General features: G+C 52.8%; 98 protein-coding genes, 1 tRNA gene and 2 other RNA genes (1 of these 101 running past the window's edge). 62 read left to right on the forward strand and 39 right to left on the reverse strand.

Features of this window, described 5'->3' with window-relative positions; translation table 11 throughout:
- Nucleotides 1-105 precede the first annotated feature (105 nt).
- Nucleotides 106-1,005 (forward strand): LysR family transcriptional regulator, encoded by a 900-nt coding sequence (locus NYE92_RS14880; RefSeq protein WP_014332944.1) that lies wholly within the window; start codon nucleotides 106-108, stop codon nucleotides 1,003-1,005.
- On the opposite strand, the gene NYE92_RS14885 is transcribed toward NYE92_RS14880, so the two are convergent.
- The 7 genes from NYE92_RS14885 to NYE92_RS14915 form a co-directional block, all read right to left on the reverse strand.
- Nucleotides 980-1,786, reverse strand: a complete 807-nt coding sequence (locus NYE92_RS14885) for a substrate-binding domain-containing protein (RefSeq protein ID WP_014594946.1) — start codon at nucleotides 1,784-1,786, stop codon at nucleotides 980-982. The two genes, NYE92_RS14880 and NYE92_RS14885, sit on opposite strands and share 26 nt — an antisense overlap.
- 15 nt (nucleotides 1,787-1,801) lie before the next feature.
- Nucleotides 1,802-3,103, reverse strand: coding sequence for an MFS transporter (locus tag NYE92_RS14890; protein WP_014594947.1), 1,302 nt, complete (start codon nucleotides 3,101-3,103; stop codon nucleotides 1,802-1,804).
- Between the two features lie 507 nt (nucleotides 3,104-3,610).
- Entirely contained in the window at nucleotides 3,611-4,990 is a 1,380-nt protein-coding gene (locus tag NYE92_RS14895) for a carbohydrate porin (protein ID WP_259019115.1), read from the reverse strand.
- A gap of 184 nt (nucleotides 4,991-5,174) precedes the next feature.
- Nucleotides 5,175-5,477, reverse strand: coding sequence for a PTS lactose/cellobiose transporter subunit IIA (locus NYE92_RS14900; protein ID WP_014332939.1), 303 nt, complete (start codon nucleotides 5,475-5,477; stop codon nucleotides 5,175-5,177).
- Nucleotides 5,478-5,488: 11 nt separating this feature from the next.
- On the reverse strand, nucleotides 5,489-6,871 hold the full coding sequence (locus NYE92_RS14905; RefSeq protein WP_019104660.1) for a glycoside hydrolase family 1 protein: 1,383 nt from the start codon (nucleotides 6,869-6,871) through the stop codon (nucleotides 5,489-5,491).
- A gap of 12 nt (nucleotides 6,872-6,883) precedes the next feature.
- Complete coding sequence (locus NYE92_RS14910; RefSeq protein WP_013023971.1) at nucleotides 6,884-8,221, reverse strand: PTS cellobiose transporter subunit IIC; 1,338 nt, start codon at nucleotides 8,219-8,221, stop codon at nucleotides 6,884-6,886.
- Between the two features lie 12 nt (nucleotides 8,222-8,233).
- A complete protein-coding gene (locus tag NYE92_RS14915) occupies nucleotides 8,234-8,548 on the reverse strand; it encodes a PTS sugar transporter subunit IIB (protein WP_013023972.1) in 315 nt (104 codons plus the stop codon).
- A gap of 290 nt (nucleotides 8,549-8,838) precedes the next feature.
- Here NYE92_RS14915 and NYE92_RS14920 point away from each other — a divergent pair, with 290 nt between their 5' ends.
- A complete protein-coding gene (locus NYE92_RS14920) occupies nucleotides 8,839-9,795 on the forward strand; it encodes a LacI family DNA-binding transcriptional regulator (protein ID WP_014594951.1) in 957 nt (318 codons plus the stop codon).
- Nucleotides 9,796-9,801: 6 nt separating this feature from the next.
- On the opposite strand, the gene NYE92_RS14925 is transcribed toward NYE92_RS14920, so the two are convergent.
- The 4 genes from NYE92_RS14925 to NYE92_RS14940 form a co-directional block, all read right to left on the reverse strand.
- Nucleotides 9,802-10,935, reverse strand: coding sequence for an ROK family transcriptional regulator (locus tag NYE92_RS14925; protein ID WP_013023974.1), 1,134 nt, complete (start codon nucleotides 10,933-10,935; stop codon nucleotides 9,802-9,804).
- Nucleotides 10,936-11,150: 215 nt separating this feature from the next.
- The gene (gene dnaC, locus NYE92_RS14930; RefSeq protein WP_013023975.1) at nucleotides 11,151-11,891 is read right to left on the reverse strand and encodes a DNA replication protein DnaC; all 741 of its coding nucleotides are present in this window, start codon (nucleotides 11,889-11,891) and stop codon (nucleotides 11,151-11,153) included.
- Nucleotides 11,891-12,427: a primosomal protein DnaT gene (gene dnaT / locus NYE92_RS14935; protein ID WP_014332936.1), complete on the reverse strand. Its 537-nt coding sequence runs from the start codon at nucleotides 12,425-12,427 to the stop codon at nucleotides 11,891-11,893. Before dnaT ends, dnaC begins: the two co-directional genes overlap by 1 nt.
- Before the next feature lie 172 nt (nucleotides 12,428-12,599).
- Complete coding sequence (locus NYE92_RS14940) at nucleotides 12,600-13,205, reverse strand: hypothetical protein (RefSeq protein ID WP_014332935.1); 606 nt, start codon at nucleotides 13,203-13,205, stop codon at nucleotides 12,600-12,602.
- Nucleotides 13,206-13,415: 210 nt separating this feature from the next.
- Here NYE92_RS14940 and NYE92_RS14945 point away from each other — a divergent pair, with 210 nt between their 5' ends.
- The 10 genes from NYE92_RS14945 to NYE92_RS14990 all read left to right on the forward strand — a co-directional run bounded on the left by NYE92_RS14945 (nucleotide 13,416) and on the right by NYE92_RS14990 (nucleotide 23,613).
- Nucleotides 13,416-13,976, forward strand: coding sequence for a DNA-3-methyladenine glycosylase I (locus tag NYE92_RS14945; protein ID WP_024472034.1), 561 nt, complete (start codon nucleotides 13,416-13,418; stop codon nucleotides 13,974-13,976).
- Between the two features lie 115 nt (nucleotides 13,977-14,091).
- Nucleotides 14,092-14,754 (forward strand): OmpA family lipoprotein, encoded by a 663-nt coding sequence (locus NYE92_RS14950; protein ID WP_105079926.1) that lies wholly within the window; start codon nucleotides 14,092-14,094, stop codon nucleotides 14,752-14,754.
- Nucleotides 14,755-14,914: 160 nt separating this feature from the next.
- Nucleotides 14,915-15,898 carry a LacI family DNA-binding transcriptional regulator gene (locus NYE92_RS14955; protein WP_259019117.1) on the forward strand — a complete coding sequence of 328 codons (984 nt, stop codon included), beginning with the start codon at nucleotides 14,915-14,917 and terminating at the stop codon, nucleotides 15,896-15,898.
- A 68-nt stretch (nucleotides 15,899-15,966) separates the two neighbouring features.
- The gene (locus tag NYE92_RS14960; protein ID WP_013023981.1) at nucleotides 15,967-16,992 is read left to right on the forward strand and encodes a LacI family DNA-binding transcriptional regulator; all 1,026 of its coding nucleotides are present in this window, start codon (nucleotides 15,967-15,969) and stop codon (nucleotides 16,990-16,992) included.
- Nucleotides 16,993-17,129: 137 nt separating this feature from the next.
- Nucleotides 17,130-17,879 (forward strand): sugar phosphate isomerase/epimerase, encoded by a 750-nt coding sequence (locus NYE92_RS14965; protein ID WP_014332930.1) that lies wholly within the window; start codon nucleotides 17,130-17,132, stop codon nucleotides 17,877-17,879.
- Nucleotides 17,880-17,888: 9 nt separating this feature from the next.
- On the forward strand, nucleotides 17,889-18,842 hold the full coding sequence (locus tag NYE92_RS14970; RefSeq protein ID WP_013023983.1) for a sugar kinase: 954 nt from the start codon (nucleotides 17,889-17,891) through the stop codon (nucleotides 18,840-18,842).
- 33 nt (nucleotides 18,843-18,875) lie between these two features.
- A complete protein-coding gene (locus NYE92_RS14975) occupies nucleotides 18,876-20,156 on the forward strand; it encodes an MFS transporter (protein ID WP_013023984.1) in 1,281 nt (426 codons plus the stop codon).
- 71 nt (nucleotides 20,157-20,227) lie between these two features.
- Nucleotides 20,228-21,202, forward strand: coding sequence for a glyoxylate/hydroxypyruvate reductase GhrB (gene ghrB, locus NYE92_RS14980; protein WP_013023985.1), 975 nt, complete (start codon nucleotides 20,228-20,230; stop codon nucleotides 21,200-21,202).
- Nucleotides 21,203-21,283: 81 nt separating this feature from the next.
- Nucleotides 21,284-22,534, forward strand: a complete 1,251-nt coding sequence (locus NYE92_RS14985) for a valine--pyruvate transaminase (protein WP_013023986.1) — start codon at nucleotides 21,284-21,286, stop codon at nucleotides 22,532-22,534.
- A 167-nt stretch (nucleotides 22,535-22,701) separates the two neighbouring features.
- Nucleotides 22,702-23,613 carry an O-acetylserine/cysteine exporter gene (locus tag NYE92_RS14990; RefSeq protein ID WP_013023987.1) on the forward strand — a complete coding sequence of 304 codons (912 nt, stop codon included), beginning with the start codon at nucleotides 22,702-22,704 and terminating at the stop codon, nucleotides 23,611-23,613.
- A 57-nt stretch (nucleotides 23,614-23,670) separates the two neighbouring features.
- Here the strand turns inward: NYE92_RS14990 and NYE92_RS14995 are convergent, their stop codons facing one another.
- Entirely contained in the window at nucleotides 23,671-24,609 is a 939-nt protein-coding gene (locus tag NYE92_RS14995; protein WP_019104669.1) for an amidohydrolase, read from the reverse strand.
- 531 nt (nucleotides 24,610-25,140) lie between these two features.
- Between NYE92_RS14995 and NYE92_RS15000 the strand changes: the two genes are divergently transcribed.
- Nucleotides 25,141-26,055: an Rpn family recombination-promoting nuclease/putative transposase gene (locus NYE92_RS15000; RefSeq protein WP_014604702.1), complete on the forward strand. Its 915-nt coding sequence runs from the start codon at nucleotides 25,141-25,143 to the stop codon at nucleotides 26,053-26,055.
- A 187-nt stretch (nucleotides 26,056-26,242) separates the two neighbouring features.
- Here the strand turns inward: NYE92_RS15000 and ibpA are convergent, their stop codons facing one another.
- Entirely contained in the window at nucleotides 26,243-26,659 is a 417-nt protein-coding gene (gene ibpA, locus NYE92_RS15005; protein WP_014332924.1) for a small heat shock chaperone IbpA, read from the reverse strand.
- A 282-nt stretch (nucleotides 26,660-26,941) separates the two neighbouring features.
- On the opposite strand from ibpA, the gene NYE92_RS15010 reads away from it, so the two are divergent.
- Nucleotides 26,942-27,304, forward strand: a complete 363-nt coding sequence (locus tag NYE92_RS15010) for a YceK/YidQ family lipoprotein (RefSeq protein ID WP_013023991.1) — start codon at nucleotides 26,942-26,944, stop codon at nucleotides 27,302-27,304.
- Here NYE92_RS15010 and NYE92_RS15015 read toward each other — a convergent pair.
- From NYE92_RS15015 to dnaA, 6 genes are all read right to left on the reverse strand, one after another.
- A complete protein-coding gene (locus tag NYE92_RS15015; protein ID WP_019104671.1) occupies nucleotides 27,285-28,538 on the reverse strand; it encodes a DUF3748 domain-containing protein in 1,254 nt (417 codons plus the stop codon). The genes NYE92_RS15010 and NYE92_RS15015 overlap by 20 nt on opposite strands.
- 109 nt (nucleotides 28,539-28,647) lie before the next feature.
- Entirely contained in the window at nucleotides 28,648-29,457 is an 810-nt protein-coding gene (gene yidA, locus NYE92_RS15020; RefSeq protein WP_013023994.1) for a sugar-phosphatase, read from the reverse strand.
- Nucleotides 29,458-29,647: 190 nt separating this feature from the next.
- Nucleotides 29,648-32,056 carry a DNA topoisomerase (ATP-hydrolyzing) subunit B gene (gene gyrB, locus NYE92_RS15025; protein WP_014332922.1) on the reverse strand — a complete coding sequence of 803 codons (2,409 nt, stop codon included), beginning with the start codon at nucleotides 32,054-32,056 and terminating at the stop codon, nucleotides 29,648-29,650.
- A gap of 17 nt (nucleotides 32,057-32,073) precedes the next feature.
- Nucleotides 32,074-33,159 carry a DNA replication/repair protein RecF gene (gene recF, locus NYE92_RS15030; protein WP_105087892.1) on the reverse strand — a complete coding sequence of 362 codons (1,086 nt, stop codon included), beginning with the start codon at nucleotides 33,157-33,159 and terminating at the stop codon, nucleotides 32,074-32,076.
- Between the two features lie 145 nt (nucleotides 33,160-33,304).
- Entirely contained in the window at nucleotides 33,305-34,405 is a 1,101-nt protein-coding gene (dnaN, locus tag NYE92_RS15035; protein WP_014332920.1) for a DNA polymerase III subunit beta, read from the reverse strand.
- A gap of 4 nt (nucleotides 34,406-34,409) precedes the next feature.
- A complete protein-coding gene (dnaA, locus tag NYE92_RS15040) occupies nucleotides 34,410-35,816 on the reverse strand; it encodes a chromosomal replication initiator protein DnaA (protein WP_014332919.1) in 1,407 nt (468 codons plus the stop codon).
- A 596-nt stretch (nucleotides 35,817-36,412) separates the two neighbouring features.
- Between dnaA and rpmH the strand changes: the two genes are divergently transcribed.
- The 7 genes from rpmH to NYE92_RS15075 all read left to right on the forward strand — a co-directional run bounded on the left by rpmH (nucleotide 36,413) and on the right by NYE92_RS15075 (nucleotide 41,998).
- Complete coding sequence (gene rpmH / locus NYE92_RS15045) at nucleotides 36,413-36,553, forward strand: 50S ribosomal protein L34 (RefSeq protein WP_000831330.1); 141 nt, start codon at nucleotides 36,413-36,415, stop codon at nucleotides 36,551-36,553.
- Between the two features lie 14 nt (nucleotides 36,554-36,567).
- Nucleotides 36,568-36,927, forward strand: coding sequence for a ribonuclease P protein component (gene rnpA, locus NYE92_RS15050; protein WP_013023999.1), 360 nt, complete (start codon nucleotides 36,568-36,570; stop codon nucleotides 36,925-36,927).
- Complete coding sequence (gene yidD / locus NYE92_RS15055; RefSeq protein ID WP_014607035.1) at nucleotides 36,891-37,148, forward strand: membrane protein insertion efficiency factor YidD; 258 nt, start codon at nucleotides 36,891-36,893, stop codon at nucleotides 37,146-37,148. The genes rnpA and yidD overlap by 37 nt, the downstream gene beginning before the upstream one ends.
- A 2-nt stretch (nucleotides 37,149-37,150) precedes the next feature.
- The gene (yidC, locus tag NYE92_RS15060) at nucleotides 37,151-38,797 is read left to right on the forward strand and encodes a membrane protein insertase YidC (RefSeq protein WP_013024000.1); all 1,647 of its coding nucleotides are present in this window, start codon (nucleotides 37,151-37,153) and stop codon (nucleotides 38,795-38,797) included.
- 89 nt (nucleotides 38,798-38,886) lie between these two features.
- Nucleotides 38,887-40,251, forward strand: coding sequence for a tRNA uridine-5-carboxymethylaminomethyl(34) synthesis GTPase MnmE (gene mnmE, locus NYE92_RS15065; RefSeq protein WP_259019122.1), 1,365 nt, complete (start codon nucleotides 38,887-38,889; stop codon nucleotides 40,249-40,251).
- Nucleotides 40,252-40,490: 239 nt separating this feature from the next.
- Nucleotides 40,491-41,081, forward strand: a complete 591-nt coding sequence (locus NYE92_RS15070; protein ID WP_259019123.1) for a malonic semialdehyde reductase — start codon at nucleotides 40,491-40,493, stop codon at nucleotides 41,079-41,081.
- A 173-nt stretch (nucleotides 41,082-41,254) separates the two neighbouring features.
- Nucleotides 41,255-41,998 carry a 4'-phosphopantetheinyl transferase superfamily protein gene (locus tag NYE92_RS15075; protein WP_015701322.1) on the forward strand — a complete coding sequence of 248 codons (744 nt, stop codon included), beginning with the start codon at nucleotides 41,255-41,257 and terminating at the stop codon, nucleotides 41,996-41,998.
- 39 nt (nucleotides 41,999-42,037) lie between these two features.
- Here the strand turns inward: NYE92_RS15075 and NYE92_RS15080 are convergent, their stop codons facing one another.
- Nucleotides 42,038-43,351, reverse strand: a complete 1,314-nt coding sequence (locus NYE92_RS15080) for an NCS2 family permease (RefSeq protein WP_014607032.1) — start codon at nucleotides 43,349-43,351, stop codon at nucleotides 42,038-42,040.
- A gap of 149 nt (nucleotides 43,352-43,500) precedes the next feature.
- On the opposite strand from NYE92_RS15080, the gene yieH reads away from it, so the two are divergent.
- The gene (yieH, locus tag NYE92_RS15085) at nucleotides 43,501-44,163 is read left to right on the forward strand and encodes a 6-phosphogluconate phosphatase (RefSeq protein WP_133345135.1); all 663 of its coding nucleotides are present in this window, start codon (nucleotides 43,501-43,503) and stop codon (nucleotides 44,161-44,163) included.
- 2 nt (nucleotides 44,164-44,165) lie between these two features.
- Here yieH and NYE92_RS15090 read toward each other — a convergent pair whose 3' ends face one another.
- Entirely contained in the window at nucleotides 44,166-45,161 is a 996-nt protein-coding gene (locus NYE92_RS15090) for an acyltransferase (protein WP_259019124.1), read from the reverse strand.
- A gap of 281 nt (nucleotides 45,162-45,442) precedes the next feature.
- Between NYE92_RS15090 and glyQ the strand changes: the two genes are divergently transcribed.
- Together glyQ and glyS are read left to right on the forward strand one after the other, a co-directional pair.
- Nucleotides 45,443-46,354, forward strand: coding sequence for a glycine--tRNA ligase subunit alpha (gene glyQ / locus NYE92_RS15095; RefSeq protein WP_013024007.1), 912 nt, complete (start codon nucleotides 45,443-45,445; stop codon nucleotides 46,352-46,354).
- Nucleotides 46,355-46,363: 9 nt separating this feature from the next.
- The gene (gene glyS, locus NYE92_RS15100; protein ID WP_014607029.1) at nucleotides 46,364-48,433 is read left to right on the forward strand and encodes a glycine--tRNA ligase subunit beta; all 2,070 of its coding nucleotides are present in this window, start codon (nucleotides 46,364-46,366) and stop codon (nucleotides 48,431-48,433) included.
- 229 nt (nucleotides 48,434-48,662) lie between these two features.
- Here glyS and NYE92_RS15105 read toward each other — a convergent pair whose 3' ends face one another.
- Nucleotides 48,663-49,403: a MipA/OmpV family protein gene (locus NYE92_RS15105; protein ID WP_015701319.1), complete on the reverse strand. Its 741-nt coding sequence runs from the start codon at nucleotides 49,401-49,403 to the stop codon at nucleotides 48,663-48,665.
- A 592-nt stretch (nucleotides 49,404-49,995) separates the two neighbouring features.
- On the opposite strand from NYE92_RS15105, the gene NYE92_RS15110 reads away from it, so the two are divergent.
- A complete protein-coding gene (locus tag NYE92_RS15110) occupies nucleotides 49,996-50,556 on the forward strand; it encodes an Ail/Lom family outer membrane beta-barrel protein (RefSeq protein ID WP_014594974.1) in 561 nt (186 codons plus the stop codon).
- Nucleotides 50,557-50,677: 121 nt separating this feature from the next.
- On the opposite strand, the gene NYE92_RS15115 is transcribed toward NYE92_RS15110, so the two are convergent.
- Entirely contained in the window at nucleotides 50,678-51,289 is a 612-nt protein-coding gene (locus NYE92_RS15115) for a glutathione S-transferase (RefSeq protein ID WP_088900775.1), read from the reverse strand.
- Nucleotides 51,290-51,325: 36 nt separating this feature from the next.
- Nucleotides 51,326-52,249 carry a formate dehydrogenase accessory protein FdhE gene (fdhE, locus tag NYE92_RS15120; protein ID WP_259019125.1) on the reverse strand — a complete coding sequence of 308 codons (924 nt, stop codon included), beginning with the start codon at nucleotides 52,247-52,249 and terminating at the stop codon, nucleotides 51,326-51,328.
- A 445-nt stretch (nucleotides 52,250-52,694) separates the two neighbouring features.
- Between fdhE and fdhD the strand changes: the two genes are divergently transcribed.
- From fdhD to NYE92_RS15135, 3 genes are all read left to right on the forward strand, one after another.
- Nucleotides 52,695-53,519, forward strand: a complete 825-nt coding sequence (gene fdhD / locus NYE92_RS15125) for a formate dehydrogenase accessory sulfurtransferase FdhD (RefSeq protein WP_031284268.1) — start codon at nucleotides 52,695-52,697, stop codon at nucleotides 53,517-53,519.
- 262 nt (nucleotides 53,520-53,781) lie between these two features.
- Entirely contained in the window at nucleotides 53,782-54,399 is a 618-nt protein-coding gene (gene sodA, locus NYE92_RS15130) for a superoxide dismutase [Mn] (protein WP_014607023.1), read from the forward strand.
- A gap of 290 nt (nucleotides 54,400-54,689) precedes the next feature.
- Nucleotides 54,690-55,652 (forward strand): VirK/YbjX family protein, encoded by a 963-nt coding sequence (locus NYE92_RS15135; RefSeq protein ID WP_022623756.1) that lies wholly within the window; start codon nucleotides 54,690-54,692, stop codon nucleotides 55,650-55,652.
- Between the two features lie 7 nt (nucleotides 55,653-55,659).
- Here the strand turns inward: NYE92_RS15135 and NYE92_RS15140 are convergent, their stop codons facing one another.
- The 5 genes from NYE92_RS15140 to NYE92_RS15160 all read right to left on the reverse strand — a co-directional run bounded on the left by NYE92_RS15140 (nucleotide 55,660) and on the right by NYE92_RS15160 (nucleotide 61,064).
- Nucleotides 55,660-56,022, reverse strand: coding sequence for a YibL family ribosome-associated protein (locus NYE92_RS15140; RefSeq protein WP_013024016.1), 363 nt, complete (start codon nucleotides 56,020-56,022; stop codon nucleotides 55,660-55,662).
- Nucleotides 56,023-56,124: 102 nt separating this feature from the next.
- Nucleotides 56,125-56,727 carry a mannitol operon repressor MtlR gene (gene mtlR, locus NYE92_RS15145; protein ID WP_014594981.1) on the reverse strand — a complete coding sequence of 201 codons (603 nt, stop codon included), beginning with the start codon at nucleotides 56,725-56,727 and terminating at the stop codon, nucleotides 56,125-56,127.
- 7 nt (nucleotides 56,728-56,734) lie between these two features.
- On the reverse strand, nucleotides 56,735-57,883 hold the full coding sequence (mtlD, locus tag NYE92_RS15150) for a mannitol-1-phosphate 5-dehydrogenase (RefSeq protein ID WP_019106242.1): 1,149 nt from the start codon (nucleotides 57,881-57,883) through the stop codon (nucleotides 56,735-56,737).
- A 93-nt stretch (nucleotides 57,884-57,976) separates the two neighbouring features.
- Complete coding sequence (locus NYE92_RS15155) at nucleotides 57,977-59,911, reverse strand: PTS mannitol transporter subunit IICBA (protein WP_014607019.1); 1,935 nt, start codon at nucleotides 59,909-59,911, stop codon at nucleotides 57,977-57,979.
- 436 nt (nucleotides 59,912-60,347) lie between these two features.
- The gene (locus NYE92_RS15160; protein WP_019106243.1) at nucleotides 60,348-61,064 is read right to left on the reverse strand and encodes a DUF3053 domain-containing protein; all 717 of its coding nucleotides are present in this window, start codon (nucleotides 61,062-61,064) and stop codon (nucleotides 60,348-60,350) included.
- 1,017 nt (nucleotides 61,065-62,081) lie between these two features.
- On the opposite strand from NYE92_RS15160, the gene NYE92_RS15165 reads away from it, so the two are divergent.
- Nucleotides 62,082-62,375, forward strand: coding sequence for an HTH-type transcriptional regulator (locus tag NYE92_RS15165; protein ID WP_014607017.1), 294 nt, complete (start codon nucleotides 62,082-62,084; stop codon nucleotides 62,373-62,375).
- Between the two features lie 114 nt (nucleotides 62,376-62,489).
- Here NYE92_RS15165 and tnaB read toward each other — a convergent pair whose 3' ends face one another.
- From tnaB to NYE92_RS15180, 4 genes are all read right to left on the reverse strand, one after another.
- A complete protein-coding gene (tnaB, locus tag NYE92_RS15170) occupies nucleotides 62,490-63,737 on the reverse strand; it encodes a low affinity tryptophan permease TnaB (RefSeq protein WP_014594984.1) in 1,248 nt (415 codons plus the stop codon).
- A gap of 112 nt (nucleotides 63,738-63,849) precedes the next feature.
- Nucleotides 63,850-65,268, reverse strand: coding sequence for a tryptophanase (gene tnaA, locus NYE92_RS15175; RefSeq protein WP_014607015.1), 1,419 nt, complete (start codon nucleotides 65,266-65,268; stop codon nucleotides 63,850-63,852).
- Nucleotides 65,269-65,535: 267 nt separating this feature from the next.
- Nucleotides 65,536-65,613, reverse strand: a complete 78-nt coding sequence (gene tnaC / locus NYE92_RS23275; RefSeq protein WP_104933743.1) for a tryptophanase leader peptide — start codon at nucleotides 65,611-65,613, stop codon at nucleotides 65,536-65,538.
- Between the two features lie 491 nt (nucleotides 65,614-66,104).
- Nucleotides 66,105-66,698: an HD domain-containing protein gene (locus NYE92_RS15180; RefSeq protein WP_013024024.1), complete on the reverse strand. Its 594-nt coding sequence runs from the start codon at nucleotides 66,696-66,698 to the stop codon at nucleotides 66,105-66,107.
- A gap of 59 nt (nucleotides 66,699-66,757) precedes the next feature.
- Here NYE92_RS15180 and NYE92_RS15185 point away from each other — a divergent pair, with 59 nt between their 5' ends.
- From NYE92_RS15185 to NYE92_RS15285, 21 genes are all read left to right on the forward strand, one after another.
- Nucleotides 66,758-67,222 (forward strand): MarR family winged helix-turn-helix transcriptional regulator, encoded by a 465-nt coding sequence (locus NYE92_RS15185; protein WP_013024025.1) that lies wholly within the window; start codon nucleotides 66,758-66,760, stop codon nucleotides 67,220-67,222.
- Nucleotides 67,223-67,315: 93 nt separating this feature from the next.
- Nucleotides 67,316-67,744: an organic hydroperoxide resistance protein gene (locus NYE92_RS15190; RefSeq protein ID WP_013024026.1), complete on the forward strand. Its 429-nt coding sequence runs from the start codon at nucleotides 67,316-67,318 to the stop codon at nucleotides 67,742-67,744.
- Between the two features lie 260 nt (nucleotides 67,745-68,004).
- Entirely contained in the window at nucleotides 68,005-69,696 is a 1,692-nt protein-coding gene (gene eptB / locus NYE92_RS15195) for a kdo(2)-lipid A phosphoethanolamine 7''-transferase (RefSeq protein ID WP_029569323.1), read from the forward strand.
- 124 nt (nucleotides 69,697-69,820) lie between these two features.
- Nucleotides 69,821-69,897: transfer RNA gene (locus NYE92_RS15200), tRNA-Pro, on the forward strand.
- Nucleotides 69,898-69,930: 33 nt separating this feature from the next.
- Nucleotides 69,931-70,062, forward strand: a non-coding RNA gene (locus NYE92_RS15205) — RtT sRNA.
- A gap of 33 nt (nucleotides 70,063-70,095) precedes the next feature.
- Nucleotides 70,096-70,223, forward strand: a non-coding RNA gene (locus tag NYE92_RS15210) — RtT sRNA.
- 881 nt (nucleotides 70,224-71,104) lie between these two features.
- Nucleotides 71,105-72,715: a dipeptide ABC transporter periplasmic-binding protein DppA gene (gene dppA, locus NYE92_RS15215; protein ID WP_014594987.1), complete on the forward strand. Its 1,611-nt coding sequence runs from the start codon at nucleotides 71,105-71,107 to the stop codon at nucleotides 72,713-72,715.
- A 203-nt stretch (nucleotides 72,716-72,918) separates the two neighbouring features.
- On the forward strand, nucleotides 72,919-73,938 hold the full coding sequence (gene dppB / locus NYE92_RS15220; RefSeq protein WP_014607013.1) for a dipeptide ABC transporter permease DppB: 1,020 nt from the start codon (nucleotides 72,919-72,921) through the stop codon (nucleotides 73,936-73,938).
- Nucleotides 73,939-73,947: 9 nt separating this feature from the next.
- Nucleotides 73,948-74,850, forward strand: a complete 903-nt coding sequence (gene dppC, locus NYE92_RS15225; RefSeq protein ID WP_013024030.1) for a dipeptide ABC transporter permease DppC — start codon at nucleotides 73,948-73,950, stop codon at nucleotides 74,848-74,850.
- Nucleotides 74,851-74,862: 12 nt separating this feature from the next.
- Nucleotides 74,863-75,849 (forward strand): dipeptide ABC transporter ATP-binding protein, encoded by a 987-nt coding sequence (gene dppD / locus NYE92_RS15230; RefSeq protein ID WP_013024031.1) that lies wholly within the window; start codon nucleotides 74,863-74,865, stop codon nucleotides 75,847-75,849.
- Complete coding sequence (gene dppF, locus NYE92_RS15235) at nucleotides 75,839-76,867, forward strand: dipeptide ABC transporter ATP-binding subunit DppF (RefSeq protein ID WP_014607012.1); 1,029 nt, start codon at nucleotides 75,839-75,841, stop codon at nucleotides 76,865-76,867. Before dppD ends, dppF begins: the two co-directional genes overlap by 11 nt.
- An 839-nt stretch (nucleotides 76,868-77,706) precedes the next feature.
- Nucleotides 77,707-78,294: a cellulose biosynthesis protein BcsO gene (gene bcsO / locus NYE92_RS15240; RefSeq protein ID WP_013024033.1), complete on the forward strand. Its 588-nt coding sequence runs from the start codon at nucleotides 77,707-77,709 to the stop codon at nucleotides 78,292-78,294.
- On the forward strand, nucleotides 78,285-79,088 hold the full coding sequence (gene bcsQ, locus NYE92_RS15245; protein WP_013024034.1) for a cellulose biosynthesis protein BcsQ: 804 nt from the start codon (nucleotides 78,285-78,287) through the stop codon (nucleotides 79,086-79,088). The genes bcsO and bcsQ overlap by 10 nt, the downstream gene beginning before the upstream one ends.
- Nucleotides 79,089-79,142: 54 nt before the next feature.
- A complete protein-coding gene (bcsA, locus tag NYE92_RS15250; RefSeq protein WP_052651533.1) occupies nucleotides 79,143-81,248 on the forward strand; it encodes a UDP-forming cellulose synthase catalytic subunit in 2,106 nt (701 codons plus the stop codon).
- On the forward strand, nucleotides 81,245-84,088 hold the full coding sequence (gene bcsB, locus NYE92_RS15255; RefSeq protein WP_029569326.1) for a cellulose biosynthesis cyclic di-GMP-binding regulatory protein BcsB: 2,844 nt from the start codon (nucleotides 81,245-81,247) through the stop codon (nucleotides 84,086-84,088). The genes bcsA and bcsB overlap by 4 nt, the downstream gene beginning before the upstream one ends.
- Before the next feature lie 11 nt (nucleotides 84,089-84,099).
- On the forward strand, nucleotides 84,100-87,906 hold the full coding sequence (locus NYE92_RS15260; protein WP_014607008.1) for a cellulose biosynthesis protein BcsC: 3,807 nt from the start codon (nucleotides 84,100-84,102) through the stop codon (nucleotides 87,904-87,906).
- Entirely contained in the window at nucleotides 87,906-88,352 is a 447-nt protein-coding gene (gene bcsD / locus NYE92_RS15265) for a cellulose biosynthesis protein BcsD (protein WP_013024038.1), read from the forward strand. The genes NYE92_RS15260 and bcsD overlap by 1 nt, the downstream gene beginning before the upstream one ends.
- A gap of 9 nt (nucleotides 88,353-88,361) precedes the next feature.
- Nucleotides 88,362-89,366, forward strand: coding sequence for a glycosyl hydrolase family 8 (locus NYE92_RS15270; RefSeq protein WP_014607007.1), 1,005 nt, complete (start codon nucleotides 88,362-88,364; stop codon nucleotides 89,364-89,366).
- Between the two features lie 205 nt (nucleotides 89,367-89,571).
- Nucleotides 89,572-91,581, forward strand: coding sequence for a biofilm formation regulator HmsP (gene hmsP / locus NYE92_RS15275; protein WP_029570837.1), 2,010 nt, complete (start codon nucleotides 89,572-89,574; stop codon nucleotides 91,579-91,581).
- 218 nt (nucleotides 91,582-91,799) lie between these two features.
- A complete protein-coding gene (locus tag NYE92_RS15280; RefSeq protein WP_170934936.1) occupies nucleotides 91,800-93,089 on the forward strand; it encodes a dicarboxylate/amino acid:cation symporter in 1,290 nt (429 codons plus the stop codon).
- A 245-nt stretch (nucleotides 93,090-93,334) separates the two neighbouring features.
- A complete protein-coding gene (locus NYE92_RS15285) occupies nucleotides 93,335-94,843 on the forward strand; it encodes a pitrilysin family protein (protein ID WP_013024042.1) in 1,509 nt (502 codons plus the stop codon).
- A gap of 4 nt (nucleotides 94,844-94,847) precedes the next feature.
- Here NYE92_RS15285 and NYE92_RS15290 read toward each other — a convergent pair whose 3' ends face one another.
- The 3 genes from NYE92_RS15290 to NYE92_RS15300 all read right to left on the reverse strand — a co-directional run bounded on the left by NYE92_RS15290 (nucleotide 94,848) and on the right by NYE92_RS15300 (nucleotide 97,584).
- On the reverse strand, nucleotides 94,848-95,720 hold the full coding sequence (locus NYE92_RS15290) for an alpha/beta hydrolase (protein WP_014607005.1): 873 nt from the start codon (nucleotides 95,718-95,720) through the stop codon (nucleotides 94,848-94,850).
- Nucleotides 95,721-96,141: 421 nt separating this feature from the next.
- Nucleotides 96,142-96,585 carry a VOC family protein gene (locus NYE92_RS15295; RefSeq protein WP_259019128.1) on the reverse strand — a complete coding sequence of 148 codons (444 nt, stop codon included), beginning with the start codon at nucleotides 96,583-96,585 and terminating at the stop codon, nucleotides 96,142-96,144.
- A 66-nt stretch (nucleotides 96,586-96,651) separates the two neighbouring features.
- Nucleotides 96,652-97,584, reverse strand: a complete 933-nt coding sequence (locus NYE92_RS15300) for a sugar kinase (RefSeq protein WP_259019129.1) — start codon at nucleotides 97,582-97,584, stop codon at nucleotides 96,652-96,654.
- 268 nt (nucleotides 97,585-97,852) lie between these two features.
- On the opposite strand from NYE92_RS15300, the gene pdeH reads away from it, so the two are divergent.
- Complete coding sequence (pdeH, locus tag NYE92_RS15305) at nucleotides 97,853-98,626, forward strand: cyclic-guanylate-specific phosphodiesterase (protein WP_110015546.1); 774 nt, start codon at nucleotides 97,853-97,855, stop codon at nucleotides 98,624-98,626.
- Nucleotides 98,627-98,689: 63 nt separating this feature from the next.
- Complete coding sequence (locus tag NYE92_RS15310) at nucleotides 98,690-100,747, forward strand: AsmA family protein (protein WP_014594998.1); 2,058 nt, start codon at nucleotides 98,690-98,692, stop codon at nucleotides 100,745-100,747.
- Here NYE92_RS15310 and ppiC read toward each other — a convergent pair whose 3' ends face one another.
- Nucleotides 100,748-101,029 carry a peptidylprolyl isomerase PpiC gene (ppiC, locus tag NYE92_RS15315; RefSeq protein ID WP_013024048.1) on the reverse strand — a complete coding sequence of 94 codons (282 nt, stop codon included), beginning with the start codon at nucleotides 101,027-101,029 and terminating at the stop codon, nucleotides 100,748-100,750.
- Between the two features lie 147 nt (nucleotides 101,030-101,176).
- Here ppiC and rep point away from each other — a divergent pair, with 147 nt between their 5' ends.
- The gene (rep, locus tag NYE92_RS15320) at nucleotides 101,177-103,198 is read left to right on the forward strand and encodes a DNA helicase Rep (protein ID WP_029569329.1); all 2,022 of its coding nucleotides are present in this window, start codon (nucleotides 101,177-101,179) and stop codon (nucleotides 103,196-103,198) included.
- Nucleotides 103,199-103,214: 16 nt separating this feature from the next.
- On the opposite strand, the gene gppA is transcribed toward rep, so the two are convergent.
- Both gppA and rhlB read right to left on the reverse strand, forming a co-directional pair.
- On the reverse strand, nucleotides 103,215-104,699 hold the full coding sequence (gppA, locus tag NYE92_RS15325; protein WP_014594999.1) for a guanosine-5'-triphosphate,3'-diphosphate diphosphatase: 1,485 nt from the start codon (nucleotides 104,697-104,699) through the stop codon (nucleotides 103,215-103,217).
- Between the two features lie 7 nt (nucleotides 104,700-104,706).
- Nucleotides 104,707-105,999 carry an ATP-dependent RNA helicase RhlB gene (rhlB, locus tag NYE92_RS15330; RefSeq protein WP_013024051.1) on the reverse strand — a complete coding sequence of 431 codons (1,293 nt, stop codon included), beginning with the start codon at nucleotides 105,997-105,999 and terminating at the stop codon, nucleotides 104,707-104,709.
- 117 nt (nucleotides 106,000-106,116) lie between these two features.
- Here rhlB and trxA point away from each other — a divergent pair, with 117 nt between their 5' ends.
- The 9 genes from trxA to wzxE form a co-directional block, all read left to right on the forward strand.
- Nucleotides 106,117-106,449, forward strand: a complete 333-nt coding sequence (gene trxA / locus NYE92_RS15335; protein WP_006121430.1) for a thioredoxin TrxA — start codon at nucleotides 106,117-106,119, stop codon at nucleotides 106,447-106,449.
- Nucleotides 106,450-106,790: 341 nt separating this feature from the next.
- Nucleotides 106,791-108,050 carry a transcription termination factor Rho gene (gene rho / locus NYE92_RS15340; RefSeq protein WP_006121431.1) on the forward strand — a complete coding sequence of 420 codons (1,260 nt, stop codon included), beginning with the start codon at nucleotides 106,791-106,793 and terminating at the stop codon, nucleotides 108,048-108,050.
- A 277-nt stretch (nucleotides 108,051-108,327) separates the two neighbouring features.
- Nucleotides 108,328-109,413, forward strand: coding sequence for a UDP-N-acetylglucosamine--undecaprenyl-phosphate N-acetylglucosaminephosphotransferase (gene wecA / locus NYE92_RS15345; RefSeq protein WP_014607002.1), 1,086 nt, complete (start codon nucleotides 108,328-108,330; stop codon nucleotides 109,411-109,413).
- Between the two features lie 27 nt (nucleotides 109,414-109,440).
- Nucleotides 109,441-110,490: an ECA polysaccharide chain length modulation protein gene (gene wzzE, locus NYE92_RS15350; RefSeq protein WP_014607001.1), complete on the forward strand. Its 1,050-nt coding sequence runs from the start codon at nucleotides 109,441-109,443 to the stop codon at nucleotides 110,488-110,490.
- A gap of 10 nt (nucleotides 110,491-110,500) precedes the next feature.
- Nucleotides 110,501-111,631, forward strand: a complete 1,131-nt coding sequence (wecB, locus tag NYE92_RS15355) for a non-hydrolyzing UDP-N-acetylglucosamine 2-epimerase (protein ID WP_014607000.1) — start codon at nucleotides 110,501-110,503, stop codon at nucleotides 111,629-111,631.
- The gene (gene wecC, locus NYE92_RS15360) at nucleotides 111,628-112,887 is read left to right on the forward strand and encodes a UDP-N-acetyl-D-mannosamine dehydrogenase (protein ID WP_014606999.1); all 1,260 of its coding nucleotides are present in this window, start codon (nucleotides 111,628-111,630) and stop codon (nucleotides 112,885-112,887) included. The genes wecB and wecC overlap by 4 nt, the downstream gene beginning before the upstream one ends.
- A 32-nt stretch (nucleotides 112,888-112,919) precedes the next feature.
- Nucleotides 112,920-113,627 (forward strand): dTDP-4-amino-4,6-dideoxy-D-galactose acyltransferase, encoded by a 708-nt coding sequence (gene rffC, locus NYE92_RS15365; RefSeq protein ID WP_014606998.1) that lies wholly within the window; start codon nucleotides 112,920-112,922, stop codon nucleotides 113,625-113,627.
- On the forward strand, nucleotides 113,614-114,744 hold the full coding sequence (gene rffA, locus NYE92_RS15370; protein ID WP_015701298.1) for a dTDP-4-amino-4,6-dideoxygalactose transaminase: 1,131 nt from the start codon (nucleotides 113,614-113,616) through the stop codon (nucleotides 114,742-114,744). Before rffC ends, rffA begins: the two co-directional genes overlap by 14 nt.
- Nucleotides 114,744-115,343: the 5' end (the start) of a lipid III flippase WzxE gene (gene wzxE / locus NYE92_RS15375; RefSeq protein WP_029570844.1), read on the forward strand. The gene runs 651 nt beyond the window's last position; 600 of the gene's 1,251 nt are visible here — the first part of the coding sequence; it begins with the start codon at nucleotides 114,744-114,746; the stop codon falls past the right edge of the window. Before rffA ends, wzxE begins: the two co-directional genes overlap by 1 nt.

The raw sequence follows: 115,343 nt of genomic DNA on the forward strand, positions 1-115,343 counted from the left end.
GTTACCCGTCCCGTCAACATTTCACTTTGTTTGCCGCCATTCGATAAGGCACTATGAGTTCCCTCTGTCTTTGCTTCTCCATCGTTGAAAGGAACGTCAGCCGCTATGCCCGTTAATTTCGATCTTAACGATCTCTATGCGTTTCGCGCATTGGTCGAATATGGCAATTTCCGTATTGCAGCGGAATCCATCTGCCTGTCTCAGTCGGCGCTGAGCCGCAGGATCGAGAAGCTGGAAACGGCACTGGGAATCAGGCTGTTTGACAGAACCACTCGCCGGGTCACGCTGACGCTTTATGGTCAGACGTTTGCCGCACGTTCAGAGCAGCTTCTGATCAACTTTGAAGAAGTTATGGCGGATATCAGTAAAGTCAGTCAGGACAGAACAGGCCTGGTGACGGTGGCCACAGTGCCGTCTGCTGCCTATTACTTTATGCCGGATGTGATCCGCCGCTTTCAGGCCCGCTATCCCAGAGTACGTGTCAAAATTATTGACAGTAGCGCAGGCAACGTCATAGAGGCCGTCACCAGCGGTCAGGCAGATTTTGGCATTTGCTTCTCGGGTAATCCGCCGCCTGACACTGAATTTTTACCGCTGGTTGAGGATGTTTACGTGGTTGCCTGTCGGCACGATCATCCTCTTGCCAGCCGTAAAAGTCTGACGTGGCAAGAGTTTTATCAGCAGGATTACGTGGGGCTGGATAAAACTTCAGGCAATCGTAACCTACTTGATTCCGCGCTGGGCCATGTCGTTCCCGCGCGTCCGAGTATCTGCGAAACCCGGCATGTCACAACCATGTTAGGGATGGTTGAAGCGGGAATCGGCATTGCTGCCGTTCCCGCGATGTCGATGCCGTCATCAGGCCATTCGGTGCTGGTTCATCTGCCGCTTACCGATCCGGTAGTGAAACGCACCGTTGGCCTGATCCGGCGCAGCGGACGCATTCAGTCCTACATTGCCGCTGAACTGGAAAAGCTAATTACTGAACGGTATCACTCTGCTTAGCAGGCTGCTGCGCTTTGACCGAGTGCAGGCCCGTGGCATGGACCACTTCCTGAGCCGGAGCTGACGCCAGGAAATCAAGTAGCGCTTTGCCTTCCTCTGGATGCTCAGCTTTGGCTGGCACGGCGCCGGCAAATCGGGTGATGTACTGCACGTCGTCAGGCAGTTCGCCTACAAAGGTCACGCCCGGCACCGGCAGGAGCTCACTCACCTGCTGGAAGCCCAGCGCATAGTGGCCTTTTGCCACTTCAGACGCCACCGGAATGCGCTCCACCTCGTGGGCTTTGCCTTTGACCTTGTCTTCAATGCCTAACTTTTTAAACAACTGATTGCTAACGTATTGACCGCTGGCGCTGTCGGAATAGGCAATGGATTTAGCATTCAGCAGGGTTTTACGCAGTGTGTCATCCGTTTTGATATCGGGTTTGGCATCTCCCTTCTTCACCACAATGCCGATCGGCGAATCGGCCAGCTCAACGCGTGAACCTGGTTTGATCCACCGGTCTTTTTCCAGCTGACTGAGCGCATCGCCCACCATAATCACCACGTCGGCTTTTTCCCCGCGCGCCAGTCGGTTGGGGATCGCCTGCGGGGTTTTGCCCATGGAAGGCCCGGACACCAGAATAATTTTATCGCCACTTTTCGCTTCAAACTGAGGCGTCAGTTTTTCCAGCGCGGCTTTGAAGCCGCCAGAAATCATCACGGTCACATCTTTTGCCAGCACCGCGGTGCTGACCGACGAAAGAACCAACGTGGCAAGGAGTGAACGGTAAATTATTTTCATTATGTAAGCCCTGACTTAATGTTTAACGGCGGTTTGCAGATTGACCGTGCTGCGACGGTACAGGTACAGCGTTGCCAGTAAGGCGCAGACGGCAGCGAAGCTCATCCAGTAACCCGGAGAGGCTTTATCGCCGGTGTACTCAATTAACGCTGTTGAAATCACCGGCGTGAATCCGCCAAAGATGGCGGTCGCGAGGCTGTAAGCCAGTGAAAAGCCTGCTACTCGCACCTCAGCTGGCATGATCTCGGTAAGTGCCGGAATCATCGCGCCGTTGTACAGGCCATAAATAAATGACAGCCACAGCAGGACAGTGAGCATCATGGAGAAGCTGGGGGCAGCAGCCAGCATCGTCAGGGCAGGATACGCGGTCGCCAGCGCGATCAGCGTCATGCTGACCAGGACGGGTTTACGTCCAAAACGGTCAGACAGCGCTCCGCCAACCGGCAGCCACAAAAAGTTAGAAATGGCGACCAGCAGCGTAACCAGCAGGCTGTCCGAGGCGCTGAGCATCAGCACTTTCTTGCCGAAAGTAGGCGCATAAACGGTGATCAGATAGAACGCGGTGGTGGTCATCGCCACCATCAGCATGCCGGCAATCACAACCTGCCAGTTGGCCAGAAGGGTTTTAAACACGTCGCGCATCGCCAGGTGATGACGACGGGCGTTAAATTCCTGGGTTTCTTCGAGCTTGCGGCGCAGAAAGAAAATGAAAGGCACAATCATGCAGCCAAACAGGAACGGAATGCGCCAGCCCCACTCACGAATCGCGCTTTCTTCCAGCACGGCATTCAGGGCAAAGCCCATCGCGGCGGCAACCATAATGGCAACCTGCTGGCTACCGGACTGCCAGCTGGTATAAAAGCCTTTACGGCCCGGCGTGGCGATCTCAGCCAGATAAACGGAAACGCCGCCCAGTTCGGCTCCGGCAGAGAAACCCTGTAACAGGCGGCCGGTTAACACCAGCATCGGTGCCCAAAGCCCAATGCTTTGGTAAGACGGAATCAGGACGATCAGGAAGGTGCCCGCCGCCATAATTGACAGGGTAACAATCAGACCTTTACGTCGGCCGACCTTATCAATGTATGCGCCCAGCACCACAGCACCAATGGGGCGCATCAGGAAGCCTGCGCCGAACACGGCAAAGGTCATCATCAGTGAGGCAAATTCACTGCTCGCAGGAAAGAAGGTGTGAGCAATATAGGTGGCATAAAAGCCGAACAGGAAAAAGTCGAACTGCTCCAGAAAGTTGCCTGAGGTAACACGTAATATGGCGCCGGTTCGGGCGCGGGTGGTCATAGGTGAAGTCGAGGAATGCATCGGTATCTCCAGTTTATCATTGACGCTTTTTGCCGCGTCTGTTGCTGAAGACTGGATCAGGAAAATAAAGTAAATAAGCGCAATAAACTCATCGACTAATGCGTACTGTGCATCAATAACCCTAAGCCATTACCTGAGGCTATGTGTAACAAGCCTTTAACAACATGGCGGGATAAACGGTCACCGGTAAACACGGAAAAACGGAATGCGTGTTTTGTGACAAGGTTCATACGGGTTTTTGAAGGCGACCGGGCAGCGTAACGCGATTGTCAGGTTTTATCGGGCGTGCCGGGCGCTGGCCTGGCAGGAGCTAAACTCGCAGCCCGTGGACCTGATCTCCCGCCCTTACCTGAGACCGCCAGACCACAGGGGATGACAACATGCCGTTGCAAAGCGCCAATGCCGATCGGCCCTATACGGGAACCTCCGATCGGCAATGGGTTATCGTTGTTGGAGACAGAATGCGCGTCTGTCATCCGCAGGATGAGATCACTGTTCGGGTTATGCCTAAAACCAGGCTTCCCACATCGCGCCCAGATTAAAGTCGTCCAGTATTTCGTTCTCCCTGCCGTTCACGCGAGCGGTGCGCGCATTGTCCACTTTGCCCCCGGTGACATAGAAGCGCAGCATAGGACGAAACTCCGGCCCCATGGCAATGGCGATATTTTGCGACAGAGTCAGCTTCCAACCATGGTTACTGCCGCCTTCATCGTAGTTAACGCGCTGATAACCGGCTTCCAGCCAGGTGGAATGGACGTCATTCCAGAAATACATTGGGCGGACAATCGCGGCGTAGTTCTTCCGGTTATCGCTTTTCAGCCGACTGTTATCGTAGTCGTGATAACCCAACAAATACTCGACCTGTGCCTGCGGGCTAAACAGATGCTTACCCTCAAAGCTGGTATACACAGTGCTGAGGCCCTCGGTTTTGCTGTAAACGCTGTTATCCGAATTGTCAGAATAGCGGGCAATCACTTTATTCACGCCATGGTCGTTAGTGTGGCTCAGTACAAACGCACCCTGCCAGGCTTTCAGGCGGTCTTCACTCTCTTCGGCTTTAGAGTCGAAACCGTAATTAGCGTACAGCTCCAGATCGAGTGCGCCCAGCTTGATGCCGTGAATTTTAGAGGTGGCAGCGTAGTTGCCTTTATCCCCGGTACCTGAACCTCCCGTACAGGTGATGCGCGAGGGATTAGACTCATCGCTGAGCACTTCAGGGCTACAGGATTCCACGGCAGCGACGGCGGCCACGTCAAATTTTATCCCGCCCACATCGAAGTTCTTCACGCCCGCGCCCTGGCCATCATGGTTCATCCAGAAATAATCATTGATGTTCTGCTGCGGGCGCTGATGAAAGTCCCGTCCGGCCCAGAGGTAGGCATCAGGATTTGATGCCAGCACATTCGTCACGCCGGCATAGGCCTTTTTCAGATTCACCTCGTCGCCCCAGTGATCGATCATCACATTGACATCCCAGATAGCCCCACTTTGGCTTTTAAACGCCTTGGAGAGCTGGAATTCGCCACCGTTGCCTTCGTTGCCCAGACGGCCAATGCCGGAGGCACCGTTATAAGAACCGTCCACGGCTACATATTTCTGATCGCCGCTTTGATAGTGCGCACCGTAGCGCGCATAGCCGCTGAACGTGACGCCAAAGGGGATTGCCATATCCGGTGACTGGGCCGGGCTTTGCGGGTCGGTCACCACGTCCGTTTTTTTCGCTACGGCTGCATCCATCTTCGCCTGACGTTCGGCCAGGGCTTTATCAACGGCTTTGGCGACGATGGCGTCGATCTGTTCCTGCGTAAACTCCTGTGCAACGGCGACGGCAGGGCACAGCGCGGCTATCACCGCCAGAGGTAATGGAAGTTTTCGAATAATATTCATGGCTATCTCGTTTGCACAGCGTTATTCGGGTTGATGATGTTCAACCCGAATAACGACGTGTGTTAATGATCAGACAATAACCATCCTGCGCGGGTTTATTGATGACCAGGGCAAGTTGATTTTTATATTATGTTATTTCCAGAGGTTTTTTGTTTTTCAGCCGATCTCCTGTCATGTTTTTTTATTAACGCTGGTAGAGATAAACAATTTCTTCTGCCAGTTCACGAGCCAGCATTGAGGTCATTAAATGATCCTGAGCATGGACCATAATTAAGGTCATTGGCTGGCGGGCTTCACCTGCATCCTGCTCTATTAATCGGGTTTGCATTTGATGCGCGGTGCGGGAATAGTCGTCGGCCTCCTTTAGCCGGGCTTTTGCCTCATCAACGTCACCCTTTCGTGCTGCCTGAAGGGCTTCAAAGCACAGGCTGCGGGCATGCCCGGCATTGACAATAATCGTCATTACCGCGTCTTCAAGTTCAATCATGATCGTCGCTCTCAATTAAAACCGTTATTTTCGGCAACCTCAGCAAACCATTTGCCACTCTTTTTAATCGTACGTTTTTGCGTGGCTAAATCTAACTGCACAAAACCGTAACGATTTTTATAACCGTTTAGCCATGACCAGTTATCAATAAATGTCCACATATGATAACCCAGGCAATGACAGCCTTCGCGAATCCCTTTATGCAGCCATTTAAGATGTTCGGAAACAAATTCGATACGATAATCATCCAGAATTTCACCGTTCTGAATAAATCGCTGTTCATTCTCAACGCCCATACCATTTTCAGAAATAAAACAGCGCGGGTTTCCATAATTAACCCGCAGGTTAGTCAGAATATCGTAAATACCGGGCGCGTAAATTTCCCATCCACGATACGGATTCATCTGACGGCCTGGCATTTCATAGTGGTCGAATAACCACTCCGGCATAAAGGGCGCTTCAGCATTGACGGCGCTGTCCCGACACTTCACCCGGCGCGGCTGATAATAGTTCACGCCCAGAAGGTCGATAATGCCGTCGGCAATCAACGCAGCGTCGCCAGGCTGGCAGCGCGGAAGCTGGTGGTACTGACTCAGTAAGCTCAGCAGATCCACGGGATATTCTCCCTTCAGAACCGGATCCAGAAAGCTACGGTTAAACAACAGGTCAGCATGATGTGCGGCTTGCACATCGGCCGGATTCGCCGATCGTGAATAGGACGGCGTGAGGTTCAGCACCACACCAATGTCACCGTCGTAGCCGCCGTTACGCCAGGCGCGTACTGCCAGCGCGTGTGCCAGGACTGTGTGCAAGGCCACGTTAGCCGCTCGTCTGAAGTCCACAACGTTGGGATAATGAAAATCGTACAGATAGCCACCTTCGACCGGCACAATCGGTTCATTGAAGGTAAACCAGTGTTTCACCTTATGGCCGAACAGCGCGAAACAGCGCTGGGCATAGCGGCCAAATGCCTCCACAACCTCACGGTTCTCCCAGCCGCCTTTGTCCTGCATAGCCAGAGGCATATCGAAATGAAACAGGGTGATAAACGGTGTAATGCCCTGCGCCAGTAATGCATCGATGACCTTGTTATAAAAAGTCACGGCGTCAGGATTCACGGCGTCAGTGCCGTCTGGCATCAGGCGCGCCCAGCTCAGCGACGTGCGAAAGCTGTTGTGCCCTAACTGCTTTAGTAATGCGATATCGTGCTGCCAGTGCTGATAAAAGCCCGAGGTGTCTTGTGGGCCAATGCCTTGATGGAAACGGTGAGGCTGTTGTGCAAACCAGCGATCCCAGGTGGTAGGGCTTTTACCGCCATTCAGGCTGTCCCCTTCGGCTTGTAACGCCGAGCTGGCGCTGCCCCACCAGAAATTTTCAGGAAAACGGTAGTTCATTTTATGGGCTCCTTAAGCCTGTGGATGACCGGGCACGGGTTGGCCTGCAGGGGGCGCATCCTTGATTTTTTTCTCTTCTGCTTTAATCAGGCTGCGTTCATAGGCACGCAGGAAGGGTAAGTACATCAGCGCCGACATCAGCATACAAATCAGGCACATCACCAGCGGGCTTAGCGCCCAGTTAGCGGCCCAGGAGGCACCGATCGGGGCGGGCGTGGTCCATGGCGTAAGCGAAACCACCTGGGCGATCCAGCCGAGTTTCGTGGCGGTATAAGCCAGCACGGCATTAATCATTGGAACGCAGACGAAGGGGATAAACAGCAGCGGGTTCATGATGACCGGCGCACCAAACAGGATGGGCTCATTGATATTAAAAAAGCTGGGCACCACGCCCATTTTGCCAATGGTGCGTAAATGTAGCACCCGGCTACGCAGCAGTAAGAAGGCCAGCGGTAAGGTGGAGCCCACTCCGCCAATCAGCAGGTAGTGATCCCAGAACCCCTGTAGATAGACATGCGGCAGCGCGGCTCCCGCCGCCAGGGCGGCCTGGTTAGCAGAGAGGTTAGCCATCCAGAAGGGATTCATAATGCCGGTGACGATCAGTGCACCATGAATACCGGCAAACCAGAAAATCTGACACAGCAGGACGGAAAGCAAAATGGCGGGCAAAGAGTCCGAAGCCGAAACCAGCGGCTCCAGCAAATGCATGATCGCCTGTGGCATAATCATGCCGGTTTGCGCTTCGATAAACAGGTTGAGCGGATGTAACGTTGCGATAATCACCAGTACCGGGATCAGAATCTCGAAGGAGCGTGCCACGCCGGTAGGCACTTCTTTCGGCAGGCGGATCGTGACATTATTTTGTTTTAGCCAGGCATAAACCCGGGTGGCGTAAATGGCGGTAATCAAGGCAGTAAAAATTCCCTGACCGGAAAGATACTGGGTAGAGATCTTTTCATCCGCATAAGGCGCGGCCACCAGTAAAAACGCCATAAATGCCAGCAAACCCGACATGATGGGGTCCAGATTAAACTGGCGGCCCAGGCTGGCACCAATCCCGACCGAGATAAAAAAGGTCATAACGCCCATGCTGAGATTAAACGGCAGCATCAGCTGTTGGCGATAAGTGATGGAAAAGTCCAGCCAGGCACGGGCAACGCTGTTGGTGGTGTCCGCTGAAAACGGCGGGAAGATAAATACCAACATAAACGATCCAATAATCATAAACGGTAGCGCCGCCGTAAAGCCGTCACGAATCGCTATCACATACTTTTGCTGACCTAACTTTCCGGCGAGTGGCGTAATGGACTGTTCAATTACCGTCACCATCGACTGATATAACGAACTCATAATGACACCTTTCTAGTGTGCCGCTTCAATAAGCGACAGAGCGTAATCCAGCACCTTGTCACCGCGTTGCATGCCGTAGTCCGTCATATTGATGGCCTGGACAGGAATGCCGTGGGTGGCAGCTTTTTCTGAGAGCGTGGTTAACATGTACTTCACTTGCGGACCGAGCAGAACGACCTGATAGTTTGGAAACTGCGCATCAAATTCGGAAACGCCCCAGGCATCGATCTGCACACTCAGCCCGCGCTGGTTCGCAACGTCGACCATCTTGCGGACTAAAAGACTCGTGGACATTCCTGCTGAACAACACAACATAATCCTGATCATGAGTAACCCTCCTTTGCGTATAAAACGTGTTACAGACGTGATTTGATATGATACGGAAACCGGTTTCCATTTGATGCAAACGGAAGTGTGACAGGCATCATGATCCCCGTTAAATAAACATTTTTCTTACGATTCAGATCACGTAATTTCAAGTTATTGTCGATAATTGAGAAGAAATGGAAAATCGGTTTCCATGAAAAAACGAAAAAGCTATACTGCCGGTGATGATTATTTGAGCCGCAGGATTAGGGCGTTTTTCAGGGATTCAGCGGGGTTTTCAGGGGAAAAGAATGTCTACTATCAACGATGTATCGCGTCTCGCGGGTGTGTCAAAAGCCACGGTGTCGCGCGTGTTGAGTGGGTCACGCGGTGTAAAAGAAGCCAGCCGCGTTGCGGTATTAAAAGCGGTGGATGAACTCAGTTATCGTCCAAACGTGATCGCTCAGTCATTACTCAGTCAAACCACCGGCTGTATTGGCGTAATTTGCGCACAGGACAACATTAACCAGACCACCGGTTACCTCTATGCGCTGGAAAAACACCTCAGCCAGCACCAAAAACACCTCTTGCTCCGTTTCGCGAACAGCAGGATGGAAGTGATGACCTGTCTTGATGAGCTGACCTGTGGGTTGTGTGACGATGTATTGATTATCGGCGCGCGCTTCCCGCTGAACCTGAATCAAAAAAACGTTATCCTGGTGGATTGTCTGGAAGCCGGGGACGACGTTAACAGCATTCAGTTCGATCACGCCTTTGCCGCCGAAACCGCCTGCAACTACCTGATAAGCCAAAATCGCCGACAGATTGCTCTGATTCATCCTGACAGAATGGGATTTTCCGATCGGGTTCTGTTGGGTTATAAACACGCGCTGGAAAAAAACTTTCTGCCGTTTAACCGCAACCTTGTGTTTATGGACGCCACATCCTCCTCGGTAGCACTCCAGGAGTTGCTGAATAACGCGTCCACGCTGAATTTCAGCGCATTGCTGGTGGCGGATGAACAACAGGCGCAGAAAGTCATTCCCCAGTTGCAGGCGTTCAACAAAAAGGTTCCCGACGACATTATGGTCTTCAGTCTGGCGGGCTCGTTGAACTTGCCCGGCATTCCGACTATTCCGGCGATTGAGTACTCGATGGACGCGATGGCAGCGCGCATCGTTAAGGCACTGACTGAACAGACGCGTAGCGTACTGGACTCCTATGTCATGCGGGGTGACCTGATTATCCCTGACTTTCGCCAGCGCTGAGCGCCCTTAGTCCGTTCGCTGCTCTTGTTGTTCAATAATCGCCAGCGCCAGTCCCGTTGCCGGTGCAAGGTGCGACGTCAGAAAATGTACCTGAGTGTGAGCGGCAATGAATGCCAGCTTGTTGGCCTGGGTTTGATTAAGTACGGCCTGACAAAATGTTGGGCTGACGCTCCAAGGGCAATCAATGATGATGTTGGCCGGATTGAGCAACAGCATGATCTGGCTGAGCGCGATACCCAGATAGTTTCCCGCCAGTTGCATCACTTCGTTTACCACGTTAGGCGCGCTGTCGCGGTTGTGCCAGGTCAGCCCCGGCTGACGCTGGGCCAGCTGTTGATTAATGGCAGGTTTACTGATCATGGCTTCCAGACAACCCTGACGGTTGCAGCTACAGCGAGGCCCGTTCGGCTGGACAGTGAGGTGGCCGGCTTCGCCCGCCGTCCAGCTGTTGCCGGTAAAAACGACACCGTGCTGTACCAGTGCGCCGCCAATTCCTTCGGCAATTCGTAAATAAAAATGCCCGCTTTCGGCGGGCAAGTTGAGTTGTTGCACAGACAGCAGCGCAGCGGCTTTAACGTTATTCATAATGCGAATCGGTAATCTGATCTGTTTACGCAGGTTGCTCGCCAGATCAACGTCCTGCCAGCCCAGATGGGTAGATAAATGCATCCAGCCCCGTCTGGGATCGACGACGCCAGGAAAGCCCAGCCCGATGCCCAGCAGGCCCGGCCAGGATTCGGTGAGTTTTTCACATAAGGCGGTCACCTCCGCTAACAGTGGCCCCGGTCGGCTGGTATCTGTCCGCAGGGTTTGTTCCGCCAGGGGTTGAGAGAAATAATCGCAAACCTGCCAGTGGATCAGGTTCTTTTCCACCATTATGCCGGCGCTGACCAGCTTTTCCGGACGCAGGGTAATCTGGATTTTAGGGCGACCTGCCGCAGAGACACTGGCTTTTCCCAGCTCCTGCACGAGATCCTGTTCCAGCAGATCATCAATAATCTGCGACACGGTATTTTTACTGATTGCCAGGATGTGCGCGAGGTCCTGCCGCGACGTGATACGGCGCTGGCGCAGTTGCGCCATGACCCGCTTTTGATTATTCAGCCGCATTAATGCAGGCCCTTTGCCAGTCACTTTCATGGCGGATTACCCCAGGTGTGGAAATCGGCAGCAGATTTGCCACCAACGATGAAGTCTTATTAGTTTGATGTCTAATCAAAACTTAGCATCGTGCAGATAAGCCTGCCAAACGGCGACGGCCTCAGGGCGAGAGAATTAAGTCAGAAATGGGTGCCAGGCCACAGGATTGTATAACGGTAAGGTAAAGAGCTGGCCCGCGTTCGCGGGCAGCCAAATCAGTATTCATCACCGCGAACGCGGCTACGGTAGCTTTCCCAGTCAAAGCGAACCCACAGGCTATTGCCCAGCCGCATGCGATCCATAACGCGTTCACCCAGCAGCGCATTCATCCCGGCGTGATCGAGGTTAGACAGCATGCCCGTCGGGCGTTTCGAGGAGGAACGGCGGTCCACAATCTGGTTAATAATCACTTTCTCGTAGCGCGATTCACTCTGCATACCGATCTCATCGATCACCAGCAAATCAACGCTGCTGAGATCCTGAATCAGCCGTTCTTCCGTAATATTGCTGCTGCCGCTGAAGGTGCCCTTCATGCTCGACATCAGATCTGCCACCGTGACGATTAGCACGCTCTTGCCACGTAAAATCAGATCGTTACCAATGGCGGCTGCCAGGTGGTTTTTGCCAGTGCCTGGACGGCCAGAAAAAACAAAGCTGGCAATACTGCCATCAAATTCGGCCGCATACTGGCGAGCCAGTTCCAGCGCTTTGCGTTGGCCTTCGTTTTCAACCCGATAGTTATCGAACGAGCAGTTGATGTGTAGCTCGCGAATGCCGGAACGGCCCATGATGCGCTGCATTTTCATCGCACGATTTTCGCGCACGATAGATTCTGATCGCAGACGGCCCTGTTCCTGATTCCAGGCCAGTAATTCTTCACCGTTTGTGAACTTGGGTCGGGTACCCGCGGGCATCATTCGTTTCAGACGGTTAAACAGATCGTTCGGCGTTTTCATTATTCACCCCGGAAACCATCAGGAATTGTGCTGTCAGGATTTGGCAACTGTGTAATGTCACGTCTGGGTTGTCCGCCATTGGCCGCCCGATTCATTTGCAGGCTGCGTGCCAGCTTCTGCTGCCACTGCACATGATGAAACAAACGCCCTTCCGCCTGCCAGTAGGCCACAAAGGCAGCCAGTTCAGCTGGCGTCACCGGTTCGCTTAGTGCAACGCCCCAGATGGCCGCCTGTCGCGTAAAGTCAGCGTCCGGCTGCCAGCCATCATACATGGCGAATTTACCCACCGGCGTATGCAGCGTAGCAGAAACATCGTCATACAGGCTGTCGTCCAGCGCCACATCACTGGGTTGCTGGGCGGCGGCCTCAAGTGCCAGTAGCCGCGCGAGGCGCGCTGGCGTAATGGCATACATTACGGGCGTATAATTTTCCAGCACCGCCAGCGTGCCGTCTTCAGCCTGCTGCAAGGCGCTGAGCGGATCCTGACGGAAAGCCTCAAGACCAATAAGCGTTGACGTTAAGATTTTGACTGACATGAAAAGACCTGCGGTTAACTTACACCGAACACCGGATAAAATTTCCAGTGCAGAAGCGGATATTGTACCTTTTTTAACGCGCGGGATCGCTGAAAAAGCGTTGAGGTTTTCCACCCAACCGGATGCGTTCACACAATGGCTGGGCGGACGTGGCGTAAGCTGTCTTACGCTTTTAGCGACGGGTTTGCCACAGATAGCGGAGCCCGGCCAGCCAGCACAGGCTGTAGCCCAGTAATTCCACGCCTTCTTCGGCCATGTTTTTTACGCCACGATTGTAGTGATCGGGCATCAGGTGAGACCACAGCGTGTTCATCCCAAACAGTCGGGAAAAAACCAGCACGATCATCAATCCGGCAGCCATAACGGGCCAGCGGTTGTGCCTGAGGAGATCGGCCAGCGCGCTCAGGGTCTGCTTTGGGGTACGCATGGCCACCGCTAAACTGCCCAGCGCGATCGCCAGCGCAAACCACACCCAGCTACCATGACGGATGAGATCGAAGAAAAAATCCAGTTCACGAATAAGCATGCAACTGTAAAAACCGGCAATTAGGGTTAATCCACCGCGTTGTGCAGGCCGATGACGGGCGGCAATAAAAAACAGTGCGGCAAGACTGAATAACAACAGTTCCTGCGCGGTTTCGGTAAAAGACGCTTCGTGCAGCGCATTATTCATCCAGACCACATCGATATAGATGGGGCCGATCATGAAGGTGATAAACAGAGAAGCAAAAAGAAATACGGTGAGCTCACGCCCAATAAGGATGACATTGTTACGCATGGAGTTACCTGAAAATGACTATCGTTATCATTGTATTTACATTCGTTATCGCTGCCTTCGCTTTTTATGCGTGATCGGTTCAGCTAAATGCATGACTGCAACGGATAACCGAAGCGGCCTCGCAATTTACTGTGACTCGGGTTCAAATGTTGGAGGATTCCCTCTACTATCGAGGCAATAAACATGGCCTGGCATAAAAGGAAAAACACGATGCAACGATGTGGCTGGGTAACGCAAGATCCTGTCTATCTGGCGTATCACGACGACGAGTGGGGCAGACCACAGAGGGATAAGCAGGCGCTGTTTGAAATGCTCTGTCTGGAAGGCCAGCAGGCTGGGTTATCCTGGATTACCGTACTGAAAAAACGCCAAAATTACCGCGCCGCGTTTCACCAGTTTGAACCGCAAACCATTGCGCAGATGGACGAACAGGATATCGCCCAACTGATGCAAAACAGCGGCATTATTCGTCATCCCGGAAAAATTGCGGCCATTATTGCTAATGCCCGGGCGATGTTGGCAATGGAAGCAAAAGGGGAGGATTTTGCCCACTTTGTATGGCAGTTCGTTGATAATCAGCCTGTCGTCAATCATGTTGCCGATTACAAACAAAGCCCCACCACCTCTGCGCAGGCTATCGCGCTTTCAAAAGCGCTAAAGACCCGTGGTTTTAAATTCATCGGCCCGACAATTTGTTATTCATTTATGCAGGCCTGCGGCCTGATAAACGATCATCAAACCAACTGCTTTTGTCATCCTGACAACATTTAACGTCGATCCTTTACAAAATAAGACATTGTCTCAGGATTTTCCTCACTTTTGCGCGGCATAATCAATGCCAACCGGGGACAAGGTGCCTCGTTGTGATGAATCTAAGGGACAAATAATGCAGAAAAAGTTAATTGCTCTCACCCTGCTGTTGAGCGGTAGTTTGGTGGTATCAGGTTGTACAACTAATCCTTATACCGGTGAGTCTCAGGCGGGAAAATCCGGTGTAGGCGCAGGTTTGGGCGCATTAGTGGGTGCTGGCGTTGGCGTGCTTTCCTCTTCGAAGAAAGATCGGGGCAAAGGTGCGTTAATCGGTGCAGCAAGCGGCGCGGCGTTAGGCGGCGGCGTGGGCTATTACATGGATGTTCAGGAAGCGAAGCTGCGTGACAAAATGAAGGGAACCGGCGTTAGCGTTACGCGTCAGGGCGATAACATCGTGCTGAATATGCCGAACAATGTGACCTTTGATTCCAGTAGCAGCAGCCTGAAACCGGCGGGCGCTAATACGCTGACCGGCGTCGCTATGGTGCTAAAAGAGTATCCTAAAACCGCCGTGAATGTCGTGGGACACACGGACAGCACCGGCTCGCGTGCTTTAAATATGCGTCTGTCGCAGCAGCGTGCAGAGAGTGTGGCCAGTGCGCTGATCGTTCAGGGTGTAGCCAGCAACCGCTTGCATACCCAGGGGGCAGGTCCAGACAGTCCAGTTGCAACCAACAGCACTGAAGCCGGTAAGGCGCAGAACCGCCGCGTTGAAATCACGCTCAGTCCGTTAAATTGATCATCTCGCCCCCGTTGTCGGGGGCAAAGTCAGACTCGCTGTCCTTTTTTCGACGGCTTTTGGTAATAAAATGGGTAAGGTTTCCAGTTGGGAACCTGCGCACGGTGCCTGTCAACGCTTTATGCCAGAATGGTTCAAATTGAACAATGGATAACGCATCATGTCACTAAAAGCCATTGCGTCAGTACTGGGTCTCTCCGTTACCACAGTGAGCCGGGCACTCAACGGCTATGATGATGTGGCAAAGCAAACGCGGCAGCGCGTGGAAGAAGAAGCGCAGCGGCGCGGCTACCGTCCCAACGTTGCAGCGCGACGGTTGAAAACCGGCCGTGCCAATGCGGTTGGCCTGGTTTATCCAATGACCACACCCGCTTTCAACGATACGCACTTTAACAAGATATTACTGGCGCTCGATCAGCGTCTTTCCAAACACGATATCGATCTCGTGTTGTTAACAGATAAACCGCATGACGGGCAGCGTTCACTGATTCGCATGCTGCGCAGCCGGGCAGTGGATGCCATTGTTGTTACGCACACGTCACCTCATGACGCGCGCCTGCTCAGCCTGCAGCAGAAAGGCGTGAGTTTTCTTACGCTGGGACGCAGTGATTCAGAGCAGAATCATGCCTGGTTCGACGTTGATAACGCCGCAGGTTCGGCACTGGCGGTAAAACACTGCCTGGCGCTGGGTATGCAACGCATCGCCTGGCTCGGGGGCAATACAACCTGCACCTTTGTGCGCGATCGTCGCCAGGGCTACCTCAACGCAATGGATTCCGTACCGCCCTATGCCACGGCGGTGGTTGCGCCGTTGCGCCGGGCGGGCTATCAGCAAACCACAGACTGGCTGGAACAGGGGCTGCAACCTCAGGCCATTATCACCGATTGCAGCGCCCTGGCGGAAGGCGCGCTCGTGGCCTTACAGCAGGCGGGCCGCCTGGAGGGTGATACTGCTGTTGCCTTAGTGGCATGGGATGGGCTGCCGGTCGACGCCATTATCGAACATCCGGTTATCGCCATTCGGCAGGCCAGCGAGCAGCAGAGAGGCGAGCAGGTTGCGATGATGGTGATGCGGCTGCTGGAAGGAGCACCGCTGGCGGAGTTACAAGTACTGTGGCAACCCTGGCTGCAATTTCCCCAGTAACGCGAACGTTTTTGCCATGTTGTATGGCTGTGGTAGTCTCGCGGGATGCTTAATTTGCGGAATACTTTATGAAAATCAGGCCGCCTCGCGCCACTATCAGCGATGTTGCTCATGCGGCAAAAACCGGTAAAACCAGCGTCTCGCGCTATTTAAACGGCGAGCAACATCTGCTTTCTGCCGATTTAAAAATGCGCATCGAGCAGGCGATTAGCGATCTTAACTATCGGCCAAGCCAGATGGCACGTGGCCTGAAACGGGGGCGTACCCGACTCATTGGCCTGATCATCGCCGATATCACCAATCCCTATTCTGTAGACGTCATGTGTGGCATTGAAGCGGCCTGCCGTGAATGTGGCTTTACGTTACTGATGTGTAATACCAATAACGAAGTCGATCTGGAGCAACATTACCTGCAATTGCTGAGCAGCTATCAGGTTGAGGGCATTGTCGTTAACGCCGTTGGCATGCATGAAGCGGTACTGAGCCGACTACAACAGTCTTTACTGCCCATGGTGCTGATCGACCGAAAAATCCCTGATTTCCCCTGCGATGTGGTCGGGTTGAATAATGCCGAAGCGGCAGAAACGGCCACAGCCCATCTTATTGACAACGGTTATGAGTCGCTGCTGTTTCTCAGCGAACCCTTAGGCAGCGTGAATACGCGCCGGGAGCGACTGCAGGCGTTTCGGCAACGTCTTGCTGCACATCCCGCAATCGCCCATGAGAATGCGGAAGTCGCGCTGCACCAGCCCGGGATAATGGATAAGATTCTGCGCGACTTTCATCAGCGGCACGCGGGAAAACGCTGTGCGGTAATGGTAGCCAATGGCGCCCTGACCTTGCAGGTGGCTCATTCTCTGCAGCGTCTTGCCCTGCGCTGGGGTAGAGATATTGGCCTGTTAGGGTTTGACGAGCTCGAATGGGCTGCGTTGGCTGGCGTCGGTATTACCACCTTAAAGCAGCCCACCTGGCAAATCGGTTATCGCGCGCTCGAACGTCTTATATCCCGTATTGAGGGGCACGACCATCCACCTTGTGAACAGGTTTTTTCAGGCGAACTCATCGTGCGCGGTTCCAGCCAACGCCTCGGCTGATTTTCAGACTCTTCCCTTCGATTACGTGCTCGCTTCGTGAGCACGATCATACTTCCGCATTTTGCTACTTTGCTTTGGAACCGGTTCCATTTAACGTTTTTATAACGTTAATGCAGATTTTCACATCAGGAGTCGTAATGAAGCCCGAAATCATCGTCGTGGCCGCCGCGTATGGTCATCAACAGATTGCTGAGCTGGGCGGGCAGGCCGCGCTATTGCCCCTTATCCAGCAGGCGGGCGCCGACGGTGTGGAAATCCGCCGTGAACTGTTTGATGAGACCACGTTAGCCCATTTACCCGCGCTGGCGCAGGCAGCGCAGGTGCACCAGCTGCGCATCAGTTATTCGGTACCCGACACCTTGTTCTGTGAGGACGGCAAACTTAACCCCTTACTGGACGGTTATTTTTCCGAAGCACGTCAGTTGAATGCACAGCGGCTGAAAGTGGCGCTGGGTAACTTTACGGGCGCGCTGTACAGCGAAAAGCTACGTGGCCTGATGACAGAATATGGCGTGCCCCTGACTGTGGAAAACGATCAAACCCGCTTCGGCAAACAGCAACCGATGGTAGGGTTCTTTAAGGCCGCCGGTGAGGCGGCGCTGCCGATTACCATGACATTTGACATGGGTAACTGGTGCTGGACAGGTGAAGACCCGATCCAGGCGGCTGGTCTGCTGGCTGAGCATGTGGGTTACGTGCATGTCAAAGCGGCGGTGCCGCAGGGGACAAGCTACCGCGCCATCGCGCTGGATGATGCCGGCCCTGGCTGGCAAAGCCTGTTACACAGGTTGCCAGCAGCAGTGCCTCGCGGCATTGAGTTTCCGCTGGAAGGCGACGATTTGATTGCGGTGACGCGCCATTATGTGACGCTGCTGCGTAACGTCTGAGGAGTACATATGACTACCCATCCAAACGGCACGCTTGATGTAATCACCATCGGTGAGGCCATGGCCATGTTTGTCGCCCGTGAAACGGGCGATTTGGCCGCAGTAGACACCTTTGTGAAGCGCGCCGCTGGCGCAGAGCTGAACGTCGCTATTGGTCTGGCGCGACTGGGGCTGAAAGTGGGCTGGGTGAGCCGCGTGGGGCAGGACGCCTTTGGTCGCTTCATCTGTCAGGTGCTGGATAAGGAAAATATCGATCATCGTCAGGTGACCGTTGACCCGCGCTATCCAACCGGCTTCCAGCTGAAATCCAAAGTCGACGACGGTTCAGATCCGCTGGTGGAGTACTTTCGTAAGGGCTCCGCCGCCAGTCATCTGTCGCCAACAGATTTTGATCACGACTATTTTGGCGCTGCACGTCATCTGCACCTCAGCGGGGTTGCAGCAGCGATTTCAGACAGCTCACTTGAGCTGACAAAGCATGCTGCGAAAGAGATGCGGGCGCGAGGCAAAACGCTTTCGTTTGACCCCAATCTGCGTCCAGTACTGTGGCGCAGCGAAGGCGAAATGCGCAAGCAGCTCAATCTGTTAGCAGAATACGCGGACTGGGTACTGCCTGGCGAAAAAGAGGGCTATATCTTAACTGGCTATCGCCAGCCGCAGGATATCGCTGACTTTTATCTTGATAAGGGCGTAAAGGCGGTGATCATTAAAACCGGCTGTGAGGGGGCCTGGTACAAGACGGCCAGCGGTGAACAGGGCCAGGTGGAGGCGATGAGAGTGGATAACGTCGTCGATACTGTAGGGGCAGGGGATGGCTTTGCCGTGGGTGTGATTAGTGCGTTGCTGGAAGGGAAGCCACTGGTGCAGGCGATCCGCCGGGGTAACAAAATAGGTTCACTGGCGATTCAGGTTATTGGCGACAGCGAAGGGTTGCCGACGCGTCAGCAGTTAGGCGATGCATAGCCCAGCCCTCAAACACAGACAGAGGAGTTCCCGATGAAAACGCAGACGATCGCGCCAAAACGCTGGTGGTTCATCATGCCCATCGTGTTTATTACATACAGCCTTGCCTACCTTGACCGTGCCAATTTTAGTTTTGCCTCAGCAGCGGGCATTAACGACGATTTGGGCATCACGAAAGGCATGTCGTCATTACTGGGCGCCTTGTTCTTTCTGGGATATTTCTTTTTTCAGATACCCGGCGCGATTTATGCCGAACGCCGCAGCGTAAAAAAACTGATTTTCTGGTGCCTGATTCTGTGGGGCGGCTGCGCCTCACTGACCGGCGTAGTCAGTAATATTCCCATGCTGGCGGCCATTCGCTTTATCCTCGGCGTGGTTGAAGCGGCCGTAATGCCTGCGATGCTGATTTATATCAGTAACTGGTTTACTAAATCTGAACGCTCGCGGGCTAATACCTTTCTGATCCTGGGCAATCCGGTCACGGTATTATGGATGTCAGTGGTCTCCGGTTATCTGATTGAGGCCTTTGGCTGGCGGGAAATGTTTATTTTTGAAGGCATTCCTGCGGTCATCTGGGCCGTAGCCTGGTGGTTTATGGTGCAGGACAAACCCTCACAGGCACGCTGGATGAGTGAGGTCGAAAAAGCCGCGCTGCAGGCCGAGTTGCAAAAAGAGCAGGAAAGTATCAAGGCCGTGCGTAACTATGGGGAAGCCTTCCGTAACCGCAATGTGATCATTCTGTGTATGCAATATTTTGCCTGGAGCATTGGCGTTTACGGTTTCGTGCTGTGGCTACCTTCAATTTTGCGTAACGGTACGCAAATGGGCATGGTGGAGGCGGGCTGGTTATCGGCAGTGCCTTATCTGGCGGCGACCATTGCAATGGTACTGGTGTCCTGGGCGTCAGACAAAACCCAAAACCGTAAGTTATTCGTCTGGCCTTTATTGCTGATTGGGGCGCTGGCCTTCCTCGGCTCCTACCTGGTAGGATCGGGCAATTTCTGGCTATCCTATACGTTGTTAGTGATCGCCGGGGCTGCGATGTACGCGCCATATGGCCCCTTCTTTGCCATTATCCCGGAAATGTTGCCACGTAATGTTTCAGGTGGCGCAATGGCCCTGATTAACAGTATGGGTGCGCTGGGTTCCTTTATCGGCTCATGGATTGTGGGTTATCTGAATGGCGCGACCGGGAGTCCTTCTGCCTCCTATATCTTTATGGGAGGGGCGTTACTGCTGTCAGTGGTACTGACGCTTATCGTCAAACCTGCACAAAATAAGGCGCCATCGCTTCATGGGGCGAAACCGGCCTGAAAGCGTAAGCGTTAGCCTCTTCTCCGGGCGACCTTAGCGTTGCCCGTCATCTATTTACAGGAAGCTATCTGATGAAACCCGCCGTCATTCTATACAAAAAATTGCCTGACGATCTGCGTGCGCGTCTTGCTGAACACGCCACGGTGACTGAAATGAAGGATCTGTCGCCAGAAAGCCAGCAGCAGCATGAAAAAGCGCTGCAGGAGGCGGAAGGATTACTGGGCTCGGGCGGCAAAGTTAATCGCGATCTGTTGGCAAAAATGCCCAGACTGCGGGCCTGCTCAAGCGTGTCTGTGGGCTATGACAACTTTGATGTGGATGCGTTAAATCAACGAGGCGTGGTGCTGATGCACACGCCGACGGTGCTGACTGAAACGGTCGCCGACACCATCATGGCGCTGGTGCTCAGCAGCGCGCGCCGCATTCCGGAGCTGGATGCCTGGGTCAAGGCTGGCAACTGGCAAAAAAGCATCGGTCCGGCGCATTTTGGTATTGATGTACACCACAAAACGTTGGGCATTCTGGGGATGGGCCGCATAGGCATGGCGCTGGCCCAGCGGGCGCATTTCGGTTTTGGCATGAAAATTATTTATCAGGCTCGCCGCCAGCACGCGCAGGCTGAGTCACAGTTCGCCGCAGAACGGTGTGAACTGGAAACGCTATTGAAACAGAGCGACTTTGTATGCATCAGCCTGCCGCTGACTGAAGAGACTTACCATTTGATCGGCGCGGAACAGCTGAAACTGATGAAATCCAGTGCGGTACTGATCAATGCCGGCCGTGGGCCAGTGGTGGATGAAAACGCCCTGATTGCCGCCCTGCAGGAGGGCACTATTCACGCCGCCGGGCTGGATGTCTTCGAAAAAGAGCCTTTACCCACTGACTCGCCGCTGCTGTCGTTACCGAATGTCGTGACGCTGCCGCACATTGGTTCAGCGACCCACGAAACCCGATACGGAATGATGCAGGATGCGGTTGAAAACCTGATTGCAGCCCTTAACGGCAATGTAGAGAAAAACTGCGTTAATCCGCATGTCCTGACGTAATCCCTACGGCTTTCCATTGCGCCCGCCGGGAGCGGGCGTTATGGTGGTTCTCCCATTATTCATTACAAATTTTTAACCGCTATGGCCTTTTCTCAGTTCGGCGACAAATTTACTCAGCATTCCGGCATCTCACGTCTGATGGAAGACATGGGTGCAGGCTTACGCACGCCAGGCACTATCATGCTTGGCGGTGGCAATCCCGCGCAGATTCCGGAGATGAACGACTATTTTCAGCAGTTGCTGCAGCATATGCACGATGAAGGCAAACTGAGTGAGGCCTTGTGTAATTACGATGGCCCTCGCGGCAAGGCGGTGCTATTGGATGCGCTGGCGACGATGTTGCGAGAGCAACTGGGCTGGTCTATCACTGCACAGAACATCGCCCTGACCAACGGCAGCCAGAGCGCGTTTTTCTATCTGTTTAACCTGTTTGCAGGGCGCCGCAGTGACGGCAGCAAAAAACGCGTGCTGTTCCCTCTGGCCCCCGAATATCTGGGCTATGCCGATGCGGGTCTGGATGACGATCTGTTTATTTCGGCCAAGCCGAATATTGAGTTACTGCCGGAAGGGCAGTTTAAGTACCACGTCGATTTTGAACATTTGCCCATGAATGATGACGTCGGCCTGATTTGTGTATCACGCCCGACGAATCCAACCGGTAACGTGATTACCGATGACGAACTGCTGAAGCTGGATGTGCTGGCGCAGCAGCATGAGGTTCCACTGCTGATCGACAATGCCTATGGCGTCCCCTTTCCGGGCATTATTTTCAGCGATGTCCGGCCTTTGTGGAACCCCAATATCATTCTCTGCATGAGCCTGTCCAAACTCGGCCTGCCTGGCGCGCGCTGCGGAATTATCATCGCTGATGAAAGTACCATCACGGCGATTAGTAACATGAACGGCATTATCAGCCTGGCACCGGGCAGTATTGGGCCCGCTATCGCCTGTGAAATGATCCAGCGTGGCGATCTTTTGCGGCTGTCTGAAGGGGTGATCAAACCCTTCTACCAGCGCAAGGTCATGGAGACGATTAACATTATTCGTCGTTATTTGCCCGCAGAACGTTGTCTGATACATAAACCCGAAGGGGCGATTTTCCTGTGGTTATGGTTCCGCGATTTGCCGATCAGCACGGAGCTGCTGTATCAACGGCTTAAGGCGCGAGGCGTACTGATGGTGCCCGGGCACTTTTTCTTCCCGGGGCTGGAGCATGACTGGCCGCACACGCATCAGTGCATGCGTATGAACTACGTGCCGGATGCAGAAAATATTGAACGAGCCGTACAGATTCTTGCAGAGGAAGTGGAGCACGCCTGGCGGGACAGTTAGACCTGCTCCCGGTCTGAACATGGACAGCCCTATGTGAGGTTACCTGGTTATACGCCACGCTGCCTCAACCTGATATTGAGTGGGTGCCGAGGCCTGTTTTTGCATTATCGATAGATGCGATTGAGCTCAGCGCTATTGTGGCCTGAGACGGGCAAAAGGAGTGTGCTGTGTCGGGAAAAGATATGCTGTTGGCCCTTTGCGTGGTGGTTGCCTGGGGCGTGAACTTTGTGGTGATCAAACTGGGCCTGCAGAATATGCCGCCCTTCCTGCTGGCCGGGCTGCGTTTTGCCCTGGTCGCCTTTCCTGCCATTTTGCTGGTGCGTCGTCCTGCCGTGCCCCTGCGCTGGATTTTACTCTACGGGATGACCATCAGCTTTGGACAGTTTGCGTTTCTGTTTTTGGCGATCAAGCTGGGCATGCCCGCAGGTCTGGCCTCGCTGGTGCTTCAGGCCCAGGCGTTCTTTACGTTGCTACTCGGCGCGCTGTTCCTGGCAGAGAAACTCCGCTGGAACCATATCGCGGGCATTATTATCGCCACGCTGGGCATTTTTTTGTTAGCGACCTCAGGAATGGTGGGCCAGAGTGCGGCTGGTATTACGCTCACCACGATGATGCTTATGCTGGCAGCGGCATTCTCCTGGGGGCTGGGGAACATCACTAATAAGATCATTACGCGTCACTATCCGGTGCCGGTGATGTCGCTGGTGGTCTGGAGCGCACTGGTCCCGGTTATCCCCTTTATTGGCTGTTCGCTGCTGTTCGACGGTAAAGCCGCGATAGTCAGTAGCCTGGCGCAGATTAACCTGCAGACGGTACTGGCGCTCGTTTATCTGGCCTTTATCGCGACTATTTTGGGCTATGGCATCTGGAGTACGCTGCTTAGCCGTTATGAAACCTGGCGCGTGGCACCGCTTTCTCTGCTGGTTCCGGTTGTTGGAATCGTCAGTGCAGCCTTGTTGTTGAACGAAACGCTGTCACTCCAGCAGGTTGTCGGCGCTGCGGTCATTATTGTCGGCCTGCTGGTGAATATGTTTGGTGGCATGATCAGGCAGCGGTGGTTTATGCGCCCGCAGATCTAAAGTATCAGGCTGAGGTTGCAGGCCTCTGACGAGCATACAACCTCATTTTCTGATTGTTTATCCGTGGGCGTGATGATCAAAGCCATAGAGATCTGATGGATTATCGCGCAAAATCAACAACCTGTCCGCAGACGAAGGTGCCCAGTGCGCCAGTAAATCGAGCATAGCGGCATCATCGGGCTTATCATTTTCTGCTTTTGTCGGATGGGGCCAGTCACTTCCCCATAACAGGCGGTCTGGCCGGCGCCTGACCAGTTCCGCAGCGACCTGGCCGACATCCTCATAACCCGGTGGTCCGATGCGCGACTTGATATAGGGTCCAGACAGTTTTATCCAGGTATTACCCGCGTCAAGAAGACGGGTTAATGTCTGGAAACATGGCGCTTTTGTTCCCTCGGGTTGCGGAACATGTCCCATGTGATCGATAACCAGCTTTGTCGGCAATGCTCTCAGGCGCGATGCCAGCTCAGCCAGTTTTTCACCGGGCGCAACAACCTGAATATGCCATCCCAGTGGTGCGATTCGAGAAGTAAGAGGCTCCAGACTGTCCAGAGAGGTTCCCCCTCTGCTCAAATTAAAACGGATACCACGCACGCCCTGCCGGTCCATTTCTTGTAGCTCTGCATCACTCACCGAATCGTCGACAACGGCCACGCCCCTTGCCTGTCCACCACTCTGCCTGAGACCGTCAATTAAAAGCCGGTTATCTGTGCCGTAGGTCGAAGGTGTGACAATGACCATGCGGCGAAGTCCCAGCCGGGTTTGTAACTGGTGGTAGTCGGCAAGAGAGGCATTGGCGGGCCGTAAGCTGGCACCGGGCGCAGCAGGGTATTTATCGTTATAAAGGTGCATATGGCAGTCCACGCTGCCTTCGGGAACGTCCAATACAGGTTGTTTTTCTCCTGAGCTAAAAGGTGTGCTGCTGAGGGCGTTAAAAACCGTTAGCGCACTCAGCGCACCGCCGGCCTGTAATATAAAGCGTCGGGTTATAGCCATTAAGAGACTCCTTACATGTTGGAAAGAGTATTTAATGTATCGTCGTGTAACGTTATATTCTAATCTGTCGTTACGGTTAAGTTTATCGCTAAGCGTTTTTGGTCAGCATGATTTATAAAAATAAATTTAATCCTGTGTGAGTGTATAGGTGATGAAATGTTATAGAAAAATTTTTAAGGAAAATAAGTGATGAGAATGGCCAGGGTTGAAGGGGATGTTATTGCATGCATGTTTTTACGTGATGCATATAAAACGATTGGTTATCACACATGAGTGGTCATTATTTTCATTGGTATGGCGTTTAAATATAGAAGTCGGCGCGGCATTATATTTATTAATGACGGGTCAGCAGGCATAAATATGGAACGCACTCCTCAGAAAAAATAATTAGCCTGGACAGCCCGCCGGGGAGATGAAAGTATCAATCCACCAAGGCAATGAAAGACCAAAAAAATTGCACGATTTCCTCAGCCTCAAACGTTACTTCCGGGCCGGGGAGCTGTGCTTATTATCATTCACAGGCCGGATGTGATGAAAAAAAACACTACGCCAACACCGCACGATGCGACTTTCCGGCAATTTTTAACCCAGCCCGAAATTGCCCGCGATTTTATGGATATTCATCTCCCTGAAGAGCTGCGCGCTGTTTGTGATCTCAATACGTTAAAGCTGGAGTCAGGTTCTTTTGTCGAAGCGGATCTTCGTCAATATTTTAGCGATGTGCTTTACAGCCTGAAAACCGCAGGCGGTGAGGGTTATGTTCATGTGTTGATCGAGCATCAGTCTTCACCCGATAAACATATGGCGTTCAGGCTCCTGCGCTACGCGGTAGCGGCAATGCAGCGCCATCTCGAAGCTGGCCATAAAGCCTTGCCGCTGGTGATACCCGTACTGTTTTATATGGGGAGACGCAGGCCATATCCTTATTCCACCTGTTGGCTGGATGAATTTACCCATCCCGCGCTGGCCGGTAAATTGTACAGCACCCGCTTTCCGCTGGTTGATGTCACGGTAATATCGGATGACGAAATAGCGGGCCATCGCAGTATGGCTGCGCTGACGCTGTTACAAAAGCATATCCATCAGCGCGATCTCGCCGATCTGATGGACAGGCTTGTTCCTGTGCTGCTGTCAGGTTATCTTTCATCATCACAGGTCGTATCATTGGTACATTATATCATGCAGGCGGGGGAAACCCCGGCCGTCGAGGCTTTCATTCAGGAACTCGCCCTGCGGGTGCCGCAACATGGAGACGCGCTCATGACCATTGCACAGCAGCTTGAACAAAAAGGTATTCAGAAAGGCCTTGAGCAAGGTATTCAGAGAGGCCGCGATGAGGGGAAACGTGAAGTCGCGCGAACCATGCTACAGAATGGTCTCGATCTTTACACCATAATGAAAATGACAGGCCTGAGCGAGGAAGAACTGGCGCAGATTCAACACTGATTTCTGTGCAGTTGGTCGTTCAGGGCGGTTGTATTCCTGCCTTATTTAGCGCGTTCTCCTTTTTTCAGTCAGTTTCCCTGACCGCGGCGCTTCCTCAGTGACGCGTTAGTGCTATCGCATCCATAAAAAACGGCCACAGCATGTAGGCTGTGGCCGTTTTCAAAATGACGTAGCCATTACGGCCGCTTTATTTCAGAATTTCAATCCGGCGAGGTTTCGCTTCTTCAGGCACCAGGCGCTCGAGATCGATGCTTAACAGACCATTTTCCAGACGCGCATCGCGTACGACGATATGGTCAGCCAGCTGGAACTTGCGCTCGAAATTACGCTCGGCGATGCCCTGGTAGAGATACTTACGTTCAGTCTGCTCTTCTGGGTGGGCACCGCGCACGATCAGCACGTTGTCGTGGGCAGTAATATCAAGTTCACTCTGGGCAAAGCCGGCCACCGCAATGGTAATGCGATAATGGTTTTCATCAACCAGTTCGACATTATAAGGAGGATAACCGCCATTGCTCTGATTTTGATTGGACTCAAGCAGGTTGAACAGGCGATCAAAACCGATAGCAGAGCGATAAAGTGGAGACAGATCAAAGTTACGCATAAAAATACTCCTGAATGTCAGCAAGTTTTGGCAACCTTCCACCATTGGACAGGTTGTGTCGTACCGCATTGCCCCTTACGGCGGCAACCTTAACGGCCTGCTATAAAAATGGGTGCGGACAACATCCTTTCAAGGGCCTGTGCGTAATTTTTTCGCCAAATCGGTGAAATGACATACACTCAGGGGTAGATTGCCGGACCAGAACGGACTTCACTATCAGGTGGGAAGGTACGCTGGCGAGCCAACTCAGCCAGGTGTGACCAGGACTGAAGGGATGACGATATGAAAATGATGAAAAGGTTACCGCTGGCTGGCGTTATGTGCTGCGCAGTCGTTTCAAGCGGCTGTTCGAGCGTGATGTCGCATACCGGAGCAAGCCAGGGCTATTATCCGGGCACGCGCGCCAGCGCGGATATTCTGACCGACAGTAACACCAGTTGGGCGCTTAAGCCGCTGGCCCTGGTTGACCTGCCGTTTTCTGCGGTCATGGATACGCTGTTATTGCCATGGGATTACTATCGCAGTGACAGCGACCAAAGCCTGGACTCTCCGCGCGCTCGGGTGCTGCAGAGCGAAAAGCTGGCGCACACTGAAGAAAATCTCGCGCATGCCCAGCCCATGCCCACTATGCAACCGCAACGGTAAACAACTGTCGCCAGCCCTCAATCTCACGCATGAAGGCAATCTGCTTCCCGTCTGGTGACCAGACGACCGCATCACCAGACGGTGCATCACTGCTTCGCACCGTTAAACGCTCACACTCGCCCGTTACCACATGGCAGCGCATAACGCTGTTGTCGCAGATAAAGGCAATCGCTTCGCCGCGAGGCTGCCAGCTAAACGCCGACTGAATACTGTGGGTAAGCCGGGTCACCTGATGTGGTTCGCCGCCATTGGGCGACACGACCCAGAGCTGGATGACCTGTTGGTTATCCGCCATCAAAAACGCAATTTTGCTGCCGTCTGGCGAGCTGCGCAACCAGTGACGAGGCTGTGATGCCAGGCCCCGGGTAGTCGTTATTCGACGTTGCCGGACGCCAGCGGGTGGAGCCGGTAAACGATCGCTGCTACCTTCCAGTGGGAAAAAGCCGGGTTTTGCGAAGTCTTCCAGCTTTTCTGGCAGATCGACCACGAACACCTCAGGACACTTTTCGCCTGAAGCGGAAAGGGTATCGCCTGTAAAGGCGATGGCCCAGCGCTGCCAGCTACCGTCAGGTTTTTGATAGCCTTGGTTACCAATCCATCCCTCTTCATATGCCCGACTGATCTGATCGCTGCCCGGCTGCGGATTGACGTGGGTTTCACTGACCAACACACAAAAATGGCTACCGTCATATTCTCGTGGGTGCTGCTTTTCTGGCGTAACCGCCCGCAGGGGAACGGCGACGCCAACGTTACGCAGGTCGAGGCGCCGATCCCGTTCGTGCATCACATGATCGTTATAGGTGAAACTGAGACGTGTCCCATCCGGGCTAAAAACATGTACGTGGGAGCCGCCCCGCAAGGCTCCGGCAGTAAAGGGCGGAGTAATGTCACATGCATCCAGATTTTCTGCCTGACCCTTTTCAACGATCACGCCACGGCGATGATGAAAATCGTACTGCCAGTTGTCATCGGGATGTTCTGGCCCATGAATACAAACGTAACGTGGGGGCAATGTCGGACTCACGGTGACAACCCCAACGTGCGCGTCATCCCTTGCCTGATATAACACCTCCACGTCGCCGGTGTTCACATTGACCCGCTCAATGGTCTGGCTGGTAAAAGAGGCACCGGAGGGCCGCACATCAAATGCCAGCCACTGGCTGTCGGCTGTCCAGACGTTGATGTTAGTCAACTGATGATGGCGTGATGCAAATGTGATCTGTTTTTCAGACATGACAAAATCCAGTGAGCGGTAATATTCAGACAAGTTACGCGCGTATTTACCGATGAAACGGCAGCGTCAGGTGCTTTCACTCGCCGTTTCATCCTGCGTCAGGAAAGAATTAAAGTACCCATTTTTCAATCGCGTGCGCGACGCCATCTTCCCTGTTGGTTTTGGTAATAAACTGGGCAATTTTCTTCACCGACTCAATTGCATTGCCCATCGCCACGCCAGTGCCCGCGTAGTCAATCATGGCCAGATCGTTTTCCTGATCGCCTATCGCCATGACGTCTTCCGCTTTCAGGCCCAGTTTTTCTGCCAGCATTTTTACGCCATAGCCTTTGTTCACCCGGCGATCGAGAATCTCCAGGTAATAAGGCGCACTTTTCAGGATGGTGTAAGTCTGATGCGCCTGCTCAGGCAGTTTTGCAATCGCCGCATCAAGCAGGCCGGGTTTATCAATCATCATCAGTTTCGGGAAACGCGTGGCGGGATCCATCTCTTCTACTGCGCGATAACGTACCGGAATACCGGTCAGGCTGGCTTCGTGAATAGTGAATTCGCTGATGTCTTTGTTTGGCGTATAGAGATGGGATTTATCAAAAGCCTGAAAATGTACGCCCAGTTCTCGCGCCAGCTTCTCGACATACAAATAATCGTCAAAGCCCAGCGTCACATCCGCCACGACCTCGCCATCTTCGGCCTGATGAACCAGTGCGCCATTATTGCTGATGCAGTACTGTCCGTGAGCCTGTAGATCAAGCTCCTTCAGATAACGTTCAATGCCAACGAAAGGCCTGCCGGTCGCTAACACAATGGACACCCCTTTTTCCCGGGCGCGGTTCAGGGCGGTTTTTACCGCAGGCGTGATCTCATGCTGCGGATTAAGCAGCGTGCCATCCATATCAATTGCGATCAGTTTTATAGCCATAGCATCCTCGTTGTGTCGGGTTTACTGCAATGCTAGCGCGATTCAGCTCACATTGACCAGTTTGTCGACGCTTTACAGCACGCGTAAACCATTATCTTGTTGCAGCGGGTTCTGCCCCGCGCAGGGCAGTCAGACGTATCGGGCAAAAAAAACCCTTCCGGTGGGAAGGGTTTTGTCTGTCGCAGGGCGATTAGATATCAATATTTGCGGCTTTCAGCGCATTCTCTTCAATGAAAGCGCGGCGCGGTTCAACCGCGTCACCCATCAACGTGGTGAACAGCTGATCGGCGGCAATCGCATCTTTGATGGTCACGCGTAACATACGGCGGCTGTCCGGATCCATGGTGGTTTCCCACAGCTGCTCTGGGTTCATTTCGCCCAGACCTTTATATCGCTGCACTGACAGGCCGCGACGTGACTCTTTCTCCAGCCAGTCAATCGCCTGTTCAAAACTGCTGACAGGCTGACGGCGTTCGCCACGTTCGATATAGGCATCTTCTTCAAGCAGGCCGCGAAGCTTGCCGCCCAGTGCACAGATCTTGCGGTATTCGCCACCCTGCAGGAACTCGGCATCCAGAGGATAATCCGTGTCCACTCCATGTGTGCGAACGCGTAAAACCGGCTCAAAGACATTCTGCTCACGGTTCTCACGCACCTGGGCCAGATAGGTACTGCCGTGCGCCTCGCGTGCAGTCAGGTAGCTAACCAGACCGTTAATCCAACTGGTCACCTGCGCTTCGTTGCTGATATCGCTCAGTGTGTCGTGATAAATCAGCGCACGCAGCATGGCCATCGGATAACGACGCTCCATGCGTTTGATCATCTTCTGAGTGCTGTTGAATTCAGCGACCAGTGTTTCCAGCGGTTCGCCGCCTAGCGCGGGTGCGCTGGCGGTGGTATGCAGCGAGGTACCGTCAAGGGCGATAGCAATCTGGTACTGCAGCATGGCTTCGTCATCCTTGATGTATTGCTCCTGCTTACCTTTTTTCACCTTATACAGCGGCGGCTGCGCGATATACACGTGACCACGCTCGATAATCTCTGGCATCTGACGATAGAAGAAGGTCAACAGCAGTGTACGAATGTGGGAGCCGTCGACGTCCGCATCGGTCATGATGATGATGCTGTGGTAACGCAGTTTATCCGGATTGTATTCATCGCGGCCGATGCCACAGCCCAGCGCGGTAATCAACGTGGCGACTTCCTGAGAAGCCAGCATCTTATCGAAACGCGCCTTCTCAACGTTCAGGATCTTACCTTTTAGCGGCAGAATGGCCTGATTCTTACGGTTGCGGCCTTGCTTGGCAGAACCGCCCGCAGAGTCACCCTCCACCAGGTAAATTTCTGACAGCGCCGGGTCGCGCTCCTGGCAGTCCGCCAGTTTGCCTGGCAGGCCAGCAAGATCCAGCGCGCCTTTACGGCGGGTCATCTCACGGGCACGGCGTGCGGCTTCACGAGCGCGTGCGGCGTCAATAATTTTGCCCACAACGATTTTTGCATCGCCCGGATTTTCCAGCAGATATTCAGCCAGCAGTTCATTCATTTGCTGCTCAACGGCCGATTTCACTTCTGAAGAAACCAGTTTGTCTTTGGTCTGTGAAGAGAATTTCGGGTCCGGCACTTTGACCGACACGACCGCAATCAGACCTTCACGGGCATCGTCACCGGTCGCGCTGACTTTGGCTTTTTTGCTGTAGCCTTCTTTATCCATGTAGGCATTCAGCGTACGCGTCATCGCGGCGCGGAAACCCGCAAGGTGTGTACCGCCGTCGCGCTGTGGAATATTGTTCGTGAAGCAGTAGATGTTCTCCTGAAAGCCGTCATTCCACTGCAGTGCGACTTCCACGCCAATGCCGTCTTTCTCGGTTGAGAAATAGAATACGGTTGGGTGAATAGGCGTTTTGTTTTTATTCAGGTACTCAACAAAGGCGCGGATACCACCTTCGTAGTGAAAGTGGTCGTTTCTTGCATCACGCTTGTCTTCCAGACGAATCGATACGCCAGAGTTCAGGAAGGACAGTTCGCGCAGGCGTTTCGCCAGAATGTCATATTCGAAATCGGTAACGTTGGTGAAGGTGTCATGGCTTGGCCAGAAACGAATGCGGGTACCGGTTGCATCGGTATCTCCCGTAACCGCCAGCGGCGCTTCAGGTACGCCATGCAGATAAATCTGCTGATGCACTTTGCCTTCACGACGAATGGTCAGTTCCAGTTTCTGGGACAGGGCGTTCACAACGGAAACACCTACGCCGTGCAGCCCGCCAGACACTTTATAGGAGTTGTCGTCAAACTTACCGCCAGCGTGCAGCACGGTCATGATAACTTCAGCCGCCGACACACCTTCTTCTTCGTGGATACCGGTTGGAATTCCGCGTCCGTCATCCTGAACGGAAACCGAATTATCGGCATGGATTGTCACGACAATATCTTTACAGTGACCGGCGAGCGCTTCGTCGATTGCGTTATCCACGACCTCGAATACCATGTGATGCAGACCGGTTCCGTCATCGGTATCGCCGATGTACATGCCCGGGCGTTTGCGTACCGCATCAAGCCCTTTCAGGACTTTGATACTTGAAGAGTCATAAGAATTCGACATCAACGTTTCTCGCTCATTTAATCTTTAGGTTGAACCGCTATTTTACCCTGTTCCACGCGGAACATCTTGCCCTTTTCGTCAGTCATGTCGATTACATGCTCCGAAGAGATGGCGCTGACAAAAACCTGTGCCTGGGTTGCTTTAAGTCGTTCCGCCAGCAGGCGGCGACGGCTGTCATCCAGTTCAGAAGCAAAGTCATCAATGAGGTAAACACAGCGGCGTCCGCTCTGGCGGGTCAGGAACTCGCCCTGTGCCAGACGCAATGCGCACATCAGCAGTTTAAGCTGACCGCGTGAGAGTAAATCTTCCACCGGCGTGCCCTCGGCACGAATACGAAAATCCGCTTTGTGCGGGCCGCTGGCGGTATAAGTCAGGGCGCGATCGCGTTCGAAGTTGCGCTCAAGCAACTCGGCATAATCGCTTTCTTTGTCCCAGCCGCGCTGGAACGAAAAACGCAGATCACATTCGGGCAGGAACTGTGCACAGGTGGTGACAATTTCGGCCGAGATGGCTGCGCTGTAGTCGGCGCGCCACTGGCTGATTTGCTCCGCCAGCGGCACCAGCTCCTGATCCCAGGGACGAATCTGGCTGTAGCGCGTTACCTGGCGCAACGCCGCATTGCGTTGCTTAAGCAGGCGTCGCAGATTGCTCCAGGCATTAAAAAAACCGGGTGTGTTATGAAAGCAGCCCCAGTCGACATAGGCTCTACGATATTTGGGACCGCCGTTGAGTAAGGTAAAACCTTCCGGCGTGATCAACTGCATTGGCAGCAACTGTGCCAGCTCAGCGACTTTGTGGCCATCGCTGCCATCAATACGCACTTTGTTTTCGCCAGCGCGATTTTTACTGAGCCCGACCGAAAACTCACGTTCCTGGCCTTCCAGCCTGCCGTGCAGCACAAATGCTGCCTGATCGTGACGAATTACCCGGCCGGCCTGCAAACTGCGGAAAGCACGGCCGTGACCCAGTGTGTAAATCGCCTCCAGCACGCTGGTTTTACCGCTACCATTCGCCCCTACCAGAAAGTTAAATCCTGGCGCTAACGCTAAGTCGGCCTGTTCAATATTACGAAAATCTTTTATCAGCAGGCGGGTTAAAGCCATGAATCAATCCAGCGTGAAGGGCAAATGAGGTTTATCGAATCTCAGTGAGTAAGGACGTCAACGGCACCGCACCTTTTCGCACGGGCAGTGCGCCTGACGCATACAGCGTACGTGACAGGTGCACTGCCCGAATAAAGCCCGTGTGCTACAGACGCATCGGCATGACGACATAGGCCGCTGCCGGACTCACCACATCTTCAATCTGCACGCTCGAAACGGAATCCGTCAGCAGCAGGCGGACATTCTCGCACTTAAGTGCATTCAGTACATCCAGTACGTAACTGACGTTGAAGCCAATTTCCAGCTCGCTGCCGGTATAGCTGACATCCAGCATCTCTTCCGCTTCTTCCTGCTCAGGATTATTAGCGGTAATTTTTAGCTGATTTTCGGTGATATGGAGACGAACGCCGCGGAATTTCTCATTAGAGAGGATCGCCGCACGGGCAAAAGCCTGCTTGAGCAGATCGCAGCCTGCCTCCAGCGCTTTATCCGGATTTTTTGGCAGCACCCGACGATAATCCGGGAAGCGACCATCCACCAGCTTAGAGGTAAAAATATAGTCGCCAACGTGCGCGCGGATGTTGCTGCTGCCAATCTGCACCTGAAGCGGTGTATCACCGCCGTCCAGCAGGCGTAACAGCTCGATAACCCCTTTACGCGGCACAATGACTGAATGGCTGGGAAGCGCCTGGCCAATGGGCATGGAGCAGACCGCCAGACGGTGACCGTCGGTGGCGACCGTACGCAGCTCTTCGCCTTCCGTCTCAAACATCATGCCGTTCAGGTAGTAGCGTACGTCCTGATGGGCCATAGAGAACTGCGTGGCTTCGATCAGGCGTTTTAGCGTGGCCTGAGGCAGGGTGAATTCCACCTCGTTCTGCCAGTCATCCAGATTTGGGAAGTCGCTGGCGGGCAGGGTAGAGAGCGAAAAACGGCTACGGCCGGAACGCACTAACATGCGCTCGCCTTCCAGCGTCACGTTTATCTCCGCCCCTTCCGGCAGGCCACGGCAAATATCCAGGAATTTGCGTGCCGGAACGGTCGTCGCACCCGTCTCGTGCGGCTGGGTTAAGGCAACCCGTGCAACCATTTCCATTTCCAAATCGGTGCCGGTCAGTAACAACGATCCTTCATTAACCTGCATCAGCAGATTGCCGAGGATAGGCAACGTCGGGCGACCGCCTAGCGGACCGCTGACTTGCTGCAGCGGCTTTAGCAACTGTTCACGTTCAACAATAAATTTCATAGCGTCACGAAGATAATGTTCTGATGAGATTTGAGAAATCTTCTTTGATGTCGTGGCTTTCTTCACGCAGTTGCTCAATCTTACGGCAAGCGTGAAGTACCGTGGTATGGTCGCGACCACCAAAAGCGTCGCCGATCTCCGGCAAACTGTGGTTAGTCAGCTCTTTAGCCATCGCCATCGCCATTTGACGCGGACGCGCTACCGAGCGCGAGCGGCGCTTAGAAAGCAGGTCAGCGACTTTAATTTTGTAGTACTCAGCAACGGTCTTCTGAATATTATCAATAGTGACCAGCTTCTCCTGCAGGGCCAGCAGATCCCGCAGTGCTTCACGAACGAAGTCGATGGTAATCGCCCGGCCGGTAAAGTTGGCGTTGGCGATAACCCTGTTCAGTGCCCCTTCCAGCTCACGGACGTTAGAGCGTAAACGCTTGGCAATAAAGAAAGCCACTTCGCCCGGCAGGCGGATATCGTTTTCATCCGCCTTTTTCATCAGGATCGCAACGCGTGTTTCCAGTTCCGGCGGCTCGATCGCCACCGTTAAGCCCCAGCCAAATCGCGACTTCAGACGATCTTCAACACCGTTGATCTCTTTTGGATAACGATCCGAGGTCAGGATGATCTGCTGATTGCCTTCTAACAGCGCATTAAAGGTGTGGAAAAACTCTTCCTGAGAACGCTCTTTGTTGGCAAAGAACTGAATGTCATCGATCAGCAGGGCGTCAACCGAACGGTAATAGCGCTTAAACTCTTCGATAGCATTATTTTGTAGCGCTTTAACCATGTCCTGCACAAAGCGCTCAGAGTGCATATAAACCACTTTGGCATTGGGTTTACGCGCAATAATGCCGTTGCCGACTGCATGCAACAGGTGGGTTTTCCCCAGGCCCGTACCGCCATAAAGAAACAGTGGGTTGTAGGCGCCGCCAGGGTTATCAGCCACCTGACGTGCCGCCGCGCGTGCCAGCTGGTTCGATTTACCTTCAACAAAGTTATCGAAGTTATGACGATTATTAACGTTAGAGCGATAAGTGACATCCGCAGGCGCAGGGACGTTGTCCCAGCTTGGGCGGACAATTTGTGCCGGTGCCGGACGGTTTTGAACCGGTGCAGCCGGCGCGCTGACGCTGGCCATCGCTGGCTGACTGACCGCTGCGGCTTGTTGAACCGGGCGCGTGCCCACCTCAAAACGCAACAGAGGTACATTCGCACCGCAGAACTCATTTAGTAGTGCATTGATGCTGTTGAGGTATTTATCCCGAACCCAGTCGAGTACGAAGCGGTTAGGAGCATATAAGGCAAGCGTATTGTCGTTTAATTCAGCCTGAAGTGGACGGATCCACATGCTGAATTCGGTGGCAGGAAGCTCATCCTGCAAACGGGCAAGACACTGTTGCCAAAGCGTAAGTGACACGGCGGACTCCACTCGTACAAATTCGATAAGAAAAGTAGGTGCTAATCTAAGAAACGTTCATTTTGACACAGACGAAAGAAAGCGCCTGCGACCGCTATCAGCGGTTTTCCATCCTGCAATCATTAGAGGATCGTCAGAGGAAGGGCGGATCATAGCGCAAAGCGCGACAGAGATCTTCCCTTTCTACACAGTTTTTATCCTTTTTATCCACAGGACATGAACGCGAAGGAAAGTCTACGCCTGTGGCAGAAAAAACCACCTGGGATCGCGCTGAATGATTCAATTTTTCGGACGATCTCTCGTTTTTGTCTGCGCCTGCGGCAGGTCGATCGCAATAAGATCCTGCGCGATCCTTGCGCTTTAACGCAGACCCCGTATAATTCTTCCCCCGGCGTTGTCGCGTAAAGCTCAATGCCCGGACTCAGCGGGCTGTATCCGGGTTATCTGGTACCGCGACAAGCGAAGTAAATTGACTCGGGACTGTACAATTATTACAATCCCGCCTCTTTATTAAAGACACATTGAGGCGTCGGTCTGTTTTTTGGTCCGGAAACGCGTCACCCAGTGAAAATTTTCAAGTTTAGGTAGAAATCGCCATGAAACGCACTTTTCAACCGTCCGTACTGAAGCGCAACCGTTCACACGGCTTCCGTGCTCGTATGGCTACTAAAAATGGTCGTCAGGTTCTGGCACGTCGTCGTGCTAAAGGCCGCGCTCGTCTGACCGTTTCTAAGTAATAAAGCTAACCCTGATGGGTAAGCTCGCATTTCCCAGGGAGTTACGTTTGTTAACTCCCACTCATTTCACTTTCGTCTTTCAGCAGCCACAACGGGCTGGCACGCCGCAAATTACTATTCTCGGCCGCCTTAACGCGCTGGGGTATCCCCGCATCGGTCTGACCGTCGCGAAAAAACATGTGAAACGCGCTCACGAACGCAACCGGATCAAGCGATTGACCCGCGAAAGCTTTCGCCTGCGTCAACATGAATTGCCGTCGATGGACTTTGTGGTGGTTGCGAAGAAGGGTGTTGCCGATCTCGATAACCGTATGTTGGCGGAAGCGTTGGAGAAATTATGGCGTCGTCACTGTCGCCTGGCGCGCGGTTCCTGATCGTCCTGATACGCGTCTATCAACGCGGCATCAGTCCATTACTGGGGCCACACTGTCGGTTTCATCCGACCTGCTCTCAATACGGAATTGAGGCCTTGCGCAGGTTTGGGTTGATAAAAGGCAGTTGGTTGACTTTAAAACGCGTATTAAAATGCCACCCTTTGAACCCGGGTGGTGACGATCCTGTGCCGCCAAAAACCTTTGATACCAGAGAACATTAACGATGGATTCGCAACGCAATCTCTTTCTCATCGCTTTTCTGTTCGTGTCTTTCATGATCTGGCAAGCCTGGCAGACGGACCATGCTCCGAAGCCTTTGCAGACCCAGACCACGCAGAACACAAACAGTGCAGCCGGTGATGCTGCAGGCCAGGGTGTACCGGCCAGCGGCCAGGGTAAAACGATCACCGTTAAGACTGATGTCCTGTCATTAACGATCAACACCCGCGGTGGCGATGTTGACCAGGCTCAACTGCTGACTTACCCGGATAAGTTGGGTTCTGACAAGCCGTTTGAGCTGCTGGAAACCACACCGTCGTTTGTTTACCAGGCGCAAAGTGGTTTAACCGGCCGTAATGGTCCGGACAACCCGAATAATGGTGCGCGTCCGCTGTATAACACGGCTCAGGATCACTTCGAACTGGCTGAGGGTCAGAGCGAACTGCGTGTTCCGATGACGTTCACCGCTGAAAACGGCGTTGTTTACACCAAGACATTCGTGTTCAAGCGTGGCGACTATGCGGTTAACGTTGACTACAACATTAACAATACCAGCCAGCAGCCGCTGGAATTGTCGATGTTTGGTCAGTTAAAACAGACGATCGATTTGCCTAAGCACCGTGATACCGGCAGCAACAACTTTGCGTTGCACACCTTCCGCGGAACGGCTTACTCCACCAGCGAATCGAAATACGAAAAGATTAAGTTCGATACCATCGCCGATAACGAAAACCTCAATACCACCACCAGCAATGGCTGGGTGGCAATGTTGCAGCAGTATTTCGCGACCGCATGGGTACCGCGCACGCAGGGGACAAACACGCTTTATACCAGCAATCTGGGTAATGGCGTTGCTGCAATCGGCTATAAATCTGCGCCGGTAACCGTCGCACCAGGTGCGCAACAGACGCTGGATGCCACGCTGTGGGTAGGGCCGGAAATTCAGGACAAGATGGCCGCGATTGCGCCTCACCTTGACCTGACGGTTGACTACGGTTGGTTATGGTTCATCTCTCAGCCGCTGTTTAAACTGTTGAAGTTCATTCACAGCTTTATCGGTAACTGGGGCTTCTCCATCATCATTATCACGTTCATCGTGCGTGGCATCATGTACCCGCTGACAAAAGCGCAGTACACCTCGATGGCGAAAATGCGCATGCTACAGCCGAAGATTCAGGCGATGCGTGAGCGTTTAGGTGACGATAAGCAGAAGCAGAGCCAGGAGATGATGGCGCTGTATAAGGCAGAAAAAGTGAATCCGCTGGGTGGCTGCTTGCCGCTGGTCATTCAGATGCCTATCTTCCTTGCCCTGTACTACATGCTGTCTGGCTCGGTAGAACTGCGTCATGCGCCGTTTATATTGTGGATCCACGATCTGTCAGCACAGGATCCGTACTATATCCTGCCGATTCTGATGGGTATCACCATGTTCTTCATTCAGAAGATGTCACCGACCACCGTGACCGATCCGATGCAGCAGAAGATCATGACTTATATGCCTGTGATTTTCACCGTGTTCTTCCTGTGGTTCCCGTCAGGTCTGGTGCTGTACTACATCGTCAGTAACCTGGTAACCATTCTACAGCAGCAGCTGATTTATCGCGGCCTGGAAAAACGTGGCTTACACAGTCGCGACAAGAAGAAAGCGTAAGACCGTCGCGGGAGGTTTCCCGCGATAAATACGGTTATGCTCAGGCGGTCAAAGCGACCGCCTTTGTTTTTTGTAGTGAGAGAGAATTTATGAGCCATAGCGATACCATTGTTGCTCAGGCAACCCCGCCCGGACGGGGCGGCGTTGGCATTTTGCGCATTTCCGGTCCGCGAGCCGCAGAGGTTGCCCAGCAGATACTGGGTAAACTGCCCAAACCGCGTTACGCCGACTATTTATCGTTTAACGATAGTGACGGTAGCGTGCTGGATCAGGGAATCGCGCTATGGTTTCCCGGCCCTCACTCTTTTACCGGTGAAGACGTGCTGGAGTTACAGGGCCATGGCGGTCCGGTGATTCTGGATCTGCTGCTGAAACGTATTGTGGCGCTGCCTGGCCTGCGCATTGCCCAACCGGGCGAATTCTCTGAGCGGGCTTTCCTTAACGATAAACTCGATTTAGCCCAGGCAGAAGCGATCGCCGACCTGATTGATGCCAGCTCAGAACAGGCGGCACGCTCGGCGGTCAACTCGCTGCAGGGAGCCTTCTCTGTTCGCATTAATCATCTTGTGGAAGCCCTGACGCACCTGCGTATCTATGTTGAGGCGGCCATTGATTTCCCCGATGAGGAGATCGATTTTCTGTCTGACGGCAAAATCGAAGGGCAGTTGAATACGGTCATCAGCGATCTTGATGCCGTGCGTGCCGAAGCCAAACAGGGCAGCCTGTTGCGCGAAGGCATGAAGGTGGTGATTGCCGGCCGCCCCAACGCAGGAAAATCCAGCCTGCTGAATGCGCTTGCCGGTCGTGAGGCGGCCATCGTGACGGATATTGCCGGCACAACGCGCGACGTGCTGCGTGAGCATATTCATATTGACGGTATGCCGTTGCATATCATTGATACCGCAGGGTTGCGTGAGGCCAGCGATGAAGTGGAACGTATTGGTATTGAACGCGCCTGGCATGAAATCGAACAGGCCGACAGGGTGCTGTTTATGGTGGACGGCACAACGACGAACGCAACCGAGCCCGCGGAGATCTGGCCGGATTTTGTCGCGCGTCTCCCGCCTCAGTTGCCGATTACCGTCGTACGCAACAAGGCGGACATCACTGGTGAAACGCGGGGACTGACCAACGTGAATGGCCACGCGCTCATCAGGCTGTCAGCCCGAACCAGCGAAGGCCTGGATACACTGCGTGACCATCTGAAACAGACCATGGGCTTTGCCGATAATATGGAAGGCGGTTTCCTGGCACGTCGCCGCCATTTGCAGGCACTGGAGCTTGCCGCTACGCATCTTGAACAGGGCAAATCCCAACTGTTGGGTGCCTGGGCTGGCGAGTTGCTGGCAGAAGAACTGCGTCTTGCGCAGCAGGCGCTTAGCGAAATCACTGGTGAATTTACGTCAGACGATTTGCTGGGGCGAATTTTCTCCAGTTTCTGTATCGGCAAATAACACTGCACATGACCCGTAAGCGGCCCGGTAAAACGAAGCCGTCGCCGTTTACGGGCCAACGCGTCATGTGTTGCTTATTGGTTGTTGTGGCGTAGATTATTGTAGGGTTGGATGTTATGAAGCCGTATTTTCAGCTGGACGTCGACAAGCACATCACGCAATGAGACGGGCTGAAACGCATCCAAAAACGTGAACTCACCGTATAGGTTGAATACTGGATGTTTTCCCTGGAGAGTTATATGACTACATCGCTTGATAATGCCGCGCTAGACACCCTTTTTTACCACGCCCGCACCCATAATCACTGGCAGCAAAAACCCGTCGAACAGGCCCTGCTGGAACAGCTCTACAAGCTCGTTGCCCTGGCCCCAACTTCAGCAAACTGCTCCCCGGGACGCTTCGTTTTTGTCACCTCAGCCGAGGGGAAAGAAAAGCTGAAACCGGCGCTGGCGTCCGGCAATCTTGAGAAAACAATGAGCGCACCGGTCACCGTTATTATTGCCTGGGACAGCGAGTTTTATCAGCATTTGACGATGCTGTTTCAACATGCCGATGCGCGTAACTGGTTTACTAACACGCCAGATTTAGTCAAAGAGACGGCGTTTCGCAACAGTAGCTTACAGGCAGGCTATCTAATTCTTGCAGCCCGAGCGCTGGGGCTGGATGCGGGACCCATGTCGGGCTTCGATCCGCTAAAAGTTAACGATGCCTTTTTTGCCGATACCACCTGGCAGGCGAATCTGTTAATTAATCTGGGCTATGGCATCCCGGATAAACTTCCTCCCCGTTTGCCCCGCTTGAGTCTTGAGCAAGCCTGCCAGTTCGTCTGATATCCCAGCGCGTTACGACTTTTTCGTAACGCCCGTTTCTGCTGGTGACTTCTGCCTGTAGTGAGGGCTCCAGCCTGCTGCTTTTCTGAAAAAAGGGCAAGCTGTATGCGGTAGCCTGAGAAAGCGCTTATAATGGAGTTGATGATTATTTGACCATTTTCATGGAGAGACAGATGGCGGGTCATTTTGTTCGTTGGACAGGCAATCCCGGGCAGTTGGTGGCTGATAGCGCCATCCCGCAGGACATCATCGACAGCGCGCAGCATCTTGCGGATAAACGTCGAGGGCGATTTCTGGCAGCCCGTATCTTGCTGGCACAGCTCATGCAGCGTATTTACGGCCTTCATCGTCTTCCGCCCATCGTTAAGCGTCATAACGGCCGCCCGGCCTTTGCGGATCGCGATCTTCCTGACTTCAATATTGCCTACGCGGGGAATACCGTGGGCGTCCTGCTGGCTGAAGAGCGCAGTCAGGTCGGCCTGGATATGGATATCGTGCGGGCACACAGTCGTCAGACGCAGGCGCTGATGGTGCAGGGGTTAAGTTCAGGAGAAATCGCCTGGATCAATGCTCAGCAAGATGTGCCTGAGGCCGTGACGCAGATCTGGACGCTGCGCCACAGCGTAATGAAACTGCAGGGCGCAGGTGAAGAAGGGCTGCGTTCGCTACAGCTATTGCCCGGCGCCGGGCGCCTGCGTACAACGCTGCCCACCGACCTGCAGATTCTGTGCGATGCGGAGCCCACGCTGGTGTGGTCCTGTGCTTTATCACCCCATGTGCGGCGCCTTTACTTATGGGAAATCACCGGCGGCGGCCAGTGGTCTGCACTGCGTGATATCGCGTTAGATAAGCCGGATGACGGGACAAAAATGATGCGTCTGACGACGCTGCATGGACGCGCGCTGGCCTCATACTGACCCAGTAACAGGCCGCCAGCGCACGACTTCCCAGGGCGCTCAGTGTGCGTCGATAAACGCGATTTTAAGCACAAACAGTAACGCGACAATCACCACGCAGGGGCTGATTTCACGCCAGCGCCCGGTGCCAAGTTTCATGACACAGTAAGCAATAAAGCCCAGCGCGATGCCTTCCGTAATGGAGAAGCTAAACGGCATCATCGCGGCCGTAACAAAAGCGGGAACGGCCTCCGTCAGATCGTCCCATTTAACCCGCGACAGGCTGGCGGTCATCAGCACGCCAACGTAGATCAGCGCGCCCGCTGCGGCATAGGCCGGAACCATGGCTGCCAGCGGTGATAAAAATGTGACCAGCAGGAACAGAAGGCCGGTGACGACCGCCATCAGTCCGGTACGACCACCAACGGCGACGCCAGACGTACTTTCAATATAGGCCGTAACGGAAGAGGTCCCTGCCAGCGCGCCAGTAACGGAACTGATGCTGTCGACATAGAGCGCCTGTTTCATCCGTGGGAAAGTCCCTTTTTCATCGACCAGGCCGGCTTTATCGGTGACGCCAATCAGCGTACCTGATGAGTCAAACAGATTGACCAGCATAAAAGAGAAGATGATGCCGGCCATGCCAATATTGAACGCGCCTTTGATATCGACCTGACCGACCACAGAGGTGATGGACGGAGGCGCAGAGAACAGACCCACAAACTTCACGTCGCCCAGCATCCAGCCAATCGCCGTGGTGACGATCATCGAAATCAGCACGGCGGCGTGAATATTGCGTGACGCCAGAATGGCGATAATAAAGAAACCCAGAGCACCCAGCAGCACGTTATGCGAGCTGAGGTTGCCCACAGTGACCAGCGTATCCGGGTTGGCCACAATGATGCCGGCGTTTTTCAGGCCCATCATGGCAATAAACAGGCCAATGCCGGCGGTAATGCCCACGCGCAGGCTAAGTGGAATATTGGCGATCATCCAGTAGCGAATACGCAGCAGCGTAAGGATAAGCAACCCCAGCGCGCCCCAAAAGATGGCGCCCATACCGACCTGCCACGAGTAACCCATAGCACCCACGACGACGAAGGCAAAAAAGGCATTGAGGCCCATTGCCGGTGCCAGTGCGACCGGAAGATTGGCGAACAGGCCCATCAGGATGCTGCCGAATGCGGCAATAAGACAGGTCGTTACGAACACCGCCTGGGCGTTCATCCCTGCCACACCCAAAATTTGTGGGTTTACAAAAACGATGTATACCATGGTCAAAAACGTGGTAACGCCAGCAATGACCTCGGTACGAACCGTTGTACCGTGTTCCTGCAATTTAAATACGCGCTGAAAAAGGCTTTGTTTGTTCATGCCGTTTATCCGGAAGAAAATTTCACCGGCGCGTATCCTGGCGATTTTGCCCGGGCAATACAATGATTTTTCGCAACCGATTGCCATTATCACAACGCGTCAGGCTTAGGGTAGAGTGTAGGGGCACCCAACTAAAAGGATGGAGTCAGATGTCAGCAGAATGCGTCTTTTTCGATTGTGATGGTACCCTGGTAGACAGCGAAGTGCTTTGTACACGCGCTTACGTCACCACCTTTGCCCGTTACGGTATTACGCTCTCCCTACAGGAGATGTTCGAAAAGTACAAAGGGGTGAAACTGTATGACATCATCCGTGACGTTAGCGAGTCGCATGGGGTCAGATTACCGCTGGACGAACTTGAACCCGCCTACCGGAGTGAAGTTGCCCGACTTTTCGATCTGGAGTTGAAGCCGATAGCCGGGGCGAAGGCGTTGGTGGCGCAGATGAACGTCCCGGTGTGCGTAGTATCCAACGGTACGGTCAAGAAGATGCAGCACTCGCTGGGATTAACCGGCATGCTGGACTACTTTGCCGAGCGCCTTTACAGCGGTTACGACATTGGTCACTGGAAACCCGAGCCTGAGCTGATGTTTCACGCCGCAGAGCAAATGCGAGTGCCTGTTGAGAGTTGTATTTTAGTGGATGATTCTGAAGCGGGCGCGCGGGCCGGAATCGCCGCTGGCATGCCAGTGTTCTACTACTGTGCCGACGCGCACAACCCGGAACTGGATCACCCGCTGGTCACGGTGTTTACGGATATGGCGGCGCTGCCTGAACTGTGGCGTGCGCGGGGCTGGAACCTGACAACCTAGCCTCAGGTTACCCAGTGGCGCCTGTCCAGCCGACTGAGCAGCATCGCCAGAAGCAGGCTGCCTGCCAGGGTGACCATAAAGACGGCGGGCAGATCCAACCAGGGACGCGTCATATCGTCATAGTGATTTGTACGGATGAAATGGATAAACAGCGCGTGAAAACCGTAGATGGGCAGCGAGTAGCGCGAAATCGTCGCCAGGCCAGGCAGAGTGCGTTGATTAAAGGCATTTTTGAACACCAGCAGGGCGCTGATGGCCGCAATAAACACCAGCGGTCCACAATAGAGATACCAGGTATCGTTAAATGCGCCGTTGACGATTAATGCCCGTTTGGTGCCCAGCATAATACCGGTCACGCAGGTCAGGAAGGCCACGACTGCCAGCGCAGTCACGCCGCGCCTGTCTGTTTCCATGGTGCCGATAGCGCGCCCCAACAGCGCGTAGAGCAGGTAATAAATACTGTCTCCGCTCAGATAGAGGTTGATCGGTAACCAGTGAAACCGCCCCCATGACTGATCCATGGTATTGGGATTAGCCAGCACCGCCACAACCAGCACCAGCACCGCCACATAGCGGGGGCGCACGCTTTTGACCTGAATTAAGGGCGACAGGAGGTAAATGCCGATCAGCGCGAAGAAAAACCACAGATGATAAAACACCGGTTTCTGTAGCATTTTCAATATTGAACGGCCTTCACCGATGGGCGTTAGCAGGCTGATATAGACCAGCGCGACGGCGCTGTAAAACAGCAGGCATCCGACGAGTCGCCATAGATGACGGGGTTGTGCGCTGCGTTCGCCAAAGAACAGGTAGCCGGAAATCATAAAAAACAGCGGCACACAGATGCGTGACGTTGAGTTGAGCAGGTTGGCGATGTCCCACCAGTGACCTTTTATCGCCATCGGCCCTGCCAGATACCAGGTGGTGGTATGGATGACGATGACCATCAGGCAGGCAATTGCCCGCAAATTATCTATCCAGTAAATCTTTTGCGACATGGTTTCCTCTGGCGCAGTGCGTCCCGGTGCAAAGCGTAGCCAGTCGCGTTGCAGTCAACAAGCGCGCCGACAGGGATTCAGAACCCTCTGTGCGCAAGATCGCATGAAAAAAGCCAAACGGCACAGGTTAATTTTGCCGTTCAGCATCGCTGTGGCGCTGAACGTCATCCTAAAATCCACTCTCCAGGCTGCGCGGCAGGATTTCCGGCTGCACATCGCGCGGTCAAAGGGTATACTGTCGCACTCTTTTTTTATCTAGCCGAACCGCGTGCGAACTCATCATGCAAAAGTTTGATACCAAGACCTTTCAGGGCCTGATCCTGACATTGCAGGATTACTGGGCGCGCCAGGGCTGCACCATTGTTCAACCACTGGACATGGAAGTGGGCGCTGGTACTTCACACCCAATGACCTGCCTGCGCGCACTTGGCCCGGAGCCGATTGCCGCCGCCTATGTGCAGCCATCCCGCCGTCCTACCGACGGCCGCTACGGCGAAAACCCGAACCGCTTACAGCACTATTACCAGTTTCAGGTGATCATCAAGCCATCGCCGGACAACATTCAGGAGCTGTACCTTGGGTCGCTGAAAGAGCTGGGTATGGATCCCACGGTGCACGATATTCGCTTTGTCGAAGATAACTGGGAAAACCCTACGCTGGGTGCCTGGGGACTCGGCTGGGAAGTGTGGCTTAACGGCATGGAAGTGACGCAGTTTACCTATTTTCAGCAGGTAGGTGGCCTGGAGTGCAAACCGGTTACCGGTGAGATCACCTACGGTCTTGAGCGCCTCGCGATGTACATCCAGGGCGTTGACAGCGTTTACGATCTGGTCTGGAGCGACGGTCCGTTAGGTAAAACAACCTACGGCGACGTGTTCCACCAGAACGAAGTCGAGCAGTCTACCTACAACTTTGAATACGCCGACGTGGATTTTCTCTTCACCTGTTTTGAGCAGTATGAGAAAGAAGCGCAGCAGCTACTGGCGTTGGAAAAACCTCTTCCGCTGCCTGCTTACGAGCGCATTCTGAAAGCCGCACACAGCTTTAACCTGCTGGACGCGCGTAAAGCGATCTCGGTGACGGAGCGTCAGCGCTACATTCTGCGTATCCGCACCCTGACTAAAGCCGTGGCTGAAGCCTATTACGCTTCTCGCGAAGCGCTGGGCTTCCCGATGTGCAATAACAAAAAGTAAGAGGCAGCCATGACTGACAAAACGTTCCTGGTGGAAATCGGCACCGAAGAGCTGCCACCGAAAGCATTACGCAGCCTGGCGGAAGCCTTTGCTGCTCAGGTGACTGCCGAGCTGGATGCGGCTAATCTGAACCATGGCGAGGTAAGCTGGTTTGCTGCCCCGCGCCGTCTGGCGTTGAAAATCGCCAGCCTGAGTGCCTCCCAGCCCGATCGTGAAGTAGAAAAGCGCGGGCCTGCGGTCGCGGCGGCCTTCGATGCAGAAGGCAATGCCACTAAAGCAGCGGAAGGCTGGGCACGCGGTAACGGTATTACGGTTGAGCAGGCTGAACGCCTGAGCACCGACAAAGGCGAATGGCTGGTTTATCGTGCCCAGGTTAAAGGTGAGGCTGCTCAGGCATTGCTGCCAGGAATGGTTGCCACTGCCCTGAGTAAACTGCCAGTACCTAAACTGATGCGCTGGGGCGACAGCGACGTACAGTTTGTGCGTCCGGTGCATACCGTCACCCTGCTGCTGGGCGATGAACTGATTCCCGCCACGATCCTTGGCATTAAGTCAGATCGCGTTATTCGTGGTCACCGCTTCATGGGCGAAAGTGAGATCACGCTGGAGAACGCCGATCAGTATCCGGATGTGCTTGAAAAGCGCGGTCAGGTCATTGCTGACTATCAGGTTCGCAAGGCCATGATTAAAGCCGATGCAGAAGCCGCGGCGCGTCGTTTAGGTGGGGTCGCTGACCTCAGCGACAGCCTGCTGGAAGAGGTGACGTCGCTGGTCGAATGGCCGGTCGTATTGACCGCCACCTTTGAGGAAAAATTCCTTAAGGTGCCGTCTGAAGCGCTGGTTTACACCATGAAAGGCGATCAGAAGTACTTCCCGGTTTATGATGCGGAAGGCAACCTGCTACCAAACTTCATTTTTGTGACCAACATTGAGTCCAGCGATCCGCAGCAGATCATTTCCGGTAATGAGAAGGTTGTACGCCCGCGTCTGGCGGATGCCGAATTCTTTTTTGATACCGACCGCAAAAAGCGCCTTGAAGATCACCTGCCGCGCCTCGAAACCGTGCTGTTCCAGAAAGAGCTGGGTTCGCTGCGTGACAAAACAGATCGTATTCAGGCCCTTGCCGGTTGGGTCGCAGCGCAGATTGGTGCTGATGTGAATCACGCCACGCGCGCGGGCCTGCTGTCCAAATGCGACCTGATGACCAATATGGTGTTTGAGTTCACCGACACGCAAGGCGTGATGGGCATGCACTATGCGCGTCATGACGGCGAAGCCGAAGATGTTGCGGTGGCGCTGAACGAGCAGTACCAGCCGCGTTTCGCAGGGGACGATTTGCCGTCCAGCCCGGTTGCCTGTGCGCTGGCGATTGCCGATAAAATGGACACGCTGGCCGGGATTTTTGGTATTGGTCAGCATCCAAAGGGCGATAAAGATCCCTTTGCACTGCGTCGTGCCGCGCTGGGCGTGCTGCGCATTATCGTAGAAAAAAATCTGCCACTCGATCTGCAAACGCTGACCGAAGAAGCCGTGCGCCTGTATGGCAGCAAGCTGAGCAATGCCAATGCGGTTAATGACGTCATCGACTTTATGTTGGGTCGCTTCCGCAGCTGGTATCAGGAAGAAGGCCACAGCATTGATACGCTGCAGGCGGTACTGGCACGTCGTCCAACCCGTCCGGCCGACTTTGATGCCCGCATGAAGGCGGTCTCACACTTCCGCACGCTGGATGAGGCTGCCGCGCTGGCCGCTGCCAATAAGCGCGTCTCTAACATTCTGGCTAAATCGACCGAACCGCTGAATGACAGCGTGCAGGCGTCGTTGTTAAAAGAGAATGAAGAGATTCAGCTGGCCACCTTCGTGACCGCTCTGAGCAGTAAACTGCAGCCTTACTTTGCAGAAGGTCGCTATCAGGATGCGTTAATTGAGCTGGCGCAGCTGCGCGAAGCCGTAGACAACTTCTTCGATAAAGTGATGGTTAATGCGGAAGACGAGGCGGTGCGGATTAACCGTCTGACGCTGCTGTCGAAACTGCGCGAACTGTTCCTGCAGGTCGCTGATATTTCGCTACTGCAGTAACCGGCCTCGACGACGTTGAAAAGGGACGAGAAATCGTCCCTTTTTTATTCTGTGTGTCCCGTCTTGAATAATCGAGGTACGTTGCCCATCGACAGGGCGATATGTGAAATCTCATCTGTAGAGCATGTTTATATTCAAGCGCTGCAGCCGGTTACCGGCACAGGCGGCGCTATCCGCGAGTCTATCTCAAGCCGCCAGGCATCGTGGCGGCACAGCCCGAATGCCCGCTTTAAAATGTCCAGGTAACGCCTGAAGAAAGCGTCCAGTAATACTGTTGATCCGTCATCGGACTGTCGCGAAGTGCGCCAGTCAGGAAGGTGACTTTGGGCTGAAGATAAATATGCAACGGCGTAACCGGGTGCCAGTCAAACGCCAAAGCAAGCCACGGCGTAATGCCCTGATGACGCCAGGAAGGTAAACCGCTGCGCTCGGATTCCTGAGCGTTCACGCCGTAGTAATAGCTTGCCTGCTGCTTATTCAGCCAGTCCACCCCAACCTGCGGATAAACGTCCAACTGCATGAACGACACCTGGCCCGCCCATGCGACGGTTCCCAGTAATCCCCGGCTTTCATTCAGCGTATCCGCAGAGAGTTCCGTTCTGAAAGCACCGACGGGGGTTATCTTTTGATAGCTGATGCCGCCCATCATGGTGCTGTGGCGGATGTCTAGCTGTCGAAGCGCCGGGTCAGATGACTGGCCGGGATCGAATTCGTTATCCAGATACCACCAGCGCGCCTTTAGCTGTGTGGTGTCATCTTTGATCAAATAGGCGCCGACTTCGGTGCCGTCAATATAGACATGGTTGTTGTCATATCCTACATAAGGCAGACCTGAAAACTGCGTTTTGTACTGGCGATAAGGCGTAAAGTTCGCCTCGCCCTGGGCGCCCAGCGTCAGCCCCTCAGCCCAGGCCTGTGTGATATTACCGACCAGGAGGCAGCACAAGGCCATTCTGAAGTGTGATCGCATGATAGTGATTTGTCCGGTTTTCGTCTGTCTGAGGCAGTGGGCTGCCAGGTCTCACAGCCCATGACGAGGCCGGAGCGTAAATAAAAAAACTGAGCGTGGTAATGAACTGCCTTTTACCCTGGCTTACGGCCCGCGCGCGCCGGGCCGCTTCAGGACAGGGCCTGAGCGAAAGATATAGCGGACTCGCTGCAGCAATGCAAGGCGCGGCGATGCTTATTCTTACCGGGTTCATCCCCTGATTACCGCTACCTTCTCTGACTACTGGGACGTAACATCAATCAATCGTCAATCGGTCCTGAATTCCGTCAATTTTATCCCTTTATTTATTGTGGGAATAAGGTGTTTTTGTTAAGGTCCCGTTCCGCCAGATAACCGTTAATTTCGCAGGTTTACCGCGATCTAATGATGTTTTTCCCGTGAGTGGCAAGGCTTAAAAAGAAAATATCTGGCGCAAACAGGCTGTTTCATTTCGGATGAGACAGGGCTGAATAATACTGAACTCACAGCCCTGTCTTGAAAGGATAAGGCTGTCTGTATCAGAGAATTAACAGGGTGCGATGCGCCACCTATTTTTTATTATCAGGATTGTTGTATGAACAAGGTGATTATTTCCGCTATTTTCTGTGCGCTGCTGAGTGGTGCGGTGCCCGCAGTGGCAAGTCAAACGCTGTCTGTAGGCTATGCGCAGAGTAAAGTTGAAGATTTTAAAAATATGCCCGGTGTGAATCTGCAATATCGTTATGAGTGGGACTCGCCGGTTAGCGTAGTGGCCTCTTTCACCACTCTGGAGAACAGTGAGGACAGCAACAGTTCTTTTTTTCAGCGCCATACGTCCGATCACGTAAGCGCAAAATATTATTCTTTACTGGCGGGGCCGGCATATCGTCTGAATCAACGGGTCAGTGTTTATGCGCTGGCCGGCTTTTCCCATGCCGCGATGAGCCGCCAGTATCACGGCTATGATTCTCAGGGAATGCCTCAGGACATCCAGTTTTCGGAGACGACCAATGCGTTGGCTTACGGGGCCGGTATTATCATTAACCCGGTTGATTATCTGTCTGTAACCCTGGGTTACGAAGGTTCCCGCACCCGGGTTGAAGGAGAGCAACGCGCTGTTAACGGCGTTAATCTGGGGGTGGGTTACCGTTTCTGATTGCACGTTTATGCAGATTTGCTCTGCATCCTTCGCGGCGTGCCTCTCACCGCTTCAGAATACGCATAACGCCGCTGGCCCTTCAGAAACCCGGCTACTGGCAACTTGCTGCGCCGAGTGATCAGGATGCGGGCGGCGTGGTTCGGGCAAAGCTTTCGCGCTGAAACAGGTTTTCTGCCAGCTTGACTAACGCCGGGCGGCCAACGCACCAGTTCGGCACGACGCGACGGAAATTCAGATAACCGATCATGCAGCCCGTCGCAATATCCGCCAGGTTAAGTGCGCCAGTGTTGAGCCATTTTCCTTCGTTCACGGAGGCTTCCAGGCTGTCCAGGCCACGCTGAATCTTTTCACGATTACGCAGTAAAACCTCTTCTGACTGCATATCGCCCGGACGTAACTGCTCACGCACAATCACCAGCGCCGCGTCACTGATACCGTCAGCTAACTTCTCGAGCTGACGAACGTTTAACGATGCGAGGGAAGTGTCAGGTAATAAAGCAGGCGTCGGGCTGCGCTGTTCCAGGTACTCAGCGATGATGCTGGAATCGAACCAGATCTGATCGTCCTCCGCGACCAGTGCAGGCACTTTTCCCAACGGATTATATTGCGGAACGTGGCTGTCATCGCTGTAAGGCGAAGCATTAACGAATTCAAACATCATACCTTTTTCCAGCATGATGATAGATATCTTGCGTACAAAAGGGCTGGTATAGCTGCCAATCAGTTTCATTGCGTAGCTCCGTTTAGCGAGGTTTTTTAGCAATAGCTATTCACCAGGGAACATAAAGGGATTCAGACTGCTTCGTGTAAAGCCTTCCTGCTCCATACGGGCATCCAGCACCAAAGAAGCGAGATCGTCCGCGACGGGTTCAATTGCCGGATTCTTTTGCTGGTACAAGATTTTCAGATAGCTACCACAGTCACCACAGCTTTCAGCTTTTACTGCTGCATGTTCACTGTCCAGCGACCAGTAGTGAAGATCGCGGGATTGTTCGCAGTTTGTGCACTTGCTACGCACCACGTACCACTCACTTTCGCACAGATTGCAATGCAGGTAACGTGCGCCTTCGTCGGTGCCCATATGAACCATGCTGGCAACGGGCATGCTGTTGCACACCGGGCAGTACTGGCGTTGATTGCCCATCTCTGCCTGTGCTTTACCCGGTATCAACGCCGCCATTTGCGCCCAGTAAATTGACAGTGACGCCCAGATAAAAGGCGCTTTGTCGCTACTGACCTGAGCATACTCGCCCGCAAAGAGTGCGCTGGCCATCGTTTCCAGCTCGCTGGCAGAGGCTTTTTCCAGGTTCTCCAGCACTGCCAGCGCCTGGCCGCTCATCTCGGGTTTAAGTTCCGCAATCAGCGAATGCAACAGGCGGTGCCAGTGCGTATCCCGCGGTAAAGTATGAATATCCAGCGGCGGTTTGCCTTCCTGAGCACTCTGTACCAGGCGGGCATGAAGATTCATCTGCAGCGGATGGTCATACAGCACAATTTCCTGCGCCTGGGCTATGACGGCGGCAAAGCGTAAATAATCGCCCAGTGGATTTTTAGCGGCCAGATCACGCAGTCGCGCGGCGCGGCGGCTGTATAAACGCTTCAACTGGGGGAAAAGTAACGGCGGGATTGTCTCCGCTGGATTTTTTCCGCTCTTCTCCAACTGATCTTGCGGGATAATGCGGATGCTCATAGAGGGCATTTTCCTGTTTTGTTGGCTGATTACGCGATTCACGACACCAGCAAGAATAGGTTTTCAGTCGTGGCTCAGGCCATTCGGACGGTGGCTTTGTCGCCGGTTTTACGTTTTTTCTGTTGCGGTTATCTCCATCATGACAGGACTCGTCGTCAGTCAGAAGATTGCAGCATTTCAGGATCTCATCAATGTTCCCGACAGGCTGATCATAGCAGTCCAAATCCCGCCCTTGTGGATGAAATGTATTTTTCCCGAGGCTGGATGATTTCATACAGATAGACATCGAGCATGCCGGGCCAGCCGCGCGCCATTTCACGCTTTATGCTATCAGGGTGCCATGCGCTTGTTGCTCTCTGTCAGCAGGTTCAGAATAGGCACTATTCAGCATAACGGAATACTATTACCTTTCAATCATTGCGGAATCAGCCAGGATCAGAAAAAAGTGAATAAAAACGAGGCGAGAAGTGATGCTGATGTAATCGGGAATGCCGGTCTGCGTGAAACTCTGGTGTGGCAACGTGACGATTTACATCACTCCCGGGCTGACTGGCTAGCGGAAGAGGTTCCCGTGGCGCTGGTTTATAACGGCATTTCCCACGTCGTGATGATGACAACGCCCAAAGACCTGGAGGCTTTTGCCATCGGTTTTTCTCTCTCTGAAGGCATTATCGATGCGCCGGCAGATATCTTCGGTATGGATGTGGTCGCGGGTTGCAATGGCATTGAGGTACAGATTGAGCTATCCAGCCGTCGTTTTATGGCGCTGAAAGCGCAGCGACGGGCCCTGGCGGGGCGGACCGGCTGTGGCGTTTGCGGGGTTGAGCAACTGGACCAGATTGGTAAGCCGCTTACGCCGTTGCCGTTCACCCAGCGGTTTACGTTAGCGCATCTGGATCGCGCACTGGGGCAACTTAACCAGTTTCAGCCAGTGGGGCAAAAAACGGGCTGTACCCATGCAGCGGCCTGGATACAGCCTGATGGTGTGCTGATTCACGGCTGCGAGGACGTCGGTCGTCATGTGGCGCTGGATAAGCTGTTGGGCTATCGCAGTCAGGCCGCCTGGGGCGAGGGCGCCCTGTTAGTTTCCAGTCGCGCCAGCTATGAGATGGTGCAGAAATCTGCAATGTGCGGCGTGGAGATTCTGTTTGCCGTCTCCGCTGCGACCCGACTGGCTGTTGAGGTTGCAGAACGCTGCAACCTTACCCTTGTCGGTTTCAGTAAGCCGGGCCGGGCGACCATTTACACTCATCCACAGCGGCTGATGTAAATGCTGAGCAGCGCGAATGAGTGCCTGCAGAAGCGGTTATCAGGCCGTCACGGGCTCGCTGACTGCGCCTGCGCGAAGCCCGTTTTGCGGTCAGCATCAAACGAAAAATGCGCAGTCTTTGCATGTTTTTTCAAAACCTTATGTTTAATAGGGCATTGATTACGCTTTTACCGATCATGAATTTAACTATAATGATAAGACTGCTTACGCGGCACGTGCCGACATTGTCGTGCTGCTCAAACACTAAATGGAGAGGAAGAACATGAGTTATTCACTGCCATCCCTGCCTTACGCCTACGACGCACTGGAACCGCACTTTGACAAGCAGACGATGGAAATCCATCACACCAAACATCATCAGACCTATGTCAACAACGCCAATGCGGCGCTGGAAGGCACTGAATTTGCTGATCTGCCCGTTGATGAACTGATCACTAAGCTGGATCAGCTGCCAGCAGACAAAAAAGGCCCGCTGCGCAACAACGCAGGTGGTCATGCTAACCACAGTCTGTTCTGGAAAGGCCTGAAAACCGGCACGACCCTTCAGGGCGAACTGAAGGCGGCTATTGAGAAAGATTTTGGTAGCGTTGAGAAATTCCAGGAAGAGTTTGAGAAAGCGGCGACCACCCGTTTCGGTTCAGGTTGGGCCTGGCTGGTTAAAAAAGGCGACAAACTGGCCGTGGTTTCCACTGCTAACCAGGATAATCCACTGATGGGCGAGGCCGTCGCTGGCGTTTCTGGCTATCCGATCATTGGTTTGGATGTGTGGGAACACGCCTACTACCTGAAGTATCAGAACAAGCGTCCGGACTACATCAAAGCGTTCTGGAACGTGGTTAACTGGGACGAAGCGGCAGCCCGCTTTGCATCGGCTAAGTAAGCGATAACCCAAGAGACCTGACCGGCAGAACCTGTTCTGCCGGTTTTTTTTCGCCCGAACATCAGGTTTTCGTCCTTTTCCGGTCTGAATGTTGCCATTGCGATAGCTGATGCTGCGCTGCCCGCACCGCTTCCCACCTTTAAAGCCCAACGTTCGAAGTCAGTTAAACCAGAATTAAACGAAGCGTCAGTTTATCCCGGTAAGTTTTTAACAATTTGAGTCATTAACCTGTCGTTGATGTCGCTCGTTTTATCATCAGCGCCACTATCAAACTAATAAGAACTTATGCCATGTCTATTTATACTACACACGAGCCGGTTGCTGATTCGTATGCCTCTCTTTTTTTTCAATTGGTCAGCGGAAAGTACGTGCCAAATAAACGTTGGCTAAGCCGTCAATTCCGTTTTAAATTTGCCTTAAGGACGCTGATTGCGCCCGTGACCACATTGCGCTATTTACAGCAGCTCTCAGAGTTACCCCGGTTTTCGCAATTAATGCGTGTGCAGGGAGTCTTACCCGCGAAGTTACATCGCCCTTATCTGCGTGCCGGAATGGGTGTAGCTGCACGCGCCCAGGCTATTCTCGACCATTATCATTTAATGAACAGCCTGGATAATCTTCAACTTCGCCAGGTTTTACAAAGTGGCGAAGAGAGCGTGCTGGCCAGGCTGAAGGGTAAAAATGATGAAGATTTTGTTATTGCCTGTAGCTCAGGTTATTACGATCGTGAAGGTGAAATAACCTTAGTCTTGCGTTATCAGGGAGAAGGCTTAGCCTCACTTTCATTCACGATCTTGAACGAGGATAACGCGCGCACACTCTTAATCGGTGGCTTACAGGGACCGCGTAAAAGTATCAGTAATGATGTTATTCGTGATGCAACCAAAGCGGCACATGGTTTATTTCCTAAACGCTTATTGATGGAAGTCGTCTTTATTTTATCTCAGCAATGTGGTGTCAGGAAAATAGCGGCGGTAGGGGATGAAACGCATGTTTTTCGCAGCCTGCGTTATCGCCAGAGTAAAGAGGATAAATTCCATGCCAGCTACAGCGATTTCTGGCTGACGATCAACGGAAAGGAGCGTGCTGACGGCGTCTTTATGCTGCCGCTGGCGCTGCCGCGTAAAACGCTGGAAGAGATTGCCAGTAAGAAGCGTGCGGAATACCGCCGTCGTTATACGCTGCTGGATACGCTGGCAGAGCAGGTTGGGACTGCTACTGGCCAGCAAAACAGCGATCGGGCCGCCGCCTGAAACATGATCAAAAGGCGTTTTTAGCAAATCCGGTCATAACGCTAAGCCCCATTTCTCGTCCCAGCGCGGTCATTGGATGCACCACCACCAGGCCGCGCACGCTTTTCTTCAATGCGCCTAAATTTGCCTGCTCTTTTTTCGTAATTTCGCGGCTGAACGGCAATTTTTGCAGTTTTTGCGCTTCCAGGCTCAGCTTAACGTCACGCTGACTGCGAAGACGCTCAATTTCCGTTACCAGCGTTTCTTTCTCTTTCAGCAACGCGCCCAGCTTTTCAGCATCACCGGATTCGAGTAACTGAGGCTCTTTACGATTCAGCGCGTCAAGTTGATCGCTGAGACGTTTAATTTCGTTTTTTTCTTGCTCTTTCATGACAACAACTCGTTGAGGAAAACAGGCTAAGGATACACCAAATTTAACGTAGATTCTCGGTGGTTAGCGTGAAAAGGGGAGCCTTGAGGCTCCCGGCGGGATTTAGCTGACTGACTTTTTAAACGCCTGTTTCATACTAATGCGGGAAATCAGTTCGGTGAGTGACAGGACCATAGTGGAGCGTACCATCTGCAGATAACGTTGCTGCTGCATCGCCTGTAGTGCTGCATCTTCAGCATGAAATGTGGGAACGGGGGGCCAGGCCGCCACACAGTGCAATTCACCAAAGGGTCCCAGAATTTCATCATCAGTAAAACGGTAATCGCCCGCGTCATGATTGAGTTCTTCACGCAGCGCCAGCAGTAACTCACAGTCTTCATATTCATGCCGACTAATCACGCCAAGGCCATAGATCAGCTTGAGCCTGACGGAGAGCTCACCTAACGGACCGTCACCCAGCAGCAAGGGCTCTACGGCGTATTTCACCGCGTAGTCATCTTTACGGAATACCTGCAGCACCAGCACATTGACGGCTTCAGCTAACAACTCGACAGCGGCGAACAAAAAGCTTCTCACCGAGCGTCCAGCGTTCAGGCGTTCAAGCACCCGGTTTTCAAAAGCCTGCTTTTCTTCCATTCTTGCCTGCATCAGTGTAGTGCTGCTGTCGGGGGCCCGTTTATTGCCCCCGATCTGGGTCGCTAACATGGGGCTATTATGCCATGGCGTGCCAGGCACTCACGGCCTCTTTTATTATTTCACTCTCAGCATCCAGTCCTGAAACCTGCGCTAAGGTTGCCTGCGGACCTTTTTCCGCCAGCAGCGCGGCTAACTCCTGCGCCTGGGGATCCTGATCGCTATGATAATGCATTGCAGCAGCAATGCCCTGAACCAGGTTGGCATGCGGCAGGCCATATTCCAGCGTGCCGAGTGTCGGTTTAATCAGGCGGTCGCCTGCGCTCAGCTTGCGGATTGGCTGACGACCTACGCGTTCAACGTCATCTTTCAGATAGGGATTTTCAAAGCGGCTAAGAATTTTTTGAATATAAGCAGCATGCTTGTCTGCTTCGAAGCCGTAGCGTCTAATCAGTACCGCGCCACTTTCTTCCATCGCACCCTGGACGACCGCGCGAATATTCTCATCGAGAATGGCATCGCGAATAGTCTGGTGCCCCGCCTGTTGCCCCAGATAGGCCGTAATTGCGTGGCCGGTATTCAGGGTGAAAAGTTTACGCTCCACAAAGGCCATCAGGTTATCGGTCAGTTCCATGCCCGGAATGGTCGGCAATTCGCCTTTAAACTGGGTTTTGTCCACAATCCATTCGCTGAAGGTTTCCACCGTGACTTCAAGCGGATCCTGAGTGCCTGCTTCAGAAGGGGGAACAATACGGTCTACCGCTGAATCCACAAAGCCGACGTGTTGTTCGAGCCAGACATGATATTCAGAAGGTAGCGCCTGTAGCACGTGCTGCTTAAGCTGGCTGGTTCCACGCACCATATTTTCACAGGCGATAATATTTAACGGCCGAACATTGCCGTTATCACTGCGTTTGGCCAGACCTTTTGCCACGCTGGCAGCGATGCGCTCAAGGATTTGCGGACCAACGGCAGTGGTAACGAGATCGACATCCGCGATCAGTCCAGTAATGTCGTCGCTGGTGCTGTTCACGGCGCTGACGCCCTTAACCACTTCAACTTTGGCCTGTTCACCTACCACATGCACGGGATATTCATGACGTGCATTAAGGGCATCCAGCACTGCCTGATTCACATCTGCAAAAATCAGCTCAATACCGGCATCTGCCAGCAGTTTGCCGATAAAGCCACGACCGATGTTGCCTGCTCCAAAATGTAACGCTTTCATAAAATTGACCCATATCAAATAACGATGGGGCGGGCATGTCCGCCCCCAAAAAATGGGACGGGCACAACCGCCCCAGGGAAATGTCGGACCCGATTATGCTACAGCGGGTTTGCCTGATAACAGATCCAGAACATCCTGTACACTTTCTGTACGTGCCAGTTGTTCAATGACCTGCTCATCATCGAGCGCGTTCGTCAGGCTGGTAATCACCTGAATGTGCTCGTTATTGCGGGCAGCTATACCAATCACCAAACGTGCCACTTCATCAGGTTCCTCGCCAAACTGAACGCCGGCAGGGTACTGGCAGAAAACCACACCCGTTTTCAGTACACGGTCTTTCGCTTCAACGGTACCGTGCGGCACAGCAATCGACTCGCCAAGATAGGTTGGCGTCAGCTTTTCGCGCGCCAGCATGGCATCAATGTATTCGGGTTCTACGTAGCCGCCTTTGACTAACTGCTCACCGGCAAAGCGAATCGCCTGCTCTTTATTGCTGGCACTCAGCCCCAGGAAAACGTTGCTCTGGCCGAGTTTAAACAGGTTGGCATGGCTGTCATCGTAGCTGTCACCCAGCGTCTTCTGTACGGCTTCGCGGTTAGCTTCACTGCGATTAGCCGCCACCAGGCGCTCGGTCAGCGTGCTATAAAGTGCACTATCCAGGAAGTTATTTAAGGAAATGTGCTGGGCATGAGGCGCCTGACGGATGGCTCGTTCAGTAAGATCGCGATGGGTAATCACCAGATCAACGTCACCCGGTAAGGCATTAATCGCGCTGTTGGTGACCGACACGTTACTCAGACCTGCATCATGGACCTTCTTACGCAGGACACCAGCGCCCATGGCGCTTGAGCCCATACCTGCATCGCAGGCCACAATGATTTTACGCACATGGTCCAGATCTACGCTCATCGCGTCGCTCGCAACCGGCGCACCTGTCAGACTCTGACCTTTTGACTGCGCTTTCATATCACGCATACGCTGCGTCGCCGCTTCGATATCGTCATCTTCTTTCACTTTGCTGGTCTTCAACAAAATGGCAGAAATCACAAACGACACCGCAAATGCAGCAAAGATGGCGGCGATATTGGCAAAGTAAGCTCCTTTTGGCGTCATGGCTAATACGGCCAGGATAGAACCTGGTGAAGCAGGCGATACCAGACCACCGTGCAGTACGGTCAGCGTAAAGACACCGGTCATTCCGCCAAGGATGACGGCCAGCAGCAGGCGTGGTGCCATCAGCACGTAAGGGAAGTAGATCTCGTGAATGCCGCCCAGGAAGTGGATGATCGCCGCGCCCCCAGCAGACTGTTTAGCACTGCCCCGACCAAAAAACATATAGGCCATCAGCACGCCCATCCCCGGACCCGGGTTGGCTTCGATCAAGAAGAAAATTGATTTCCCTGCTTCACTTGCCTGCTGAATACCCAGAGGTGAGAAAATCCCGTGGTTAATCGCGTTGTTCAGGAACAGGATTTTTGCAGGTTCAACGAAGATTGACGTCAATGGCAGCAGGTTGTTCTGCACCATCAGGTTAACGCCCGTGGCAAGAATGTGTGAAAGACCTTCAACCAGCGGACCAATCGCCATAAAAGCCAGCATGGCCAACAGCATACCGATAATACCGGCAGAGAAGTTGTTCACCAGCATCTCAAAGCCGCTTTTGATTTTACCGTCAACCATACGGTCAAAGGATTTGATCGCCCAGCCGCCAAGTGGGCCCGCAATCATTGAGCCGAGGAACATCGGCATATCAGCACCGACAATTACCCCCATCGTAGTGATTGCGCCAACCACCCCACCGCGATCGCCACCGACCAGGCGTCCACCGGTATAACCGATCAGGAGTGGCAGCAGGTAAGTGATCATTGGGGCGACCAGTTTCGCCAGCGTTTCGTTAGGGATCCATCCTGTTGGAATAAACAGCGCGGTGATAATACCCCAGGCGATAAATGCGCCAATGTTAGGCATCACCATATTACTCAAAAAGCGACCAAAGCTTTGTACTTTGACCTTTACTGATGAGGACATAAGCCCACCCCTTGTTGAGACGCGCTGCAACAGGAGCGCGCGTTTGTTTTTGTTTAGCCACTACGGCGATGAGCCGTCAGTATTACTGTATGCAGGCGGACTTTATCACGCGAATAGTGGACTGCGTAGTGCACGAGGCTTAGTGTGATTTAGGTCACATTTATGTCGGGGGGATGGGGGGTTATTAAGTGACTTTTATCACAGAAATGAGCCATTACGGCGATAAGACGACGGATTTTTAGCCATCGAAATCGATTTATAGTGATTGCGATCACATTTATGGCGTTGAGCTTTGTTTGATAAATGAGATTAAGATCACAATTTAATTTAATGAAAAACGGGCCGGATCACATTTTGATCAGGCCCGTTTGAATGCGGAATCATGATTTCACGTGGCTCAGGTTAGGCGGTGAATGATCCGTCCCCTGCACGCCGATTATTGCAAATTACCCTGTACTGCATTTTTAGCCTGGCTCAGCGCTTGCACATTAGCTGATAAGCTCGTCATTAAGTCATTATATTGCGTCGCCTGTTCCTGAGTTGGGAACTGAACGCCACCGTTATTGAAACTGACGCGCGTTCCCTGAGCCTGCAAAAACTCACCTGTCTTTACAGCATCCTGGCTAAGTGCCTGCAGTTTGGGTAGCAATGGGATCAACTGGCCAGCAGGCTGCGTCACCACTTTGTCATACGCGGTATCGAAGACTTTTTTCAGGTCGTCGTTTTGCTTAAGCGCGCTTTTACTTTTATCTGCCTGCATTTTTGCGGTTTCCAGTTGCTGGGTAGCCACCGTCAACGCGCTGTTGGCCTGGGCCAGTGAGTCGTGGCGGCTCAGATAGTCCTGCGGCACATGAATAGCAGAAAGTTCATCCACCACCGGACGCATCCCCTGATCCACAGCTTTGTTCGCCTGCTGCGAGAAGCCATAAAGAATGGCGTAATCACCGGTGAAAGGACCAAAACTTTGTTTCTGATTTTCACTCAGGCTGGGTAGATGTTCACCGCTACGCATAACGGTATTTTGCAGAAAATCGATAAACGCTTTGCGCTGTTCGCCCTCTTTATCACCACATGCGGTAAGTTGCAGCACAAGAAGCACGCCAGTCAGCAAAATGCCGCTGCGTGCCAGGATACGGGAAATGCCTGAAGCCATGGGTTCAACTCCTGTCGGTAAAACTGGCTGATGTCCGGATAAGCAGTGGCCTAAAGAATAGAACAAAGGATAACGGCCACACAATGCGAAAGCGCGATGTAAGGCCATAACCTGTAAGAAAGTTTGCCTTAAGCGTGTTTAAGATGATGTTACAGGCTTATGGTGTCAGAAAAGAAGGCCAGCGCATCCGCGACTCAGGCTTTTTTGCACCGATAACGAGCCCGCGCGAAGGGAAGCTAACGGATCCGTAAGTATAGGTCATAAATAATTAATTCCATCTTATGTTTCGAGCGACACAGATGTTCCATCTGAATCGTTAACGTTAAACGTCCATTAACGAGTTGCCCTAAAATTGTTCGTCTGCATTAAAGTGGTGCAAACGCCTGCATGAACGCAATCACTGGCACGAATCGCACAAATTATCGTGTTCACTATAATTAAAACGTCATGTTGTCCTTCGATGATAAAGCTGAGTCCCTTTTCAGCGCTTCCGGCGCCACCTACGTCAGGGCTGGCAAGTGTTTTTTTATTTTGGAAGCAAGAAAGGCGTGATGGCTGACAGCACTCTCCAGCCAGTATGTGTTCAAAAAATGAAAGTCTGGCGCATATTTTGCAACCAACTCACAGAGCCGGTGCGGTTATCCTGGCCAGTTCATCACCTGATTGCCGGCCATAAAGAAAACGCGACCAGCGCTGTTGACAGACGCTGTGGTAACAAAACCAATCGCTTCAAAAGGTTAAGTTGCTTAACCATTTTTCAGAATTGTAAAGTTAAAAAAAATGTCTAATTTGCGCTGCAAATTGTCAGGTATCTATCCATACTTAGTCTCCCGGCATTTGTGGCATTGTGTTGACATGTTTAACAGCAATGCAGGTCAGGCTGTGTCCCATAAGGGTTTTCTTACAATAAAAACAAACTCTTAAGGGATGCAGCTTGCTTAATCCGGTTTCTGAGCCTGATTTCAGGTTCTTGTACCTTCTTTCACGTGATTCATAGTGAGTTTTAAGGAGTTCTCTATGGAGTTAAAAGACCCAATGTTTGAATTGCTCAGCAGCCTTGAGCAGATTGTTTTGACACGTGATAACAGCCCTGTAGCGCTGCAAACTCAGCGTCAGCCAGCCGTGCCAGAGCCACAGCGTTTACGCGAAATGGCAGGAATGCAGGTAGATGAGTTTGCCAGGATTATGGGCGTTAGCGTTTCTTCGGTTAAAAGCTGGGAAGCCCAGCGTACGCGTCCTTCCGCAACTGCACAAAAATTGATGAAATTACTTCACGCCAATCCTTACCTTGGGCGTCAGTTACTCGATTAAGTCACTAAGTCGTATCCCGGCTTTTGTTGGCGCCGGTCACGTGAGTGACCGGCCGTTCAATACCTCTCCCTGTTGACAGGCTTCGTTAAACACGTTTCCAGTCCGTCCTGTCGGTCAGCTAAACTTTGGCAAGATGTTAAGCACATTGCCAAACCAGCAGATGATGACGATAACACCAAATAAAATGACCACAGCCGGAATAACCTTTCCGCCCCAGACAGTGAATGTTTTATCGGGAAAGCGTTTTCTCGATTTTAATGCCAGTAGGGCAGGGACGATAACTGCCCAGATTGTTGCGCACAATCCTGCGCCACCGATACCGTAAATAAAACCATTCGGGAAGAGCAAATATAAGATGCCGGGAGGTAGAAAGGTTAACAGCACTGTTTTAAATCGTCCAAAGTGGGAATTATCGATTTTAAACAGATCCGCCAGATAGTCGAACAACCCCAACGTGACCCCAAAGAAAGAGCTGGCCACGGCGAGATTAGAAAAAACCAGTAAGAAAAATTCAATGACGCCGCCAGGATGCGTTCCCATAAAAGACTTCACCAGCGCGTCAACATTTCCGCCCGAAGAAATGATTTCTTTGAATTTTTCACGCGGGATATTCCCCATGGTGCAATACAGCCAAAAAAGATAGATAAACAGCGCCAGCAGTGAACCAAGAACAATGCTTTTAACCAGCTTATCTTTTCGTTTTCCATAACAAATGATCAGGCTGGGGATATTACCGTGAAAGCCAAAAGAGGCAAGGCAAACCGGAACGGCCATAAATATATAGGGAAAATAACGATTGCTTTCACTGATACCGCTAACATCGCTAAGGATTGAAAAATCAACTTTGAAAAATAAAGAGCCAAAAACAATGACGAAGGCTAAGATTTTAATACCCAAAAAAAGCGAGGTGATTCTGCTGGCTGCCAGAGAGCTAATCCATAACACGCTGGCAACGAAAACCGCTGTACCGATGCCGATAACACGTGAAGGTATCGTCATGCTGGAATGCATGGACAGGGTTTCGCTAATAATCGCGCCGTTAGCGGAGATATAAGCGTAAGTCAGTATATACAACACAAAAGCAACGGTAATACCGCTTATTACATTCCATCTTTTACCCAGCAGATCTTTGGTCAATGTATTGAAGCTTGAGCCTGTTGGATAGTTCAGGTTAGCTTCCAGTAACAGCAGACCGGAATGAAGCATGGAAAACCAGGCGATGATCAAGATGAAAGCGCCCCAGAAGAACCACGCGCCCGCAAGATCGACAGGGAGTGCAAACATCCCACCACCGATTACGGTTCCAGCGATAACCATCACGCCCCAAAAGGCGGAGTGTTTCTGATCTGTATTTTCTTCCATGGTGTCCTCTCAACAATATTCTTCGCTTTTATCGTTGTTATAATTTTTATGCCTGACAGGCAGGGTAATGGAGCAGCCGTGGCCAAAACAGCTGCTCACTGTACAGGTATGACTATGAAATCTCTTTAAGTTTTGCGGTGAAATGGCGCAAAACCTTAGGCTCATAGGTAAAGGCTAATCCTTTTATGTTGCTCGCATTCTCTTTCACATGCTCAAAAGCTTCGATAATGAAGTCCATATGCGTTTGTGTGTAGGTGGCTCTGGGAACGGTTAACCGCAACAGTTCGGCCGGACAGGGCAGTTGTTCTCCTGATTTAGGATCGCGGCCCAGCAAAAACGAGCCGATCTCGACTGCCCGGATACCGGCCACTTTATATAACTCGCAGGCGAGTGCCTGAGCCGGGAACTGATGCGCCGGAATGTGCGGCAATAATTTTCCGGCATCGACAAAGGCAGCATGGCCACCGGCTTGCTGGCAGGTCACACCAATCGATTCAAGGCCATCAACCAGGTATTGAATTTGACTGATACGATAAGCCAGCCAGTCTTGATTCATGCCGTCATAAAGGCCTACCGCCAGGCGTTCCATTGCGCCGCCTTCTAACCCACCATAGGTGGGGAATCCTTCCTGAACAACGCAAAGTGTTCTGCAGTCGGTGTACACATCAAAGAAGCTGTCATCTTTGAAAGACAACAAGCCACCCATGGGGACCATCGCATCTTTTTTTGCCGACATGGCCAGCATGTCAGCATATTTATAGCTTTCCCGGGTAATCGCTTCGATTGTCCAGTTTTTGTACGCTTTTTCCCGCTGCTGAATAAAGTACGCGTTTTCAGCAAAGCGGGCTGAATCCATGACCACCGGAATGTCATATTTTTTTGCAATCTGGTACATGGCTTTTAAGTTTGCCAGCGACACGGGCTGCCCGCCGGCGGAATTGCAGGTAATAGTGGCAACAATATAGGGCACATTCTCCGCGCCCACATCCTGGATGCCTTTCTCCAGGCGCTCAAGATCAAAGTCGCCCTTGAAGTCGTGGCGAACCGCCGTATCGAAAGCCTCTTTGATATAAACATTTCGCACGGTACAGCCATTTATCTGGCTGTGGCCCTGTGTAGTATCAAAAAAGTAGTTCGAGAAGGCCACCATTTTTGTTCTGTCCAGACCTTTTTCTTGCTCCCGTTTTTTTATTAATACCGGAATGTAAATTTGTTCTGCGCCACGGCCCTGATGTGTTGGAATAGTATAGGCATAACCAAAAATAGCTTTTACCGCTTCCGCTAACGTGTAATAACTGCGGCTGCCACTGTAAGATTCATCGCCTCGCATCATAGCAGCCTGCATATTTTGCGTAACGGCGCCGGTTCCGCTATCGGTGAGAAGATCAATAAAAACGTCTTCGCTATCCAGCAAGAATGGATTCATTCCGGCTTTTATCATCGCTGCATTACGATGCTCTCGTGTAGTGCGTTTGACGGGTTCAATAACACGAATACGGAATGGCTCAGGTAAGTGTCTAAAGTTATTCATCATCATGTCCTTTTATTCAGACGTGCCGATGCCGTAGGTTTTTTTAATGAATGAATTAAAAACCCGGGCAAATGTTTTTATCCTGTTTCAGCCGATAAGAAACGTGACTGCATTGTATGTTGCATCGCGTTTTCAATAGCCAGTTTTGGGCAAGTAAACGGATCGCACCCATAATGCAGGGTTTTTAAAGTCTGAATGAGTGAAAATGCGCCCGATAAATTACGACCCTGTCAGTCGAAAGAGATGGGCGATTGTAAAAAGAAGACGTTAAGGCAGGTGATTGACAATAACATTATCAATATTAAACCATTTGGATATTACACTGCTGCTGTTTAAGATGATCATAATATTTCAACTCTCATTAAACATAGTGCCACCCTATTATATTAATTATTTATGTCTAGCATTACGTTTAGTTATCGTGACTGATATCACATGAAACCTTCTTTCTGTCTTAATAGTTATTTATTTTTTATTTTAAAAATACATTTTTTTGACAGTTTCCCTGCTTGCTAATTACTTTTTAAAAACCCGATTTTTTCTACACATTCATATGCCCTCTCTGATCGCTGTAAAAGAGAAAGCCGTGCTGATCGTAATCGATTGGGGATCCCCAGGTCGGGCTTATCGTTTCCTGTAAGCCTGTAAGCCTGTAAGCCTGTAAGCCTGTAAGCCTGTAAGCCTGTAAGCCTGTAAGCCTGTAAGCCTGTAAGCCTGTAAACCTGTAAACCTGTAAACCTGTAAACCTGTAAACCTGTAAACCATATAATCGGTTCCTGATGACTGGCTTACCCTGTGCAGTTTACTTCAAAGGCGACCACATGCAGCGGCGGGTTTTAGCTCAACCCACCGTATTTCGCGGCTTGCTTCACAAACCACTTTTCGGGCACGTTATAGGGAGCCTCAGCCAGTTGCGCAATGCCATTTTCAATATTGGCAGAAGCCTGACGCCAGAGTTCTGTGTTGCCCTGTCTGAGTAATTGAATTTGCACCCTTTTTTCAATCAGATAAACACGGGCGAAATGGGGATCGAAACGAACAATTGAACGTGTATTGTCAATAATGTCAGCCAGCTTTATCGTTTGTGCCTCTGGGCTGGCCTGAGCCGTATGGCGAAAATCGGCCACTTTACGTGCCGCACGGTTCTTTGCACTCTGTGGTGCCGTGTTGGTCAGCATCTCAACCAGCTTCGCGACCTCGTCACCAAAATGCGTCTGGATATCATTGAGGGTGGTCGCCGTATCTTCCACGGTATCATGCAGCCAGGCGGCGGCCAGCATCACAGGATTATCGGTAATGCTTCTGACCAGTTCCACAACGGCAGCGGGATGCACGATGTAGGGCTCATCGGTATATTTGCGTCGTTGACCCGTTTCGGCATGGGCTTGTGTGGCATAGCGACGCGCCCGTTCTTCCAGAGAATCCTGCATGCACTACCTCATTTCATAAATTGCTTGCAATTAACTAGCGCGCTATTTATATTGCGTCTATGAACAGTAATCAAAATGACAAAAAAGTGAAAGCTGCGCCACTGTTGCTCGATCAGCAACTTTGTTTTGCACTTTATTCCGCCAACCTGGCGATGCATAAAGTATACCGTAAGTTGCTCACGCAGATGGATATTACCTATCCGCAATATCTGGTGATGCTGGTACTGTGGCAACAGGATTCACTGACCGTATCAGAAATTGGTGAACGCCTCTTTCTGGATTCTGCAACGCTGACGCCGCTGCTGAAACGGCTGGAAAATGCGGGCTTACTTAATCGCCAGCGTTCCCGTCAGGATGAACGTCAGGTCGTCGTGAGTTTAACGGATGCAGGGCGTTCGCTGCGCCAGCAGGCTGAAAGCATTCCTGATGAGATTCAGTGTGCATCTGACTGCAGCGAAGATGAAATGAATTCGCTCAAACTGCAGTTGAACCAGTTACGTGACAAACTCATGGTGCCGCGCTAAATTTTTAATCTGGATGTAGAAACGAGTCAAACTTCGCAGCTCGGTGCTTATTGATAAGTCGCGAGCGATTAAATAGTGTAATGGAGAGCAGATATGTCTTTAGAACAAGTGGTTTATCGTGCAAAAGCTAAGGCTACCGGTGGTCGTGATGGTCGTGCAACTTCATCTGACGGCGTTCTGGATGTGAAACTGGGTGTACCGAAAGAGATGGGCGGTGCAGGTGGCGAAGTCACTAACCCGGAGCAGCTTTTTGCCGCGGGATATTCAGCTTGCTTCCTGGGCGCAATGAAGTTCGTTGCTGGCCGTGACAAAATTGCGATGCCAAAAGATGCATGGATTGAAGGCGAAGTGGGTATTGGCCCTATCCCCAATGGTTTCGGTATTGAAGCAACGCTGAATATTCACCTGCCTGAAATGGACGAAGCCGAAGCGCAGAAACTGGTTGATGCGGCTCATATCGTTTGTCCCTATTCAAATGCCACACGCAACAACATTGATGTCACGCTGAATATCATTCGCTAAACGTTTAAGGGCCTGAATACAGGCCCTTTTTTCTCTCTTCGCCTTTCTGAGTGACGTTTTTGAAACGTCCTGTCCGGGATTATTTTCTGGTCTAATTTGTTGCCGCATGGTTAACTGTGCCACTTCGCATTATGACGTCTAAAAACGTTCAGAATACTCTTCTTATTTATCCGGCCCGCTTAATTCGCGAACTCTGCCGAAATATGGCAGTCAGATTAACGTTTAGTTAAGCGCTTCGCTCCGGGGAAACACCATTTTTCATGAATTACATAAAATCATTAACACAGCAAAAGCTGTCGCTCTTGCTGGCTCTGTATCTCGGTATCTTTTTGAATTTACCAATCTTTTATCGCCGATTTGATGGCTTTCTGACCCGATCAACCGTGACAAACTGGCTGACCGCGTTTACCGAGGTCGTCGCTATCGTGCTGCTGACGTTTTTCCTGATGCGGTTGTTATCGCTAGGCGGAAAATGGTTCTACCGGATTCTGGCCACCCTGATTGTCCTGATCTCTGTTGCTGCTGGCTATTATATGGCCTTTTTCAATGTGGTCATTGGCTACGGAATCGTCGCCTCAGTCATGACGACAGATACCGATTTGTCAAAAGAGGTGGTGGGTTATCACTTTATCCTGTGGATGGTGCTGGTCAGCGCGCTGCCACTGTTCATGATTTGGCGCAACAACCTTAGTATGACGCTCAATGAGCAGTTACGTACGCCAGGACAGCGCCTGAAACCCACTTTGATTATGCTGGCCTGCGTTGCGCTCGTGTGGTTACCCATCCGTTACTTCGACAAGTTGCAAAAGGCGAATGAGGAAGTGACCAACGTCGATCTGCCAAGCTATGGCGGAATTGTCGCGCACTCATATCTCCCCTCTAACTGGCTGGCCGCGCTGGGTTTGTTTACCTGGACCAAGATTGACGAGACGCTGGAAAATCAGGAACTCCTGGATCCTGCCCAGAAATATACTTATGTTGCTCCTCCGGGGTTAGATGATACCTATGTGGTGTTTGTTATTGGCGAAACCACTCGCTGGGATCATATGGGCTTGCTGGGCTATGAGCGAAACACCACCCCTAAACTCTCTAAAGAGAAAAATCTGGTCGCATTTCGTGGCGAATCTTGTGATACCGCGACCAAGTTGTCTTTGCGTTGTATGTTTGTGCGCGAAGGCGGCACCATGGACAATCCCGGGCGAACATTGAAAGAGCAAAATGTGTTCGCAGTGATGAAAGAACTGGGCTTCACTTCTGAGCTGTTTGCGATGCAAAGTGAGGTTTGGTTCTACGATAACATCAACGCCAATAATTTCTCTTTCCGCGAGCAGATTGGTTCTGAGCCACGTAACCAGGGTAAATCAGTAGATGATATGCTGCTGGTGCCTGAGTTACAGGCCTCACTGCAGCGGTACCCGAAGGGTAAGCATCTGGTTGTCCTGCACACCAAGGGCTCACATTATCTCTACTCACAGCGCTATCCGCGCAGTTTTGCACGCTATCAGCCAGAATGCATGGGCGTGGATGAAACCTGTAGCAAAGCGCAACTGATCAACGCTTACGATAATTCCGTCCTTTATGTGGACAGCATGCTGGACAGCGTTCTGGATCAGCTGCGTGATAAAAAAGCGATCGTGTTTTATGCATCCGACCATGGCGAATCGATCAGCGACAATATGCATCTGCATGGTACGCCGCGTGAAATGGCACCGCCGGAGCAGTTCCGTGTTCCTATGATGGTCTGGGCGTCAGATAAATATCTGGCTGACCCGACAAACCGTGAAAACTTCGAACGCCTGCAGGCGCAACAGCGCGTCGGCAAAACCCATCGTCATGTCGAGCTGTTTGATACCATTATGGGCTGCCTGGGTTACACCTCGCCAAATGGCGGGATTAAGCAGGCTAATAACTGGTGTCAGGCACCTGCCGGGACAGCGTCAAAAGCGCTATAGCGGTAAGGCAATTTTTCGCGGCAAGGCATAAAACTCGCTGGCCGCCTGCTTTCCAGGCGATTGGGCGGGAAAGCGCAAAAAGCGGTTGACGCTTCTTGGGGGGAGCAGTAACATGCGCCCCCATCGGCGAGTAGCGCAGCTTGGTAGCGCAACTGGTTTGGGACCAGTGGGTCGGAGGTTCGAATCCTCTCTCGCCGACCATATTTAAGAAACCTGTCTGCAAAGACAGGTTTTTTTTCGCCTGAATAAAAGAGGATGAGCACCGCCGAAGGCGGTTTGCGCCGGGCGTCAGCGAGACAACGTTGCGAACGCAACGGCCCGAAGGGCGCGTTCCCGCAGGGGCGCGTAATCCTCTCTCGCCGACTATATTTAAGAAACCTGTCTGCAAAGACAGGTTTTTTTTCGCCTGAATGAAAGAGGATGAGCACCGCCGAAGGCGGTTTGCGCCGAGCGCAGCGAGACAACGTTGCGAATGCAACGGCCCGAAGGGGGCTTACGCAGTAAGCCTAATCCTCTCTCGCCGACCATATTTAAGAAACCTGTCTGCAAAGACAGGTTTCTTTTCGCCTGAATAAAAGAGGATGAGCACCGCCGAAGGCGGTTCGCGCCGGGCGTCAGCGAGACAACGTTGCGAACGCAACGGTCCAAGGAGAGCCGGGCCTGTCGCAATCGATTCAGGCACACAATTTGACCGGCGCAATTCGTATAAAAGGAGGCCGTTTCTCACAGGCATAAATAACACCTCTGCCAGACGCTATTGCCCCGCCTCGGTTATTAGAATATCTCATGTCACACTTTTTTCGGGACCGCCATAATTCCTCCTTGAAATCAATTTCTGCTCCAGACAGCCTGTTTTATTGTCTCATCGCTATGCAGGCCTTCTCATCAGAGGGTTACAGAGGGATAAAAGATAAGTTTTGGTTATGCCACAAAATGGCAAATTGGTCATTTTCAACCCAAAGTTAACAGCATTTTTCGCTGTGTGAACGTCATAACGCACAGTAAATCGTTCAGATATCCAACATTTGGCGCTAAATGATGTCTGTTTTTTTTTAGCGCAAATCACTGCTCATTTATGACCTGTGTAGCAGAATACATGGCATATAAACCCATGCCGCTGTGCATTATATGGCATTGCGTCTGTATGGGTTTTTTTTATCGTTGCTTGCTATTCCTCACACTCTGTGTAAATAAGTAACCGTTGTATTGACGTTCTTTGCAACTGTTGACAAATTGATGCGTCAATAACAGTGCAGATACAGATTTTTCTGATGGGTGCTTATCAATCAGGATTATCCAAACAAACTATCTCACTCTTATCACACCCGCAGGGTGGACCGCCTGAACCGCATAAAAAAACCAGAGGTCGGGCAATGCACACAACAACACATCACAATGGAGCAAAAGCATGATCAACTCCCTGGCCAAATCCAGGATGCTGAAGGTCGGTCTGAGCCTCGTCGCCATGACCGTAGCCGCAGGTGTTCAGGCAAAAACCCTGGTTTATTGTTCGGAAGGTTCTCCGGAAGGGTTTAACCCGCAGCTCTTTACCTCGGGTACAACCTATGATGCCAGTTCTGTACCTATCTATAATCGCCTGGTTGAGTTCAAAACCGGTACGACCGAACTGGTGCCGGGCCTGGCCGAAAAGTGGGACGTCAGCGCTGATGGTAAAACCTATACCTTCCATTTACGCAACGGCGTGAAATGGCAGACGACGAAAGATTTCAAACCTACGCGTGAGTTAAACGCTGATGACGTGGTGTTCTCTTTTGAGCGGCAGTTAGATAAAAACAACAAGTACCACAACGTCTCTGGCGGCAGCTATGAGTACTTTGAAGGTATGGATATGCCAAAGCTGATCAGCAAAATCGAAAAAGTGGACGATCATACCGTACGCTTCGTGCTGACGCGTCCTGAAGCGCCTTTCCTGGCTGACCTGGGGATGGATTTTGCTTCCATCATGTCTAAAGAATATGCCGACAACATGCTGAAAGCCGGTACACCAGAGAAAGTTGACCTGAACCCGGTTGGCACGGGCCCATTTGTGCTCCAGCAGTACCAGAAAGACTCGCGTATTCTGTATAAAGCCAACCCGGATTACTGGGGAACCAAGCCAAAAATCGATCGGCTGGTTTTCTCAATCACTCCAGATGCCTCAGTGCGCTACGCCAAGTTGCAGAAAGGCGAATGTCAGATCATGCCTTATCCGAACCCGGCTGATATCGCCAGCATGAAAAAAGACAGCAAAATTAATCTGATGGAACAGCCTGGTCTGAACGTCGGTTATCTGTCGTTTAATACTGAGAAGAAGCCGCTGGATAACGTGAAAGTGCGTCAGGCACTGACCATGGCGGTTAACAAACAAGCCATCATTGATGCGGTATATCAGGGCGCGGGCCAGCCAGCGAAAAACCTGATCCCACCGACAATGTGGGGCTACAACAACGACGTTAAAGATTACGCCTACGATCCGGAGAAAGCTAAAGCCCTGCTGAAAGAAGCTGGTATGGCTGACGGTTTCTCAATCGACCTGTGGGCGATGCCGGTTCAGCGTCCTTATAACCCTAACGCACGCCGCATGGCTGAGATGATTCAGTCTGACTGGGCCAAAATCGGCGTTAAAGCCAAAATCGTGACCTATGAGTGGGGCGAGTACCTGAAACGCGCCAAAGCGGGCGAACACCAAACCGTGATGATGGGCTGGACCGGTGATAATGGGGATCCAGATAACTTCTTCGCGACGTTGTTCAGCTGTGCGGCGGCCAAAGACGGTTCTAACTACTCCCGCTGGTGTTACAAGCCGTTTGAAGATCTGATCCAGCCAGCCCGTGCAGAATCCGATCACAACAAGCGTATTGAATATTACAAGCAAGCTCAGGTAGTGATGCACGATCAGGCGCCTGCACTGATCATTGCGCACTCAACCGTTTATGAGCCTGTGAGTAAGAAAGTCACCGGCTATGTGGTTGATCCATTAGGTAAACATCACTTCGAAACCGTCGATATTCAGGAATAACCTTTCGGATTATTGCAGTAAGGGCCGGTTTTTCCGGCCCTCAGGCGATCGCCACCGATCGCCTGTTGCCTGCTCTTTTTTTCCGGCTAATTACTTTTATTAAAGAAGCGCTTCTTGCGTCGCGTCCGGCTGTCGCCGGGTGCGGTTAATGAGCAATGTTATCTCTGGCCAGGGCCAGGGGAAAACGACTGAGAATTACGCCTATGCTGCAGTTCATACTCCGGCGTCTGGGGCTTGTCATCCCAACGTTCATCGGTATTACATTATTGACCTTCGCGTTTGTGCATATGATTCCGGGCGATCCGGTGCTAATCATGGCAGGCGAGCGCGGTATTTCCCCTGAGCGCCATGCTGAATTGATGGCGATGATGGGGCTCGATCAACCGCTGTGGAAGCAGTATCTGCACTATATCTATGGCGTTCTGCATGGGGATTTAGGCATTTCACTGAAAAGCCGCATTCCTGTGTGGACCGAATTTGTTCCGCGCTTTAAAGCCACACTTGAGCTGGGCATCTGCGCCATGATGTTTGCCGTATGCGTAGGGATCCCGGTCGGCGTCATGGCTGCGGTGAAACGTGGCTCGGTGTTTGATCATACCGCGGTGGGTATTTCACTGACCGGATACTCAATGCCGATTTTCTGGTGGGGCATCATGCTGATTATGCTGGTATCTGTTCAGCTTAATCTCACGCCCGTTTCCGGACGTGTTGCAGATACCGTGTTCCTGGATGACAGCCATCCGCTCACCGGTTTCATGCTGATCGATACGTTAATCTGGGGTGAGCCTGGCGACTTCAAAGATGCGGTCATGCACATGATTCTGCCCGCTATCGTGCTGGGTACGATTCCGCTGGCGGTCATCGTACGTATGACGCGTTCTTCCATGCTGGAAGTGCTGGGGGAAGACTATATCCGTACGGCGCGTGCGAAAGGCCTGACGCGTATGCGCGTCATTGTCATTCACGCGCTGCGTAATGCGATGTTGCCGGTTGTCACCGTTATCGGCCTGCAGGTCGGTACGCTGCTGGCAGGCGCAATCCTGACTGAAACCATTTTTTCCTGGCCGGGCCTTGGCCGTTGGTTAATCGAAGCGCTGCAACGCCGTGACTATCCCGTTGTGCAGGGCGGTGTGTTACTGACGGCTATTCTGATCATCCTGGTCAACCTGCTGGTTGATCTGCTGTATGGCGTGGTGAATCCGCGCATACGCCACAAGAAATAAGGGGGCATCATGTCTGTTGTTGATCCCGCAAGCGTAAATGTTGCACCCAAGCCGATGACCCCGATTCAGGAATTCTGGCACTATTTTAAACGTAATAAAGGCGCAGTAACGGGCCTGGTTTATATCGTGTTAATGCTGTTGATCGCCATCTTTGCTGACGTCCTGGCACCGCACGGGCCGGCGGAGCAGTTCCGTGACGCCCTGCTGCATCCGCCTGTCTGGCAGGAAGGCGGAAGCTGGAGCTATATCCTTGGCACTGACGACGTGGGTCGCGATATTTTGTCGCGCCTGATGTATGGCGCCCGCCTGTCATTGCTGGTTGGCTGTATGGTGGTCGTACTGTCGCTGATTTTTGGTGTCATTTTTGGTTTGCTGGCCGGGTATATCGGCGGTGCGGTCGATGCCACCATTATGCGCCTGGTCGATATTATGCTGGCGTTGCCCAGCCTGCTGTTGGCGCTGGTGCTGGTCGCCATTTTTGGCCCGTCGATTGTTAATGCGTCCATTGCGCTAACGTTTGTCGCGCTTCCCCACTATATCCGTCTGACGCGCGCAGCGGTGCTGGTTGAAGTGAACCGGGACTATGTGACGGCTTCCGGTGTAGCGGGGGCAGGCATGTTGCGTCAGATGTTCGTCAACATTTTACCTAACTGTCTGGCACCGTTGATCGTTCAGGCTTCATTAGGCTTTTCCAACGCCATTCTCGATATGGCGGCGTTGGGCTTTCTCGGAATGGGTGCGCAGCCGCCAACGCCGGAGTGGGGCACCATGCTCTCCGACGTCTTACAGTATGCGCAAAGTGCCTGGTGGGTGGTGACGTTCCCTGGATTAGTCATTCTGCTTACCGTACTGGCATTTAACCTGATGGGCGATGGTTTGCGTGATGCCCTCGACCCGAAACTCAAGCAGTAAAGAGGCACCGAGATGGCATTATTAAATGTAGATAAATTATCGGTGCATTTCGGCGACGATAAGGCACCGTTCCGGGCAGTTGATCGCATCAGCTACCAGGTTGAGCAAGGTCAGGTTGTGGGCATTGTTGGCGAATCCGGCTCGGGTAAATCCGTGAGTTCTCTGGCCATCATGGGATTGATCGACTTTCCCGGCAAAGTCATGGCGGAAAAACTCGAGTTCAATCAACGCGATCTGAAGCGGATTTCTGAAAAAGAACGTCGTCAGTTAGTGGGCGCCGAAGTTGCAATGATTTTTCAGGACCCGATGACCAGCCTGAATCCCTGCTATACCGTGGGCTACCAGATCATGGAAGCCATCAAGGTGCATCAGGGCGGTAATAAAAGCACCCGCCGCCAGCGGGCAATTGACCTCCTGAATCAGGTGGGGATTCCCGACCCCGCTTCGCGTCTGGATGTTTATCCTCATCAGCTTTCGGGCGGGATGAGCCAGCGCGTGATGATCGCCATGGCTATCGCCTGTCGTCCAAAGCTGCTGATTGCTGACGAACCCACAACCGCGCTGGACGTCACAATTCAGGCACAGATCATTGAGTTGTTGCTGGATCTGCAAAGGCAGGAAAACATGGCGCTGATCCTGATTACTCACGATCTGGCGCTGGTAGCGGAAGCCGCACACCACATTATTGTGATGTACGCCGGGCAGGTTGTGGAAAGTGGCAAAGCGACGGATATCTTTAAAGCGCCGCGTCATCCTTACACCCAGGCACTGCTCAGGGCGTTACCGGAATTCGCGGCGGACAAAGCACGGCTGGCCTCGTTACCCGGTGTCGTGCCTGGAAAATACGATCGTCCGTCAGGCTGCCTGCTTAATCCGCGCTGTCCTTATGCCAATGACCGCTGCCGTAAAGAAGAACCTGAACTGCGGACGATTCCGGGACGTCAGTCCAAATGTCACTATCCGCTGGACGATGCCGGGAGACCAACTTATGAGTCCTGATAATACAAAGCACGAGTATCTGCTGCAGGCTATCGACCTGAAAAAACACTATCCGGTGAAGAAAGGATTGTTTGGTCAGGAACGCCTGGTTAAAGCGCTGGATGGCGTCTCTTTTAATCTGGAGCGCGGTAAAACGCTGGCGGTTGTCGGAGAGTCTGGCTGCGGTAAATCCACACTGGGCCGTTTACTCACCATGATTGAAACGCCAACAGAAGGACAGCTTTACTGGCACGGTCAGGATTTGTTAAAACACGATCCCCACGCCCAGAAGCTGCGTCGGCAGAAGATTCAGATCGTCTTTCAGAATCCGTATGGTTCTCTGAATCCACGCAAAAAAGTCAGCCAGATCCTGGAAGAGCCGCTGGTTATCAATACTTCACTCAGTAAAGCGGAACGTCGCGAGAAAACGCTGGAGATGATGGCCAAGGTAGGATTGAAAACCGAGCATTACGATCGTTATCCCCATATGTTTTCGGGTGGCCAACGTCAGCGTATTGCCATTGCCCGTGGCCTGATGCTTGAGCCAGACGTGCTGATTGCTGACGAGCCGGTTTCAGCACTGGACGTGTCCGTACGGGCACAGGTGCTTAATCTGATGATGGATCTGCAGCAAGAGATGGGGCTGTCCTATGTGTTCATTTCTCACGATTTATCCGTGGTCGAGCATATCGCAGATGACGTGATGGTGATGTACCTGGGGCGCTGCGTGGAAAAGGGCAGCAAAGAGGCGATTTTTGCCAATCCACGTCATCCTTACACCCAGGCCCTACTTTCTGCCACGCCGCGGCTCAATCCTGATGAGCGTCGTGAACGTATTAAGCTGACCGGGGAACTCCCCAGCCCGCTGAATCCACCGCCCGGCTGCGCATTCAATGCCCGCTGCCGGCGTCGTTTTGGCACCTGTGTCCAGCTGCAGCCCCAACTCAAGCAGTATGGCGACCAACAGATAGCCTGCTTCGCGGTTGACCAGGATGAAAACCAGCTAACGGCATCAGTCGAGTCTGCCAGCCAGCCTTAATCAGTGACAGGCGGAATCCTCGTGGGGTTAACCACAGGGATTCCGCCATCACCGCCGTACGTTCATTTCGTTATTCTGTCTGTTTAACGACACAACGTTTTCATTCGCCTTCGCCTGTGAAAGTCCAGCAACGTGCGATGTGCGTTCCAGATTCCGTGCCACATCCTGCCGGCGAAACGTGCTGCCTGGGCGCTGCTGCTGCGCGTCCGAAGCCTGTTCATCAGCGTAACCTTTTCGCACCGGCACAATCATTAGCGGGTGGTCATGAGGGAAAACGAGAGGTCTTCACCCTAATTGATACATTAGCGACATGAACAGGGGCGTTGTCAGTGCCAGCGTTCTACTGTAGCAGGATGAAGTCGCTTTATTTTTTTACCCCGTGGATGGATTAAACAAACCGACCCCTGAGATAAATGTCGTAAAAGATAATGATTTCAACAGCGATCGGTTTTTTAATTAGCGATAATTAGCAGGGTAATACTTTACCAGCCGTAATTTGAAAACACGGAATCTGTCCAGGGAAAAGGCACACCAGCCGGTAAAATGCCGAACCGAACGAAATTTTTTTTGCCTAAAAATACAAAGGGTTGGAACAGCGGCTATCCTGATGTAAGCGATCGCTAAGATGTTAATCACCTGTGAAAATATTTAACTTAAGATGGTCTCAACAATTTTTACGGATATATGTGAAATAGTACTCATTTTTTGCTAAAGAGTAGTGATTAGTATTAAGCTTTCTTATTGAATTCGTCGGTTTTGTAATCAGAATTATCTCACTGTGTTTAAATTATTATGATATATTCCTGGAAAAATCCCCCCTTAGTTGTAGGCCAGGGTCTATGAAAAATTACGACGACTTGCAGCGTTTTAAGGAAAAGACAAAAACGCTCGACATCGCCTTTCAGGATATGTCAGGCCAATCGCAGGAAGCGGCGGATAAAAGCAAATGGTCTCTCATTCGTCAACTGGCGAGCGAAGACCAGCACATGCCTTTTAGTGGGGGACAACGTATTGATCTGCCTCAGCCCCAGCCGATTCAGGGTGACGAATTCAGCATGCCTGAGGTGACGGAGCGTTCTCAGCCTGTCACGCCGCCTGCTGCTGTGTCTTCGCATTCTATTATGGATAGCCTGACCAATAGCGAACCCGATGTTGACGTTGTGGCGCCCGTTGCCCCTTCTTCTGCCTCACCTCTCTTCCCGGCTCCCTCCGCGCAGTCTGTTGCACAGGATGCGGTGAGGGTTTCGCCCGTAACTGAGAAAGAAACGCGGATACCACAGGTAACGGCGCAGCCGAATACTGACGTTCCTGCCACAGATCATAGCCGTTTTAGCGGGCTCTTCCGCGCGCGCAGCAGTGGGTCAGAAAATTTACCAAAAGAAACGTTATTAAAACCGCTACTGGAGAAGATTGCCTTATGCCGTTAGTTTGTGTGTGCTCGCCCAAAGGTGGGGTGGGGAAAACGACGTTGGCAGCGAATCTGGCCTGGAGTCTGGCCCGTTCAGGTAGCAAAGTGTTAGCAATCGATTTTGATGTTCAGAACGCCCTGCGCCTTCATTTTGGCGTGCCGCTGCACGATGGACGCGGCTTTGTTGCGCGCTCGGAGGAACAGGCGGACTGGAGCCAGTCTATTCTGACTACCGGCGGAAATATTTTTGTCCTGCCCTACGGCAACGTGACCGAATCCCAGCGCGAACGGTTTGAAGAAAACCTGACCAAAGATCCTCACTTCATTAAGCGCGGCCTCGACACGTTACTGAACTATCCCGGTCTGGTCATGGTCGCGGATTTTCCGCCGGGCCCCGGCCCTGCGCTTAAAGCGATAAAGACCTTAGCCGATATGCATCTGGTCGTGATGTTGGCCGATACCGCCTCAGTATCGTTATTACCGCATATTGAAGAAAATCGCCTGATTGGTCAGCCGCTGAACAGTAAACACGGACATTATTTTGTTCTGAATCAGTGCGACAATCGCCGGAATATTAATCGTGACGTGACGGCTTTTATTCAGCAACGTCTTGGCGATAATCTTTTGGGCCAGATTCATCGCGATGAAAGTGTGGGTGAAGCGAATGCCTCACAGCAATCTGTTTATGATTTCAGCCCGTCATCCGCCGCTGCCTTTGATATTGAACTGATCGCTAAACGCGTCGCCAGTATTCTGAATGTCAATGTAGGGAATGGCGAAGTTCAGGCACAGATTCACACCAGCAACTATTAAATGTAATGACCTGGCCAGGCCAGGTTTAAAAAAACAGCTCTTTCAGGGTGGAACATGGGTAAAATCGGGTTTTACCTGCTGCTGCTGGTGCTTGCACCTGTTGCTGCGGTGATCATTATCACGCCAATGGATAGCCAAAAGCAGTATATTTTTGGCTTGATAAGCATCGGTATGGTGTTTTTATTGGGGGTCAGTAAAAGCCGTAAAATAACGGTCGTAATGGTTATTCTTTCCGCCCTGATGTCGTCCCGATATATATGGTGGCGAACAACGGAAACCCTGTATTTTAATTCTGAAATCGAAGCGATACTTGGCATCGGCTTATATATTGCTGAGCTGTACGTCTGGCTGATTTTAATCCTGGGTTTCCTGCAGACCACATGGCCATTAAAACGTACTATTGAACCCTTGCCAGATGACACCCACTTATGGCCAACGGTCGATGTCTATATCCCGACATATAATGAAAGCCTCGACGTGGTGCGCGACACGGTTTTGGCTGCCCAGTGCATCGACTATCCACGCGATAAAATTAAGGTTTACCTGCTTGATGATGGTAAACGCAGAGAATTTGCCGTTTTCGCTGCCGATGTGGGAGTGGGTTATATCACTCGTGATGATAACAGCCATGCTAAAGCGGGTAATCTTAATCACGCGATGAAGATTACCAAAGGGGAGCTGATTTGCGTCTTTGACTGTGACCACGTCGCCACCCGGACTTTCCTGCAGGCAACGGTGGGGCCGTTTTTGAAAGATCCTAAGCTGGCACTGTTGCAGACGCCACACTACTTTTACTCGCCGGATCCGTTTGAGCGTAACCTGAGTGCCGCTCGCAGTATTCCTAATGAGGGATCGCTGTTCTATGGCCCGGTTCAGCAGGGTAACGACAACTGGAACGCGACCTTCTTCTGTGGTTCCTGTGCCGTAATTCGTCGTTCAGCCCTGGAAGAGATCGGCGGCTTCGCAGTAGAAACGGTCACCGAAGATGCGCACACCGCGCTGAAAATGCAGCGTCTGGGTTGGGGATCCGCGTTTCTGGCGATTCCGCTGGCTGCTGGCCTGGCGACCGAGCGCCTCGGGCTGCACGTTATTCAACGTACGCGCTGGGCCCGTGGTATGACGCAGATTTTTCGCGTGGATAACCCGCTGTTCGGCCGTGGCTTAAAATGGCAACAGCGGTTGTGCTACCTGAATGCCATGTTGCATTTCCAGTTTGGTCTGCCGCGCGTGGTCTTCCTGACCGCGCCGCTTGCCTATCTGCTGTTTAATCTGAATATCATCCATTCGTCGGCGTCGCTGATTTTCGCCTACGTTTTGCCGCATCTTGTCCTCTCCTTGTATGTTAACTCACGCATGAATGGCCGTTTCCGCTACACCTTCTGGGGTGAAATCTATGAAACGGTCATGTGCTTTCATCTGGTCATCCCGACTATCCTCACGTTGCTTTCACCCAAACACGGAAAATTTAACGTGACGGATAAGGGCGGCGTACTGGATCAGGGATTCTTTGATTTCCATATCGTTCGTCCTCACGTCATCGTTGCCTTTCTGCTCAGCATCGGCATTGTGGCGGGCATCGTGCGCGCCACCATGCATGACTATTTTGGCGTGGATCCCTATGTGATTGCGCTCAACGTCGGGTGGGCAGTCTTTAGCTTAATCATTTTGATGGCAGCCATTGCCGTGGCACGCGAAACCAAGCAGGTACGAAAAACGATTCGTATTGAGGTACAGATTCCGGCCATTATCCACTATGCCAGCGGCATCTCATCCCGCACGATGACCAGCGATCTGTCGATGGGCGGCGCGAATCTGGATGCGCCAGATAATCGTCATGAGCACGATACGATTGAAGAGATCGATCTGATACTGAAATCAGGCACCATTACTATCCCGGCGACCAAAATATCGGGCGATGAAGAAAGTATTCGTCTGAGCTTTGGTGCCATGCCGTTGGCACGTCGCCGCGAACTGGTGCGCGTGGTACTGGCGCGTGCCGATGCGTGGATCCAGCCTGAATATAAGCAGGACAATCCGTTAACCTCTCTGGGCACCATCATTCGAACGGTTTTTGAACTGTTCTGGCTGACCTGGCGAGATCGTCGTGAGAAGCGTAAGAGCGGCCCAGACGTTGCGACGAAAGAGGACAGCGCAGTATGAGGATCTTGATACAGTCGATGCTGGCCGGTTCTCTCTCGGCGGTGCTGTGGGTCATTCCGGCCTCGGCTGAAACGCCCCTTGCAGCCAACAGTGTTATGCCAAACAGCAGTGCGGCACCAAACAGCAGTGCGGTACCGAATAACAGTGCGGCTCCGACCGACAGTGCAGTACCGAATAACAGCGCGGCTCCGAGCGACAGTGCGGTACCAAATAACAGTGCTGCGTCGGTTAACAATGCAGCACCGAATAACAGCGCTGCGTCGGTTAACAATGCGGCACCGAATAACAGCGCGGCCCCGGGCAGCGACCCCGCGCTTAGCAGCCAGATCACGCCTGCGGACAGCAGTGCGGCGGATAACCGCTCGACATCGAGTGTTGCGACTGGCGCGCCTGATAACAGTACGGTATCTGCCAGCCCGACGACGCCCGTTAAGGGTGACGCCGTTGCCGATTCGGCCACACAGATCGGAGAAAAGGTTCCCGCAACGGCGGATGCACAGCCTGCCGGCAGCGCTTCGCCCGTCACTCAGGACAGCAGCGCGTTATCCAGCGTGCCACCGCCAGCCGGCCTCGGTAATGCGGAAACGGGCCTGGAGGCCGCCGCAGGAGAAACGCCCTACAGACCAGGCCAGGCCGCTTCCTCCGTCGACACAACCTCAATGGTCAGCAGCATGCTTAACCAGCCGGTGAGCAGCACGCTAAATGTGGCACAGATGGGACAGCGTCAGGGCATTACGCTGACCGGCGGACAACTGCAGTCAGGCATCATTTTTACCCTACCGGGCGACGAGGTGGTCACCAACGCGCGTCTCAACCTGTCCCTGCGCGTTTCCCAGGCGCTCGCCGCGCGCAATACCTCATTGCAGCTGATGTTAAACGGACAGCCGCTTGGCACGCTGCCGCTGGGGTCGGGTGACAGCGATGAAAGCGATTATCAGCTGGATATTCCGGCAGCGATGATTGTGTCCAGTAACAATTTGAGTTTCAAAATTAACGACGCGGACAAGCTGCTGTGTGAAAAAGACAGCGCAGAGCAGTACCAGGTCACTATTCTGCCTAAAACGATGCTGAGCCTTGAAGGCCAGCAGTTAAATATTGGCACCAGCCTGCGTAATTTCCCGCGTCCATTTATCGATCCTCAGCGTATGACTGCGGCTGACGTGACGTTTAGCTTTGCCGACAATGTCACGCCGGATACGGTGACCGCGGCGGTGCTGGTGGCCTCCTGGTTGGGTATTCAGAGTGATTATCGTGGCATCCATTTTCCTGTCGTGCGCGGTAATCTGCCGGAAAAAAACGGCATCCTGTTTGGTCATCCTGGTGACAGGATCGGTACGCTAACCTTCCCAGCCAGTCGTGGTCCATCCCTGCAGATGGTCGATAATCCGGGTAATCCGGTTTATAAACTCCTGCTGGTCAGTGGCGAAGATGAAAGTCAGCTGCGTCAGGCCGCTTATCGTCTGACCACCCAGCCACTGGCGACCGATAGCAACAGCATGCAGGTCAAACCGCAGTCCATAGTCCTGCGCAGTCCTTACGATGCGCCGCACTGGATCAATACGACGCATCCCGTGCGACTGAGTGAACTGCTGCGCAAAGATCAAAGCCTGACGGCGACCGGCATCTGGCACGATGCGATGCGGGTGAATTTCCGCGCTGCACCCGACCTGTTCCTCTGGGATGGCGATACGGTCCCACTCTATTTGCACTACCGTTTCCCGTCTGAAAACTGGATTGACGAAAAAAACTCGCTACTTAACGTCACGTTGAACGGCACGTTTTTGCGCAATCTGACGGTGAATAAAGTGGGCTTACTTGAAAGCGCCTGGCATCGCTTAGGGGGAGATGCGCGTCAGGAACATTACCAGATTAACCTTGATCCCTATTTGATTTATGGCGACAACCAGTTGGCGCTTTATTTTAACATCAAGCCTAAAGCCGATGCGCCCTGCGGCGTTTTGCTGAACAACAATATCAAAAGTCGAATCGAAGACGATTCCTGGATTGATCTCAGCCACACGCGGCATTTCAGTATGCTGCCCAATCTCTCCTATTTTGTGGGTGCCTCTTTCCCGTTTTCCCGGCTGGCTGACTTTTCGCAGACTACGCTGCTGTTGCCTGAAAATCCAAGCGATGCGGAGATCTCAACACTGTTAAACCTGTCTGCCAAGGCAGGAAATGCCACCGGCGTGGCGCTGGCACAAAATCAGGTTCTGTTTGGTCTGCCAGTCGGCGGCAATAACCTGGCTCGCGTTCAGCAAAGTGACATACTGGCAGTGAGCACGACGGGCAACAGTGCGTTTAACCAGGCGATGCTGGCGAACTCCCCGTACGAGGCCAACGGCAGTGCGTTAGGGGTTAAAGAGCCGTCTGCGCTCGAAAAATTACGTAGCTGGCTGGTGGGCGACTGGTATCGCCAGCCGCTGGATGCCGATCGCTACTTCTCTTCAAATGAGTCCTGGCGTGGGTTTCTGAGCTACCGCTCAATGTGGAATCCGGATCGTCTGGTGGTCATGGCAGTGGCGACCAGCGACGATCAACTGCTGCGCCTGCACGGTGATTTAGGCTCGGCCCGCATCAACGCGGCGGTACGCGGTGATACGGCGATTATCACCGATGAGAACGGTATCCGGAGTTTCCGGGTGGGGCCACAGTTCCCCAGCGGCGAGATGCCGTGGTACATGATGGTGGTGTGGTACGCGAATCAGCATTCGGTATTAATGGCGCTGGCTGCACTGCTGTTCTCCGCCATCGTGGGGAGTGCCGCGTGGGTGATGCTGAAACGACATGCGTCGCGGCGTCTACAGTCAAAACACAATCGCGATGCCGGTAAGAAGTAAGGGTCATCATAATGAATAAAAACCAAATCAGTGCCGGTATCTGTCGTGCGTTGTTACTGGGCGGGGCGCTCTCGCTGTCTTTGCCATTGCAGGCGGCGGAGAGCAGCAACCCGGCCTTGCAGGCGCTCTTTGATCAGGCGGCCTACTGGCATCAAAAGGCTCATGACGACCTGGCGAAAGCGTCACTGCAAAAAGTGCTCATGGTTGAGCCGAACAATACTCAGGCGCTTTATCTGCTGGCGCTCTATTCGCAACAAAGCGGTGACAACGCAGGAGCGATGCAGTATCGCACGCGTCTCAGTCAGGTTTCACCTGACGATCCGCACCTTGCTGAACTGGATAATGCCCGTCAGTTGCAGACGATTCCCCAGGCGCAACTCTCGCTGGCCCGTCAGCAGGCCAGAAGCGGAAATATTGCGGCGGCCTTGCAGACCTGGCGCAATACCTTTAGCGGCAACGAACCGCCCGCCAGCGTGGCTGCCGAATATTATCTGACCATGGCCGGCGATCGCACGCTGCTGCCACAGGCGATTGAAGCGTTGCGCGAGTTTTCAGCCCAGCATCCTCAGGATACGGGGGCCAAACTGGCGTTGGGCAAGGCGCTGACTTATCAGGACTCGACCCGACGTGAAGGCATTGACTTGCTGAGTACGCTGGCAAGTGGCAATCAGGATGCCGATCGTTCTCTTCGTCAGGCGCTGTTGTGGCTGGGTCCACAGGCATCGGATGCCTCGCTTTACCAGACCTGGCAGCAGCGACATCCCCAGGATAATGCGGTAATGGACTATTACCGCAAGAACGTGGGCGGAGCCGAAAAAGGCGCGGGATTTAGCGCGCTCAACAGCGGCGACGTGAACACGGCGGAAAGCAATTTCGGCAAAGTGTTACAGGCTAACCCGCAGGATGCGGATGCGCTGGCCGGGATGGGATACGTCGCGCAACGAGAAGGCCGTTATCAGGACGCTGCGGATTATCTGCAGCGCGCGGCGCAACTGGGTGGCGATCAAAGCGCCGATCGCCAGAAGCAGGCTGCTGATGCGCGTTTTTATGCGCAGTTAGCCAGCGCCCAGCAGGCCTTTAAAAATGGCGACAGCGCGCAGGCACTGGCGCTGAGCGAACCGCTGACGCATGCAGAAGGTGAGAAGGGCGTTGCGGCCGGCTTATTCCGTGCCGATATTTTGCGCCGCAGTAATCAGCCCGATCAGGCAGAGCAGGCTTACCGCGCGATTCTGAAAACCGATCCCGATAACCGGAGCGCACGCGAAGGATTGTTCTACGTGCTGCGTCAGCAGAACCGCAGCGCTGAAGCCAATACGTTACTGGCCTCATTGCCGGAAAGCGTCAGGCAAAGTGTGGCGCCGCGAGGCAGCAGCGTTGATCCGATTCGCCAGCAGGCGAAACGTCAGGTCGCGGCAGGCAATATCAATGCCGCGATTGCCACCCTGCAGCAAGGTATCCAGCGTTATCCGCAGGATGGCTGGTTACGCCTCGACCTCGCCCGCCTTTATCGCCAGCAAGGGAATACCCTGCTGGCGGCAGGCGTCATGCAGCCGGTGATGCGGAGTGGTGCCAGCACCACGGAACGCTATGCGGGCGCTATCAACGCCAGTGAAAGTGGAGCCTGGCAGCAGGCAAGTTCCCTGTTGGCGGGTATCCCTGCCCGCGAGCAGAACCGTGATATGCGGGAACTGGCGCAGCGTGTGAATTTCAATTTGCAAATGGCCACGGCCGACCAGTATCTGGCGCAAGGATCGAATGCCGCAGCGGCAAACACGCTGAAAGCGCTGGCGGTGAATCCGCCTGATAATCCTGTTGATGCCGGGAACCTGGCACAAAAGCTGGCCAAGGCCGGCGATATCAACAGTGCGGTGGCGGTGGTTCGCGGAAATATGCAGCGCGGTGTTCAGGGGAATGCCGGAGATTATGCCGCTCAGATAGCCGTATTGAATCAGGCCGGGCTGGACAATGAGGCACAACGTTTTCTTAGCCTGCCCGAACTGCAGACACGCAGTACACCAAAGCAGCTGGCAGAGATACGTGAAGGTTACCTGATTAACGACGTTGATCGGCTGCGACAGCAGAAGCAGTATGCAGCTGCCTACGATAAGCTGATTGGTGCACTGCAGCGCGATCCGCAGAACCGTGATTTGATGTTCGCCATGGCCCGTCTGTATCAGGACGGCAAAATGAATAAAGACGCGGGCGTCGTCTACGACTATTTGATGACCCAGGATACGCCATCCCAGGATGCGCGCGTTGGCGCAATCAATGTCGCGCTGGCACAAAATAACGTGCAGCGTGCCAATGAACTGGCAAAAGGACTGACGTCGAGCCAGACGCCACAGCGTCAGTTGCTCCTGGCGCAGGTCGCCGAGGCCAATGGCGATCACATGCAGGCCATGCGCTATCTACGCTCGGCGCGCGGTCAGATTATTGGTTTGCAAGGCGCACAGCCGGGTGCCACGCCGACCATTGGCGGACTGGCCCTGGCCGACAATCCCTTTATCAATCGCAGTACCTCGCCCGTGGGGCGCTCGCCGTCCAGCTATGGCACCGTGCTGCCGTGGCAGGTTGCGCCGGTATCCGCAGAGGGCGCGCAGGAGGGCACCCTGGCCAGTGCCAACACGGTTTCCTCTCAGCAAGCTCAGACGCTGCACGATGTTGACGCCATGATGGAGAGGTTGCAGGAAAAGACCGGCACCTGGGCGCAGGGCACCGTGCAGGTGCGCGGGCGTGACGGTGAGTCAGGGTTGAGTCAGTTAACGGAAGCCAAAGCACCGCTGACCTTCTCTACCGTGCCGTTTGGCGATGCGCGTTTCAACTTTACCATGACACCCGTTTCACTCACGGCGGGTAGCGGTGCAGGCGATGCCTGGCGTCGCTTTGGCACGAATGCGCTGGAGCAGGGCAAAGTGGTCGCGGCCGGTCTTGCCAAAGTTGACGATGTCCCGACTGCCACAACTGATTCGCAAAGCGCATCCGGTGTGGAGCTGAATCTTGCCCTTCAGGGCGACAGCTATAAAGTCGATCTGGGCAGCACGCCACTGGGCCAGGATCTCAATACGCTGGTGGGAGGGGTGCAATGGTCGCCGAAACTCACGGATTTCCTGACGCTGATTCTGACCGGTGAGCGCCGGGCTATTACCGACAGCCTGCTGTCTTACGTTGGCGCGGAAGACAAATCCAGCGGCAAACGTTGGGGTAATGTCACCAAAAACGGCGGCAATGCGCTTCTGAGTTATGACAACGGCGATGCCGGATTATTTGTCGGGGCAGGCGCTTACAGCTACGTGGGGAATAACGTGGCCAGTAACAATAACCTGCAAGCCAATGCGGGTGTTTATGTCCGTCCTTTCTATGCTGACGATCGTGAACTAAAGGTCGGCATGAGCCTGTCCTGGATGAATTTCTCGAAAAACCTCAGCTACTTTAGCTATGGTCAGGGCGGTTATTTCAGCCCTCAGGACTATGCGTCGATTTCTTTCCCAGTCGACTTCTCACGCACGTTTGACGATCTTAAAGTTAACATTGGCGGCGCAGTGGGTTACCAGAGCTACAGTCAGGATAAAAGTGCTTATTTCCCGGGCGATGCGGGCCGTCAGGCGCAGCTGGAGCAGCTGGCTGCCAATGGCAATGTGAAAAGCGCCTTCTATGACGGCAACAGTAAAAACGGTGTAGGTTATAACCTGCATGCGGGCGCGGATTACAAAATTGATAAAGATGTCACGATTGGCGGACAGCTGGGTTATGACACCTTTGGTGACTATAACGAGAGCACGGCGCAGCTCTATTTCCGTTATTTATTCGGAGAGAAGTAATGAGTGAAGCATTTAGCGGGATGACCCACCCGTATCAGCCTGGCTGGTTTGATCTGGTCAGCGTTATGGTCGAAGGAATGATCGCCAACGCAGGCCAGGAGCAGGCGGAGGCGTTTCTGCACAGCATGGGCGAATCGCTGGCGACACGCTATCCTTTACCTGAATCGCGTACGGTGCAGGATTTCGAACGAGAAGTGAACCTGCAGCTGGCCCGGTTCAGTTGGGGATTTGTGCAGTTACAGCCGCAGGAAAACGCCCTGTTGATTAAGCATCATGCTCTGCCTGTCGGCGACAGCACACAGTCGGTCGCTCACTGGCAGGCGGCATTGAGCGCCATCCTGGCGGGGATGTTTTCTGGCTGGCTTCAGGGCCAGGGCGGCAGTAAAACCGTACCGGTTGTGCTGGAGCTGAACGATGGTCATACCATGCATTTTCGATATCAATAAGGTGCTCTGATGAGAGTTAAGCCAGTGTGGTCCGGTATTCTGGTCTTGTTTATGATGTTTTTCAGCACCCAGGCGATGGCAAGTGGTTGGGATACCTATAAAAGCCGCTTTCTTCAGTCAGACGGACGCATTATTGATACGGCAAATAATAATGTCAGTCACACTGAAGGCCAGGGTTACGGCATGTTGCTGGCGGTTGCTTATAACGATCGCGCGACCTTCGATAAACTCTGGAAGTGGACGCGCACGAACCTGCGCAATCCGCAAAACGATCTGTTCTACTGGCGCTACATTCCTGATGCACAGGATCCTGTCGCGGATAAAAATAACGCGTCCGATGGCGATGTGCTGATTGCATGGGCGTTGCAACGGGCAGCGCAAAAATGGAATGCAAGCGATTATCAGCAGGAATCGGATCGCATTCAGCGAGCGATAGTCAAACTCGATGTGACGAACTTCGGTGGCTACACCGTAATGATGCCGGGCGCGCAGGGATTCAATAAGAACAGCTATGTGGTTTTGAATCCCTCTTATTTCCTGTTTGTCGCCTGGCAGGAGTTCGGCCAGCGCAGCCATTTGCAGGTCTGGAACAAGCTGATTGATGGCGGGATGGCGCTGCTGGGTAAGATGCATTTTGGCAACAGCGATCTGCCGCTTGACTGGGTCGCGCTGAACGCCGACGGCTCCGTCGCGCCCGCGGTGGGTTATTCAAATCGCTTTAGTTACGATGCCATCCGCGTGCCGCTGAATATCTGGTGGTACGATCCGCAAAGCCTGGCGCTGGGGCCTTTCCAGCGACTCTGGCAGGGCTATGGTCGTATGAATACGCCGGCCTGGTTTGATGTGCTGGCCAATACGGCGGCGCCTTACCATCTGGAAGGCGGCTTGCTGGCGGTACGTGATTTGGTGCTCAACGAAACAGGCTACCTGAGTGATAAACTGTCTCCTGAGCAGAACTACTTTTCTGCCAGCCTGCAGTTACTGACCTGGATGGCTTATCAGGAAAAGCGTTGATCGTGGCCTGAACACAGACGGCAGCATTCCTTCACGGTTCCACATTGAGGGGATGCTGCTGAGGCAACTCTCTTTTTGTTACTTCCTCCTTTCTGAATCGTCTGCTTCCGCCCCCTTAAGCCACAAAATAACGCTGCAATAGGATATACTTGACGCGCTTTTCCAGACGGATATCTACGCTCTTAGCGAGCCGGGAGTAAAATTTTTGCGCGTAAGCCGATCACTGACGATAAAACAGATGGCAACCGTTTCTCTGATTGCGACGGTCACCATCAGCATTTTTATCGTTATTCAACTGTTCCATTTTGTGCAGCAGCGCAGGATCGACTACGCCCAGCAAATGGAGAATATCGCGCATACCGTGCGTCAGCCGCTGTCTGAAGCCGTCCTGAAAGCCGATATTCCCCAGGCCGAACGCATTCTTCACTCTCTTAAGCCGGCAGGCATCTTATCGCGCGCGGATGTAGTGTTGCCCAATGCTTTTCAGGCGCTCCACGCGAATTTTGAAAACGAAAAGCCGATTCCCAGGCTGGTGGCCCGTCTGTTTGAGCTGCCGGTGCAAATCACGCTACCGCTCTATTCGGTGGAACATACTGGCTTACCTAAGCCGCTGGCCTATCTGGTGTTACAGGCCAATTCAACGCGTGTTTATCAGTTTATCCTGAGCACGCTCTCGACGATGATCATCACCTACCTACTGCTGGCGTTGATACTGTCGGTCTCGATCAGCTGGTGCATCAACCGGTTAGTGGTGCATCCACTGCGGCGAATTTCGCGTGAGATCCAGGAGTTACCGCCCCAGTCAATCCTGACGCACAAACTCACCCTGCCTGCCGATCATCGCGACGATGAAATTGGTATGTTGATTCGCAGTTATAACCGCAATCAACACGTGCTGGAGTCCATCCACGATGAGATGAGCCGGTTAACGACGCACTTTGCCGTTACCGATCTGCCTAACCGGGCATTGTTTTTAGCACTGTTGGACCAGTTTATCTCTTCCCGGAGACAGCCTTTTAGTTTGATGGTCATTCGCATTGAAACGCTGCAGGAAGCCAATGGCGTATTAAGCGACGAGCAGCGCGATACGCTGATGTTGACGCTGGTCGAGAAAATTCGCAGCACCATTGATGACCACACTGTCTTAGCGCAGACCACAACCAGCGATTTCGTTCTGTTGATGAAGTCGGCCAATAACCCGTTTCGCGCCCTGCGTCTGGCCCGTAATCTGATGATTCGCCTAAACCAGCCCGTCAATCTGCATCAATTGCAGCTACGGCCTAACGCCAGCATCGGCCTGGCATTAGGTGAAGAGGGCGAGTCGATGGGCGCCGGTGAGATGCTGGACAGAGCGACCTCGGCCATGATGTCAGCACGCCGTCAGGGCAAAAATCAGATCCTGTTTTTTGATGCCGCGTTAACCGAGCGTGCGCAAAAACGCTTGACCCAGGAACATGATATTTTACAAGGCCTGCACGACGAACAGTTTGCCCTTTATCTGCAGCCTCAAATCGATATGCAGACCGGCAGGTTAGCCGGTGCGGAAGCGCTGTTACGCATGCGTCAGGCCGACGGCAGCTATGGCTTACCCGAAGAATTCATTGCCAGTGCTGAAGAGATCGGGGTGATTTCCGCCATTGGCCGTTGGGTCGTTGAGGAAGCCTGTCGCATTCTGGCGGGCTGGCAGCGTCACGGCGTAACGGTGCCGCTGAGTATCAATATTTCTGCCGTACAGTTACGCGATGCCAGCATCGTCAGCCATCTGCACGCTCTGCTTGAGCGGCATCGCATTGCGCCCGGTTCTCTGGTGCTGGAGATTACCGAAACCGCGCAGATTGGCGATGCCGAGCAGGCTATTTCTCTGCTGAGAATGTTGCAAAAAACCGGTGTTGCCGTCGCGCTTGATGACTTTGGGATGGGCTATTCCAACCTGAACTATCTGCACCAGTTTAAGTCATTGCCAGTCAATAAGCTTAAAATGGACCGCAGCTTTGTGGCCGCCTTACCTGAAGATGACACCATGGTGCGCATCGTTGCGGCCATTGCGGATATTATCGATCTGGATGTGATTGCTGAAGGGGTGGAAACCTGTGAGCAGCGTGACTGGCTGCTTGCGCGTGGTATCACGATTGGTCAGGGTTATCTCTACTCTGAAGCCCTGCCGCTGGCGCAGTTCAATGCACAATGGGTTCCTTCACCTCAACCGGAGGATTAACCCTCTGATCCCTTGATTTTGCAAGAATTTTAGTTACAAAACCCCTTGCTGAAGCGTTTCAGTTCAGAATTACGCTTGTATCATTTCCCCTGACTTTGCAGCCCTGTATTAATCACGTAAACAGAGTGTTATTTTCTGTCCACTGTCTGGCCCGGCCTGCCTCGCCAGCCAGTCACAATAAAAAATCCGACAACATTACCCTATTCGTTAGTGGATACCTGTTTATGAAACTATTTAAAAGCCTTTATTTCCAGGTTCTGGTCGCCATTGCTATCGGCGTACTTATGGGCCATTTCTATCCAGATTTAGGTACCCAAATGAAGCCGTTAGGGGATGGCTTCGTTAAATTGATCAAAATGATCATCGCGCCTGTGATTTTCTGTACGGTGGTGACCGGTATCGCCGGGATGGAAAGCATGAAAGCCGTCGGCCGCACGGGTGCGGTTGCGCTGCTCTATTTTGAAATCGTCAGTACTATTGCGCTGATTATCGGTCTGATCGTGGTTAACGTTGTACAGCCTGGTGTGGGCATGAACGTTGATCCCGCGACGCTGGATGCGAAAGCCGTGGCCATTTATGCCCAGCAGGCCGAGCAGCAAGGCATCGTTGCCTTCCTACTGGATGTGATTCCGGGCAGCGTGATTGGTGCTTTTGCCAGCGGTAACATTTTGCAGGTCCTGTTGTTTGCCGTCCTGTTCGGTTTTGCGCTGCATCGTCTGGGCAACACGGGCACGTTAATTTTCAACGTGATCGAAAGCTTCTCCAAAGTGATTTTTGGCATCATCAATATGATCATGCGCCTTGCGCCTATCGGGGCATTTGGTGCCATGGCCTTTACCATCGGTAAATATGGCGTAGGTTCACTGGTCCAGCTTGGACAGCTGATTATCTGCTTCTATATCACCTGTATTCTGTTTGTGGTGGTGGTGCTGGGACTCATCGCTCGCGTCTTCGGTGGCTTCAGCATCTTTAAATTCATTGCCTACATCAAAGAAGAGCTGCTGATTGTACTGGGCACCTCTTCATCGGAATCTGCACTGCCACGTATGCTGGATAAGATGGAACGGCTGGGCTGTAAGAAGTCAGTGGTGGGGTTGGTGATTCCAACAGGATATTCCTTTAACCTGGACGGAACCTCAATCTACCTGACGATGGCGGCTGTCTTTATCGCCCAGGCCACCAATGCCCACATGGATATCTTCCATCAAATTACGCTGCTGGTCGTGCTACTGCTGTCTTCCAAGGGCGCAGCCGGGGTAACGGGCAGTGGGTTTATTGTGCTGGCGGCAACGCTTTCAGCAGTAGGACATTTACCGGTTGCTGGCCTGGCGCTGATTTTAGGTATTGACCGCTTTATGTCTGAAGCGCGTGCGCTGACCAATCTAGTCGGTAACGGCGTCGCCACGGTGGTGGTGGCAAAATGGGTTGATCAGCTGGATAAAAAACAGCTGGGTGACACGCTGGCGGGCAAAAATAAGGCAGAAAATCCCTCAGAATCTGCGATTTAACCTTTGAATGTGATTTAATCCTCTCAAATGCCCGCTGTCACTTGCCCTGACAGCGGGCATTTGGATAATAAACCCCACTTGTTTTTTTCAACGTTTTTCACTTCGTTGCGTGACATCCCGGTCTTCCTGTGGTCAAACCTGTTGTTAATGATCGGCAGCGCGAATCGGCCATGTCCGGTTTGCTTATAAACGCGGCTAAACGCGCCAGTGATAACGATTTTTGAATTGTTTGAGTAGGGGTTCACATGCAGGGCACCAGAATTCGGCTTTTGGTTGGTGGATTAGTACTGGCAGCGACCAGTTACGGTGCGCCGGCAGAAACGCTGCAACCTGATCCAGCCTGGCAACAGGGAAGACTGGACAACGGATTTAACTGGCAACTGTTGGCAACACCGCAACGGCCAAGCGATCGCATTGAGTTACGCATGGTGGTTAATACCGGTTCACTGGTGGAAAGCGCCCAGCAAACTGGTTTCAGCCACCTTTTGTCACGCCTGGCGCTGGTACACAATACCGCCCTGGATACGAATCAGCAGCGCGCATTATGGCAGCAGAGTATCGATCCACAGCGGCCTCTGCCGCCGGTTATTTCATCGTATGATTACACGCAATACAATTTAAGCCTGCCCAATAACCGCCCTGAGTTACTGAAAGAAGCCCTGAACTGGCTGGCGGCCACGGCGGGTGATATGGCGATTACCAATCAGGTTGTCGATACAGCCCTGTCCGCTTCCGATCCGGTAAGAACCTGGCCTGCGGATACTCAGGATGTCTGGTGGCGCTATCGGCTGAAAGGGTCGGCGTTGCTAGCGCACGATCCGGCTGAGAAACCGCGTGCCCCCGTTGACGTCGCGCAGCTGAAAAGTTTCTACCAGCAGTGGTATACGCCAGATGCCATGACACTTTATGTCGTCGGCAATGTCGACAGCCGCAACCTTTCTGAACAAATCAACAAAGCGTTTTCACCGCTGGAAGGCAAGCGCAGCGCCCCTGCATCCATGCCCACCTTGTCTCCTTTACCGCACGATCCGGTTAATCTGGTCAGCGGCACGTTAGCGCAGGATCGCCTGTCCCTTGTCTGGGATACGCCGTGGCAGCCCATCCGGGACTCACAGAACTTGCAGCGTTACTGGCGTAGCGATCTGGCGCGCGAAGCGCTGTTCTGGCACGTGCAGCGCGCGATGAGCAATAAAAAAGTTCAGGGTGTGCAGGTGGGATTTGACTGTCGGGTGCTTTACCAGCGCGCGCAGTGTTCCATTAATATGGATACGCGCAATGACAGCCTGGAACAGAATATGAACCTGGTTGCCCGCGAGCTGGCTGCCGTGCGCGATAACGGTTTGCCACAGGAAGAGTTTGATGCCCTGATGGCCCAAAAACTTCTGGAGCTGAATAAGCTGTTCACAACCTACGCGCGCACAGATACTGACGTGCTGATTAGCCAGCGTTTACGCTCTCAGCGCAATTCAGTGGTAGATATTGCACCGGAGCAGTATCAAAAGCTGCGGCAGGATTTTCTCTCCGGCCTGACGCGCGATCAGCTCAATCAGGAGTTGCGGCAGCAACTTAGTCAGGAGTTAATGATGGTACTGATTCAACCGGAAGGTGAATCAGAAACCAACGTTAAGAGCCTTAAAACGGGCTGGGATAAGCTGATGACGTTGCCTGCGACAGCATCTGCACCGGCGGCCGGCGGGGACGTCAGCCAGCCGGACAGTAACGCTGCCGGTGATGCAGCGCCACCGACCTCCTGATCCATCAGGTTTTTGCCCTGAGCCATTCGGTCACTAACATTGGCCAACTGGCGAGGGGCAAATCCGCGACGCCACGGATGCCAAAACCGTGCCCGCCTTTCTGGTAAAAATGCACTTCGACGGGAACATTGTGTTCCCGTAATGCGCTGAAAAACACCATGCTGTTATTCACCGGGACGGCATCATCATCGGCGGCATGAATCAGCAAGGTCGGCGGCACCTGGTTGTGCACCCGGGTTTCGAGTGAATAGGCATCAATCGCTTTCTGGTCAGGCCATGCGCCTAATAAACGGGTGCGCGAGCCTTCATGGGCCAGGCCATCACGCATACTGATCACAGGATAAACCAGCACCATAGCGTCCGGACGAGGCGAAAAATTCTCTGCGTTGTCCTGAACGGGATAAATCTTCTCCGCAAACCGCGTGCCGAGACTTGCGGCAACGTGGCCGCCAGCCGAAAAACCCATCATAACAATGTATTTGCCGTTCAGCCCACGCTGCGCCCGCTCACGCAGGACGCGCACGGCTCGCTGCGCATCGGCGAGTGGAGCATCTGGTCCTTCATGATGTCCGTCATAGGGCAGGCGATAGGTCATGACGGCCAGGGTGTAACCCATAGAGGTGAAAAAGGTTGCCAGCGCGCTGCCTTCACGGTCAATCATGATGCGATGGTAGCCACCGCCGGGCGCGACCAGGAGCGTAATCCCGTTGGATTCCACAGGATGCCAGATAGCCATTTCCGGGCAGCGAACGCCGGTTGCCACGCGATCGTAGGGTTCGTACTCTTTTGCCGTATCGACGATTTGTGGCTGAGCGCGAGAATCGCTGGCACCGGGCGCATCACCATTAGGCCAGATATTAATGATTTCAGTATTCATAGCTGTGTCCTGATGCGAGAGATGTTGTCGTTGTTTTGTTCGCGGCCGTGAAAACAGCATCCTGCTGTCGCTGTTTAAAAGATGGCCTGTTTTGGCCTAATCGTCCAACTCAAAACCGCTAAAATGCCGAGATTCAGACTATGCCTGGCATGCTGAATATGGTGCTAAGCCGATAATTTTAAAGGAATAAAAATAAATTAAGATTAGCCAGCATTAACGGAGGAGGGCAGGATAGAGCAGGAAGAAAACGGGTTGGCTGACTTAAGTGAAATGAATGGATTTTCCTTTTGCCCTGACGGAAACGGAGGACATATTTATCGTGTTTTTATTTAAAGAAAGTGATGTGTTGCTGCGCGGTTAATCGCTGTGCAAGCGGGAAGTCTGGCACGGGCTGCACTGCGCCAGAGCGCGATGGCTATGGCTATGGGCTTTCATCGATAATGAGCATATCCCGATCGTCAAACTTCCAGAATGATGCCCAGGCAATCTCCCAGTAATAGCCGTCGGGATCGCGGAAATAGCCGCTATAGCCACCCCAGTGAACGGTTTGCGGCGGTTTTACCTGGGTTCCACCTTGGCTTTGTACCAACTCCATGAGATCGTCGACCTCGTGTTTCGACTTAACATTAATGGCAAAAGTAATGCCGTTGAATCCGTCGTCGGCTAGCCTGGGTGGATGGGTTTCATTGATATCTTTTGCCAAATTATCGAGAGGAAAGAGTTCGAGTTTGGTGCCGGAATTATTGAAAAATACGATGGGCGGATTCTGCTCAGTCACCTGCGTTTTAAAACCGATGCCTTTATAAAAGGCCAGGGATTTTTTCATATCACGCACGCCCAGGCAGACCAGATTGATGCGATTCATACTGACTCCGTTTACAGTCAGGCATGGCCAGGATACTCGTCTCATCCTGGCCATGCGACAGAGCAATTATGCAGGCATATCTTCCTGCGGAATAATCGCCCCACGAAACTGAATAACCGTGCTGGCAGTGAGAGGACCACGCTGGGCGGCCTCCTCGACCGAGGCGCCAACCAGACGCTTAGCCAGATAGCCCGCACTGAACGAATCGCCCGCCGCCGTGGTGTCAATGATCTTTTCTTTAGCCAGCATGATTGACGGAACCTCTCTAACAGGCTGGTCTTCCGCGGCAATCAGGCAGGATTCCGCACCGCGCTTGATGACGATCTCGCTAACGCCTGCCTGACGTGCCCGGGCAATGACGTCTTCGACAGGCTGCACGCCCCATAACAGATGCTCGTCATCCAGCGTCAGGAAGGCAATATCCGTGTTATCGAGCATCTTTTGATAGGCCTGGCGAGTACTGGCATTGTCTTTCCACAGGCGAGGCCGGTAATTATTATCGAAAATCACCTTGCCTCCGTTTTTGCGGCAGTTTGCCAGCACCTGCATGAGCTTTGCACGGCTGGCGTCAGTCAGGATAGCAAGACTGATACCGCTGAGATAAAGGTAGTCGTAATGTTCCAGCTGCTGGCAAATGTCTTCTGCCAGAGGGCCATTAAGCCAGTAGCGTGCCGCCGCGTCATTGCGCCAGTACCAGAATGTGCGCTCGCCCTGGTCGTCTGTCTGGATCATGTACAGACCGGGCATTTTATCCTCAAGGCGTTGGATCAGGTCGGTATGCACGTTTTCCTGCTGCCAGCGGGCGATCATCTGTGCGCTAAAGGGATCGTTTCCCAGCGCCGTCACGTAATCCACCCGGATTTTGTGTTGATCGACCTGTCTGGCAAGGTAAACGGCCGTATTGAGCGTATCACCGCCAAAGCCGCGTTTAATGTTGTCGCCTTTTTCGGACAGTTCAATCATGCATTCACCGATAACGGCGATTTTTTTATGCGTCATGGTTTAAGGCCTGTAGTTTACATTTGCTTCAGTCTCGCGTTTGTTAGCGTCATCGTCAACTTTTTAAAACAGCGTTTTAATTTAATTTAGGGTGAGGTAAAGCGATAATTAACCCGATAAAGCGGCTTGTTTCGGCGATTGTCGCACTAAAAGAGGCGTAGACTCGTTGCTTCAACGTGGCCGGGTTTTCACTAAGTTGTCGAATGTTAAACGATAAACGCTGCCAGGCCGCCAGATGAAGGCGCTTACTATCAACCAGGAAAAGACCATGGTTATGGAGAATTTTAGTCAATGGCTACCTTCTTCAATTGACATCAACCCGCAGCAAAAAAAACGTCTCATCTGGCAACAGTGTCAACGCAGCTATACCTTTCAGCCCATCTATAAGGTTTCGGGGCAACTGCTGGCGATTGAACTGCTGACGGCCATCACACATCCGTCTGAACCAGAGAAGAAACTGTCTCCTGAAGCCTATTTTTCTGAGCTGGAAATAGCACAACGCCTTAATATTGTTCAGGAGCAGTTAGAATTACTCACCCAGTGGGAATCGTTCTTTGGTCGCAATAACGTCATGGCATCAGTGAATATTGACGGCCCTTCGTTGTCGTTGATACAAAACCATGTACCGATTCGCAGTCTGATTACCCGTTTACCCTGGGTTCGCTTTGAGCTGACCGAGCACCATGTCCTGCCTCAGGAGGAGATGGTCGCGCAAATGCCTGAACTGGGGCCGTTGTGGCTGGATGATTTCGGTTCGGGCATGGCGAACTTCTCTGCACTGACCGAGCTTAAATACGACTACATTAAGCTGTCACGTGAACTTTTTATTCTCTTACGTGCGTCAGATGAAGGCCGGATACTTTTTCCCATGCTGTTGTCGCTGATAAATCGTTACTGCAACGGCGTGATTGTTGAAGGCGTTGAGACGCAACAGGAGTGGGATCAGGTTAAATCGTCCCCGGCGATGGCGGCTCAAGGGTATTTTTTTTCTCGTCCTGCTCCCTTTTCCGAACTGGAAAGCCTTCCTGTGCAGCTTGATTGATCCCTTCCCGCGCGCTCTCGACTATCTTTAACGGAGACCGTGAAAGAGCAGGGAGGAAGCCTAATGTCACGCGCCGGAAAAATTGTAAGCTGGATTGGCGGGATTGTTGTATTGCTGATCGTCGTTGTAGTGATAGTCATTGCAACATTCGACTGGAATCGCCTGAAACCCACTATTAATCAGAAAGTGTCTGCGGAACTTAACCGTCCCTTTGCCATTCGGGGGGATTTGGGCGTCGCATGGCAGCGTAATCCTGAAGAACCCGGATGGCGCGGCTGGTTACCCTGGCCTCATCTGCACGCCGAAGACATTATGTTGGGCAATCCCCCTGATATTCCTGACGTGACCATGATCCACCTGCAACGCGTGGACGCCACACTTGCCCCTCTGGCCCTACTGCACAAAGAAGTCTTTATCCCGTGGATAAAACTGCAGCAGCCTGATGCCCGCCTGATTCAGACCGCCGATAAGAAAAACAACTGGACCTTTACCCTCGCTGACAGCGACAGCAAAGATGATAATGCGCCACCTTCAGCCTGGTCATTTCGTCTCGATAATATTCTGTTCGATCAGGGCACCATTCTCTACCGCGATGCCGTTAACCAGGCCGATGTCACGCTGAAGGTTAACCCGCTCGGCAAGCCTGTGCCCTATTCACAAATCGCGGGCGGAGACGATAAACAACAAGGCGCGGGTGATTTTGTCTTTGGCTGGCAGGCAAGCGGCAGCTATCACAATGAAAAACTCACGGGTCAGGGCAAGATTGGCGGCATGTTATCCCTGCGTAGTCAGACCACAGCGTTCCCGATTCAGGCAGACGTCCGGAACGGTAGCACGCGCGTACAGCTGACCGGCGGCGTTCAGGATCCCCTGAATCTGGGCGGGCTGGACGTGCGTCTACGTTTTTCTGGCGATACGTTGGCAAACCTCTATGGTCTGACCGGCGTTCTGTTACCGGATACCCCGCCTTATGAAACTGATGGCCGCCTGATTGCCAAATTTACCGGCAAAGACGGTGCCGTTTTTCGTTACCAGGGATTTAATGGTCATATTGGCGACAGCGATATTCATGGCTCTCTGACCTACAGCCAGGGCAAGCCACGGCCAAAACTGGTCGGTGAACTCAGATCGGATCAGTTACGTATGGCGGATCTGGGCCCGTTGATCGGCGTTAACTCGGGCAAGGGCAGCGAGAAAACCGAACAGGCCAAGGCAAAACGCGGTGAAAAAACCGTACAGCCTGCGGATCGCGTTCTGCCTCACGACAGGTTCGACACCAAAAGCTGGGACGTTATGGATGCGGATGTGAAGTTTAGCGGCAAGCGCATCGAACACAGCAGTTCACTACCGTTGAGCGATCTTTATACCCATTTGCAGCTCGATAACGGAAACCTGCTGCTTGATCCACTGCGTTTCGGTATGGCGGGCGGTAATCTGAACAGCACCATCCGCCTGGAAGGGAATCGCTCACCGATGCGGGGCCGGGCCGATATTCATGCCCGTAAACTTCGCCTGCGCCAGCTGTTCCCCGACGTACAGGCAATGCAAAACAGCCTTGGGCAGCTGAACGGCGATGCCAGCCTGACCGGCACCGGCAACTCCGTTGCTGACCTGCTGGCAACCAGCAACGGTCAGTTGAAACTGCTGATGAACGACGGACTGATCAGCCGCAACCTGATGGAAATTGCCGGACTCAACGTCGGCAACTATCTGGTCGGTAAGCTGTTTGGTGATGATGAAGTTCGTATTAACTGTGCGGCCACCGATCTTAAACTGCAAAACGGTCTGGCCACGCCAAACCTGTTCGTGTTCGATACGGAAAATGCCGTCATTAACGTGTCAGGCAACGCGAACTTTGCCAACGAGCGGCTGGATCTTTCAGTCAATCCAGAAAGTAAAGGCATCCGAATCGTGACCCTGCGCTCGCCCTTGTATGTTCGGGGCACCTTCAAGCATCCGGACGCTGGCGTGAAAACCGGTCCCTTACTGGCACGCGGGGCGGCGGCGGTGGCATTAGGTGCTGTGGTCGGGCCTGCGGCAGCGCTGTTGGCGCTGATTTCACCCAGTGATACTGACGAGAATCAGTGCAGCCGGGTCCTGCAGCAAATGAAGAAGAAGTGATCAGTTGCGATAGAGCACTTTGATAATGTGATAACCAAAAGCGGTTTTCACCGGCCCGAAAGGTTGTAGCAACGGGCAGGTGAATACCGCTTTATCAAAAGCCGCGACCATTTTTCCCCGACGAAACTCGCCTAAATCTCCCCCGTTCCGACCAGAAGGGCACACAGAATGCTTGCGGGCAAGCTGCTGGAAGTTTTCGCCTTTTTGCAGTTTTTCCAGCAGGGCGATAGCCTGCGCCTCGTGTTTCACCAGAATATGTAAAGCTGCGGCAGTTTTCGCCATGATAATGTCTCTGTTGTGTATAATCGTCCCCCATTATAAACCTGTCTTTTCAAATCGCAGATGCGTTTACCGCACCTGTTCACTGAGCCTGTACATGCCGGCTTGCGGTTTGAAATCGGTATCTTATTTCAACAGAGCGATGTCCCGATGCGTTTAAACTCCAGCCAACAACGAGCCGTCGAATTTGTTACCGGTCCCTGTCTGGTGCTGGCAGGCGCTGGCTCGGGAAAAACCCGCGTAATCACCAACAAAATCGCGCATCTGATTCGTGAGTGTGGCTATCAGGCCCGCCATATCGCCGCCGTGACCTTCACCAATAAAGCCTCACGCGAAATGAAAGAGCGCGTGGCGCAAACGCTGGGGCGCAAAGAGGCGCGCGGCCTGATGATCTCCACGTTTCACACGCTGGGTCTGGAAATCATCAAGCGCGAATATGTGGCGCTGGGCATGAAGTCCAACTTTTCCCTGTTCGACGATCAGGATCAGTTGGCGTTACTCAAAGACCTCACCAGCGAGTGGCTGGAAGAGGACAAGACGTTACTGCAGCAGCTCATTTCTACCATTTCGAACTGGAAAAACGATCTGGTCGATCCGCCGCAGGCGGCCGCGCTGGCCCGCTCGGAGCGGGATAACGTGTTTGCCCATTGCTATGCCCTGTATGACCGGCATCTCAAATCCTGTAACGTGCTGGATTTTGACGACCTCATTCTGTTGCCTACGCTTCTGCTACAGCGTAATCAGGACGTCCGCGAGCGCTGGCAACAACGTATTCGCTACCTGCTGGTGGATGAATATCAGGACACAAACACCAGTCAGTACGAACTGGTGAAGCTGTTGGTCGGCACCCGTGCGCGTTTTACCGTGGTAGGAGATGACGATCAGTCGATTTACTCCTGGCGCGGTGCCCGGCCACAGAATCTGGTCCTGCTTAATGAGGATTTTCCGGCGCTGGAGGTGGTCAAGCTTGAGCAAAACTACCGCTCTTCACAGCGTATTCTCAAAGCCGCGAATATTTTGATCGCCAATAATCCCCATGTGTTTGAGAAGCGTCTTTTTTCTGAACTGGGTCTGGGCAGTGAACTCAAGGTGCTGAGTGCCAATAGCGAAGAACATGAGGCCGAACGGGTAACGGGCGAACTCATTGCCCATCACTTTATTAATAAAACGCAGTATAAAGATTACGCGATCCTGTACCGCGGTAATCATCAGTCCCGCGTGTTCGAAAAATTCTTGATGCAGAACCGCATTCCCTATCGCATTTCAGGCGGGACCTCGTTTTTCTCTCGTCCTGAGATCAAAGACCTGCTGGCTTATCTGCGGGTGCTGACCAATCCCGATGATGACAGCGCTTTCTTGCGTATTGTGAATACGCCACGGCGCGAGATTGGTCCGGCAACGCTGCAAAAACTCGGTGAGTGGGCCAATATCCGCAATAAAAGCCTGTTTAACGCCAGCTTTGATGTGGGCCTTGGGCAAACGCTGACGGGGCGCGGCCTTGAACATCTGCAGCGCTTCACCCACTGGCTCAACGACATTATCCAGCTCAGTGAGCGTGAACCGGTTAATGCCGTGCGCGATCTGATTCGCGGCATCGATTACGAAAGCTGGCTGTTTGAGACATCGGGCAGCCCCAAAGCCGCTGAAATGCGGATGAAAAACGTCAATACGCTGTTTCAGTGGATGACGGAAATGCTGGAGGGTAGCGATCTGGATGAGCCGATGACGCTGGCGCAGGTTGTCACCCGCTTTACGCTGCGCGACATGATGGAGCGCGGTGAGAGCGACGAAGAGCTTGATCAGGTACAGCTGATGACGCTTCATGCCTCAAAAGGGCTGGAGTTCCCCTACGTGTTTCTGGTCGGCATGGAAGAAGGGCTGTTGCCGCATCAGAGCAGTATCGATGAGAACAACATTGAGGAAGAGCGCCGTCTGGCCTACGTTGGCATTACCCGCGCGCAGAAAGAGCTGACGTTTACCTTGTGTCGGGAGCGCCGTCAGTATGGTGAGCTCATCCGCCCTGAACCCAGCCGCTTTCTGCTGGAGCTGCCGCAGGACGACGTAGTGTGGGAAACCGAGCGCAAAGTGGTTAGTGCAGAGGAGCGCATGAAAACCGGCCAGAGTCGGGTGGCCGGGTTGCGTGCAATGCTGGAAAAGGCGAAAAAGAGCTAATCCGTCGCAGACGGGATCAGGAAAGCGTTAACGACCAGTGAACATAGGACTGATAGTGGCTTTCCTGTTCGAGCAGCTCGGCCCGCAGAGGATGTGCTTCCAGCCAGCCCGCCGGTAACGTAACGTGCAGTGCTTCATCATCCGCCTGCATACGAACGGCGGGTAACGTGTCATCACGACGCCGAGTCGAGAAGATAATGGACAGCCGTAGCAGACGGCACAAACGCTCGGCCAGCCGCGGCGGCAGGGCGTTTTGTTGCGTGAGTAGCGCAAGGTCGATGCTGCCACTTTGATTTTGCAGTAAACAGGCCAGCAATTTTTTCTGCGCTGGGGTGAAACCCGGAAGATCAAGGTGGCGGACCAGATAGGCCGCGTGCTGCGGTGCCTGACGGAAATCGACGCTCAGCCCGATTTCATGAATCGCACAGGCGCTTAGCAGAAGCTCCCGACAGCGCTGATCCAGTTTCCAGTGAACACTGACCTGGCGAAAAAAACTTTCCGCTAGCTGCCGGACCCTGTCTGCCTGGCAGACATCAATATTGAACCGGCGCTGCACATTTTGCAGCGTGCGGCTGCGAATATCGCGATCGACAGGCAGGTGCAGCATTCCGTACACCAGCCCTTCGCGCAGCGCGCCGCCGGCCAGCGTCATGCTGTCAATATTGAGTTCCTGAAAGATGGCAATAAGAATGGACAAACCGCTTGGAAACACTAACGCCCGCTCCAGCGTCAGGCCTTCGATTTCAAGCTCTTCAAGTTTGCCGCACTGAATGGCCCGCTGTTTTAACTGCTGTAGCTTACTCAGGGTGATGCGCTCATCCATGCCTTGGGCGACCATGATTTCCTGCAGGGCCTGAACGGTTCCGGACGCACCAACGCACACCTGCCAGCTCTGTTTGCGCAGTTCTCCGGCAACAGGTTTCAGCATCGCTTTGGCAGCCTCTTCAGCCTGGTCAAAATTCTCTTTAGCCAGGTGGCGATCGCCAAAGAATCGCTCCAGCCAGGTGACACAGCCCATCTGCAGGCTAAACAACACGTTGGCATGGGAGCCATCGCCGGTGGCTAACTCTGTGCTGCCACCGCCGATATCCACGACCAGGCGTTGATCGGAACCCCCGGTAGTATGTGCTACGCCTTGATAAATCAGACGCGCTTCTTCTTCGCCGCTAATCACATTGATGGTGCAACCCAGAATCTGTTGCGCCTTATCAAGAAACGCTTGCGCATTAGCGGCAATGCGTAACGTGGCGGTTGCCACTACCCGAATTTGATCGGGAGGAATATCCTGAAGCTGTTCAGAGAAAAGCCGCAGACATTGCCAGCCCCGGGCCATGGCTTCGGCGGACAGGCAATTGGATTTATCCAGGCCTGCTGCCAGGCGCACCTTGCGCTTGATTTTGGCGATGGTCTGGATACTTCCTGACACTTCGCTGACGACCAGCATATGAAAGCTGTTAGAGCCTAAATCAATTGCAGCATAGAGAGTCGATGCGCTTAGCATGGTCAACTTAACCCGAACGTTTACGGTTGCTATGACGGGGTGCACCGCGACGGCCGGTATTGTTGCCTCCGCGACGCTGACCGTTGCCTGAGCGATTGCGCGTCAGACGTTTCGGTGGCGGTAATTCAGTTAACAGCGCGTCGCTGTTGTATTTACTCACCGGAATGCTGTGACCAATGTACTCTTCAATACCGGGCAGGTTTAATGCGTACTCTTCACAGGCCAGGCTGATGGAGTGACCGCTTGCGCCTGCACGTCCCGTACGGCCAATGCGGTGAACATAGTCTTCGCGATCGTCCGGCAGGTCATAGTTAAATACGTGCGTCACCGCAGGAATATGCAGGCCACGAGCCGCAACGTCGGTCGCGACCAGAATATCAATATCGCCTTTGGTAAAGTCATCCAGGATACGTAAACGCTTCTTCTGTGCCACGTCACCCGTCAGCAGGCCGACCCGGTGACCGTCTGCAGCCAGATGGCCCCAAATGTCTTCACAGCGATGCTTGGTATTCGCAAAAATGATTGCTCTGTCAGGCCACTCTTCTTCTACCAGCGTCTGTAACAGGCGCATTTTCTCTTCATTCGAAGGGTAGAAAAGCTCTTCTTTAATGCGATGACCGGTTTTTTGCTCAGGTTCAACTTCAACGTATTCGGCGCTGTTCATGTGCTCGAATGCCAGCTCACGCACGCGGTAAGAGAGCGTGGCGGAGAACAGCATGCTCAGGCGTTGCGTGGCAGCAGGCATGCGACGGAACAACCAGCGGATATCTTTTATAAAGCCGAGATCGAACATGCGATCGGCTTCGTCCAGTACCATGACCTGAATGGCACCGAGATTGACGTGATTCTGCTTGGCGTAATCGATTAAACGGCCGGTGGTACCCACCAGAATGTCGACACCGTTTTCCAGTACTTTTAACTGTTTGTCGTAGCCATCGCCACCGTAAGCCAGACCTAATTTAAGGCCGGTTGATGCCGCCAGTGGTTCAGCATCGGCGTGAATTTGCACCGCAAGTTCACGGGTTGGGGCCAGAATTAAAGCGCGAGGTTGGTTAACCTGGCGGCCCTCTGGAGCAGGGTGAGAGAGAAGATGATGAAACGTTGACGTTAAAAACGCCATCGTTTTGCCGGTACCGGTTTGCGCCTGACCTGCGACATCACGCCCTGAAAGCGTAAACGGCAGTGCTAACGCCTGGATAGGCGTGCAGTTATGAAACCCTTTTTTATCAAGGGCTTCCACCACCAGAGGGTGCAGGGCGAAGTCGGAAAACTTCTGTTCAGTTAAGTGTGTTTTGCTCATAGTGTGGTAGAATATCAGCTTACTATCGCTTTACGAAAGCGTATCCGATGAAATAAAGTCAACCAACATTGGTTTATATTACGCCAATTCGCCAGGCACAATCTTGTGGAGTAAAACATGAGCAGCGATAAAATCGTTCATCTGACCGATGACAGTTTCGACACCGACGTGCTAAAAGCCGACGGCGTTATACTGGTAGATTTCTGGGCTGAATGGTGTGGTCCTTGTAAAATGATCGCGCCAATCCTTGATGAAGTTGCAGAAGAGTATGATGGCAAACTGACCATCGCTAAGCTGAATATTGACGATAACCCAGGCACTGCGCCTAAATACGGCATTCGCGGCATCCCGACGCTGCTGCTGTTCAAAAACGGTGAAGTCGCTGCGACAAAAGTGGGCGCATTGTCCAAAGGTCAGTTAAAAGAGTTCCTGAACGCCAACCTGGCGTAATCGGGCCGGGCGTCCGGCAGTGGTTAAATTTTTGCCTGCTGCTGGACGTTCGCTTTTAAGCGTGCTAACTTATTTTCACTGCACTATGAACATACCTTGTAGTTAGCATTCAAAGTTTTCTCTTGTTAGACCCTGTCATACTGTACCTACCAGCGGTTTAGCAATCTAACGACTAGCTCTACTCTGACTAAGTCGACCGTCTCCTCGCTCCCAGTCATTATTCAAGACGATGATCGTTGAGAAGAGTTGAAAAAGTCATTAACAGAACAGGCATGGACTAACTGCCATACCATTCACGACAAACATTTCGAGTATTACCCCGAGTTTAAGAACCCATCAATATGAATCTTACCGAATTAAAGAATACGCCGGTTTCTGAGCTGATTACCCTCGGCGAGAATATGGGGCTGGAAAATCAGGCTCGTATGCGCAAGCAGGACATTATTTTCTCAATCCTGAAGCAGCACGCGAAAAGCGGCGAGGACATCTTCGGTGATGGTGTGCTGGAGATATTGCAGGATGGATTTGGATTCCTCCGCTCTGGAGACAGCTCCTACCTCGCCGGTCCTGATGACATCTACGTTTCTCCCAGCCAAATTCGCCGCTTTAACCTCCGCACTGGTGACACCATCGCCGGCAAAATCCGTCCACCAAAAGAAGGTGAGCGCTACTTTGCCCTGCTGAAAGTTAACGAAGTTAACTACGACAAACCAGAAAACTCGCGTAACAAGATTCTGTTCGAAAACCTCACGCCGCTGCACGCTAACAGCCGTCTGCGTATGGAGCGGGGTAATGGCTCAACTGAAGACTTAACCGCTCGCGTACTGGACCTGGCGTCACCGATTGGTCGTGGTCAGCGTGGTCTGATTGTGGCACCGCCGAAAGCCGGTAAAACGATGCTGCTGCAGAATATCGCGCAGAGCATTGCTTACAACCATCCAGACTGTGTGCTGATGGTGCTGCTAATCGATGAGCGTCCGGAAGAAGTGACAGAGATGCAACGCCTGGTGAAAGGTGAAGTGATCGCGTCCACCTTCGATGAACCGGCTTCGCGTCACGTTCAGGTGGCCGAGATGGTGATCGAAAAGGCCAAGCGCCTGGTCGAGCACAAAAAAGACGTCATCATTTTACTCGACTCCATCACGCGTCTGGCCCGTGCCTACAACACCGTCGTTCCGGCCTCCGGTAAAGTACTGACCGGTGGTGTGGACGCCAACGCCCTGCATCGTCCTAAGCGTTTCTTCGGTGCGGCACGTAATGTGGAAGAGGGCGGGAGCCTGACCATCATTGCGACGGCACTGGTGGATACCGGTTCGAAGATGGATGAAGTGATTTACGAAGAGTTTAAAGGCACCGGTAACATGGAGCTGCATCTCTCGCGTAAAATTGCCGAAAAACGTGTCTTCCCGGCGATTGACTACAACCGTTCAGGTACCCGTAAAGAAGAGCTGTTAACCTCTCAGGAAGAGCTGCAGAAAATGTGGATCCTGCGTAAGATTATCCATCCAATGGGTGAAATCGACGCGATGGAATTCCTGATTAACAAGTTGGCCATGACCAAAACCAACGACGAATTCTTCGATATGATGAAGCGTTCTTGATCCTTTAGAGCGTCATCTGACTATGATGGCGTTTTTTTCTTTAAATGGTCATAAAATAGCCCCGACGCCACGTTCTGACGTGGCGTTTTTTATTTTCGGGCTATAGGATTGAATGCTGGCAGACGTAATAATAATGACGGTGGCAGTGGTGGACGATTAACCGTTCGTGCACCTCTTCATGCCGAATTCGGAATCTGGAACGGTAACAGGCGCGATTTTTGACGTAATGTGAGTTCCAGGATGATAGCTGAGAGCGTTTAACGTGAATTTACTCACTATGAGTACTGAGCTTGGTTTAGTTTTTATCTTTTCCTTGGTATTTCTTTTCCTTGCTCGCAAAGTAGCAGAAAAAATTGGATTGGTAGACAAGCCAAACATGCGCAAGCGCCATCTTGGCGTTATTCCACTGGTTGGCGGAATATCCGTGTATGCAGGAATTTGCTTCGCCTTCTTCATCACTGACTACTACTTGCCGCACGCTAAGCTTTACCTGGGTTGTGCAGGCGTACTGGTGTTGGTTGGTGCACTTGACGATCGCTTTGATATCAGCGTGAAGATTCGGGCAACAGTACAGGGTATTGTGGCGCTGGTAATGATGTTTTGCGCCAAACTGTACCTGTTGAGTCTGGGATTCATCATTGGCCCGGTAGAACTGATAGTTGGGCCCTTTGGTTATGTGTTGACGCTTTTTGCCGTCTGGGCAGCGATTAATGCTTTTAACATGGTTGACGGTATTGATGGTCTGCTGGGTGGCCTTTCCATGGTGACGTTTGGCGCCATGGGGATCATTCTTTATCTTGATGGGCAGCACAGTCTCGCAATGTGGTGCTTTGCCATGATAGCTGCCACGATCCCCTATATTTTACTTAATCTTGGTTTTCTGGGACGCCGTTTTAAAGTATTCATGGGCGATGCAGGCAGTACCATGATTGGTTTTACGATTATCTGGATTTTGCTTGAAACCACGCAAGGCTTAAGCCATCCCATCACACCAGTCACAGCATTATGGCTGATTGCAATTCCTCTGATGGATATGGTCGCGATTATGTACCGTCGGTTACGCAAAGGAATGAGCCCTTTTTCTGCCGATCGCCAACATATACATCACTTAATCATGCGAGCGGGTTTTACTCCTCGTCAGGCTTTTGTACTGATTACCGCTGCTGCTGCTCTGCTCGCGGGCATAGGCGTGCTGGGTGAATACCTGGCCTTTATCCCTGAATGGGTGATGTTAGCCCTGTTCTTGATTGCCTTCATGGGCTACGGCTATTGTTTGAAACATGCATGGCGCGTCGCGAGAAAGATCCGACGCTTCAAACGACGCCTTAATAATCTCAGCAATGCCAGAAAAAATGTACCCTGATAAGACTTAACAAAGGATAACGCTCTGATGCGCGCTAACGTTGTGGAGAACGAACTGGATATTCGCGGCCTGGGCTGCAGCCTATGGCGTGGAAAGCGCTGGATAGTCGGCTGTGCAGTCGTGTTTGCATTGGTAGCCTGGATAGCAACGCTGCTGATGAAACAGGTGTGGAGCACGACCGCGATAACAGGGCGGCCTACGGTGAATATGCTGGGATCCTACTATTCCCAGCAACAGTTCCTGAACAATCTGGATATGCGCAATAACGCTTTGACGTTAAATACGGCGTCACCTACCGTGATGGACGAGGTGTATCAGGAGTTCCTGATGCAGCTCTCATCCTGGGATACCCGCCGGGAGTTTTGGCAGCAAACCGATTATTATAAAACGCGAAAAAGCGGCAATGCCCACAATGATGCTGCCTTGTTGGACGATATGATTGATAACATTCAGTTTACGCCAGCGGATAGCGCACGAAATATTTTCGACAGCGTCAAACTTAAGGCAGAAACTGCTGCGGATGCGAACAATTTGCTGCGCCAGTATATTGCCTATGCCAGTGAACGCGCTGCACGCCATCTCAATGCAGAGTTAACGGGGGCGTGGCAGGCACGGACCAGCCAGCTTAAGGCGCAGGTCAAACGTCAGGAAGACGTAGCGAATGCGGTATTCCTGCGACGGCAACATCGGCTGGAACAGGCGCTGAAAATTGCCAGCCAGCAGGGCATTAATGAGAAGCAGACGCGTGAGGTGAGCGAAAACCTGGCTGACAGCGATCTGTTTCTAATGGGCCAGCCTTTATTGCAGGGGCAGTTAGAAACCCTGAGAGCGACCGGGCCGAGCTTTGATATCAGCTACGACCAAAATAAAGCGATGCTGACCACACTGGATGCAGGCCCGACGCTTAACAGCAAATTCCAGACCTACCGTTATTTGCGTACGCCGGAAGAGCCGGTTTCACGCGACAGTCCCCGCCGGGCATTTATGATGGTGATGTGGGGCGCGATAGGTGCGCTGGTTGGTGCGGGCGTGGCGCTAGCGCGTCGTCAGCGTACTATGTCAGATACACAAGATTGAGAGAAACAGTGTGAAAGTTCTGACAGTTTTTGGCACCCGACCTGAAGCCATTAAGATGGCACCACTCGTGCAGGCACTGGCACAGGACCCTGCTTTTGAATCACGGCTGTGCGTCACTGCGCAACACCGTGAAATGCTTGATCAGGTGCTGAGCTTGTTTCAGCTGCAACCTGACTACGACCTCAACGTTATGCGACCCGAACAGGGATTAACGGAGATAACCTGCCGTATTTTACAAGGCATGCATACCGTACTGCTCGATTTCAAACCCGATATTGTGCTGGTCCACGGGGATACGACGACCACGCTGGCGGCCAGCCTGGCGGCTTTCTATCAGCAAATCCCCGTCGGGCATGTTGAAGCAGGTTTACGCACGGGCGATCTGGCTTCGCCGTGGCCTGAAGAGGGGAATCGTAAGCTGACGGGACATCTTGCCCGTTTACACTTTACGCCCACACTGCGTTCCCGACAGAACCTGCTGGATGAAAATCTCGCCGACGACAGTATTGTTGTCACCGGTAATACGGTAATTGATGCCTTGCTATGGGTGCGAGATCGGGTGCTGGACGATAATGAGATAAACGCGCAGCTGGCTTCACGCTATCCCTTTCTTGACGACAGTAAAAAGCTGGTACTGGTGACGGGTCATCGTCGTGAAAGCTTCGGCGAAGGTTTTGAGCGCATCTGTAGCGCTCTGGCCCAGATTGCGCGCCAGCATCCTCATGCGCAAATCGTTTATCCGGTCCATCTCAATCCTAACGTACATGAACCCGTTAACCGCATTCTGCGCGGCATTGATAACATTGTGTTGATTGAACCTCAGGAGTATCTGCCGTTTGTCTGGTTGATGAACCGGGCGTGGCTGATTCTCACCGATTCTGGCGGTATTCAGGAAGAAGCGCCTTCACTGGGTAAACCCGTTTTGGTGATGCGTGAAACCACCGAGCGTCCAGAGGCCGTCGAAGCTGGAACGGTGAAGCTGGTTGGTACGGACACGGCAAGAATTGTTAATGAGGTCAGTACATTACTTAACGATGATGAGGCCTGGCAGACCATGAGCCGTGCCCATAACCCTTATGGGAATGGCGAAGCCTGCGGGCGAATATTGCAAGCCTTAAAAGATAACAGAGCCAACTTATGAGTTTTGAAACCATTTCCGTTATTGGACTGGGTTACATTGGGCTGCCAACCGCAGCCGTTTTTGCCTCAAAGGGAAAGAAAGTGGTGGGCGTCGATATCAATGCCCACGCGGTTGACACCATCAATCGTGGTGCCATTCATATTGTCGAACCCGATTTGGATCGGGTGGTTCAGGCTGCGGTCGAGCGTGGAGATTTACGTGCTACGACGCAACCCGAAGCCGCTGACGCTTTTTTGATCGCCGTGCCCACGCCCTTTATGGCGGAGCGCCAACCGGACTTACGCTTTGTGCGTGCGGCTGCGCTGTCGATTGCGCCGGTACTGAAAAAAGGCGATCTGGTGATTCTGGAATCGACTTCTCCGGTTGGCAGTACAGAGCAGATGGCCGACTGGCTGGCCGCGGCGCGACCTGATTTGCGTTTCCCACAGCACGACGGGGATCCTGACGTCTTTGTCGCCTACTGTCCCGAACGCGTTTTACCCGGTCAGATCATGACTGAGCTGATCAGCAACGATCGCGTGATTGGCGGCATGACGCCAGCCTGTTCTGCCCGAGCGAGTGATTTGTATCGTATTTTTTTACAGGGCGAGTGCGTCGAGACAACTGCACGCACCGCTGAAATGTGCAAGCTGACAGAAAACAGCTTCCGCGACGTAAACATCGCCTTTGCCAATGAGCTGTCACTAATTTGTGCTGCGCAGCAGATTAACGTCTGGGAGCTTATTGCACTGGCGAATCGTCATCCGCGCGTCAATATCCTGCAGCCTGGGCCAGGCGTCGGCGGGCACTGCATTGCGGTCGATCCCTGGTTTATCGTGGCGCAGAATCCGGACTTAGCACGCCTGATTCGTACCGCTCGCGAAGTGAATGATGCCAAGCCGCACTGGGTGCTGGACCAGGTAAAAAAAGCGCTGGCAGACTGCCTGATGCAGACCGGAAAACGTGCCAGCGATCTGACCATTGCCTGCTTTGGCCTGGCGTTTAAACCGAACATTGATGACCTGCGTGAAAGCCCAGCCATGGAAGTGGCGCACCTGATTGCCGACTGGCATCAGGGCCGCACGTGGGTAACCGAACCGCATATTCAGCAGATTCCCGACATCCTGGCGACACAGGCCACCCTGGTTTCAACCGAGCAGGCGCTGCAGGAGGCGGATATTTTGGTGATGCTGGTCGATCACCATGCATTCCGCCGTGTTGATGCAGCGCACATTACTCAGCAATGGGTTGTTGATACGAAAGGTGTCTGGCGCTAAAAACCTCTGGTTAACAAGGACCCGATTAACTTATGTCTGTCCACGTTAAGGTTAATCCACTCACCTGGGAGAGCCAGTTCTTCGGCTTTGACGCCGTGAGGCTGGAAACCGGGGGGGATCTGTCGCTCGAAAACGCGCTTCGGCACGCCTGCGCGCTGTTTCAAATCAAAGTGTCAGCGGAACAAACCGACATCATCGATGCGTTAAATCAGCATCAGTTTCACCTGGTGGAAGGTGAAGTGGATTTGTCGTTGACGATCAAACGCACCGAACGCCAGACTGGCATTCGTATTGCGCGGGAAACACAAATCCCAGCATTACGCGAAGCCGCATCTCTGGCCTTCCGTCAAAGTCGTTTTCGCACGCCGTGGTTTGCGCCTGATGACAGTGCCCGCTTCTATGCGCAGTGGATCGAAAATGCGGTCCGCGGCACCTTCGATCACCAGTGCCTTGTCGCCAGTGATGAACGCGGCGCGCTTCAGGGCTTTGTCTCTTTACGTGAGGTCGAAGGCGATGCGCGTATTGGCCTGCTGGCGGTGGTGCCTGAGGCGCAGGGACAAAGTATCGGTCAGCGCCTGATGCTGGCTGCAGCGGACTGGGGCCGTGCGCGTCAGCTCGAACGTCTGCGGGTTGCCACGCAAATCAGTAATCTTACGGCGATGCGTCTTTATCTACGCAGTGGCGCGCGTCTTGAAAGCACGGCGTACTGGTTTTACAGGAGAGGTCATGATTCCCTTTAATGCGCCCCCGGTTGTGGGAAGCGAAATCGAGTATATGCAGTCTGCCATGAGCAGCGGCAAGCTGTGTGGCGACGGCGGTTATACTCGCCGCTGTCAGCAGTGGATGGAGCAGCGCTTCGGTAGTGCGAAAGTGTTACTGACGCCTTCCTGTACCGCCTCGCTGGAGATGGCCGCGCTGCTGATCGATATCCAGCCAGGTGATGAAGTGATCATGCCGAGCTACACCTTTGTTTCAACCGCCAACGCCTTTGTATTACGTGGCGCGAAAATTGTGTTCGTGGATGTGCGCCCCGACACCATGAACATGGATGAAACGCTGATTGAAGCGGCGATAACCGATAAAACCCGCGCTATCGTGCCGGTCCACTATGCGGGCGTTGCCTGTGAGATGGATACGATTATGGCGCTGGCGGCACAGTATAAGCTGTTTGTTATTGAGGATGCTGCGCAGGGCGTGATGTCAGCGTACAAAGGCCGGGCATTAGGCACCATTGGTCATATCGGCTGTTTCAGCTTCCACGAAACCAAGAATTACACCGCAGGTGGAGAAGGCGGCGCGACGTTAATTAACGATGCCAGCCTGGTAGAACGCGCAGAAATTATTCGCGAAAAGGGCACCAATCGCAGTCAGTTTTTCCGGGGACAGGTAGATAAATATACCTGGCGCGATATGGGGTCCAGCTTTCTGATGGCTGACCTGCAGGCGGCCTATCTCTGGGCGCAGCTGGAGTCCTCTGAACGAATTAATCAACAGCGCTTGCGCTTGTGGCAACGTTACTACGATGCCCTGAAGCCGCTGGCGGAAAACGGCAAGATTACATTGCCTTCCATCCCGGCTGATTGTCAGCACAACGCCCATATGTTTTATATAAAGCTGCGTGATGAGAAGCATCGTCAGGCCCTGATCAACTGGCTTAAAGAGGCCGAAATCCTGGCCGTTTTCCATTATATCCCTTTGCACAGTTCGCCCGCGGGCCAGCGTTTTTCACGTTTTGCCGGTGAGGACCGTTTTACTACAGCAGAGAGTGAGCGCTTATTACGTTTACCGCTGTTTTATAATCTGTCGGATAACAATCAGAGCACCGTGATCGGCTCGCTACTGAGCTTTTTTTCCTGATGTCATTAGCCAAAGCATCGTTATGGACCGCCTCATCGACGATAGTAAAAATTGCGGTTGGGCTGCTGGTCGTCAAGTTACTGGCCATCAGCTTTGGTCCGGAAGGCGTGGGCCAGGCCGGTAACTTTCGCCAGCTCATCACCGTGCTGGGCGTGCTGGCCGGAGCGGGTATCTTTAACGGCGTTACCACATATGTTGCACAATATCAGCAGCAGCCCCGGCAACTCCGCGCGCTAATCGGCACCGCCTCGGCAATGGTAACGGGCTTCTCAGCGCTACTGGCGCTGGTCTTTTTATTGGCTGCGGCTCCCATCAGCACTGCGCTGTTTGGTCACGATCGCTATCAAAACGTGATACGTATCGTTGCCTTTCTTCAGTTTGGTATCGCGTGGGCAAACCTGCTTCTGGCGTTCATAAAAGGCTACCGTGATGCGCGCGGTAATGCGCTGGCCCTGATTTGCGGTAGCATAACGGGCGTGCTCGGTTACGTGCTGTGTTGGTGGCTGGGGGGCTATGCGGGCGCATTGACCGGGCTGGCTTTGGTACCCGCGTTACTCGTTTTTCCAGCGCTGGTGATACTGAAACGTCGTGTCCCGCTC

The organism is Pantoea sp. B566, from assembly GCF_024793925.1.
Taxonomy (GTDB): domain Bacteria; phylum Pseudomonadota; class Gammaproteobacteria; order Enterobacterales; family Enterobacteriaceae; genus Pantoea; species Pantoea ananatis.

Bases quoted from the DNA above. Each gene is read 5' to 3' on its own strand.
- NYE92_RS14880 (WP_014332944.1), top strand. From the start codon at position 106: ATGCCCGTTAATTTCGATCTTAACGATCTCTATGCGTTTCGCGCATTG.
- NYE92_RS14885 (WP_014594946.1), bottom strand. From the start codon at position 1,786: ATGAAAATAATTTACCGTTCACTCCTTGCCACGTTGGTTCTTTCGTCG.
- NYE92_RS14890 (WP_014594947.1), bottom strand. From the start codon at position 3,103: ATGCATTCCTCGACTTCACCTATGACCACCCGCGCCCGAACCGGCGCC.
- NYE92_RS14895 (WP_259019115.1), bottom strand. From the start codon at position 4,990: ATGAATATTATTCGAAAACTTCCATTACCTCTGGCGGTGATAGCCGCG.
- NYE92_RS14900 (WP_014332939.1), bottom strand. From the start codon at position 5,477: ATGATTGAACTTGAAGACGCGGTAATGACGATTATTGTCAATGCCGGG.
- NYE92_RS14905 (WP_019104660.1), bottom strand. From the start codon at position 6,871: ATGAACTACCGTTTTCCTGAAAATTTCTGGTGGGGCAGCGCCAGCTCG.
- NYE92_RS14910 (WP_013023971.1), bottom strand. From the start codon at position 8,221: ATGAGTTCGTTATATCAGTCGATGGTGACGGTAATTGAACAGTCCATT.
- NYE92_RS14915 (WP_013023972.1), bottom strand. From the start codon at position 8,548: ATGATCAGGATTATGTTGTGTTGTTCAGCAGGAATGTCCACGAGTCTT.
- NYE92_RS14920 (WP_014594951.1), top strand. From the start codon at position 8,839: ATGTCTACTATCAACGATGTATCGCGTCTCGCGGGTGTGTCAAAAGCC.
- NYE92_RS14925 (WP_013023974.1), bottom strand. From the start codon at position 10,935: ATGAAAGTGACTGGCAAAGGGCCTGCATTAATGCGGCTGAATAATCAA.
- dnaC (WP_013023975.1), bottom strand. From the start codon at position 11,891: ATGAAAACGCCGAACGATCTGTTTAACCGTCTGAAACGAATGATGCCC.
- dnaT (WP_014332936.1), bottom strand. From the start codon at position 12,427: ATGTCAGTCAAAATCTTAACGTCAACGCTTATTGGTCTTGAGGCTTTC.
- NYE92_RS14940 (WP_014332935.1), bottom strand. From the start codon at position 13,205: ATGCGTAACAATGTCATCCTTATTGGGCGTGAGCTCACCGTATTTCTT.
- NYE92_RS14945 (WP_024472034.1), top strand. From the start codon at position 13,416: ATGCAACGATGTGGCTGGGTAACGCAAGATCCTGTCTATCTGGCGTAT.
- NYE92_RS14950 (WP_105079926.1), top strand. From the start codon at position 14,092: ATGCAGAAAAAGTTAATTGCTCTCACCCTGCTGTTGAGCGGTAGTTTG.
- NYE92_RS14955 (WP_259019117.1), top strand. From the start codon at position 14,915: ATGTCACTAAAAGCCATTGCGTCAGTACTGGGTCTCTCCGTTACCACA.
- NYE92_RS14960 (WP_013023981.1), top strand. From the start codon at position 15,967: ATGAAAATCAGGCCGCCTCGCGCCACTATCAGCGATGTTGCTCATGCG.
- NYE92_RS14965 (WP_014332930.1), top strand. From the start codon at position 17,130: ATGAAGCCCGAAATCATCGTCGTGGCCGCCGCGTATGGTCATCAACAG.
- NYE92_RS14970 (WP_013023983.1), top strand. From the start codon at position 17,889: ATGACTACCCATCCAAACGGCACGCTTGATGTAATCACCATCGGTGAG.
- NYE92_RS14975 (WP_013023984.1), top strand. From the start codon at position 18,876: ATGAAAACGCAGACGATCGCGCCAAAACGCTGGTGGTTCATCATGCCC.
- ghrB (WP_013023985.1), top strand. From the start codon at position 20,228: ATGAAACCCGCCGTCATTCTATACAAAAAATTGCCTGACGATCTGCGT.
- NYE92_RS14985 (WP_013023986.1), top strand. From the start codon at position 21,284: ATGGCCTTTTCTCAGTTCGGCGACAAATTTACTCAGCATTCCGGCATC.
- NYE92_RS14995 (WP_019104669.1), bottom strand. From the start codon at position 24,609: ATGGCTATAACCCGACGCTTTATATTACAGGCCGGCGGTGCGCTGAGT.
- NYE92_RS15000 (WP_014604702.1), top strand. From the start codon at position 25,141: ATGAAAAAAAACACTACGCCAACACCGCACGATGCGACTTTCCGGCAA.
- ibpA (WP_014332924.1), bottom strand. From the start codon at position 26,659: ATGCGTAACTTTGATCTGTCTCCACTTTATCGCTCTGCTATCGGTTTT.
- NYE92_RS15010 (WP_013023991.1), top strand. From the start codon at position 26,942: ATGAAAATGATGAAAAGGTTACCGCTGGCTGGCGTTATGTGCTGCGCA.
- NYE92_RS15015 (WP_019104671.1), bottom strand. From the start codon at position 28,538: ATGTCTGAAAAACAGATCACATTTGCATCACGCCATCATCAGTTGACT.
- yidA (WP_013023994.1), bottom strand. From the start codon at position 29,457: ATGGCTATAAAACTGATCGCAATTGATATGGATGGCACGCTGCTTAAT.
- gyrB (WP_014332922.1), bottom strand. From the start codon at position 32,056: ATGTCGAATTCTTATGACTCTTCAAGTATCAAAGTCCTGAAAGGGCTT.
- recF (WP_105087892.1), bottom strand. From the start codon at position 33,159: ATGGCTTTAACCCGCCTGCTGATAAAAGATTTTCGTAATATTGAACAG.
- dnaN (WP_014332920.1), bottom strand. From the start codon at position 34,405: ATGAAATTTATTGTTGAACGTGAACAGTTGCTAAAGCCGCTGCAGCAA.
- rpmH (WP_000831330.1), top strand. From the start codon at position 36,413: ATGAAACGCACTTTTCAACCGTCCGTACTGAAGCGCAACCGTTCACAC.
- rnpA (WP_013023999.1), top strand. From the start codon at position 36,568: ATGGGTAAGCTCGCATTTCCCAGGGAGTTACGTTTGTTAACTCCCACT.
- yidD (WP_014607035.1), top strand. From the start codon at position 36,891: ATGGCGTCGTCACTGTCGCCTGGCGCGCGGTTCCTGATCGTCCTGATA.
- yidC (WP_013024000.1), top strand. From the start codon at position 37,151: ATGGATTCGCAACGCAATCTCTTTCTCATCGCTTTTCTGTTCGTGTCT.
- mnmE (WP_259019122.1), top strand. From the start codon at position 38,887: ATGAGCCATAGCGATACCATTGTTGCTCAGGCAACCCCGCCCGGACGG.
- NYE92_RS15070 (WP_259019123.1), top strand. From the start codon at position 40,491: ATGACTACATCGCTTGATAATGCCGCGCTAGACACCCTTTTTTACCAC.
- NYE92_RS15075 (WP_015701322.1), top strand. From the start codon at position 41,255: ATGGCGGGTCATTTTGTTCGTTGGACAGGCAATCCCGGGCAGTTGGTG.
- NYE92_RS15080 (WP_014607032.1), bottom strand. From the start codon at position 43,351: ATGAACAAACAAAGCCTTTTTCAGCGCGTATTTAAATTGCAGGAACAC.
- yieH (WP_133345135.1), top strand. From the start codon at position 43,501: ATGTCAGCAGAATGCGTCTTTTTCGATTGTGATGGTACCCTGGTAGAC.
- NYE92_RS15090 (WP_259019124.1), bottom strand. From the start codon at position 45,161: ATGTCGCAAAAGATTTACTGGATAGATAATTTGCGGGCAATTGCCTGC.
- glyQ (WP_013024007.1), top strand. From the start codon at position 45,443: ATGCAAAAGTTTGATACCAAGACCTTTCAGGGCCTGATCCTGACATTG.
- glyS (WP_014607029.1), top strand. From the start codon at position 46,364: ATGACTGACAAAACGTTCCTGGTGGAAATCGGCACCGAAGAGCTGCCA.
- NYE92_RS15105 (WP_015701319.1), bottom strand. From the start codon at position 49,403: ATGCGATCACACTTCAGAATGGCCTTGTGCTGCCTCCTGGTCGGTAAT.
- NYE92_RS15110 (WP_014594974.1), top strand. From the start codon at position 49,996: ATGAACAAGGTGATTATTTCCGCTATTTTCTGTGCGCTGCTGAGTGGT.
- NYE92_RS15115 (WP_088900775.1), bottom strand. From the start codon at position 51,289: ATGAAACTGATTGGCAGCTATACCAGCCCTTTTGTACGCAAGATATCT.
- fdhE (WP_259019125.1), bottom strand. From the start codon at position 52,249: ATGAGCATCCGCATTATCCCGCAAGATCAGTTGGAGAAGAGCGGAAAA.
- sodA (WP_014607023.1), top strand. From the start codon at position 53,782: ATGAGTTATTCACTGCCATCCCTGCCTTACGCCTACGACGCACTGGAA.
- NYE92_RS15135 (WP_022623756.1), top strand. From the start codon at position 54,690: ATGTCTATTTATACTACACACGAGCCGGTTGCTGATTCGTATGCCTCT.
- NYE92_RS15140 (WP_013024016.1), bottom strand. From the start codon at position 56,022: ATGAAAGAGCAAGAAAAAAACGAAATTAAACGTCTCAGCGATCAACTT.
- mtlR (WP_014594981.1), bottom strand. From the start codon at position 56,727: ATGTTAGCGACCCAGATCGGGGGCAATAAACGGGCCCCCGACAGCAGC.
- mtlD (WP_019106242.1), bottom strand. From the start codon at position 57,883: ATGAAAGCGTTACATTTTGGAGCAGGCAACATCGGTCGTGGCTTTATC.
- NYE92_RS15155 (WP_014607019.1), bottom strand. From the start codon at position 59,911: ATGTCCTCATCAGTAAAGGTCAAAGTACAAAGCTTTGGTCGCTTTTTG.
- NYE92_RS15160 (WP_019106243.1), bottom strand. From the start codon at position 61,064: ATGGCTTCAGGCATTTCCCGTATCCTGGCACGCAGCGGCATTTTGCTG.
- NYE92_RS15165 (WP_014607017.1), top strand. From the start codon at position 62,082: ATGGAGTTAAAAGACCCAATGTTTGAATTGCTCAGCAGCCTTGAGCAG.
- tnaB (WP_014594984.1), bottom strand. From the start codon at position 63,737: ATGGAAGAAAATACAGATCAGAAACACTCCGCCTTTTGGGGCGTGATG.
- tnaA (WP_014607015.1), bottom strand. From the start codon at position 65,268: ATGAATAACTTTAGACACTTACCTGAGCCATTCCGTATTCGTGTTATT.
- tnaC (WP_104933743.1), bottom strand. From the start codon at position 65,613: ATGATCATCTTAAACAGCAGCAGTGTAATATCCAAATGGTTTAATATT.
- NYE92_RS15180 (WP_013024024.1), bottom strand. From the start codon at position 66,698: ATGCAGGATTCTCTGGAAGAACGGGCGCGTCGCTATGCCACACAAGCC.
- NYE92_RS15185 (WP_013024025.1), top strand. From the start codon at position 66,758: ATGAACAGTAATCAAAATGACAAAAAAGTGAAAGCTGCGCCACTGTTG.
- NYE92_RS15190 (WP_013024026.1), top strand. From the start codon at position 67,316: ATGTCTTTAGAACAAGTGGTTTATCGTGCAAAAGCTAAGGCTACCGGT.
- eptB (WP_029569323.1), top strand. From the start codon at position 68,005: ATGAATTACATAAAATCATTAACACAGCAAAAGCTGTCGCTCTTGCTG.
- dppA (WP_014594987.1), top strand. From the start codon at position 71,105: ATGATCAACTCCCTGGCCAAATCCAGGATGCTGAAGGTCGGTCTGAGC.
- dppB (WP_014607013.1), top strand. From the start codon at position 72,919: ATGCTGCAGTTCATACTCCGGCGTCTGGGGCTTGTCATCCCAACGTTC.
- dppC (WP_013024030.1), top strand. From the start codon at position 73,948: ATGTCTGTTGTTGATCCCGCAAGCGTAAATGTTGCACCCAAGCCGATG.
- dppD (WP_013024031.1), top strand. From the start codon at position 74,863: ATGGCATTATTAAATGTAGATAAATTATCGGTGCATTTCGGCGACGAT.
- dppF (WP_014607012.1), top strand. From the start codon at position 75,839: ATGAGTCCTGATAATACAAAGCACGAGTATCTGCTGCAGGCTATCGAC.
- bcsO (WP_013024033.1), top strand. From the start codon at position 77,707: ATGAAAAATTACGACGACTTGCAGCGTTTTAAGGAAAAGACAAAAACG.
- bcsQ (WP_013024034.1), top strand. From the start codon at position 78,285: ATGCCGTTAGTTTGTGTGTGCTCGCCCAAAGGTGGGGTGGGGAAAACG.
- bcsA (WP_052651533.1), top strand. From the start codon at position 79,143: ATGGGTAAAATCGGGTTTTACCTGCTGCTGCTGGTGCTTGCACCTGTT.
- bcsB (WP_029569326.1), top strand. From the start codon at position 81,245: ATGAGGATCTTGATACAGTCGATGCTGGCCGGTTCTCTCTCGGCGGTG.
- NYE92_RS15260 (WP_014607008.1), top strand. From the start codon at position 84,100: ATGAATAAAAACCAAATCAGTGCCGGTATCTGTCGTGCGTTGTTACTG.
- bcsD (WP_013024038.1), top strand. From the start codon at position 87,906: ATGAGTGAAGCATTTAGCGGGATGACCCACCCGTATCAGCCTGGCTGG.
- NYE92_RS15270 (WP_014607007.1), top strand. From the start codon at position 88,362: ATGAGAGTTAAGCCAGTGTGGTCCGGTATTCTGGTCTTGTTTATGATG.
- NYE92_RS15285 (WP_013024042.1), top strand. From the start codon at position 93,335: ATGCAGGGCACCAGAATTCGGCTTTTGGTTGGTGGATTAGTACTGGCA.
- NYE92_RS15290 (WP_014607005.1), bottom strand. From the start codon at position 95,720: ATGAATACTGAAATCATTAATATCTGGCCTAATGGTGATGCGCCCGGT.
- NYE92_RS15295 (WP_259019128.1), bottom strand. From the start codon at position 96,585: ATGAATCGCATCAATCTGGTCTGCCTGGGCGTGCGTGATATGAAAAAA.
- NYE92_RS15300 (WP_259019129.1), bottom strand. From the start codon at position 97,584: ATGACGCATAAAAAAATCGCCGTTATCGGTGAATGCATGATTGAACTG.
- pdeH (WP_110015546.1), top strand. From the start codon at position 97,853: ATGGTTATGGAGAATTTTAGTCAATGGCTACCTTCTTCAATTGACATC.
- NYE92_RS15310 (WP_014594998.1), top strand. From the start codon at position 98,690: ATGTCACGCGCCGGAAAAATTGTAAGCTGGATTGGCGGGATTGTTGTA.
- ppiC (WP_013024048.1), bottom strand. From the start codon at position 101,029: ATGGCGAAAACTGCCGCAGCTTTACATATTCTGGTGAAACACGAGGCG.
- rep (WP_029569329.1), top strand. From the start codon at position 101,177: ATGCGTTTAAACTCCAGCCAACAACGAGCCGTCGAATTTGTTACCGGT.
- gppA (WP_014594999.1), bottom strand. From the start codon at position 104,699: ATGCTAAGCGCATCGACTCTCTATGCTGCAATTGATTTAGGCTCTAAC.
- rhlB (WP_013024051.1), bottom strand. From the start codon at position 105,999: ATGAGCAAAACACACTTAACTGAACAGAAGTTTTCCGACTTCGCCCTG.
- trxA (WP_006121430.1), top strand. From the start codon at position 106,117: ATGAGCAGCGATAAAATCGTTCATCTGACCGATGACAGTTTCGACACC.
- rho (WP_006121431.1), top strand. From the start codon at position 106,791: ATGAATCTTACCGAATTAAAGAATACGCCGGTTTCTGAGCTGATTACC.
- wecA (WP_014607002.1), top strand. From the start codon at position 108,328: ATGAGTACTGAGCTTGGTTTAGTTTTTATCTTTTCCTTGGTATTTCTT.
- wzzE (WP_014607001.1), top strand. From the start codon at position 109,441: ATGCGCGCTAACGTTGTGGAGAACGAACTGGATATTCGCGGCCTGGGC.
- wecC (WP_014606999.1), top strand. From the start codon at position 111,628: ATGAGTTTTGAAACCATTTCCGTTATTGGACTGGGTTACATTGGGCTG.
- rffC (WP_014606998.1), top strand. From the start codon at position 112,920: ATGTCTGTCCACGTTAAGGTTAATCCACTCACCTGGGAGAGCCAGTTC.
- rffA (WP_015701298.1), top strand. From the start codon at position 113,614: ATGATTCCCTTTAATGCGCCCCCGGTTGTGGGAAGCGAAATCGAGTAT.